Source organism: Streptomyces sp. NPDC107498, assembly GCF_055582805.1.
The window spans coordinates 228131-341027 of the sequence record NZ_JBVJPE010000004.1; the positions used below are offsets into that span (position 1 = coordinate 228131).

Sequence of the window (112897 nt, forward strand, 5' to 3'; positions counted from 1 at the left end):
CTGGAGGGGGTGAAGATCTATTTCCATTCGGAATTTTCGGGACGGCAGAAGGAGGGTGAACGACTGGCCCTCGCCGCTCGCTTGGCCGCACGTGATGGCTAGCGAAGAGGCCTAGAAAAGTAAATGCAGTGATGATCAATGCGATCATTGCGAGCACCAGTAAGCGTAGAGAAATATCCCACGGCTCGACCTTATGGTTTGACAAGAGCCAGATCTGTCGCCCTAGGGCGGCGAGCCCAAAAAAGAATGTGACCGTCAGAATCCAGACTCCCCAACTAAACTCCCAGTCATCACCTCCGCCGGCATATCTAGCCAACACAGACACGCAAATACCGATAACCGCCATGATCGCGGCCATTGCGGCGGCTACGTACGTACCGATAGCAGACAAAGCGGCTCGCTGGTTATCGAGCTGGCTTTTCTCGGGCGCCACTGGGGGGACCTCCGAGTTTCCGCGAGAAAGTACCCAAGTGGCGAGCACCACTGCTCCGTAGACGCCAATTTTAAACGGGCTGGCTCGTCGGCTCCTGTCAACTTCCATGAGGGAATCTGCCCCACTTCGGCGGCCATGACTAGCTCGGAACTAGAGCGATCGGTAACCGTTCTTGATTGGCCACACACATGCATGTGCAGGTCGAAATTTAATCCTGAGCGCGGCAATTACGACGCCCAAATCGGACTCCGTAATGTGTTCGACCGGAAAGAATTCAATACCACTTCGCAGAAAATGTTCCAGATCCGCACGCGTCTGTGACAGGTTGAGGCTATCGACGTTGGTCTTACGCGCAGACTCCCACTCGTCATCATCGATGAGAACATCACGGAGGATGGCATCTTTGATAGCGCCGGCAATCGGAAGGTGTGCGTCATACCCGCTTGCCTTTAGACTGTGCTCCACGATCTCGGAGACGAAAGCTTCACGCGCCATATCTTCCACTGCTCCGCCTTCCACGGTGAGTCGCGCCACAGCTCCTCTCGATCTCTTGCTATCTCCAAGTTGAGTTTCGGCGAAACCCGCATGCCAATTCGTCACCCGATCGGTAGGGTCCAAATTTTCCCTGTGCCCGCTTTGGTGCCTGTGGGCGAGCGCATCATGAAGGCCTCTTTCGGGCGCAAGCTCGATCGTGAAGCGGCTTCCGGTTGGACCACCACAGGACACTGACTCACCGGTCCTCCCACCATCCACCCCGGCTTCCATCCCGTCTGCCGTCGACCCACACACCGTGGAGCAGGCGCGGTGCCGGGCGTCCAGGTGGAGCGCGCCACTGTACGAACGACCTGGACGCCCGGTGCCGTGTCTGCTCGGCTCTGCCTGGGTCGACGGCAGACGGGATGGAAGCCCCCACCTCCACATCCCACCGGCCGGCACCCGCACACCGAGCCCCTCCCATCCCGGAGCCTGAGCGCCCCCGCCGGAGGCATCCTCTTTGACCCGCGGCTGCCCTCCGCGCTGCGCTTACCTCCGGTCAGCCGAGGCTCTCCAGGCCCAGTTTCGCCAGGCGGGACCTGATGGCGCTGGGCTTGCGGTCGAACTGCTTCCCGAGGGCGTCGAGGTCTCGCTCTCCTTGCTGATAGAGGGCAAGGAGGCGCGTGTCGTCTTCCTGGGTCCAGGGCTGGCCCATCTTGGGGTAGCGGGCGCGGAGCTCTTCCGGCGATTCCCGCTGCCTGTCCGGGCCGGCCTCGGGGTATATCGACTCGATGACGCCGAGGGGGAAGCGACCGACTTCGGTGCCGACCAGCCAGAGGACCAGGTGGTTGCTGTCGAAGGTGAGCCGGTCGGCGTGGATGGCCACCGCTCGCCGCAGGACGTCGCTGTCGTTCGGGTCCTGGCGGTAGTCGTTGAACGTGACGCGGAAGGCTGTCGGTGCTGCCGGGGTCTCCATGGGGGCAAGCCTGCCCGCGCTCTCTGGTCGGGTGGGAGGTTGTTTCTCGCCTGCCCGCCGCACGTAGCGCGCCGCCGGGCGGGGCCGCCGCTGGCGAAGACAGTGGCGGCGGCCCCGCCGTAAAGGCGGCGCGCTCCCGCGCCGTGCGCGGGTCTTGATGAAGTAGAGAAAGTCTCACCGCACCTCTGCGCACTGTCCTCGCCACTGGGTGCCCCACTAGGCTTGTGCCGGTCGGCACAACAGACACAAGGGGGCGTGCTCACAGGATGGGACCGAAGTCGGAGCGGGTGTACAGCACGATTTGCGAATGGATCGCTGCGGGCAAGTACCCCCCGGGCTCCAAGATCCCTTCCGAGCGCACGCTCGCCCAGGATCTGGAGATCGGCCGGACACAGCTTCGCCAGGTCCTCGCCAAGCTCGTCTCCGAGGGCGTCATCGAGGTGCACGATCGCAGCTCGTACCGCGTGCCGAACCACACCGTAAGCGTCCAGGCTCCGACAGATCTTGAGCCGTGGCAGATTCACGGTGAGCGCACCCTCTACGACAACCGATGGGTGAAGCTCGAACTCGTCGACGTCGAGCCGCCTGGTGTCGAGCGGTTCGAGCATCACGTGGTTCGGCTCCAACACGTCGCCATCGCTGCCGTCATCGATGACCAAGATCGCGTCCTCATGCTCTGGCGGTACCGCTTCGTCCCGAAGTCGTTCGGCTGGGAGCTGCCCGGTGGAATCGTGGACGCGGGAGAATCTCCGTCTGCGACGGCACTCCGTGAGGTAGAGGAAGAGACCGGCTGGCGGCCGGATGCCCTTGAACACGTCGTGACGTACCAGCCCATGGTGGGCATGGTCGACTCCCCGCACGAGATCTTCGTGGGCAATGGCGCCACGCTCGTTGGCGAGCCGACCGACCTCGAAGAAGCCGGCCATGTCGCTTGGGTGCCGCTTGCAGACATCCCCGAGCTGATGGCCCGCGGGGAACTGATGGGGTCGGGGACGCTCGTCGCGCTCCTTCACGTGCTGGCGTCCCGTACGGCGAAGAAGACCGCTAAAGGCGCTGCGTAAGCTGTTCGATTCGCCGGCGCTGGCGCACCGACCCGGTCCGATTCGCGAGCAAGCGCGCCTGCCGTAGCTGATCGTGGGCCTGGTCGTACTCGCCTCGTGCCAGGTGGGCCTGTGCAAGATCGGCTCGGAGACCTGCCGATGCTCATATGAACGTCGGATCGACAGTGTCGAGGGCCTCGTAGAGACTGCGTACCGCCTCGTCATCGCCGATCAGGGCTAGCGCGTTTCCCCTCCAGCGCGCCAGGTGCCCGCGATTGAGGAAGATGCTGAGCATGTCGGGGTCACGCGCGTCGTCCCCCTCAGGAAGGTGCCGCATCGCCCTGTCCAGCGCATGGCGGCAGTCGTCGGGCAACCCCGCCTTGGCACAGATCTCGGCTTCCGCCGCGTACAACCATGCGGTGAGCCGCGGGGACATGGCCGTACCACCGGCACGCTGAGCGTTTCGGATCAACTCAACTGCCGTCTCCGGCCGGCCCGCATCGCAGAGAACGTACGCCTGCTCGGCCATCGCGTGAGCCAAGTACATCGGCTCGTCCGCCTCTTTGGCGGCATGCTTCCCCAACTCGTAGTGGCGCCAAGCACGCTCGATAGCTCCAGTATCAAGGGCCTGCCATGCCGCCAAGGTTGCGGCACCCGCAAGAGCACGAGCTACTGGGCGCCTCGTGTCGGGCAACACTGCAAATGTGAGGGCCTCCTCAAGCGTCGAGAGATGCCCCGTCATCTGGTCGATGAGACTGGCAGCGCCCATCTGCCGGTCCATGGTCCGAAACAGTTCAGTCTGATCCATGAACGTGTTGACCATGGTGAGGCTCACGCTCCGAGCTGCGTCGATACGACTTACGAGTTCGTCGTAGCCGTTCGCCTCGACGGAAGGGGCAGCAGCGCCGACGGTCCTCCCCTGCAGCTCGTCGTCGGTAACCCCAAGGAGAGCCCGCAGGATCTTCGCGTATCGCTCCGATATGGATCGCCGGCCGTTCTCCCACTCCGACACATAGACGTGCAGGCTGGCGGTCGAGGCAACTGTGAGCATGTGCTGTTTCGCATGCCGCTCGATCTCGCGAACCAGGCGCTCCTGCGACCACTCTCGCGCGTTCCTTGCTGCCTTCAGTCCATTCGTCACGTGCGCCGCCCTGCATGTGAAGCCTGATCCGTAACGCCAGCATGCCGCACATTGACGCAGGTCGTGAGGGGTTAACCGGTCAGGTGTTAACCCCTGTTGGCTACCGGGCTGTTGAGTCGCACGGTTCTCTAGAGGCAAGGCAGGCAAGCGGGTTGAGGAGTCACCTCGACCGAACCACTTGACATCTGGTGCGCACCAGATGCAACCTACTGGTGCGCACCAGTTGGGAATCAGGGCCCGCAAGCCTCCCAACCGGCAGACGACAACTCGCAGGAGCGGCGCCCTACCGCCAAGCAAGTACGCCGCTCCCACCCCTCCGAAAGGGAGTTCCATCATGCGTCAGATCCCCGTCGACACCTCCACGGCCATGGTGATGGTGGCCCAGCCTCCGGCCCCGAAGATCGCCAACCGGCAGACCGGGGAGGTCGCCACCGACCGCGAGACCGGTGCCCCGCTGATGACGATCGACGTCATGTTCGTCATGGACGGCAACGCCGAGATCCTCAACCTGACCGTCCCCGAGACCGGCATCTCCGGCGAGCTGACCATGGGCACCCCGGTCGCCCTGACCGGCGTCGTCGCCCGGCCCTGGGAGAACGAGTTCAACGGCCAGAAACGCCACGGCATCAGCTTCCGCGCGGTGGCCGTCACCTCCCTCACCGCCGCCCAGGCGGCCTGACCATGACCGCCTTAACGGTCACCCTCGCCCTGGTCACCACGGTCGCGCTGCTGCTGCGGTGGCAGCGTCCGGCCTGGTACTGGATGACCTTCGGCATCGGCCTCGCGATCGTGCGGGTCCTGGTCCGGTACTCCTCCGTCATGGACGCGTGCGGGCTGACCGTCCCGCCCTCGCGCTGGCGCCTCGCCCTGGCCCGGCTCGCCGGCCGGCCCGTCCCGGACTCCCGGGCCCCTCGGATTCTCCGGCTGCGGCCGACGCGTACCGGGCTCGTGCTGCGGGTGAAGCTTCGCCCGGGACAGGACGCCTTCGACTTCTCGGCCGCCTCGGACCGGCTCCGGCACTCGTTCGTCATGCGGAACATCACCACCCGGGAGATCCGCTCGGGTGTGGTCGAACTGCGGATGACCGGCTACGACGTCCTCAAGCGGGTCCAGATGCCGGCCCTGCCGGGTGGCGGGGTGATGCGGGTACCGGTCGCTCTGCGGGAGGACGGAGAGGTCTACTACCGCGACTACCGCCAGATCCCGCACGCCCTGAACGTCGGCGCTACCCAGTCCGGCAAGTCCGTCTATCAGCGCAACCTCGTCGCCGGCCTTGCCGCCCTCGATGTGGCCCTGGTCGGCATCGACTGCAAGCAGGGCGTTGAACTCGCCCCGCTCGCCCGAAGGTTCACGGCCCTGGCCGACAACCCCGACACCGCCGCCGAACTCCTTGATGCCCTCGTCGGGCACATGGAAGACGTCTATCAGCTCATCCGGCATGAGCAGCGGCTGAGCGCGGACATCCCGGATGCGGAGATCACCGCCGACATCTGGGACCTCCCCGATCACCTGCGTCCGACCCCGATCGTCCTGCTCGTCGATGAGGTCGCCGAACTCGCCCTCTTCGCCACGAAGGACGAGGAGAAGCGCCGAGATCGGATCATCACCTCCCTCGTCCGGCTCTCCCAGCTCGGCCGCGCCGCGGGCATCTACCTGGAGATCTGCGGGCAGCGCTTCGGCTCCGAGCTCGGCAAGGGCATCACCATGCTCCGCGCCCAGCTCACCGGCCGCACCGCCCACCGCGTCAACGACGAGACGTCCGCGAACATGGCCTTCGGGGACATCGCCCCGGACGCCGTCCTCGCGACCATCCAGATCCCCACCGACCGGCCCGGCACCGCTGTCGTCGGCGACTCCTCCGGCGGCTGGGTCCGCATCCGCACCCCGCACCTCACCCTGCGGCGGGCCGTGAACGCCTGCAACGCCCAGGCTCACCGCACCCCGGAGATCCCCGCGCTGGACGCCTTCCGGCCCGTCCTGCCGCCCCTGGCGAAGACCCCGGCACCGGCCGCCGCTACGGCTCCCGCGATCGCCTGACCCACTCCGCCCCACGGCTGGCGTGACCGTCTCACGCCAGGTCCCTACCCCTCCCATGCCTGAAACCGAAAGGAGGTGCCCCCGATGGCCGCTCGTAAGACCACTGCCCGGAAGGCCGCGCCGAAGAAGTGCCCCGACTGCACCGGCGCCGGTGAGACCACCGAGACCGTACGCGTCGGCTCCCGCAAGCTCCGCGACACCGACCACCAGCAGGCCGCCCTGTGCCTGACCTGCTTCGGCACCGGCGAAGCCACCACCTGACCCCGTCGATCAAGGAAGGAGGACCGCGATGCGCCCCACGCTCCGGCCGGACGCCGTCCTCGTACAGGCCGTGATCGCCGGTGCCCTGTCCTTCGCCCACCTGCACGACCTCGCCGAAGCGGCCGGCCAAACCGGCTGGAAGGCGTGGGCCTACCCCGTCTCCGTCGATCTCCTCCTCGTCGCCGCCTGGCACCGCCTCCGGAGCCTCCGGGCCGCTGGCACCTCGGCTCGCTCGGCCTGGACCTGGTTCACCGTCGCCCTGGCTGCGTCCCTCGGCGCGAATGTCGCCACCGCCGGGCTCCTCGACCTCGCCCACGTGCCGGACTGGCTGCGCATCCTCGTCGCCGGGTGGCCTGCCCTGGCCTTTCTCGGTGGCACCCTCCTCGTCCACTCCCCCGGGCACCCGGAGGTCGCCCAGCCTGCCGAACCCACCACGGGCACCGAGGAGCCCGCGGCCGTAGAAGCGGTCATCGAGCGGGACGACGTGGCCGAGCCGGAGCCGGAGATCGCCGCCGCACCGGCTCTGCCCTCCCCGGAACCGGAGCCGGAGCCGGTCCTGGAGCCCGCACCGGAGCCGGTTCCGGAAGCCGCTTCGGAGCCCGCACCCGCTCCCGTGCCCGTACCGCCGGCACTCGTCGCTCACGCCCGGAAGGTCGCCGACGACTACCGCGCCCGCACCGGCTACCCCATCGACGCCGACACCCTGCGCTCCCGCCTCGGCGTCCCGCCCCTGATGGCCCACGCCATCGCCGCCCAACTCGCCTGAAAGGAGACAGCGATGCCCGCCCGTGACCGCTTCCACTCCGTGATGCGGATCGGCCCCGTGCAGATCGGCACCCACCGCGACCGCCACGGCCGCACCAAGTACGCCGCCGTCTGCACCGCCGACCGCTGCGGCTGGTCCGCCGACTACTCCAGCTCCTCCGCCGCCCAGCTCGCCGCCCGCACCCACCGCTGCACCGCCCGCTGAACCGAAGGAGAACCGCGTCATGGACGTCCCGCTCTGGCTCGCCCTGATCGTCGTCGGCGGCCTCGGCATCAAGCTCATCCGCCCGCCCTGGTGGCTCGTCGCCGTGATCCTCCTTGGCGGCTACCTCCTCGCCGACAGCCTCCTCGCCCCGCTCATCGACACCACCATCAAGTAGGGAGAACCGCCATGCTCCGCCCCCGCATCCCGGTCAACCCGCTCCCGACCGGCATCGTCACCCCACTCGTCCAGCCGACCATCCCGACCGACATCGAGCCGACGACCTGCCACCACGACCACACCCCGGCGCCCGTCCCGGCCGCGCCCCGCGTCCAGGTCCCGGCCGTCCGCCTCACCCCGACCGGCCTCGTCACCCTCGTCGCCGGCGGCGCCGGACTCGTCCTGATCGTCGGCACGGTCCTCGTCTCGATGCTGCTCGCGGTCGCCCTTACCGGTGTCTCGATCGCGGTCGTAGCGGTCGTCCTGCGGCTGCTCGTCCGCGACATGCAGAAGGGCCGGTGACCCTCGTGGACACGTACACCATGGCCGCCGCGGGCTTACCGGCCCTCGGGTGGGCCCTGCACAGCGGGCTGCTCTCGCGCCGTCTGGCCACCGCCCGCCGCGACCCGCTGACCGGGCTCCACACCCGCGCCGGATGGGCCACCCGCGCCGAACACCTCCTGGCCAAGCACCCCGGTGCGCTCGTGCTCCTGGTCGACCTGGACGACTTCAAGGCCATCAACGACACCCACGGCCACGCCGCCGGCGACGCCGTCCTCGCCGCCACCGCCCAACGGCTCACCGCCTGGTGCGGACGGCACGGGATCGCGGCCCGCCTCGGCGGGGATGAGTTCGCCGCCATCGTCACCGACCTCGGCTCCGTCGACCTCTTCGAACTCTGGTCCGCGCTGGACCAGCCGGTCACGCACAACGGACACGTCCTGCGGGTTTCCGCCTCGGTCGGCTGCTGCCTCCGCGACCAGCTGCCGGTCCCGACCCTCACTGACGCTCTCTCGGCCGCCGACGCGGCGATGTACGCGGCCAAGGGCCACGGCAGGCGCAACAACACACGCTAAGCGGCCCCCGGAGCGGCCTCTGTCGCCAAACATCCGCCGCCCCGGGCGCCTGAACCCCTCCCAGACCCAACAGACCCGAAAGGGAAAGCCCATGATGCCCCAGCCCACCCCGCGCGTCTGCCGCGACTGCGACGGCTTCGCCACCGCCACCATCACCACCGGCCTCCAGGCCACCGACGGCACCCGCGACACCATCCGCGTCAACTGCCCCACCTGCCGGGGCCTCGGCCACACCATCCCCGCCGCCCTCACCCGCGCCGGGAAGTGACCACCTTGACCGACACCGCCACCGCGGCGGGCCTGGACTCGGCCACCCTGAGCGACCTGCTCCGGGTGGCCGGGTCCCCCGGCTTCGACCGCTGGAAAGAACAGATCCACCGCACCGGCGGCTGCTCCCAGCCCATCCACCTCCAGGGCTGGACGCTGACGCAGGACAAGACCACCGGCGAGACCCTGCACCGCTACTCCACCGACACCGAACCGGGCGGACGCCTCCGCATCGCCTGCGGCAACCGCCGGGCCTCCCGCTGCCCCGCCTGCGCCTGGACCTACGCCGGAGACACCTACCACCTCATCCGCGCCGGCCTCGCCGGAGACGACCACCGCGACATCCCCGCCACCGTCCGCGACCACCCCCGCGTCTTCCTCACCCTCACCGCCCCGTCCTTCGGGCCCGTCCACAACCGGCCCGGCACCCGGCCCTGCCGCTGCGGCACCCGCCACCCCGAGGACGCCGCCGAACTGGGCACCCCGCTCGACCCCGACACGTACGACTACGCCGCCGCCGTCCTGTTCAACAACCACGCCGGACAGCTCTGGGACCGCTTCGCCAAGCGACTGCGCCGAGAGATCGCCGCCGCTGCCGGCCTCTCCCAGCGGGCCCTGAAGGAGGTCGCCCGCATCTCCTACGGCAAGGTCGCCGAGTTCCAGAAGCGAGGCGCCGTCCACTTCCACGCCGTCGTTCGCCTCGACGGCCCGGACGGACCGGACACCCCGCCCCCGTCCTGGGCCACCACCGAACTCCTCACCGCCTCGATCCAGTCCGCTGCCGCGCACGCGTACACGACCATCACCGTCCCCGCCGCCGGCGACCAGCCGTTACGTCGCCTGCGCTGGGGCGCCCAGCTCGACATCCGGCCCGTGAAGGCATTCGGGGACGGCTCCGACATCACCGAACAGGCCGTCGCCTCCTACATCGCCAAGTACGCCACGAAGGCCGCCGAGACCACCGGCAGTCTCGACCGCCGCGTCGGCAACCGTGAGGCCCTGGTCCTTCTCGGCGTCCCCGATCACACCCGCCGTCTCGTTGAAGCCTGCTTCGACCTGGATCCGCTGTACCCGGACCGCCGCCTCCTCGCCTGGGCTCACATGCTCGGCTTCCGGGGCCACTTCTCCACCAAGTCCCGGCAGTACTCCACCACCCTGGGCGAGCTGCGCCAGACTCGCGCCGACTACCGCGCCGCCCAGGAACGCACCGTCCGCGGCCTGGATGACATCGAGCCGGACACCGTTCTCGTCCTCACCTCCTGGACGTACGCCGGCCAGGGCCACTCCCCCGGTGAGGCCGCCCTCGCCGCCTCCATCGCCCGGGACATCCAGCTCAACCGCGAAACCGCCCGCGAAGCCCTACGCGCACTGCCTCAAGAGAAGGAGTGGTGATCATGTCGCACAGCCTCCCCGACCGGTACCTGACCCCGGCCGACGTCGCCGAACTCCTCGGCGTGCCCATCGAGACCATCTACCAGTGGCGGCGTAAGCGGACCGGACCCCGGGGCTTCCGTGTCGGTCGGCACGTGCGCTTCGACCCCACCGACGTGCAGACCTGGGTTCAGGCGCAGATGGAAGGGGCCGCTGCCTGATGGCTGGGCACATCCAGGATCGATGGTTCAGGGTCGAGACCGGCCCCGACGGCAAGCCCCGCAAGGTCAAGACCGACCGCTATGGCATCGGTCTGCGCTACCGCGCTCGCTACGTCGGGCCCGACGGCTCGGAGAAGAGCAAGAGCTTCCCGGACAAGCAGAAGCGCTTGGCCGCCGTCTGGCTGACCAACATCGAAGCTGACATGGCACGCGGGCAGTACATCGACCCCAAGGCCAGTCGGACGACGTTCCGGGAGTACGCCGAGCGCTGGATCGCCGCTCTCACCACGGACCTGAGTAGCCGTGCGGCCGTGGAAGGGCGCCTTCGTCTTCACGCGCTGCCGTACCTCGGGGCTCGCCCCATCGGATCGTTCCAGGCGGAGCACATCCGTGACTGGAGCCGGCAGCTCGAAGAGACCGTGGGGTCCGCCTCGTACCGGCGGCTCATCTTCGACGCGGTGTCCTCGGTGTTGAATGCCGCCGTGGACGATCGGCTCCTCGCCTCGAACCCCTGCCGGGCCCGGTCGGTCAAAGCTCCCCGGCCGGCGCCGACACGAGTGCACCCCTGGGCCGCCTCCCAGGTCTTTGCCGTCCGTGCCGGCCTGCCTGAGCGCTTCCAGGCGATGGTAGACGTGGGCGCCGGATGCGGGCTTCGGCAAGGGGAGATCTTCGGGGTCGCCGTCGACAACATCGGGGATCTCGGCTGGCTCTACGTCCGTCAGCAGGTGAAGAAGGTGCGCGGTGGGCTCGTGTTCGCCCCTCCGAAGCGCGGGAAGCTCCGGGACGTTCCCCTCGACCCTGAGGTCTCGGCGGCCCTGCGCGAGCACATGAAGCGGTTCCCGCCGGTGGAGGTCACACTGCCGTGGCTGACGCCGAGCGGGCCGAAGGTGACTCACCGGCTCGTGTTCACGGCGCCTGCCGGAACGGCCCTGTGGAGCAACGCCTTCAATGACCAGACGTGGAAGCCGGCACTTGCCTCCGCCGGGATCATTCCGGTCCCGGAGAAGGGGCACCGCTATGCCGCCGCCCGTGAGCACGGGATGCACGCGCTCCGGCACTTCTACGCCTCGGTCCTGCTGGACGCCGGCGAGAACATCAAGGCGCTGAGTCTGTACCTCGGGCACAGCGACCCGGGGTTCACGCTCCGGGTGTACACGCACCTCATGCCCAGTAGCGAGACGCGGACCCGAAAGGCCATCTCCGCGATGTACCGGGCCGCCGGTCACGCTCATGACGGCCCAGAGACGGCCCAGGCTGCTTGAGACGGCCCTTCATCGGCGGGAAACCTGCTGGTGAGGGGCTGTTTTGTGCCCTCGGCCGGAGAGAAACACCCCATCTTGCCTGACCGCCACCCCTGGGTGCGAACCAGTAGGTGGGGGCGCCTTGATCCGCGCCTCTCGGGGTCAGCCCCGCAGCGATCCCCGCGGGCCCGGCACGGGGCCCTCCGGGTCCGGTTCGGGAGCCTCCGGGGCGGGTTCGCGGGTCCCCGGGACCGGTGCGGAAGTCTCCGGGGCGGGTTCGCGGGGAGGGGTTCGCTCCGCCCAGGCGGCGATCGGGGGGCCTGCCGCGCCCAGGGCCGCGAAGAGGGCGCCGAGGAGCAGCCACCCCGGGTGTCCGAGTGCGAGGACCGCCCCGGTCAGGATCACGGGGGCGACGGCCTGGCCCGCGCCGAAGCCGATGCCGAAGAGGCCCTGGTACTGCCCCTGGGCGTGGTCGGGGGCGAGGCCGAAGCCGAGCGCGTAGCCGCCCGAGGACTCCCATACCTCTCCGACGCTGTGGACGCACACGGCGAGGACGGCCAGCGCGGGCGCGGCCCAGGAGGGGACGTCGGCCGTCAGCGCCATCAGCGGACAGCTGACGAGGAAGAGGAACCCGGCGAGGCGGAAGGCGCGGGCGCCCTGTCGCGGGGTCTCCACCGTGGATCCGAGCCTGCTCTGCAGCAGCATGCAGACCCCGCTGTTGACCGCGTAGACCGCCGCCACGGTCCAGCGCGGTGCGTCGGTGTGGGCGGCGAGCCAGATCGGCAGCAGGAGGGAGACGGTCTGGTACTGCAGGCCCATGGCGCTGTAGAGCGCGACGAAGGACACGTACGGCCGGTCCGCCAGGACGGACCACCGGCGGTGTTCCCCGGGCCGGGGCAGGGGGCGGTAGTCCGGGACGCCCAGGAATCCGATCAGCCCGGCCAGGGCGAAGCTGGCGGCGTTGGCGAGGATCAGCACGGTGTAGGCGGGGCGGGTGTCGACCTGGAGGGCGACGGCCGCGCCCAGGGTGCCGACGACGACGCCGAGGTTGACGAACGTGCGGAGTCTGGCCCGGAAGGCCGCCGGGCGCTCCCCTCCGACCCTGGCGACGAGCGCCCCGCCCGCGGCGCCGCCCGCCGTGGCGGCCAACCGGTCCAGTGTGGCGACGAGCGTGAACGCGAGCCAGCCGTCGATGAGGACGAAGGCCGCCATCGTGGCGGCCTGGAGGAAGACGGCCGTCAACCAGACCGTGCGCGGCCCGTACCGGTCGGCCAGGTTCCCCGCCGGTATGCCGGCCGCCAGGCCGCTGAGGCCGGCGATCGTGAGGCCCAGTCCCACCTGGGTGACGGGGAGGTGCACCACGAACGTGAAGTAGAGGACGGCGGCGGTGTTGAAGAGGCCGTTGCCCACCCTGCTGACGAAACTGGCGGCGATCAGAGCCCGTTGCGGACCGGAATCCGGCCCGTCGGGCGCCCGTCGTCCGATGCCCCGTCCGGTCGTCCGTCCAAACCCCCGCCTGATCATGCCGGTCAGGCTAACAGGGGCCCTTCGCCGCGCCGGCCGGTCGACCGGCGGACGTGCGACGACCCCGGACGCGGGTGCGGCCGGGGTCGTGCGGGGTCACGGGGCGGGGTGCGCGGGGGGCGGATCGCCCCGCGGCGTCAGCGCCTCACCCCGTGGGGCCGGGCTTCGGCCCGGGGCCGGACGCGGGTCCGGCCCCGTGGCCCGGTCTCACTGGCCGGCGGTCTTCTTCTTGCGGAGGAAGAACACCGCGCCGCCGCCGACCAGGACGAGCGCGGCGGCGATGCCCGCGATCATCGGGGTGGCGCTGGAGCCGCCGGTCTCGGCGAGGTCGCCGCCACCGGTCGTGGTGCTGCCGGAGGTGCCGGCGGTGCCGTTGGTGTCACCGGTCGTGCCGCCCGTGGTCGACGGGGTGGAAGGCGTGGCCGAGGGGGTGGTGGAGGGGGTCTCCGACGGCTTCGGGCCGGGGGTGGCCGTCTTGCAGTCCAGGACGCCCTCGAAGGTCTCCTCGAAGCCGTTCGGGCCGGTGATCGTGAACTTGTACGCCTCGTCCTCGGCGAGCGGGACCGTGATGGTCTTCGTCTCACCGGCGCCGACGGTGTACGAGGTGCCCTTCAGGTCGAAGGTCCAGGCCTCGTCGCCCTTGTTGCCGGCGACGATCTCCAGGCCGCCCTTGGCGCAGTCCTTGGCGACCGTGACGGACGGGACGGCACCCTTCTTGGCCCACGTGGCGGAGGCCTTGGCGGTGGCGGTGGAGTCGCTGGAGCCGGCCAGGATCAGGGTCTGGGACGGGCCGTCGACGGAGACGAAGGCGCGGCCGAGCGAGACCTTGGTGGTGGCCTCGGCGGACACCTCGGCAGTGCCGTCGGTGGTGCCGGCCGGGACGTCGAAGTAGATCGCGTCGCCGTTCTTGGCCTCGGTGACCGGCTTGCCGTCCTTGTCGACGATCCGGACGCCGGCGGCGACGCCCGGGGCGGTCGCGAGCTTGGCCGTGGCGTTGGTGGTGACGGTGACCGGGCCGAGCTTCTCGCCGGCCTTGCCCGCCACGGTGGCCGGGGAGAGACTCAGGGAGGCCTTGGGCTCCGCGAGTTCGCCGACGTTCGCGAGCAGGTAGTCGGTCAGCTTCTTGGCGTCGGCGTCCTTCGGCGTGGCCTCGACCCCGTCCGAGTACTTCCAGATCGCGGCCTGCGTGCCTGCGGCGGCCTCGCCCTTGGAAAGGTCGACTCCGAGCTTCGCGCCGAGGGCCTCGGTGGAGAGCTTGGGGTAGGCGTTCTCCAGGATCCAGAGGATCTTGCCGGCGTTCTTGTTGTCGTGGAGGGACGACTGGTCCCAGCCGACCTCCTTGTAGGTGAAGTCGTGTTGCGCGTCGGTGTGGAAGTCGATGCAGTAGGTCGAGAGGGTTCCCCCACCCTCGACCTGCATGGTGAAGAGACCGCCGCTGACCGTACGGGGCTTGCCGTCCTTCCCCATGACCTCGACGTCGCCGCCGTCGGTGATGCCGCCGAGCTTCGCCGTGACACCACCGACGCCCGGGGCGTTGTCATCGGCCAGGGCCGGACCGGCGGTCGCTATCGCACCGGTCGCGACGAGGCCGGAGACCAGGACCGCGGCGGCGAGGCGGGCAACGCCACGCCCACGAACTGAAAACATTGGATTCCCCTCCGGGCGAGTCGCTCCGCGAACATGGTCGATCCGCGTGGGGGGAGCGCCCGCCAGCAAGACTCACAGACTCGATGGGCTCACGTGCCACATGAGTATTCGGGCATCCTAGGGACGCGGAACCCCCCGGTGCCCTGTCGTACGGTCAGATAACCATTCCGAATCGGAATCGTTATCAGCAGAGCGAGTTGGTCGACAAATCGCCACGACACAAGGTCAGGACGCGGTTACCAACGGGGGTGTCACGGCCGTTCCCTCCTCCGCCGCCACCGCCCACGGGTCCTGCTCCGGCAGCGGTTTGGGCTCCGCCCGGGCGGCGCGCCGGAAGGCCGCCGTCCCCCTGCTCAGGTCGTGTCCCACGGCCACCGCGTCCACGTCCACGAAGGTCTTGCGCTGCCCGTCGCGCTCCTCCTCACGGACCTTCAGCCGCCCGTGCACGACGAGTGGCTCCCCCACGGAGACCGAGGCGGCGAGGTTGGCGCCGAGCGAACGCCAGGCCGACACCGTGTAGAAGCTGGTGTTCCCGTCGGACCAGAGGCCCCGCTCCCGGTCCCAGCGGCGCGCGGTCACCGCGAACCGGAAGCGGGCCACCCCGCCCGCCGCCGTGTCCCGGTACTCCACCGCCGTCGCCACGTTCCCGACGAGCGTCACGGTCGTGTCGTTCATGGTTCGCCCCCGCTGCTTCCGGTGTCCTGCTGCGTGGACACCTCGTGGGAACCATGCTGGAGCGGCCCGGGCACACCTCGCTCGGACCTGTGGACAACCGCGCGCCCGGGGACGTCGCCCTCACCCGGGAGGGTGAACCGCCCCGCGCCCGTCCCTCCCTGCCCGTACACCTCGCCCCGCGCCCTCCGGGGCCTACCTCGCCCGCGCCCCCGCCCGCGTCGCGCCCAGCCGGGTCGTGCCGGAACGGCCGCCGCCGACGATGATCCGGGCCGTCGACGGGCGGGTGCCCACCACCGTCGCGTACTGCTCGCGCACCTCCCGGTAGCGCATCAGCTCCGCCGCCACCGGGTCGAGGACCCGGGCCCGGCCGCAGGAGGCGGCCGCCTCCCGCAGGCGGCGTTCGGCCTCCTGCCCGTACCGGCGGGCCGGGCCCTTCACGGCGCCCTCGCAGGCCCATTCGACGAGCGGGCCGCCGATGATCCCGCCGAGCATCACGAGGACCGGCGGCAACAGGCCCGGCTCGACGACACCGATGATCTGCCCCACCAGCCACAGCGCGCCGAAGATCTGCAGGAGCGTCATCACCGCCTGGGCGAGGACGGCCGCGGGCCACCAGGCGGGCCGGGGCGGCCGGGCGGCCGGGTCCCCCAGGGAGACCGTCAGCTCGTCCAGGGCCTCCGGCAACCCCTCGGCCCCGCGCACCGCCGCCTCGCGCACCGCCTGCGCCCAGGGCACCGGCAGGCCCCGCGAGGCCTCGTCGGCGACGATCCGTACGGCCTGCTCGACGCGCTGGCGGGCCGTCAGTTCGTCCTCGGCGGGGACTTCGAGGCGCGGGTCGGTGGAGCCGTGCGCGCGCATCCGCTCGTACCAGCGGTAGAGCCGCAGCCAAGGAGTGCCGCAGGCGCGGATGGCGCCCCGGCGCCAGACCCGCTCGGCGGCCTCCCCCGCGGCCTGGGCGCCGACGGCGACGGCGAGCCGGTCCGTGAAGGCGTCCCGGGCCCGTTCGTCGAGGCCGGACCGCCCTTCGGCGACGTACGCCCGGCGCAGCCGGGTCGCCGCTGCGTCGATGTCGGCGGCGAGGCGGCGCTCGGGAGCGGCGCGTTCCTGGACGAACCGGGCGATGGTCTCGCGCAGTTCGGGGACGCCCTCGCCGGTCAGGGCGGAGACGGCGAGGACGGTCGCGCCGGGTTCGCCGTGCTCGCCGAGCGCCACGCCGTCCTCGTCGAGGAGGCGGCGGAGGTCGTCGAGGACGAGGTCGGCGGCCTCGGTGCCGAGCCGGTCGATCTGGTTGAGGACGACGAAGGTGACCTCGGCGTGCCCGGCGAGGGGCCGCAGATAGCGCTCGTGGAGGGCCGCGTCGGCGTACTTCTCCGGGTCGACGACCCAGATCACGGCGTCGACGAGGCCGAGGACCCGGTCGACCTGGTCGCGGTGGGCGGTGACGGCGGAGTCGTGGTCGGGCAGGTCGACGAGGACGAGCCCCTGGAGATCGGCGTCGCCGGCGCCGCCCGCGAGGGGGCGGCGGCGCAGCCTGCTGGGGACCGCGAGCCGGTCGAGCAGTCCGGCGGCGCCGTCGGACCAGCTGAGCGCGATGGGCGCGGAGGTGGTGGGGCGGCGCAGTCCGGTCTCGGAGACGGGGACGCCGGCGAGGGCGTTGAAGAGGGTGGACTTCCCGCTTCCGGTGGCTCCGGCGACGGCGATCACGGTGTGCCGGGAGGAGAGCCGCTGGCGGGCGGCGGCCTCGTCGAGGACGCGTCCGGCCTCGGCGAGGGCCTCGCTCTCGACCCGGGTGCGGGAGAGCCCGACGAGCTCGTGGAGCGCGTCGAGGCGGATGCGGAGGGGCCCGCCGTAGCTGCCGCCGAGGGACGGCAGGGCGTCCTCCTCCTCCTGCGGCCGGGGCACCTTCTCCCGCGTGACGGCGGGTCTGTCGGCGGCCCGCTCGGCCGCGCGCCGCGCGATCAGCCCGTCGTCCCAGCGCACGCGGTCGCGCTCCCGGTCGTCGTCCACCACGTCACTTCTCCTTCTGCAGTACGGAGAGCGCGGCGATCAGCTCCGCCTGCGGCTCGGGGGTCACGTCGAGAGCGTCGAGGGGGGCGAGGCGGCGGTCGCGCTCGGCGTGCAGGACGCGGTCGACGTACGAGAGGACGAGTTCGCCGCCCTTGTCGCGCAGCCGCAGGGCGGTCTGGGCGCCGAGGAGTTCGGCGAGGCGTTCACCGGCGGCGCGGGCGCGGCGGCCGCCGAGGAGGGAGGCGGCGAGGAGGGCGGCGACGGTGTCGGCCTCGGGGGCGGCGGCCCGGGGGCCGGCGGAGCGGGTGCCGGAGAGGCGGGAGGCCGAGGGGCGGTCGACGCCCCGCACCTCCTCATCGGCCAGCTCCTCGAGCTCGCGGCGCCAGCGGCGGGCCTCCAGGCCGATCCGCTCCACCGCCTCCCGGTCGCAGCCGGCCCGCGGCGGGCCGAGGGGCTCGGAGGCGGGCTCGCGGCGCCAGGCGTCCCGGACGTGCTCCTCGGCGGCGGAGACCGCGCAGTGGAGGAGGGCGGCGAGGGACTCGGTGAGGGCGTCCAGGAGCTCGTCGGCGGTGCTGTCGCGGGGGTAGGCGCGCCAGCGGGTGCGGGCGTCGCCGGCGAGGACGGCGCCGCGGCCGAGCTCCTTGCGCACCCGTCCGCCCTGCTCGCGGTACGCGGCCTCGACGACGCCGCCGAGACGGACGGCGGCGGCGTACTGGGCGGCGACCGCACCGGCCAGCTCGGGCAGCCGGGTGTCGAGGGAGTCGATGACCCCGGAGGCGGTCCGGTCGGCGGCCTGCTGGCGGGCGGCCGGGTCCTGGGCCCGGTGGGCGAGCCAGCCGCGCATCTCGGCGACGGCGCTCTCGGGCAACAGCCCGCTGCCGCCGCACGTGGACTCGGGCAGCTCGGGGATGGTGAACCGGGGCACGTGGCCGAGACCGGCCTTGGCGAGCAGCGCCTCGTACTGCCGGGAGACCTCGCCGATGACCTGGTGGGGGACGCGGTCGAGGACGATGACGAGGGTGGCGTCGTACTCCTTCGCGGTACGGAGCAGGTGCCAGGGCACGGCGTCGGCGTACCGCGAAGCGGTGGTGACCATGACCCAGACGTCGGCGGCGCAGATCAACTCGGCGGCGAGGAGCCGGTTCTCGACGACGAGGGAGTCGATGTCGGGCGCGTCGAGCAGGGCGAGCCCCCGGGGCAGCGAGGAGGCCGTCTCGACGCGCAGCGCGTTCTCCTCGGGGGCGGGCTCGTCGACGGGGTGGTCCTCGTCGGCCTGGGGCAGCCAGACGCGGGTCAGCTGCGGGAGGACCCGCAGGCCGGCGAACCAGTGGTGATCCTCGGGGTGGCAGACGAGGACGGGCGTCCGGGTGGTGGGTCTGAGCACCCCCGCCTCGCTCACGCGGCGCCCGACAAGGGAGTTGACCAGGGTGGACTTGCCGGCTCCGGTGGACCCGCCGACGACCGCGAGGAGCGGGGCGTCGGGGTCCTTCAGGCGGGGCACCAGGTAGTCGTCGAGCTGGGCGAGCAACTCGGTCCGGGTCTGGCGGGCGCGAGGGGTGTCGGGGAGGGGCAGCGGGAGACGCACGGCGGCGACTCGGTCGCGCAGGGCGGAGAGTGCGTCGATCAGCTGAGGCCGTTCGTCCAAGGTCACCACATGCGAAGAATGCCCAATTTATGAGTGTTTTTGAAGCGTATGAGGACCCTGCGCGCCGAAGAGAAGGGCGGCGACCGGAAGGCCGGGCATAACGAGTGCACAACACCCGCCCCGAGCGACGTGAAAAGCGCTGCGCGAATCGCACCTGCCTGCGATTATCGGTTCGCTTCACCGAACCTCCACATCGTGCCACGCAGGTGAAGCAACCGGGCCAAGGCGATCGGAGCCCTATCCTTGTCCCGGCAGGCACACCCCACCCACCAGGGGGCTCCTGGCCACACGGCCACCACCCGGCCCCCGTAGCTCAGTGGATAGAGCAGGTGCCTTCTAAGCACTTGGCCGCAGGTTCGAGTCCTGCCGGGGGCGCAAGCTGAGGACCCTCCTTCGGGAGGGTCCTTTTTGCTGGTCAGGGGCGGTTCTGGGTGAGGCGGCGGGGTGGGGGGTCGTCCGTGTCGACCTGTCGGCAGGCCGTCGGTCGGTCCTCCCCGATTCCTCGCCCGTCGTCGGCGAACTGTCCTGGCCAGGAGTGCTGGTGAGCCGTTCCCGCTCTCAGGTGATCCGTGGGCTGCGGCGTTCGAGGAGGAGGACGTCGCGCCAGACGCCGTGGTGGCGGCCGATGCGTTCGCGGGTGCCGATGACGCGGAAGCCGGCCCGCCGGTGGAGGGCGAGGCTGGCGGTGTTCTCGGCGAAGATGCCGGACCGGACCGTCCAGATGCCGGCCGACTCGGTGGAGGCCAGGAGAGCGGTCAGGAGGGCCAGGCCCACGCGGCGGCCCCGGGCGTCGGGGTGGACGTAGACGGAGTGCTCGACCACGCCGGCGTACGCACATCGGTCGGAGACCGGCGAGACGGCGGCCCAGCCGAGCACCCGGTCGGCGTCGTCGACGGCGACCAGGCGGTGCGCGGGCAGCTTGGCCGCGTCGAACGCCTTCCACGTCGGGGCGGCCGTCTCGAAGGTGGCGTTGCCCTCGTCGATGCCCAGCCGGTAGATCACGAGGACCTGTTCGGCGTGCTCCGGCCCCATGGGCACGACGCGGGGGCTGGGCGGCGGGGTGGTCACGCGCGGGCCTCGATGCCGAGTTCGGCGAGGAGGTCTCGGACGCGGTGTTCGATCTCGTCGCGGATGGGGCGGACGGCTTCGACGCCCTGGCCGGCCGGGTCGTCGAGCTTCCAGTCGAGGTAGCGCTTGCCGGGGAAGACCGGGCAGGCGTCCCCGCAGCCCATGGTGATGACGACGTCGGACGCCTCGACCGCTTCCGTGGTGAGGATCTTCGGGGTCTCGGTCGTGATGTCGACGCCCGCCTCGCGCATGGCCTCGACCACGGCCGGGTTGACGGTGTCGGCCGGGGCGGAGCCCGCGGAGCGGACCCGGACGCGGTCGCCGCCGAGGTGGGCCAGGAAGGCGGCGGCCATCTGGGAACGTCCGGCGTTGTGCACGCAGACGAACAGGACCGCGGGGGTGGGGGTGCTCATGAGGTCAGGACGCCTTCCGTGGCGGCGGAGGTACGGGTGGGGGCCGGGCGGCGGCCGAAGGTGAGCGTGACCAGGGCGAGGCCCGTGGCCGCCCCGAGGAACTGGGCGGTGGCGAAGGGGACGAGCGAGGCGGGGGCGATCCCCGCGAAGGTGTCGGTGAAGGCGCGGCCGATCGTCACGGCCGGGTTGGCGAAGCCGGTCGAGGAGGTGAACCAGTAGGCCGCGCCGATGTACGAGGCGACGAGGACCGGGGCGAGGTGGGCGCGGCCCGCGCGGGCCAGGCCGAAGACCAGCCAGACCAGTCCGGCCGTGGCCACGGCCTCGGCCAGCCACAGGTGGCCGGCGGAGCGGTCGTGGCCGGAGAACTCCACCAGCGGCCGGCCGAACATCGCGTCCGCCAACACCGCTCCGCCGATCGCCCCGGCGATCTGGGCGGGCACGTAGGCGGCCGCCTCGCGGAGGGAGAGGCCGTCGCCGTCGTACCAGGCGGCGAGCGTTACCGCCGGGTTGAAGTGCGCTCCCGACACCGGCCCGAGCAGCGCGATCAGTACGCCCAGCCCGAACACGGTCGCCAGGCAGTTGGCGAGGAGCTGGAGGCCGACGTCCTGGGTGAGCCCGGCGGCCTGGATGCCGGACCCGACCACCACGGCGACCAGCGCCGCCGTACCGAGGCCTTCGGTCACCGCCCGCCGTGCCAGAGGGGCGTTCACACCGGGTCCTGCGCGGGCGCGCCGGGGATCTGGAGCAGGGCCGAGAGCCGGGCCAAGACATCGGGGAGGACCCAGTAGTAGACCCAGGTCCCGCGCCGTTCGGAGCCGACGAGACCGGCCTCGCGGAGCACCTTCAGGTGGTGGGAGATGGTCGGCTGGGAGACGTCGAAGGGGCCGGTCAGGTCACAGACGCACGCTTCGCCGCCCTCGTGGGAGGCGATCAGGGAGAGGAGCCGCAGCCGGACCGGGTCTCCGAGCGCCTTGAACATCCGCGACAGCTCGCCCGCGGCCTCCTCGCCCAGCGGCTCGCGGACCATCGGGGCGCAGCACGCCGCCGCCGTCTCGTCGTCGTCCTGCCCGACCAGCGGCAGCAGACCAGCTTGTTTCGACATCCCTCAATATTGACAGTCCTCGATTCCGGTGGCAACGTCACCTGTATCGACATCTGTCGATACAGGAAGCTCACCGAGGGAGACCGCCATGTCCCGCGTCCAGCTCGCCCTGCGCGTCGCCGATCTCGAAGGCTCCGTCGCCTTCTACTCCAGGCTCTTCGGCACCGGGCCCGCCAAGCGCCGCCCCGGCTACGCCAACTTCGCCGTCACCGAGCCCCCGCTCAAGCTCGTCCTCATCGAGGGCGAACCCGGCGAGGACACCCGCCTCGACCACCTCGGCGTCGAGGTCGCCACCACGGCGGACGTCACCGCCGCCACCGGCCGCCTCCAGGACGCCGGGCTCGCGACCTTCGAGGAGAACGACACCTCCTGCTGCTACGCCCTCCAGGACAAGGTCTGGGTCACCGGCCCCGGAAAGGAGCCCTGGGAGGTGTACGTCGTCAAGGCCGACGCCGACACCCTGGAGAAGGCCGGCACCGCCCCCGGCACCTGCGGCGGCGAGCCCACCTGCTGCGCCCCTGCCGGCGACTCGTGACCCGTGCTCCGGCAGCGCGCGGCCCCGCGGGCCTCGTGGACGTCGCCGTCCCCGGTCCTGTGGCCGCCGGCCTCCGACCCGGCCGTGCGGACGTCGAGATCGCCCCCGGCGCGGGCCGACGGCATCCACAGCCTCGACTCGACGGACGCCACCGGTCCGGGCCGCCGACAGTTCCCGGACCGCAACTGGAGGGTCCGCTCCCGGCAGCCCGTGGCCGGCGCGACGATGAGCACCGACGCCACGCTCACGGTCGACACCGTCAAATCCAGCGGGGGCGAGACCTGCGACGACCCCACGGGGGCCGGCAGCAGTGAGGAACCCGGCAGCGACGACGCCTCCACCGCCCCATGCAACGACGGCCGCTGCAGCCATTCCGCACACCGGCGGGGTGCCTGCTCCTACCACGGCGGTGCGGCCGTCTGGCTCGCCGGCGCGCCTTCGCGGATTCGCGGATTCGCGGATTCGCGGATTCGCGGAGAGGAAACCGATGCCGCATCGCCGGCGGCCGGTACGCGGCAGGTCGGGGCAGAGCCGACTGCGTGGCGTCCATCGGGCCGCTCCCTCGGCCCGGTCCGTTCCTGGGTGCGGCGGGAGACGTCGGGGAGGGATGACGGGCGCCGGTCAGCAGTCGTACGCATCGTGCCGGACCGGCCGCCCCGACGATCGGTCAGTCCGTCGACCGGCATCCTGGTCACGGACCCCCGCCCGCTTCCGCAGGGCCCTGCCCCCTCGCCCACCGGGTGCTCCAGGCCTCCAACGGGGCCAGTGCCTCGACGAGTTCCGCACCCAGGGGGGTGAGCCGGTACTCGTCGTCCGCGCGGGTGAGCAGCCGGGCCTCGGTCAGTTCGTCGAGGCGGGTGCTGAGCACGCTGGAGGACATGCGCTCGCAGCGGCGCTGGAGCTCGCGGAAGCCGGCCGGGGTCCGGCTCAGCTCCCACAGGACGCGCAGGGCCCAGCGGCGTCCGAGCAGGTCGAGCGCGGCCATGACCGGACGACCGGACGCGGATCCCCGTACGGGCCGCCCGGGCACCGGCCGTACCGCTTCGGGCCGCCCGGGTACGGACCGCCCGGGTCGTGGTGTCGCTGCTCCGGCTTCTCCCACGCCGCTCCTCCTCCTTGCGCTTCGTTTTCAGAAGCAGCATAGTGGCGCTTCTGAAAACGAAGCAGGAGGCACAGCAGATGTCCCGCATCGAACCGCTCGTCCCCCCGTACTCCCCCGACGTCGACCGGGCCCTGCGCCGTTGGATGCCGCCCGGCGTGCCCCACGAACCGCTCCGGCTCTTCCGTGTCCTGCACCGCAACCCCGAGCTGGCCTCCCGCATGTTCGCCCTGGGCGCCGGGCTCCTCGGCCACGGGCTCCTCCCCGCCGCCGACCGCGAGATCGTCATCGCCCGGGTGACCGCGCGCAGCGGCTGCGCCTACGAGTGGGGCGTTCACGCCGCGACCCTCGCCCCGGCCGCCGGACTCGACCCGGAACAGCTCCGGGCCACCGCCGACCCGGCCGCGGCCACCGCCCCTCCGACCGGGCGCCGGGCCGCCCTTATCGCCGCCGTCGACGAACTGCACGACACCGCGCGCCTCTCCGAGCCCGCCTGGGACACCCTCCGCGCCCACTACGAGGACGCCCAGCTGCTGGAGTTCCTCGTCCTGGCCGGCTGGTACCGGACCATCAGCTACCTGGCCAACGGCCTCCTGCTGGAGGAGGAGCCCTGGGCCGAGCCGTTCCCCGCCGCCCCGTGACCCCGGGGGCCCGCGGCAGTCCCCCGGGGCCGGTCCACGAGGGGGTTGCGCAGGGGGATCCACTCGTCCCGGTCCACGCCTCGCAGGCGCATCAGGGTGAGGGCCTTGACCCGGAGTTCCGGAGCGAAGAGGGCCGCCCGGTCGGCGCGGTTCTCCGGGGTCGCCGGCAGGTCCTCGTAGGCGCGCTCGGCCGCGGCGGCGACGACCGCCCAGAGCCGGGCCCCGGCGGTCCGGTCGCGGTCGGCGAGGGCGGAGACCAGGGTCCCGAAGGTGGTTCCGAAGAGGTGGCCGAAAAGCATCGTACGAAGCACGACCGGGTCGTCGTCGATCACCCGCCCGCCGACCGCGGCGGTGTCGAAACCGTGCCGGGCGAGGCGGGTCGGGCTCAGCCGGACGTCGGCGAGGTCGCGGTAGACGAGCCGGCGGGGCCGGGCGTGCGCGTCGAGCACGACCAAGAGGTTCTGCCCGTGGGCGGCGGGGGCGACGCCCCGGCTCAGGAGGCGGGCGAGCGGCGGGACCGCGAGGCCGGCGAAGGCGGCCAGCCAGTCGGCGCCCGCGTCCGGGGCGCCGGCGGACGCCAGGAGCGTCCGGATCAGGGGCGGCCCGTCGTCGGCGGGGCGGGCGGCGAGCGCCGCCAGCGGCACGACCGTCTCCCCCGCCCGCAGGCCCGCGGCGGCCGCCGGGGACTCGCGGAACAGCACGGCGAGGTCACCGCTGGGTTCGCCGCGCACGAGCGCGGAGGCACCGGCGATGTTGCGGGTGATCCGCAGCGTGTCCGCGAGGTCGGCCACGACGTGCGCCAACAGGTCCGAGAGCGGCGCGCTGTTCTCGACGCCGCTCGCCGAGATGTCCCGGATCGCGCTGGTCATCCGCGTGGACAGCGCCGTCTTCAGGTGCGGTCCGCCGTCGAGCGGCGCGAGGGTCCGCACGCTCATCAGCGGTCGGGCGGGGATCGCTCCGGTGACGAACGGCCGGTGTCCGAGCCCCGGCAGGACGTGCTCGCTCTGCCAGGGGTGGACGGGCAGGAGCAGCCGGTCGCCGTCCCGCAGCCGGTCCGGCCACGCGCCCGCGACCCGGCACCGGTCGGCGGGGACCGCCACCAGGTCGAGGCGGACGACCGGGCGGTGCTCGGGGGCGTACGCGAGCTGTTCGGCCACGGAGAGTCCGGGGCGGCTGCGGCAGCAGGGGTGGTACGGGTGCCCGTCGACGATGCCCTGCTCGACGCACGCGAGCGGGTCGGGCAGGGCGTCGTCGACGGGCCCAGGGGCCGCACCTGCCGTGGACGTCTCGCCCGCCGCGTACGCCGTGCCTGTCGTGTACGCCGCGTCTGTCGTATACGCCGCGTCTGTCGTGCAGGCCTTGCCCGTCTCGTCCGCCTCCCCCGCCGCACCCGTCCCGTGCGCCTCCCCCGCCGCGCGCGCCCCCGCCCGGGACAGGGCCAGGGAGGCGACGCCGTGGGCGAGGTCGGCGACGAGGGGGGTGGCGCCCGGCAGGTCGAGTGCGGCGAGGAGCGCGGCCGGGTGGTCGTGGGCGCGGCCGTCGAGCCGTACGGTCGCGTCCTCGCCGGGAACGACCAGGTCGTGCGGGAGCCGGGGCGGTCCGGTCAGGACGCGCCCGTCGGCCAGCCGGGCCCGCCCGGCGTGTCCGTCGCGGGCCACGATCCCCGGCAGCGGCTCGTGCAGCAGCGCGCGCCACAACCGGGCGAGGACCGCCGCCCGGGCCGGGGCCAGCTCCTGCCGGTAGGCGGGCAGGAGCCGGGGGGCCGCGTCCGCCAGCTCGGCGGCGACGGCAGCCTCGGGGGCGCGCGGCGCGTGTCGTGCGCCCGTATCGTGATCCGGAGCGGAGTGCATGAAGATTCACTACCCTGCGCAGGATGTCCCTACCGGTGGACGGCCCGCCGGGGACCGGGTGGAAGGCGCCGTCGTGAGCGAAGCCAAGGGCGTGGCCGACGCCCTCTCGGCCACCGCCCTGCTCAACTGCCTGATCCGGGAGGTGGCCGAGAGCGAACCGCACGCGGATCCCGACCACGCCGTGCACCGGCTCCCGGCGACCGGCCGGCTGCTCCGGGTACGGGCCGGCCGCCGGCCCGCCGAACCGTGCGTCCGCACCGACGGCGGCTGGCTCCCGCTGACCTTCGAGGCCCTCGTGGCACTGACCTCCGACGAGCTGGGCCGGCGCACCGGCGTCACCAACAGGACCGTCGTCGCCGAGATGACCGACAGCAGGGACGCCGTCGCGGCGCTGCGGGACGCGCGCGCGTCCGCGTGCCCGCCGGAGGACCCGTACCTGCGGTCGGAGCAGGCGCTGCTCGCGGGGCACCGGTACCACCCGGCGCCGAAGTCGCGCGGGGCGGGCGACCCGGAGAGCTGGCTGCCGTACGCGCCGGAGGCGTACGCCCGATTCCCGCTGGAGCTCCTCGGCGTGCGGGCCGACGTGGTCGCGGAGGACGGCGACCCGTCGCTCCTGGACGTGCTGGGGACGGGGGCGCCCGACGGCTACGTCGTCCTGCCCGTCCACCCCTGGGAGCTGGACCTGCTCGGTGAGCCGGCCGCGTTCCGCGACGGGCGGCTGCTGCGGCTCGGTCCCGGCGCGCCGCGGGCGGGCCTGGCCGTGCCGACCTCCTCCGTGCGGACGGTGTACCTGCCGGAGGCCGACCTGTTCTGCAAGTTCAGCCTGGACGTGCGGATCACCAACGGGAACCGCCGTCTGGAGCTGCGCGACCTGCTGTGGCTGCGGACGATCGGCGAGCTCCTCGCGCCCGTCTTCGATCCGCTGCCCACGGCGGCGTTCCTCGCCGACCGGGGCTACCGCACCGCCGACCTCGGCGGGCAGCACGCCTACGAGGGCTTCGCGGTGATCGCGCGCGAGGGTCTGCGGCCGCGTCTGCTGCCGGGGGTGACGCCGCTGCTCGCGGCGGGGATCGGCGAGGGCTTCCCCGGGAACCCGCTCGACGGGCTGACGCCGGAGCGGGCCCTCGCCTGGTGGCGGCGCTACCTCGACCTGCTCGTGCCGCCGGTGCTGCACGCCTGGCGGGCGCACGGCCTGGTCCTGGAGTGCCACCTGCAGAACGTCCTCGTGGGCGTGGACGCCACCGGGCTGCCGGCGCAGGTGGTCTTCCGCGACCACGAGGGGGTGCGGATCGTCGCCGAGCGGCACCGCGGGCTCCTGGACCGGCACGGGCCGCGGGGGCCCGCTCCGGCCCTCGGCGCGGCGCACGGCTGGGAGCGGCTGGCGTACTGCCTGGTGACGAACAACCTCTCCGAGATCGCCGGCGCCCTCGTCGACCGCCACCCGGAGCTCGCGGGTGAGCTGTGGTCCCCGGCCCGGGCGGTGTTCGCCGGGTACGCGGCGGAGCACGGCGGCCCGGCGGAGGTCTCCGCGCTGCTCGACTCGCCGCACGTGCCCGCGAAGACCAACCTCCTGCTGCGCTGGCTCGACGCGGACGGCGCCGACGCCCGCTACGTGCCGATGGCCAATCCGCTGCGGCCGCCCTCCCGCGGAGGCCTCAGCGCACCGGGCGGTTCAGCCTGACCCGTACGAGCGTGGTGTCCACGCCGCTGTCGACGAGGCGGCCGTTCGCGTCGAAGGCCTCCGGGCCGTCCGTCATGCCGAAGTCGTTGTCGTTGAGCAGGACGAGGGTCGAGGAGCCCTCGACGGCGACGCCCTCGATCTTCCCGGGGACGCCCTCGACGGTGTTCAGGTCGATCACGAGCCGCTTGTCGAGCACCGGCACCTCGGCCGCGGCGGCGTCGTCGAGCTGTTCCAGGGTGGGGCCGGTGGCGGTGTCCCAGGAGGAGCCGAGGATGTCGGAGCCGCGGCGGAGGCGGACCTCGTGGAGGCGGGCGGCCTTGTCGGTGCGCTCCTGGACGAGGAGGCGGTCGCCGCCGACGGCGACGAGCGCGGAGAGCTTCAGCTCGGAGGTCTTGGTCTGGCCGGGCTCGACGACGCCGACGGCGTCGAAGCGGTAGGCGTACTCGGCGGTGACCCGGTTCTTACGGGGCGAGAAGCGCAGCAGCCGGGTCGTGCGGGAGTTCTCGCCGGAGACCTTGTCCGGGTTGAGGAGCGGGCTCTGCAGGCCGAGGACGAGGTCGCCGTCGGGGAGCAGCGCGAGGCCCTCGAAGCCGCGGTTGACCTTGCGCTGGAGGAAGATCGAGGGGAGCGACTCGACGACCGGGTAGTCGGTGCCGGTCAGGCCGAGGCCCTCGGGGACGTGGCGGGCGAGGACGCGGCCCTTCGCGGAGACGTGCACGAGCGAGGGGCCGTACTCGTCGACCAGCCAGAAGCTGCCGTCCCGGTCGCGGACGAGTCCCTCGGTGTCCAGGCCGTTCGGGTCGTACGCGAGCGGGGTGGAGGCGTCGTACGCGTACGGGGCCTCGTCGCGGCCGGGTTGGTTCGGCAGACCGGTGACGGGGGCGCCGGAGGCGGTGGTGAGCGGAATCGACTCCAGGACCCGGATCCGGTCGCCGGCGGTGCGGACCTTCACGATGGCCGGATCGAAGCCGGGCACGGGGAAGGTGCGCCGCTTGTCCTTGCCGACGGCGATCTGGCCGTTGGGGCCCCGGTCGGTGACGGTCCAGTACTCGCCGCGCCGCCCGGCCGGGTACAGGTCGCTGCCGATGCCGCCGAGGTCGACGCCCCGGTCGTCGGCGACGCTGCCCGGCAGCAGGGCGTTGCTGAAGGCGGCGAGCGGGATGTCGGGGAGGGTCGCGGTGGAGACGACCCGGGCGGCGGGCCCGCCGTGGTGCGCCGGCGTGGCGTCGGCCGTTCCCACGACCACCGAGAGCGCGAGCGCGGCGGACAGCGGCAGGGCCACGAGGGCGGGCCGGCGCAGGGGGCGCGGATTCATCAGAACTCCCTTGAACACATGGAATGTCGCCGGTGAGGGCCGCCTCATGGTCCAGTCCTCCGCGCAACGCACGGCGACGTGTTCGCGACGGCGGGGCGAGTCCTGGGTGAACGCGCGGTCGTTCCCGGCGCCGGCCGGCCCGCCTCGTCCTAGTACCGGTCGAGGATCAGCTGCGTCTTGAGGACGTCCCCGTGGTGGAGCCAGCCGTGGGACTCGGCGACGGCGACGGCGTCCGCGTGCAGGTCGGCCGCGTCGGCGTACGAGTCGGTCTTGAAGGACAGTTCGACGACGTACTCCGTGCCCGTCCCGTTCGCGCCGACGACCGGCAGCACCTCGATGCTCGCGTCGTCGGAGGGGCCCCAGGCGCCGCCGTACACCTTGGCGGTCACCGGTCCGTGGGCGCGGGAGGCCTGGAGGGTGGTCTTGCCCCAGCCGGCGGCGCCCCAGTTCTCCAGCTTGCCGGGGACGTCGTCGACGAGCCAGGTGCGGCCGGTCGTGTTCGTCGGCATCGCGGTGCCCGAGTAGCCGCTGGAGCTGTGGGACTTCTCGTTGGAGAAGCTGAGGGTCTGCTTGGCGTAGCCCCAGTCGACCTCGGCCTTGTAGTTGGTGTCGCCGCTGTCGAAGCCGGCGGCGTTGGCCGTGGTGAGCGCGGCGTCGATGTCGCCGTTCGTGACGGGGAACCGCTTCTTGTACGTCTCCTCGAACGACGAGCCGCTCTTGTGGCGGAGGCGGACGCTCCAGCCCTGGGCGTCGAGCGCGAGCGCGTCGGTGTCGTAGTAGCCGTACGAACGGGCCTTGGCGGAGCCGGTGATGCCGAAGGCCGTCCTGACCGCCGTGCTCGGCGCGAAGCCCGCGTCGAGGGCCGCCGTGGTGAGGTTGATCTTCACCTCGTACGACGGGACGGCGTTGGACGCGGCGTACGCCGGCGTGGTCGGGGCGAGGAGCGCGGCGGCGACGGCGAGGGCGACGGACGGGCCGACGGCGGCCGGGCGCGCGGCCCGGGAGAGGGAGGTCATGCGCCGATGCTCACGGCCGCGGGTGAGGACCGCGTGACCCGTGGACGTGGCGCCGGTGAACCGGCGGCGTCGGGAACCGGACGGCCGCCCCGTCGACGCCCCTACCGCAGCAGCAGGTGCGCGCCCACGTCCGCCGGGACGGCCTCCCGGACCGGGACGGCGTCCGGGCCCGGGCGGCGCGCGCCGGGGACGGGGACGGCGGGGGCGGTGCGGTGGAGGAGGACGGTGCCGTCCCGCTGCCAGGCCGTCGTGTAGCCGTGGGCGAGGAGGAGTGCGACCCGCTGCCGCTGTTCCTCGACGGAGGCGAAGGGGAAGGTCCGGTCGTTCGTCCGCAGGAGGACCCAGTCGGCGCCGCGTGGGGTCCCGTCGACGATGACCACGTCCGTGCGGGCGGTCAGGCGGGGTGCGACGGCGTTGTCGGCCTCGACCGTCGCGCCGTCGGGGACGAGCGCGGCGGCCGTGGCGAGGGGTCGTCTGTCCGGGGAGGGCCGCCAGGAGTCCGGCCGCACGAGGAGGCCGAGCCCGAGGACGACGGCCGCCGCGGAGGAGAGGGCGATCGCGGTGGCGGTCCAGCGGCGCAGGAGGGTCCGCCGCCCGTGCAGCCGGGCCAGTGTCTCCAGGGCCGCCGTCAGGAGGACCGGCCAGAGGAAGGCGTCGTAGTGGTTGATCACCGGCCAGTGGTTGGGGTTGTCGGAGAGGACGCGTTCCGCGAGGAGGGGGACGGCGAGCAGGAAGGTCGGGGAACCGAGCGGGAGCAGGGCGAGGGAGCCGAGGATCCAGGCCACCGCGGCGACCTTGACGAAGGGGGTGACGGCGACCTGGAGCAGGACCCAGGGGGCGGTGAGGACGTGGGCCAGGGCCTCCGCCGGGTCGGCGCCGAGCCGTCCGTACGACCAGTAGTAGCCCTCGGGGCCGCCCATCGCCGGCAGGAACCAGGAGATCACCAGGGCGGAGACGAGCGGTCCGGCCAGGGCGAGCGCGGCGCCCGTGGCGCGGCCCGCGCGGTGGCCGGCGCGGTGGGCGCGGACCGCGAGGACGAGGCCGTACGCGCCGACGACGAGGCCCATGTCCTCCTTGGCGGTGCACAGCAGGGCCGCCCAGAAGGCGGTGGCGCCGTACCGGTGGGCGAGTCCGCGCTCCAGCACGAGCAGGGTGAGCGGCACGGCGAAGGCGACCTCGTGGAAGCCGTTGTACGAGGAACCGAGGAGCGGCCAGCCCAGCGCGTACACGAGTCCGCCGAGGTCGGCGGCGCGGCGCCCGGCGCGGGGCGCCGCGTCCTGGAAGGCGTGCCGGGCGATGCGCCGGACCACCGGCACGCCCGCCGCGAACAGCGCGGCCTGGGCGAGGATCAGGGTCCGCGGGTCGTCCCACAGCAGGTAGAGCGGCGCGAGGAGGGCGAGTGCGGGCGTGAAGTGGTCGCCGAGGAGCGAGAAGCCGGGCGGGAACCCGTGGTGGACGTTCTTGATCGGCGACCTGGGGAGCTCGCCGTGCGCGTAGGCCCGCACGGCCTGGTCGAAGATGCCGAGGTCGAAGCCCGTGGCCCGCAGGGCCGTCCAGGACTGCAACCCGAGGCCCGCGCAGACGAGGAAGCAGAGGGCGGTGAGGGCGACGCCCCGGCCCCTGCCCCGCGCCCCCCGCGGCCCGGAGGGCGCCGCCGCCCGTTCTCCTTCGCCGGCCGGGCGCGGGCGCGGCACGAGGCCGGTGACTCCGCCGGACGGGCGGGTCGACGGATGTGACGGTGCGTTCCCCATGATCACGACAGTACGTCGGGTGCCGGGGGTCGCCGGGAGGGAGAATCGCGCCATGGTGATCACCGCGCGCGCCCTCAACCGCTCCACGCTCCACCGCCAGTTGCTCCTGGAGCGCGCGCCGCTCGGCGTCGCGGACGCCGTCCGACAGGTGGTGGGCCTCCAGGCGCAGCACCCCGGCTCGCCCTACGTGGCCCTGTGGAACCGGGTCGCGGACTTCGACCCGGCCCGTCTCGACGGGGTCGTGAACGGCTTCGAGTCGGTCAGGTCGACGCTGATGCGGCTCACCCTGCACCTGGTGCACGCCGAGGACTACCGGGCCTTCCGGGAGGGCATGGAGCCGACGCTGCGCGGTTCGCGGCTGCACGATCCGCGGTTCACCGCGGCGGGGTTCACGGCCGCCGACGCCGACGCGCTGCTGCCCGGCCTCCTGGCGTACGCCGGGAGCGCGCGGACCGGGGCCGAGCTGCGGCGGCACGTCGAGGAGGGCCTGGGCGGTCCGGTGGAGGCCGTCGTCTGGCGGATGGTGCGGCAGTACGCGCCGCTGTGGCACGCGCCGACGGGCCCGCCGTGGTCGTTCGGCGCCGCGCAGTCCTTCGTCACGGCGGCCGAACTGCCGGTGCTCGGCGACCCGGAGGCGTCCGCCGCCGGTCTCGCCGTCCTGGTCCGGCGGTATCTGGAGGGCTTCGGTCCCGCGTCCGTACCGGACGCGGCGCAGTTCACGACGGCCCCGCGCCGCCTGGTGCGGGAGGCGGTGACGTCCCTGGAGCGGGAGGGGGCGCTGGAGCGTCTGGAGGGGGCCGACGGGACGGTGCTGTACGACGTGCCGGGGGCGGTGCGTCCCGACGAGGACGTGAGCGCCCCGCCCCGGCTGATGGCGATGTGGGACAACGTCCTGCTGGCCTACGCGGACCGCGGCCGGCTCGTCCCGCCCGCGTACCGCAAGCACGTCGTCCGGGTGAACGGCGACGCGCTCCCGACGCTCCTCGTCGACGGGTACGTGGCCGGGGTGTGGCGGCCGGTCGACGGCGGGATCGAGGCGAGCGCCTTCCGTCCGCTGGCGGCCGGGGACTGGGAGGGGCTCGCGGCCGAGGCCGGGGCGCTCGGTCGTCTCCTCGCCGCCCGGGACCCGCACGTCTACCGTCGTTTCGACCACTGGTGGGTCAAGGGCGTTCCGGCGGCCGAGACCCGGGTGCTGCCCTAGTGACGCTCCCCCGCCCATTGCCAGCCACCCGGAACGCACATATCTTCGAGCCGAAACCTACGGACCGGGATGCTCGTCAGTCCCGGGGCGGTCCGCCGTTCACGGGCCGGACGGCGGGGAGCGACCTCCTGGACGACGGAGGGCGCTGGACGCCGGGCGTACGGGATATCCGTATCCACGTACCCGCAGGAGCTGAGCAGCACATGAGCAAGCACGTCCTCGCCCAGAACCAGTACGGCAAGGCGGAGAACCGCATCGTCACCGTCACCCGCAAGGGCAACGACGGCGCGTGGCACGAGATCCGCGACCTGAACGTGTCGGTGGCGCTGCGCGGTGAGTACCGCGACGTCCATCTGACCGGCGACAACGGCAACTGCCTGCCCACCGACACCACGAAGAACACGGTCTACGCCTTCGCCAAGGAGCACGGCGTCGACTCCCCCGAGGCCTTCGGCATCCTCCTCGCCCGGCACTTCGTGTCCTCGCAGCCGGTGATCCACGAGGCGCAGATCCGGATCGAGGAGTACGCCTGGGAACGGATCTCCGTGCCGTCGCGCAAGGAGCAGCACTCCTTCGTCCGCAAGGGGCAGGAGGTCCGCACGGCGCAGGTCACGTACTCGGAGACCACCGGGCTCCAGGTCCTGTCGGGCCTCAAGGAGCTGACCGTGATGAACTCGACGAACTCCGAGTTCCACGGTTTCGTCAAGGACGAGTACACGACGCTCCAGGAGGCGTACGACCGCATCCTGGCCACCAAGGTCACCGCCCGCTGGGCGAACTCGGCCCCGGCGGCGGCGGACGCGGGGCACGACTGGGACGCCTCGTACGCGAAGGTGCGGCGCCACATGCTGGAGGCGTTCGCGGAGACGTACAGCTACTCGCTCCAGCAGACCCTGCACGCGATGGCGGACCGGGTCCTGGACCACGTCTCCGCGGTCAACGAGGTCCGGCTCAACCTGCCGAACAAGCACCACTTCCTGGTGGACCTGGAGCCGTTCGGGCTGAAGAACGACAACGAGGTGTACTTCGCGGCCGACCGGATGTACGGCCTGATCGAGGGCACCGTCCACCGTCAGGGCGTCCAGCCGGTGATCGCGACGAGCGACTGGATCACCGCGTAGGGATCAGCGGAGCCCGGCCGCCGCCTCCACTCCCAGCCACACGGCTCCGAGTCCGGCGGCCAGGCTCCCCGCCACGTTCAGCGCCGCGTAGCCCTTCGCCCCGTTCTCGTACAGCCGGAACGTCTCGTACGAGAAGGTGGAGTACGTCGTCAGCGCCCCGCACAGGCCCGTGCCGAGCAGCAGCCCCGCCCGCGCCGAGGCGACGCCGGTCAGGAGACCGAGGACGAACGACCCCACGACGTTGACGGTGAAGGTGCCCCACGGGAAGACCGAGCCGTGGCGCGCCCGGACCGCGCGGTCGGTGAGGTGGCGGAGGGGCGCGCCGACGGCGGCGCCCGCCACGACGAGCAGCCAGTTCACGCGTGCCTCCCCCGGCCCCGTACGACCGCCCGGGCGAGGGCGACGCCCGCCCCGACGGCGGCGAGGGCGGCGAGCGGGGTCCCGCCCAGGTAGAGCAGACCGCGCACCGGGGCGCCCGCGCCCAGCAGCCGCTGGGCGTCCAGGCTGTACGTGGAGAAGGTGGTGAACCCGCCGCAGAGACCGGTGCCGAGGAAGGGCCGGAGCAGCGGGTGCGGGGCGGTCGTGGTCTCGGTGAGCAGGACCATGAGGACGCCGAGCACCGCGCAGCCGGCGGCGTTGACCGTGAGGGTCGTCCAGGGGAAGGCGCCGGCGGGGGTGGGCCAGGCCAGCGCGGCGCCGTAGCGCGCGGTCGCGCCGAGGGCGCCGCCGACGGCGACCGCCGCGACGACCGGCAGTCCCTCGCGCAGCCCCATGCGCCCAAGGTTACGAGAGCGGTCCGCGCCCCCGGTCGAGGCGAGGCGCACGGACGCGGGTCCCGGCCTGGGGCATTAACCGGGATCCGGCCCGTGCGGCCTCGCTCTGCGATGGTCCGGCCACTCCGTGCGACGGGTCAAAGCCGGGCCGCCGAATCTGTCAGATCCCCCGCGGGGCGTTCCGGATGTCCGGAAAGGAAGCCACCCCAAGGCGTCTGACCTGCGGTGACACGACGAGAGGTGGCCGGACCACCATCCGGAGGCCGAATCGGGTGCCGGGTACACCTCGTCCCCGCGGGCGGGTCCGGGCGAGGGTGGTGGAGCAGCGGGAGGGAGCTGCGCAACCTGAGGGCAGGAGTGTCGTGAGTACATCCGTCGCAACCAAGCGCAGGGCCACCACCGGAGCCGTCGCCCCGGCCGTGCCCCTGGGCGTCGTCAGGTCCTCCGGCGGCGCGGCCGACTCGCGCGAGGACGTCTACGCCGAGCTGTGTGCCGCGCTGTTCTCCGGCTTCCCGCGCCGCGACCAGCGCCTGAAGGCCGAGCAGTACCTGCACGGCCTGCTCACCGCGCAGGGCCGCAAGTCGATCCGCAACATCGCCGCCCAGATCGGCGGGCCGGCGGCCGAGCAGAGCCTGCACCACTTCGTCTCCAGCTCCACCTGGGACTGGCAGCCCATGCGGGCCGCGCTCGCCCGGTACCTGGAGCGGCACAGCTGCCCGCAGGCGTGGGTGGTGCGGCCGATGCCGATCCCGAAGGCCGGGGAGCACTCGGTGGGCGTGGACCGGCGCTTCGACCCGGAGCGCGGGCAGGTCTTCCACGGGCAGCAGGCGTTCGGCGTGTGGTTCGCGAGCGACGAGCTGAGCGTGCCGGTCAACTGGCGGCTCTTCCTGCCGGATCCCTGGGTGAACGACCGCACGCGGCGCGACCGCGCGGAGGTCCCCCAGGAGGCCGGCGAGGAGACCATGGAGGAGTGCGCGGTCGCCGCGGCGCTCGACACCGCCCGCTGGTCCGACGTCACCCGCAAGCCGGTGCTGCTCGACATCCGGGGCGGCGCGGGGCGGGCCGCCCTGACGCGGCTGGCCGGGGCGGGCGTGCCGGTGGTGGCCCGGATCAACCCGGGCTCGCGGCTCGCGATCGCCGACCGTTCGCTGCCGGGCTTCGGCGCGGGCCCGCTGTCCGCCGTCCAGATCCTGGAGTCGCTCAAGGGGCTGCGCCGGCCGGTGAGCTGGGTGGACACGGTGGCGGGCACGCGGACCTCGCGGACCTCGCTCGCGACGGCCGTCCGGGTCGCGCTGCCCGCGCCCGGCGGGGAGCGGATGCGTCCGCTGGTGCTGCTCGGCGAGTGGGACGACCCGCGCCGGGCCCCGGCCCGGGTGTGGATCAGCGATCTGACGAGCTCTCCGGTCGGTTCGCTGCTGCGGATCACGAAGCTCGGCCGCCGGGTGGAGCGGGACTTCGCAGAGGTCGGCGAGGGGGCGGGGCTGCGGGACTTCGTGGGCCGTTCGTTCCGCGGCTGGCACCGTCACATCACGCTGGCGTCGGCGGCCCACGCGGCGACGGTCATGGCCGGCGGCTGGGACGCGGCGTACGGGACGGGTTACGGCACGGGACGCTCGGCGAGCTGAACCGGGGCGTTCGCGTCACGTGCTGCGCTCCGGCGGGCCCGGCTGTCGGACCGGGTCCGTCGTCGCGCGTCCGCGGGCCAGGACCTCCCGGGTGCGCTGGAGGCGCAGCGCCAGCTGGACCTCCAGGACCTGCCCGGGCTTCTGCCACTCGGGGCCGAGGAGTTCGCCGATCCGCTCCAGGCGGCGGGAGACCGTGTTGGGGTGGACGTGGAGCGCCTCGGCCGCGATCGAGGGGCTGCCGCCGGAGGCGAAGTACGCCTCCAGGGTGTGGGTGAGGTCGGTGAACCGCTCGGCGTCGTAGTCCAGGACGGGTCCGATCGCCGCCTCGACGAAGCCGTCGACGTCGTTGTCGTCGGAGAGCAGCAGCCCCAGGAAGCCGAGGTCCTGCACGGAGGCGGCGGAACCGGTGCCGCCGAGCGCGCTCATCGCGTCCAGGCAGCGGTGGGCCTCCTGGTGTATCCGTCCGACGCCGTCCGGGCTCTGGGCGGGTCCCGCGGCGGCGACGGAGACGGGGTGCCCGAGCAGCGGGGACAGCTCGGCGGCGACGGCCTTGGCGGCGGCCGAGGCGTCGATGCCGGGCAGCAGCAGCACGATGCAGCCGCCCTGCACGGTCTTGAGGCCGGAGAGGCGGTACGCGTACGAGGACGCCCAGACCACCGCCCGGCCCTGCTCGCCTCCCTCGGGCCGGGCGAGCACGAGGACGTGCGGACGGCGCAGGTCGACGCCGAGGCGGCGGGCCCGCTGGGCGATCTGCTGGGGGGCGTGCGGCGGGTCGGCGATGAGGTCGTCGAGGAGTTCGTCGCGGACGGGTCCTTCGGCGACGGCGGTGGAGCGGCGCATCAGGAGGAGGAAGGCGACGCACTGGGCGGCCAGTTCGAGGAGGCGTTCGTCCTCGCCGGTGAGTCCGCCGGCGGCGCGGATGACGAGGCCGCCGAGGTCCTCGGAGCCCGCGATGACCGGCGCGACCCAGGTGTCGCCGTCGGTGAGGACCGGGCGGCGGCGGGCGTGCGCGTCGAGGGAGGCCTTGGCGATGGCCTCCTCGTCCAGGCCGGGGATGTCTCCGGCGGCGGCGAGGGGCCGGCCGCCGGGGTCGCGGATCAGCACGGTCCCGTCGAGGGCGTCGGCGGCCGCCTTGGCCACGTTGCACAGGTCGCCGCCGGCGAGGACGAGGTTCATGATGCGGCCGTGGGCCTCGCTGACGTGCCGCATCCGGGCGAGGCTGGTGCGCACCCGGGAGCTGTCGCGCTCCAGTTCGGATACCTCGGCGCGGGTGCGGTCGAGGAGACCGGTCTTCTCGACGGCGAGGGAGGCGAGGTCGGCGAGGCCCGCGAGGAGCCCTATCTCCTCCGGGGTGTGGTGGCGGACGCGCCGGTCCGCTCCGTAGAGGGCGCCGACGACGGTGTCCCCGCTGCGCAGCGGGGCGGCCACGATCGCGTGGACGCCCTCGGCGCGCAGGGCGGATTCGGCGGCCTCGTCGAAGGCGGGGGCGTGGACGCCGGCGTCGAGGGAGCCGGAGGGGGCGAAGCGCTCGTCGGCGAGGTAGTCGGCGGTCCAGACGGGGCCGCCGTGCAGCTGGACGGCGCCGCCGAGCCCGTACCCCTCGGCGATCCGGAGCCCGGGGGTGAGGCGGGCGCCGGGGCCGGTCGCGGGCCGGGACCCTTCGGAGGTGTGGACGTAGCTGGCGCCGTGCGGGCCGCGCAGGGTCACGTAGGCGAGGTCGAGGCCGAGGAGTCGCCGGGCGCGGCGGATGACGACGCGCAGCAGGCTGTCGAGGTCGTAGGAGAGGGTCAGGTCCCGGGCGGTGTCCGTGAGGGCGGCGAGTCCGGCCTCGCGGCGGGCGTCGCGGGCGCGTCCGGCGTGGACCTCGCCGGCGAGGTCCACGGCCCGCTCCAGGCGGTGGAGTTCCCCGCCGGTCGCTCCGGTCCGCCGGGCCTCGTCGAGGAGGGCGTCGAAGTGGGCGGGCGGGGCCTGCCGGGCGAGCAGTTCGAGGACCGTGAGCAGCGCGTCGGCACCACCGGCTCCGTCCGCGCCGTGCACTGTCATGGCCCCTGCCCCCGTGGTCGAGCGAAATCGGGCACCTGGTAGGAAACCCGTACTGCTCGCCGAAAATAATTCGGCTTCGGGAGTCGGTCAACGGTGAGTTGCCGCACTTCATTCCCGCTGACGGGCGGTCACGCCGTCGGACGGCGGGCGCACGACGGCCGTCGCCCGGCCGACGGAGCCCGGCGCGACCCGGCCTCGCCCGGCCGACGGAGCCCGGCGCGACCCGGCTTCATCCGGCCGACGGGGCCCGGCGTCGCTCAGCCGACGGAGGCCGCCGGGACGAGCCGGGGGCGTGCGGGGCCGTACTGCGCCGTGCCGTACTGGGCGGGGACGTACGGGGCCGGGACGTGCCGGCTGGGGGCGTACTGCGTGGGGATCCGGGGGCCGTAGGCGGGGCGGCCGGCCGTGTCCCGCACGGCGAGGACCGAGCGCTGGAGCCGGCGGAGCCGCGCCGAGGGTTCCATGCCGCTCTCGCCCTTGAGGGCCCCGCGCAGCCGCTCGTACACCAGGAGGGCCTCGTCGTGCTGTCCGCAGCGCAGCAGGGCGACCATGAGGTGGGCGTGGAGGGGCTCGTTGGTGCGGTAGCGGGCGACGAGTCCGGTGAGTTCGGAGACGAGTTCGGCGTGCCGGCCGAGGCCCAGCTGTGCCTCCAGCCACTGGTCGAGGACGCTGAGCCGGGACGTCTCCAGACGCTCGACCTCCCGGCGGAGCCGGGGTCCCGCGGCCACGCCCGCGTAGGGGTCGCCGCGCCACAGGGCGAGCGCCTCGCCGAGGCGGAGGGCGGCCCGGGACAGGTCGCCGGCCTCCATGGCCCGGTAGCCGGCGCCGGCCGCGCGCTCGAACTGCCAGACGTCGTTGGGTCCGCCGCCGGTGTCGAGGCGGTAGCCGCCGGGCTGGGAGACGAGGATCGCGTCGGCGCTGCGGCGGTCCGACCAGCCGGGCCGCGGTTCCCCCGGGTCGGCGCCGCGCAGGGCGCCCGTGATGAGGGTCCGCAGCTCCGCTATGTGCGCCTGCAGTTCGGCGCGGGCGCCGCGGGGCGCGCCGGACGGCCAGAGCTCCTCGGTCAGGACCGTCACGGGGACGACCTGGTCCGCGCTGGCCGTGAGCAGGGCGAGCAGCTGCCGGGGCGCGGCCGCCGTGGGGGTGATCGACACCCCGTTCTCACGTACCGAAAATCCCCCCAGAATCCGGACGTCCACCTTGCCCCCTCAGTGTCTGTGCGGCGCCTGCGCGCGGATGACTCCCGATGATTAGAAAAGACCCCCGGGGTCATGTCAATAAGAAACCGGAGGGTACGGAATGACACCCCGGGATATCGGGGTGATTCACCCTCTTTGTCCGGTTATCTAGGAGTGGGTTCTCGTCACTGGCTCAGATCGTGCGCATGCGGAAGGACGGTTTCCGGACTCGAAGGTACGCTTTCGAAGGGTCCTTGTGGATGCGGAGGGACTCCTCACCCGCGAGTTCACGCCAGAAACCGGCACCGGGGTACGGTTCCGCGGGGCGCCTCCTAGAGCACCGCGGCGGCGGTGAGGAGTCCGAACGCGAGGGTGATCAGGGCCGTACGGACGCGGTGGAAACCGTTCCAGCGCTTCTCGAAGGCGGCCCGGACCGCGGCCGGGTCGCCCGCCGGGTCGCCCGGCGGGGCCTTCTCCGACGCCGCGAGGGCCGTGTTGAGCGGGACGTTCCCGCCGATGGTCACCGCGTGGTTGAGGACCGCGGCCACGAGCCCCGCGAGGACCAGCCGCCCCTGCGCGTCCGTCCGCCCGTCGACGGGGACGAGGAACGCGGCGGCGGGGAGGGCGACCACGCCGAGGAAGACCGCGAGGAACACGGCCCTCGGCACGCACTCGTTGATCCGGCGCATCGCCGTGACGAACTCCGGGTCGGCCAGACGGGCGAGCGCGGGCATGATCCCGGTCTGGAAGATCAGCAGGAAACCGGCGTAGAGCCCGGTGCTTCCGACGGCGAGGGCGAGCAGCAGGGTGGCCATGCGGCCATTCTGTCCCGCGGCCCGCCGCGCGCGTCAGCCGTAGGGATCTCCGGACTTCGCCCCCCCTTCCCCGTACGGGACTTCGCCCCCTTCCATCTCCCCCTTCCCGTAGGGCACTTGTGAACGTGACGAACGGGAGTCCCGCGGGGAGCGGTCGAAGGGGTTGCGGACGGAACTCGACGCGGCAACGACGACGCGGGTGAAGCGGCGTGGCATGGATTCGCCATCCTTTTCAACAGGGGTTGTCACCGTGTGCAGTCACATGCGTACATGGAGTGGACATCGATCGGGCGGGGGTGGTCAGCGGTGGCAGAGAGCGCGGGCTCCGTGATGCTCGCCCGGTCGGCGATGAACCGGGCCGCGACCGAGGGACAGCGGCCCGCCGGGCGGCCGGTCCGGGGTGCGCGGCGGATCAGCGCCGCACTCGCCGGGCTGGCCGCCTCCACCCGGCACGAGCTGCTGACCTTCGACGACCCGGTCGCGTCCGCGGGCTTCGCGATCCCCGAGCCGTTCCTGGAGCTGGCGGGAGCGTGCATGCGGGCCGCGGTGGAGCGGGCCGAGGAGGTCAGGCGGATCGTCCCGAGGCACGCCCTGTCCTGTATCGAAGGAGGGCTCCGGTTCCCCGGCCGGGCCCGCCTCGCGGAGGCCATCCCGTTCAAGATGATCGTCGTCGACCGGACGGTGGCCGCGGTCCCGCTCGACCTGGAGCTGCTGTACAACGGGCTGTTGCTGATCCGGGACCCGGTCGTGGTGCAGGCCCTCGTCCGGACCCACCACGCCTGCTGGGCGACGGCCGAGGAGCCGACGTGCGCGGCACCGCCCCCGCCCCCGCCGCGCGATCTGCCGTCCCAGCTGCGCCCGGTGCTCGACGCCCTCCTGTCGGGGGTGACGGACGAGACGGCGGCCGCCCGGCTCGGCATGTCCGCGCGGACGTACAGCCGCAGGGTGGGAGAGCTGATGGCGGCCCTCGGCACGACGAGCCGCTTCCGCGCGGGCGCGGAAGCGGCTCGGAGGGGGTGGTTGTGACGCCTCCTAGGAGACGATGTCCTTGCGGGCGAAGCCGCGGAAGGCGAGCGCGAAGAGGACCAGGGCGTACGTCACGGAGATCGCCGTGCCCTTCACCATGCCGCCCCACTCCAGCCGGGGCTGGAGCGCGTCGATCCAGGCGAACTGCCAGTGCGCGGGCAGGAAGTCGCGCCAGTCGCCGAGCGCCGTGACGGCGTCCAGGACGTTGCCGACGACGGTCAGGCCGACGGCGCCGCCCACCGCGCCGAGCGGGGCGTCGGTGCGGGTGGACAGCCAGAAGGCGAGGCCCGCGGTGACCAGTTGGGAGGCGAAGACGAAGACGACGGCGATCCCGATCCGCAGCAGGGCGTCACCGGCGGGGACCGAGCCGCCGGTGGGCAGCCGGAGCGGCCCCCAGCCGTAGGCGACCGTGCCCGCGGCCAGGGCCGTGAGCGGAAGGAGGACCATCGCGGCCGCGCTGTAGCCGAGGGCGACCGCCAGCTTGGAGGCGAGGAGCCGGGAGCGCGGGACGGGTGCGGCGAGCAGGTACCGCAGGGAGGACCAGCTCGCCTCGGAGGCGACCGTGTCCCCGCAGAACAGCGCCACCGGAATGACGAGGAGGAAACCGGCCGAGACGAAGAGGCAGGTCGCGGCGAAGTTGGCGCCGGAGGCCGTCGCCGTGTCCATCAGGGTGACGCGGCCTTCGCGGCCGCCGCCCCCGGGGCCGCCGATCGCGAAGGCCGCGATCAGCACGAACGGCAGGGCGACGAGGATGCCGCCCATGACGAGGGTGCGGCGGCGCTTCCACTGGCGGAGGGCCTCGACGCGCAGGGGCAGGGTGCGACCGGGCCGGTAGCCGGGGGCACTCGGGGCTGTGGTGGCCGTGGCGGTCACGCGGCTCCTCCGATCAGGGTCAGGAAGGCGTCCTCCAGACGCCGGTGGGGGCCGACTCCGGTCAGCGGCACGTCCAGGCGGACGAGTTCGCCGATGAGGGCGGTCGGGTCGGTGCCGTCGAGGCGGACCAGGAGTCCCCCGTCGGTGCGGGTCGCCGCGCCGATCCCGGTCAGGGCGTCGATCTTCGCGACGAGCGCGTCGTCGATCTCCTCGGCCAGGCTCACGAGGAGGGTGTCGCCGGAGCCGGTGATCTCGGCGACCGGTCCGGCCTGCACCAGCTGCCCCCGGTCCATGACGACCAGGTGGGTGCAGGACTGTTCGACCTCGGCGAGGAGGTGGCTGGAGACGATGACGGTCCGGCCCCCGGCCGCGTACCGGATCATCACCTCGCGCATCTCGCGGATCTGCGGCGGGTCGAGCCCGTTGGTCGGCTCGTCGAGGATGAGCAGGTCGGGCAGGCCGAGCATGGCCTGGGCGAGGGCGAGGCGCTGCCGCATGCCCTGCGAGTAGGTGCGGACGGCGCGTTCGAGGGCGCCGCCCAGGTTCGCGATCCGCAGGGCCTCGTCGACGTGGGCGTCCTCGGCGGGGCGGCCGGTGGCCTTCCAGTACAGGTCCAGGTTCTCCCGGCCCGACAGGTGCGGCAGGAAGCCGGCGCCCTCGACGAAGGCGCCGACGCGGGAGAGCACCGGGGCGCCCGGCCTGATGGCCTGCCCGAAGACCCGGATCTCGCCCTCGTCGGGGGTGATCAGGCCCATCAGCATGCGCAGGGTGGTGGTCTTCCCGGCCCCGTTGGGGCCGAGCAGGCCGAGGACCTGGCCCTGTTCGACGCGGAAGGACAGGTCCCGGACGCTGTACCTGTCGCCGCCCCTGTACTTCTTCGACAGGCCGCTGATCCGGAGGGGAACGGCGGCGAGTCCGGGGTCGGGCGCGGGGGCGGCCGTCCTGCGGCGGGCGGTGAGCAGCAGGGCGGCGGCGCCGGCGAGGCCGAGGAGCGGCAGGCCCCACACCCACCGGGGCAGGGCGGCGGCCCGGGTGGAGAGGCCGGGCGCGGTGGGGACGGTGAGCGGGCCCTCGACGGCGACGGTGTAGCCGGCGGGGACGACCGGGGAGGCGTAGCCGAGGTCGGTGGCGGCGACGACGAGCCGCAGCCGGTGCCCGGCCTCCACCTCGTGGTCGATGGCGGGCAGGGTGAGCGTGACGCTCCTCCCCGCCTTGGCGTCCTCGACGCGGACGGGGGCGACGAGCTGGGCGGGCAGCACCTGCTGCCGTCCGTCGGGCCCCACGTCGTACACCTTGGCGAAGAGGACGGCGGAGCCGTCGGCGGCGGTGGAGGTGACCTTGACGCGGACGGTCGGCGTACCGGTGATCCGCAGGGGCGCGGTCTGCGGCTTCGTGTCGAAGCGGGCGTGCTGGCCGGGGAAGTCGAGGGAGAGGCCGACGCCGAGGGAGGAGAGTCCGGGGAGTCCGCCGCCGAGGCCGGGGACGGCGGACACGGCGGGCGGTGCGGCGCCCGGCGGGTTGGTGAAGGTCTGCGGCGACCCGCCGAGGGCGATGCGCGCGGTGCCGGAGGCGAGCCCCGGGTAGCGGTCGGCGGTCGCGGCGCGGAGGGTGGACCGCCCGTCCGTGGAGTCGACGCCGCCGGTGCGGCTGACGCGGAAGGCGGGGCCGGTGTCGACGGAGGCGTCGCGCTTCAGCCAGCGGTCGAACCAGGCGGTGATCCGGCGCTCGACGCGCTCGGTCTCGCGGTCGCCGCCGTCGTGGCCGCCGGCGATCCAGTCGACGGCGACGGGGGCCCCGTTGGCGGTGAGGGCGCGGGCCGCCGCGTCGGACTGGGCGAGGGTGAAGAGCGAGTCGGACTGGCCCTGGACGAGGAGCGCGGGCACCTCGATCCGGGAGGCGACGGCCGAGGGGCTGCGGGCTTCGAGGAGGGCGCGGGCCTCGGGGTCGGGCTTCCCGGAGACGGCGACGCGCCGGTAGAGGGAGCAGAGTTCGGTGGTGAACCGGCCGCAGGAGCCGGCCTTCGCGGCCCCGGGGCGCCCGGAGGCCGGGCCACCGGTGGGCCGGCCGGCCGCGGGCGGCTCGCCCGTGGAGAAGAAGATCCCGGCCCACAGCTTCTTGAAGACGCCGTTCGGGAAGAGGGCGTCGGCGAGGTTCCAGTAGGTGATCCGGGGGGCGATCGCGTCGACGCGCGGGTCGTGGCCGGCGGCGAGCAGGGAGATCGCGCCGCCGTAGGAGGCGCCGGTGACGCCGACGCGCGGGTCTCCGGGCTTGTCGAGGAGGACCTCGGGACGGGCCGCGAGCCAGTCGATCAGCTTCCGGACGTCCTCGACCTCGTGGTCGGGGTCGTTGAGGCCGATCTCGCCGGTGGAGGCGCCGAAGCCGCGGGCGGACCAGGTGAGGACGGCGTAGCCGTCGCGGGCGAGGTCCTCGGCCTGGGCCCGGACGTCGTCCTTGGAGCCGCCGAAGCCGTGGCCGAGGAGGACGACGGGGCGCCGGCCGGTGGAGCCGTCGGTGAAGTACGAGGTGTCGATGCGCACCCCGTCGATGTCGAGGGCCCGGTCCGCGCGCCGCACGGGCGGTGCCTCGTCCGTGGCGACGGCGGTCCAGGTGCCGCCGCCGGCGAGGACGGCGAGGACGGCGGTGACCGCGGCCCACCGGGGAAGTCGGAGTCGCATGGCGTCGAGCCTAGGCGGTGCCCCGGCGGGACGCGGCTGTCCGCGGAGGGAGACCGGGGGCCTTCTCGGGTCGTACGCGGGACGGTCCGCGTACCGCGTCCGCTGTACGCGGGAGGGCCCCCGGGGTGTGCTGTCCGGCACCCCGGGGGCCGTTCTCGGGACGGGGCCCGTCAGTGGTTGCGCGGGAAGCCCAGGTCGACGCCCGCCGGGGCCTCGGACGGGTCCGGCCAGCGGGTGGTGACGACCTTGCCGCGGGTGTAGAAGTGCACGCCGTCGTTGCCGTAGATGTGGTGGTCGCCGAAGAGCGAGTCCTTCCAGCCGCCGAAGGAGTGGTAGCCCACCGGCACCGGGATCGGCACGTTGACGCCGACCATGCCGGCCTCGACCTCCAGCTGGAAGCGGCGGGCGGCGCCGCCGTCGCGGGTGAAGATCGCGGTGCCGTTGCCGAACGGCGAGGCGTTGATGAGGGCGAGGCCCTCCTCGTACGTCTCGGCGCGCAGCACGCACAGGACCGGGCCGAAGATCTCGTCCTGGTAGGCCTTGGCCGTGGTCGGCACGTGGTCCAGGAGGGAGAGGCCGATCCAGTGGCCGTCCTCGTGGCCCTCGACGGTGTAGCCGGTGCCGTCGAGGACGACCTCGCAGCCCTCGTCCGCCGCGCCGTGGACGTAGGAGGCGACCTTGTCGCGGTGGACGGCCGTGATGAGCGGACCCATCTCGGAGGTGGGGTCGGCGCCGGGGCCGATCTTGATCTTCTCGGCCCGCTCGCGGATCTTCTGGACGAGCTCGTCGCCGATGGAGCCGACGGCGACGACCGCGGAGATCGCCATGCAGCGCTCGCCGGCGGAGCCGTACGCCGCGGAGACGGCCGCGTCGGCGGCGGCGTCGAGGTCGGCGTCGGGGAGGACCAGCATGTGGTTCTTGGCGCCGCCGAGCGCCTGGACGCGCTTGCCGTTGGCGGAGGCGGTGGTGTGGATGTACTTGGCGATCGGGGTCGAGCCGACGAAGGAGATCGCGGAGACGTCCGGGTGCTCCAGGAGGCGGTCGACGGCCACCTTGTCGCCGTGGACGACGTTGAAGACGCCGTCGGGGAGGCCCGCCTCGGCGAGCAGCTCGGCGATCTTCAGGGAGGGCGACGGGTCCTTCTCGCTGGGCTTGAGGATGAAGGCGTTGCCGGTCGCGATGGCGATCGGGAACATCCACATCGGCACCATGGCCGGGAAGTTGAAGGGCGTGATGCCGGCGACGACGCCGACGGGCTGGCGGATGGAGGCCACGTCCACGCGGTTGGACACCTGGGTGGACAGCTCGCCCTTGAGCTGGGTGGTGATGCCGCAGGCCAGGTCGACGATCTCCAGGCCGCGGGCGACCTCGCCGAGCGCGTCGGAGTGGACCTTGCCGTGCTCGGCGACGATCAGTTCGGCGATGGCGTCGCGGTTGGCGTCGAGCAGCGCGCGGAACTTGAAGAGGATCGTGGTGCGCTGGGCGAGCGAGGAGGTGCCCCAGGTGGCGAAGGCGTCCTTCGCGGCGGCGACGGCCGCGTCGACCTCCTCCACCGAGGCGAGGGCGACCCGCGTGGTGACGGCGCCGGTGGCCGGGTCGGTGACCGGGCCCCAGTTGCCCGACGTGCCCTCGACGGTCTTGCCACCGATCCAGTGGTGGACGCTCTTCGTCATGACGAGTTACTCCTTCAGAGATGGCGGCGTCGGGCGGTGACGTGCCGGTCGTACTCCTCGCGGGCCTTGACCGCCGACGGGCGGGTCGAGGTCTCGGCCACGGGCACATCCCACCACGCCTGGGCCGGAGGCGGGCCCGACACACTGTCTGCCGTTTCGGTCTCGACGTAGACACATGTGGGATCGGTGGCCGCCCGGGCGTCCGCGAGGGCTTCCCGCAGGTCACGGATGGTACGGGGGCGCAGGACGCGCATGCCGAGGGACGCCGCGTTGGCGCCGAGGTCGAGGGGGAGCGGGGGGCCGGTGAAGCTTCCGTCGTCGGCCCGCAGACGGTAGTCGGTGCCGTACCGCTCGGCGCCGACGGCTTCGGAGAGGCCGCCGATGGAGGCGTACCCGTGGTTCTGGAGGATCACCAGTCTCAGTGGGAGCCGCTCCTGCACGGCGGTGACGATCTCGGTGGGATTCATCAGGTACGTCCCGTCTCCGACGAGCGCCCAGACGGGTCGGCCGGGCGCGGCGAGGAGCGCGCCGATGGCGGCGGGGATCTCGTAGCCCATGCAGGAGTAGCCGTACTCGACGTGGTACTGCTCCGGGGAGCGGGTCCGCCACAGCTTGTGGAGGTCGCCGGGGAGCGAGCCGGCGGCGTTGATCAGGATGTCGCTCGTGTCGACCAGGGTGTCGAGTACGCCGAGGACCTGGGTCTGGGTGGGGCGGGCCTCCTCGTCGGGGACGGCGTACGCGGCGTCGACGCGGGCCTCCCAGTGGAGCTTCCCCTCGGCGTACTCGTGGACGTAGGGCGCGGTGACCCGGTGCCGCTCCAGGAGCGCACGGAGCCGCTCCAGGCCCTCCCGGGCGTCCGCGACGAGCGGGAGCGCCGCCATCTTGTGGGAGTCGAAGGCGGTGATGTTGAGGTTGACGAACCGTACGTCGGGGTGGCCGAAGAGGGTGCCGGAGGCGGTGGTGAAGTCGGTCCACCGGGTGCCGACGCCGACGACCAGGTCGGCGGTGCGGGCGAGGTGGTCGGCGACGGCGGTGCCAGTGTGGCCGACGCCGCCGACGTCCTGGGGGTGGCCGTGGGGCAGCGATCCCTTGCCGGCCTGGGTGGCGGCGACCGGGATGCCGGTCCGTGCGGCGAGGTCGGAGAGCGCCTCCTCGGCCCCGCTGTACCGGACGCCGCCGCCGGCGACGATCAGCGGGCGGGCGGCCCGGGCGATCGCCGCGGCCGCCGCGGCCAGTTCGTCCTCGTCCGGGGCGGGGCGGCGGATCCGCCAGACCCGTTCGGCGAAGAACTCCTCCGGCCAGTCGTACGCCTCCGCCTGGACGTCCTGGGGCAGGGCGAGGGTCACGGCGCCGGTCTCGGCGGGGTCGGCGAGGACCCGGACGGCGGCGAGGGCGGCCGGGACCAGGGCCTCGGGCCGGGTGACCCGGTCGAAGTACCGGGAGACGGGGCGGAGGCAGTCGTTGACGGACACGTCGCCCGCGTAAGGGAGTTGGAGCTGCTGGAGGACGGGGTCGGCGGGGCGGCCGGCGAAGGTGTCGCCGGGCAGGAGCAGCACCGGGAGGTGGTTGATCGTGGCGAGGGCGGCGCCGGTGACGAGGTTGGTGGCGCCGGGCCCGATGGAGGTGGTGACGGCGTGCGCGGAGAGCCGGTTCGTCCGGCGGGCGTGGCCGACGGCGGCGTGCACCATGGCCTGCTCGTTGCGGCCCTGGTGGAAGGGCATGTGCTGCTCCTCGACCAGTGCCTGGCCGATCCCGGCGACGTTCCCGTGGCCGAAGATGCCCCAGGTGGCGGCGACGAGCCGCTGCCGGACGCCGTCGCGCTCGGTGTGCTGGGCGGCGAGGAAGCGGACGAGGGCCTGCGCGACGGTGAGCCTCATGCGTATCCCTCCGTGTGGTCGGGGTGGAAGCAGATCCTCCACTCCCGTTCGGCGCCGGGGCCCGCCATGACGTTGAGGTAGTAGAGGTCGTGCCCCGGCTGGGCGATCGAGGGCCCGTGCCAGCCGTCGGGGACGAGGACCGCGTCGCCGTCCCGGACCTCGGCGAGGAGCTCGGAGCCGCCGGGCCGGGAGGGCGAGATCCGCTGGTAGGCGAGGCCGTGGGGGCCGGCGATCTCGTAGTAGTAGATCTCCTCCAGGACGGACTCGGCGCCCGGGTGGTGCTCGTCGTGCTTGTGCGGCGGGTAGGAGGACCAGTTCCCGCCGGGCGTGACGACCTCGACGGCGATGAGCCGGTCGCAGGCGAAGGCGTCCGCCGAGGCGAAGTTCCGCACCCGGCGGGTGCGGTTGCCGCGGCCCCGGGTCTCGACGGGAACCTCCGGCGCGGGGCCGTAGCGGGCGGGGAGTCGTCGCTCGCACTTCGCTCCTGCCAAAGCGAAGCGGCCTCCCGCGCCGGAGGCGATCTGGGCGTGGGCGTCGCGGGGCACGTAGGCGAAGTCGCTCGCTCCGTCGAACACGCTCGCGCGGCCCAGGAGTTCGATGATCTCGCCGTCGACGCGCACGCTACAGGCACCGGAGAGGGGAAGCACGACCCATTCGGAATCCCCGCTCTCGAAGGAGTGGACCTCCCCCGGTCCGAGGGCGAGGACCCGCAGCGCGGAGTACGCCCATCCGGCCCGCCCGGGGTCGATGTCGACGGCGTACGGCCCGTGGGCGGTGGTCCCGGCGGGGAGGTGGAGGCTCGTTTCCATGGCGGATCCCTACCCCCGTTCCGGCAGGGTGCCGCTGCCCGCCGCGAGGGCTTCGGCGATCTCCGCGGCGTCCGGCATGGCGGAGGAGCAGGCGAGGCGGCCCGCGACGATCGCGCCGGCGGCGTTCGCGTGGCGCAGGACCGTGGCGAGGTCCCGGCCGGCGAGCAGTCCGTGGACGAGCGCCCCGCCGAAGGCGTCGCCCGCTCCGAGTCCGTTGACGACCTCGACCGGCAGCGGCGGCACCTCGGCCCGGCTCCCGTCGGCGGCGAGCGCGAGGACGCCCGCGGGGCCCTGTTTGACGACGGCGAGCCGGACCGCGCCGGTCGCGAGGAGGGCGCGGGCGGCGGCCTCCGGTTCCCGTTCGCCGGTGGCGACCTCGCACTCGTCGAGGTTGCCGACGGCGACGGTCGCGTGCCGCAGGGCCTCGGCGTAGTGCGGGCGGGCCGCCGCCGGGTCCGTCCAGAACACGGGCCGCCAGTCCAGGTCGAGGACCGTCGTCCCCCGGCCGGACCTGGCCCGCAGCGCCTCCAGGGTGGCGGTGCGGCTGGGTTCGGCGCACAGGCCGGTGCCGGTCGTCCAGAGCACGCGGGCGGCGCGGATCGCGTCGAGGTCCAGCTCGTGCGGCCGGATCTCCAGGTCGGGGGCGCGGGGGCGGCGGTAGAAGTACAGCGGGAAGTCGTCGGGCGGGAAGAGGGCGCAGAAGGTGACGGGGGTGGGGTGCTCGGGGACCTCGGTCACCCAGCGGTCGTCCACGGCGAAGCCCTTGAGCTCGCGGCGCAGGTAGGTGCCGAAGGGGTCGGCGCCGGTGCGGGAGACGAGGGCGGTGCGGCGGCCGAGGCGGGCGGCGGCGACGGCGACGTTGGCCGCGGAGCCGCCGAGGAACTTGCGGAAGGTCTCGACCCGGTCGAGTCCGACGCCGGTCTGGAGCGGGTAGAGGTCCACGCCGAGGCGTCCCATGGCGATCAGGTCGTAGGGCTCCGTCTCCACGCGCCACCTCTCGGTCGGGCCGTCCCCGGCTCCGTCCCCAGGTCTAGTCGTCCGCCGGGAGGCGTGTCAACGATATGTCCGGACATTCGGACGACCGGACGGACCGCTTGACGGTGTTGTCGGGGCGCCGCCAAGGTGGCACTCATGACGAAGCCGTCGCCGCAGCCGTCGCCACCGTCCCGGATCCGCATCGGATCGGCCCCCGACTCGTGGGGGGTGTGGTTCCCCGACGATCCCCGGCAGGTGCCGTGGCAGCGCTTCCTCGACGAGGTGTCGGGCGCCGGCTACGCGTGGATCGAGCTGGGTCCGTACGGCTATCTGCCCACCGATCCGGCCGTCCTCGCGGAGGAGACCGCGCGGCGCGGACTGCGGGTCTCGGCGGGGACCGTCTTCACCGGCCTCCACCACGGCCCGGACGTCTGGGACCGGACCTGGGCGCACGTCGCGGAGAACGCGGCCCTGGCGCAGGCCATGGGCGCGGGCCACCTGGTCGTCATCCCGTCGTTCTGGCGGGACGACCGGACGGGCGAGGTCCTGGAGGATCCGACGCTCAGCGCCGGGCAGTGGCGGGACCTGACCCGGCTGACGGAGCGGCTGGGACGGGAGGTGCGCGAGCGGTACGGGCTGCGGATCGTGGTCCATCCGCACGCCGACACCCACATCGACGGGGAGGAGAGCGTGACGCGCTTCCTCGACGCCACCGATCCGGACGCGGTCGCGCTCTGCCTGGACACCGGGCACTACGCGTACGCCGGCGGGGACAGCGTCGAGCTGATCGAGAGGTACGGGGAGCGGATCGGCTACCTCCACCTCAAGCAGGTCGATCCGGAGGTGCTGGCCGGGGTGGTGGCCGAGGGGGTGCCGTTCGGGCCCGCGGTGGCGCGGGGCGTGATGTGCGAGCCGCCGTCCGGGGTGCCCGCGCTGGAACCGGTGCTCGCCGCCGCGTCGGCGCTGGACGTGGACCTGTTCGCGATCGTGGAGCAGGACATGTACCCGTGCGAGCCGGACGTGCCGTACCCGATCGCCCTGCGGACCCGGGACTTCCTCCGCTCCTGCGGCGTGTGAGGAGCGCGCGGCCCGGCGCATACCGCTCCGGCCAGGGGTGACGCACGCGGACGCGCCGGTGGGCCCGTGTGCCGCTTCCGTCACACGGGTCCCTCTTCCGTCACGCATGTCTCCCTTACGCGGGCTTCGCGTCACAGGCCCGCGACAGCCGCTCTCCTCCTGTCGGGAAGGACGTTGCACGGGGCACAGGCTGATCGATCGCTTGATCGCAACCGCCCGCCCGCAGCGCCCCCGAACGGCACCCCCGCCGCCGCTGCGCGGCGCGCAGGGAGGTACCGGGCATGACGGACAGAAGGCTCTGGTCGTACAAGGACATCGCGGCGCACATCCAGGTGCAGCCCGACACGGTCCGCTCCTACCGGAAGCACGGGCTTCTTCCGGCGCCCGACCACGTGGAGTCGGGCAAGCCCTACTGGTACGCGGACACGATCCGCGCCTGGGTCGCGAACCGCCCCGGCAACCGGGGCCGCCGCTGAGCCGCCCGCGGACGAGGACGCCGGGCCCGGTTCCCCCACCGGGCCCGGCGTCCCGCCGTCACGGGGTCAGCGGACGGCGCTGTACGCCCGCTCGTCGGCGTCGGCACCGCCGTCGGCGGGGGCGTCCGCCTCGCTGATGCCGAAGCGGTCGTGGAAGCGGCGCAGCGGTCCGGGCGCCCACCAGGTGAGGCGGCCGGTCAGCTTCATCACGGCGGGGACGAGGAGGCTGCGGACGACCATCGCGTCCATGAGGACGGCGAGGGCGACGCCGAGTCCGAGCATCTTCGTGTTGGTGACGCGGGAGGTGCCGATGGCGACCATGACGACGGCGAGGATCACGGCGGCGGCGGTGATCAGTCCGCCGGTGCGGCGCAGCCCGAAGCGGACGGAGCGCTCGTGGTCGCCGGTGGCGTCGTACTCCTCCTTGATGCGGGAGAGCAGGAACACCCCGTAGTCCATGGAGAGTCCGAAGGCCACGCAGAACATGAGGACGGGCAGGGTGGTCTCGATGTCGCCGGTGGGGGTGAAGCCGAGGAATCCGGCGAGGTGCCCCTCCTGGAAGACCCAGACGACGGCGCCGAACATCGCCGTGAGGCTGAGGGCGTTGAGCAGGACGGCCTGGACCGGGACGACGACGCTGCCGGTGAGCAGGAAGACGAGGAGCAGGGTGACGAGGACGATGATCCCGGCCGCCCAGGGCAGCCGCTCGGCTATGGCGTCCTTGGAGTCGACGAGGACGGCGGCCGGTCCGGTGACGGAGGTCGCGAACGGCGCCTCGGCCGCGCGCAGTTCCCCGACGATCCGCTGGGCGTCGGCGCCGACGGTCTCGCCGTCGGGCACCACGGTGAAGTAGGCGGCGCCGCCGCCGGCGGTGACGGGCCCCTCGGCCCGGGCGACGCCGTCGAGGGCGGAGATCCGCTCGCGGTAGTCGGCGTACTGGGCGGGGGTGGCCGTCCCTTCGGCGAGGACGGTGACGCCACCGCCCGGGCTGCCGGGGAAGCCGTCCCGCAGCGCGTCCTGGACGACCCGGGAGGAGGCGGTGACGGGGAGCTGGCGGTCGTCGGCGGTGCCGAACCTCACGCCCAGGAACGGCGTCCCGAGGAGCACGAGTCCGGCGGTGGTGACGACGGCGAAGACGGGCGCCCGGCGCATCACCAGGGCGGCGGCCCGCCCCCAGCCCGCGCCGTCGCCGGTCTCCTCGGGCGCCCGGCCGCGCCGGAGGAGGCGCCGCAGGTCGAGGGCGTCGACGCGGTCGCCGAGCAGCACGAGGGCGGCCGGGAGCAGGGTGAGCGCGGCGGTGGCGGCGAGCAGGACGACGGCGATCCCGGCGTACGCGAAGGAGCGCAGGAAGTACTGCGGGAAGACCAGCATCGCGGCCAGCGAGACGGCGACGGTCAGGGCGGAGAAGAGCACGGTCCGCCCCGCCGTGCGCAGGGTGGTGCGGACGGCGGTGTACGTGTCGGCGCCGGCCGCGAGCTCCTCGCGGTGGCGGCGGACGACGAACAGGGCGTAGTCGATGGCGAGTCCGAGCCCGAGGGCGGTCGTCAGGTTCTGCGCGAAGACGGAGACGTCGGTGAACTCGGTGATGCCGCGCAGGACGGCGTTGGTGCCGAGGATGGCGACGATGCCGACGCCGAGCGGCAGGAGGGCGGCGACGGCGCTGCCGAAGACCATGACGAGCAGGACGAGGGTGACGGGCAGGGCGATGAGCTCGGCCCGCAGCAGGTCCTCCTGGATGACGGTCTGCATCTCGTGGCGGACGGCGAGTCCGCCGCCGAGGGAGACCTCGACGGGGCCGTGGACGCCCCGGTAGGTCGGGGCGATCCGGTCGAGGACGGCGGCGGCGTCCTTCTCCTCGCCGGGTATGCGGGCGGCGATCACGGCCCGGCGGCCGTCCTCGGAGCGGAGGGCGGGCGAGCCGGTGGACCAGTAGGAGCCGACGCCCTCGACGCCCGGTTCGGCGTCGAGCCGCTCGGTGAGCCTCCGGGCCTCGGCGGCGACGGCGGGGGCGTCGACGAGGGCGACTCCTCCGGTGGTCCGGGCGCCGCCCGTGGTTCCGGTGCCGCCCGCGGGCTTGGTGCCGCCCGTGGTTCCGGTACCACTCGCGGCCTCGGCGCCGCCCGCGTCGACGAGGAGGAGCACGTTCGGCTGGGAGCCGGGGAACTGCCGCTCCAGGGCCTTGGTGGCGTACGTGGACTCGGCCGCCGGGTCCTCCCAGCCGCCGCTGCCCATGCGGTCGGCGACTCCGCCGCCCGCGAGGACGGCGAGGGCGGTGAGCACGAGGGCCACGAGGAGGGTGAGGCGGGGCCGGGCGGTGACGAACCGCGTCCATCCGCCGCCGCGTCCGCCCCCGGGCGCTGATTTCTTGACTTCGGACATGACGCGGTGTCCCCTTCACCGTGGCCCTTGCACGCGCTTCCCGGCAGGTCGCAGGGGCCGCCCATTGCCATAGACTGGCAAACACGAGCGATCACTCGCGTTTCACAAGAATGCGAGCGACCTCTCGTGTTTGTCAAACGTGCCGAGGAGAGCTGGGGACAGCCATGTCCGGAGACGTGTCCGAAGAACCGAAGCCGCGCCGCCGCCAGGCCCGTGGCGAACGCCGCATCGCGCAGCTGCTCCAGGCCGCCGCGAAGGTCTTCTGCGCGTCCGGCTACACGGCGACCAGCACCAACGCGATCGCCCGGGAGGCGAGCGTCTCGCCCGGCACGCTCTACCAGTACTTCCCGAACAAGGAGGCCATCGCGATAGAGCTCGGCGAGCGCCTCCTGAACGAGATGCGGGAGGCCCACGGCCAGGCGTTCACCCCGGAGAACCTCGCCCTGCCGCTGCCCGAGATGCTGGACGTCGTCGTCGACCCGCTGATCGCGTTCAACTGCGAGAACCCCGTCTTCCTCGCCCTGATGCACGGCTCCGAGGTGCCGGGCCGGATCGCCGAGGAGCACGACGCGCTGCACGCCGGCCTGCTGACCTCGGTGCAGGGGGTGATCGCGCACTACGCCCCGGGGCTGTCCGCCGCCGAGCGCGCCCGCACCGCCGGCATGACCTTCGCGATCTTCAAGGGCGGACTGGGCCTCGTCCTGGCCGCACCCGAGGGCCCCGAGCGGGACGCGACGATCGCCGAGCTGAAGACCGTCCTCCTGCGCTACCTCTCCCCGCTGGCCGGGGCCCCGGTCACCACGCCTCCGACCCGCTGACCGACTCCGAGGACCGCGCCTTCCCGCCGGAGCCGGTCCCCTCGCCCGTCCCCTCCCCCGGTCCCGCCCGCGCCCGCCGCTTCATCGCGAGCAGCGGGAAGACGAGGACGGAGAGCATGGCTGCCCCGACGAGCGCCGCCGCCTCGCCGGCCGTCATCTCCTTGTCGTCCACGCCGATGGTGGTGATGGCGACGACGAGGGGCAGCGCCGTGGAGCCGTACAGGACGAGGCCGGCCCGGTCCCCGCGGCCGAGGTCGCGCGGGGCGAGGAACCAGATCGGCCCGCCGCGCACGACCAGGAAGAGCGCCAGGAAGACCGGCAGCAGGAGCAGGATCCTGCCCCCGTCGAGGAGCGAGCGGAGGTCGAACTCGATCCCGGTGACGACGAAGAAGACCGGGACGAGGAAGCCGAAGCCGACGCCCTCGATCTTCTCCAGGATCTGCGGGCCGGAGTCGGGCGCGGCCCCGGTCAGCACGAGCCGGGTGACGAGTCCGGCGGCGAAGGCGCCGAGCAGCACGTCGAGTCCGAGCGCCGTCGACGCCCCGAGCATCAGGGCGAGCAGCAGGAAGACGAAGCGGACCGCGAACTGGCCGCTGCTGTGCAGGGTTTTGGCGATGACCTTCGAGAACCACGGCGGGCGGGGCCGCAGCGCCCAGAGGACGGCCCCCGCCGTGAGCGCGGCGAAGACGGCGAGGACGGCGGTGGACTCGGCGGCGCCCCGACCGCTGAGCAGCAGCGCCATCGCGATGATCGGGCCGAACTCGCCGACCGCCCCGAAGGCCATGACGACCGAGCCGAACCGCCCCTGGAGGTCGCCGGCGTCCCGCAGCACCGGCAGGACGGTGCCGAGCGCGGTGCTGGTCAGGGCGACGCCGATGAAGACGCCCTTGGTGTAGCCGCCGCCGAGCAGGACACCGGTGGCGAGCCCGAGGCCGAGGGCGATCGTCCAGGCCCACACGGAGCGCCGGAGGGTGTCGCCGCGCACCTTGCCGAACTCGATCTCGTACCCGGCGAGGAAGATCAGCATGGCGAGACCGAGTTGGGAGAGCCCGTCGATCAGCGCGTCGGTGCGGGCCCAGTCCAGGACGTCGGGGCCGATGAGGATGCCGAGCAGGATCTCGAAGATGACGAGGGGGACGGGGAGCCTGCGGCCCACCGCGTAGGCGAGCAGCGGCGCCAGGACGGCGATCGCCATGATCAGGATGAGCGTGCTCCCCGAATGCGACATGTCGGGTATTTACCATGGGGGCGGGCCGGAACCCGGCCGCCCTGCCCGCCCCCGTCGCCCAAGAGTGGAATTTATACCCCCCAGGGGTATAACCTCGTGCCCGTAAGACCCTGAATCCCCAGGAGGAGAGCGCCATGTCCGCAGAGACGAAGACCGAACTCACCACCGTCTACCAGGTCAAGGGCATGACCTGCGGCCACTGCGAGGGCGCGGTCTCCAGCGAGATCTCCGCGCTCCCCGGCGTCTCCTCCGTCACCGCCGTCGCCAGGACCGGCGAGGTCACCGTCGTCTCCGACGCCGCCCTCGACCGCGAGGCCGTCGCCGCCGCCGTGGACGAGGCCGGCTACGAGCTGGTCTGACCGCCCTCCGAACAGGCACCGCAGGGCCGTACCGTTACCTGGTACGGCCCTGCTCCCCTTTGGACTCCGCACATGCCCAGCACCACCGTCACCGAGCTGACGATCGGCGGGATGACCTGCGCCTCCTGCGCCGCCCGCGTCGAGAAGAAGCTCAACCGGATGGACGGCGTCACCGCCACCGTCAACTACGCCACGGAGAAGGCGCGCGTCGAACACGCGCCGGACGTCGGCGTCGACGAACTGATCGCCACCGTCGTGAGGACCGGCTACACCGCCGAGGAACCCGCCCCGCCGGTGGAAGAGCCGGACGGGCCGGACGAGCCGGAGGACCCCGAGCTCGCCTCCCTCCGGCAGCGGCTCGTCGTCTCCGCGCTCCTCGCGGCGCCCGTGGTCCTGCTCGCCATGGTCCCCTCGCTCCAGTTCGACGACTGGCAGTGGCTCTCGCTCACCCTCGCGTCCCCCGTCGTCGTCTGGGGCGGACTGCCCTTCCACCGGGCCGCCTGGACCAACCTCCGGCACGGCGCCGCCACCATGGACACCCTCGTCTCGGTCGGCACCCTGGCCGCGTACGGCTGGTCGCTCTGGGCGCTCTTCCTCGGCGACGCCGGCATGCCCGGCATGCGGCACGGCTTCGACCTCACCGCCGACCGCGCCCACGCCTCCTCCGCGATCTACCTGGAGGTCGCCGCCGGGGTCGTCACCTTCCTCCTCCTCGGCCGCTACCTGGAGGCCCGCGCCAAGCGGAAGGCAGGCTCCGCGCTGCGGGCCCTGATGGAGCTCGGCGCCAAGGACGTGGCGGTCCTGCGCGCGGGCACGGAGGTGCGGATCCCGGTCGGCGAACTCCGCGCCGGCGACCTCTTCGTCGTGCGCCCCGGGGAGAGGATCGCCACCGACGGCACCGTCGCCGAGGGCGCCTCCGCCGTCGACGCCTCCCTGCTCACCGGCGAGTCGCTGCCCCTGGACGTCACCCCCGGCTCCGCCGTCACCGGCGGCTGCGTCAACGTCTCGGGCCGGCTCGTCGTCGAGGCCACCCGGATCGGCGCCGACACCCGGCTGGCCCGGATCGCGCGGCTCGTCGAGGAGGCCCAGAGCGGCAAGGCCGAGGTGCAGCGGCTCGCCGACCGGATCTCCGCCGTCTTCGTCCCGGTGGTGCTCCTCGCCGCCCTCGCCACCCTCGTGACCTGGCTCCTCGTGACGGACGACGTCACCGCCGCCTTCACCGCGGCCGTCGCCGTACTGATCATCGCCTGCCCCTGCGCCCTGGGCCTGGCCACCCCGACCGCCCTCATGGTCGGCACCGGCCGCGGCGCCCAGCTCGGCATCCTCATCAAGGGCCCCGAGGTCCTGGAGTCCACCCGGCGCGTCGACACGGTCGTCCTCGACAAGACCGGGACGGTCACCACCGGCCGCATGCGGCTGACCGGCGTGCACGTGCACGGCGGGCGGTACGGCACCGACTCCGCCGACGAGACCGAGCTGCTGCGCCTCGCGGGCGCCCTGGAGCACTCCTCCGAGCACCCGGTCGCCCGCGCGATCGCGGCCGGAGCGGCCGAGCGCTGCGGGGAGCTGCCCGTGCCGAAGACCTTCGAGAACGTGCCCGGGCTCGGCGTGCGCGGCTCCGTCGACGGCCGGCTCGTCCTCGTCGGGCGCGCCGCCCTGCTCGCGGCCGAGGGCGTCGAGGCGCCCGCGACGACGGAGCCCGGCGCCGTCCACGTCGCCTGGGACGGGGTGGCCCGGGGCACCCTGACCGTCGCCGACGCCGTCAAGGACACCAGCGCCGAGGCGGTCGCCCGGCTGCGGGCCCTGGGGCTGCGGCCGGTGCTGCTCACCGGGGACCACCGGGCGGTCGCGGAGGCGGTCGCGGCCGAGGTGGGCATCGACGAGGTGATCGCGGAGGTGCTGCCCGAGGGGAAGGCCGAGGTGGTCCGGCGGCTGCGGGCGGAGGGCCGTACGGTCGCGATGGTGGGCGACGGGGTGAACGACGCCGCCGCGCTCGCCGGCGCCGACCTCGGACTCGCGATGGGGACGGGCACCGACGCGGCCATCGAGGCGAGCGACCTGACGCTGGTCCGGGGCGACCTGCGGGTCGCGGCGGACGCCATCCGGCTGGCCCGGCGGACCCTGGCGACGATCCGGGGGAACCTGGGCTGGGCCTTCGGCTACAACCTCGCCGCGCTCCCCCTCGCGGCGGCCGGACTCCTCAACCCGATGATCGCGGGCCTGGCCATGGCCTTTTCGTCCGTGTTCGTCGTTTCCAACAGCCTTCGTCTGCGGCGGTTCAAGTGAATTCGCTTACGTGTGACGCACAGGACCTTCACAAAGAGATCTAGATCACAGATATTGGGGGGTAACCATCTGGGCTGTTCGCGAGTCTAAGTGGGCGATGCCAAGAACGTCTTGGGGGACGTTCATGGGATGTCTTGGGGGACGTCCCAGGCAAGCGCGGCCGGGGCACGTGCACCGGGGAGCTTTGAGCGGCCCTCCCGTACGTACCCCGGCAGACCGCGCGTCGGACGCCCGGCCCGGATCCCGTGGGGGGAATCCGCACCGGGATATGGAAAGCGCCCCGCTCGCCGACCCGTGGGGGGATCGGCGGCGGGGCGCTTTTCGCTTTTTTTCGGGGCTCGGCTCACTCGCCGGGCGCGTCAGCCGAGGTTCAGCGGGCCTCGACCGGGACGAAGTCGCGGAGGACCTCGCCCGTGTAGATCTGGCGCGGACGGCCGATGCGGGAGCCCGGCTCCTTGATCATCTCGTGCCACTGGGCGATCCAGCCCGGGAGGCGGCCGAGGGCGAAGAGGACCGTGAACATCTCGGTCGGGAAGCCCATGGCGCGGTAGATCAGACCCGTGTAGAAGTCCACGTTCGGGTAGAGGTTGCGCGAGACGAAGTACTCGTCGGAGAGCGCGTGCTCCTCCAGCTTGAGCGCGATGTCGAGCAGCTCGTCGGACTTGCCGAGGGCCGAGAGGACATCGTGCGCCGCCGCCTTGATGATCTTGGCGCGCGGGTCGAAGGACTTGTACACCCGGTGGCCGAAGCCCATCAGGCGGACGCCGTCCTCCTTGTTCTTCACCTTGCGGATGAAGGAGTCGACGTCGCCGCCGTTGGCCTGGATGCCTTCCAGCATCTCCAGGACCGACTGGTTGGCGCCGCCGTGCAGGGGGCCCCACAGGGCCGAGATGCCGGCGGAGATCGAGGCGAACATGTTCGCCTGCGAGGAGCCGACCAGGCGCACGGTGGAGGTCGAGCAGTTCTGCTCGTGGTCCGCGTGCAGGATCAGCAGCTTGTCGAGCGCGGAGACGACGACCGGGTCGAGGTCGTACTCCTGCGCGGGGACCGAGAAGGTCATGCGCAGGAAGTTCTCGACGTAGCCGAGGTCGTTGCGCGGGTAGACGAACGGGTGGCCGATCGACTTCTTGTACGCGTACGCCGCGATCGTCGGCAGCTTCGCGAGCAGCCGGATCGTGGAGAGGTGACGCTGCTGCTCGTCGAACGGGTTGTGGCTGTCCTGGTAGAAGGTGGACAGCGCGGAGACCACCGAGGACAGCATGGCCATCGGGTGGGCGTCCCGCGGGAAGCCGCGGAAGAAGTTCTTGACGTCCTCGTGGACCAGCGTGTGCTGCGTGATCTCGTTCTTGAAGGTCGACAGCTCGTCGACCTTGGGCAGCTCACCGTTGATCAGCAGGTACGCCACCTCAAGGAAGGTGGAGCGCTCCGCCAGCTGCTCGATGGGGTAGCCGCGGTACCGCAGAATGCCCTGCTCACCGTCGAGGTAGGTGATGGCGGATTTATAGGCGGCGGTGTTGCCGTATCCGCTGTCCAGGGTGACCAGACCGGTCTGGGCTCGGAGTTTGCCGATGTCGAAGCCCTTGTCGCCGACGGTGCTCTCGACCACCGGGTAGGTGTATTCACCGTCCGCGTACCGCAGTACTACAGAGTTGTCGCTCACGTCATCCCTCACCGACGTAGTGCCTCTTCTTCGAGGTGCCCTGACTGTCTCTACCATCCCCCATTTGGCTCAGGAGAGTGCACTCGGGGTCGCTCATTGGGCCATTCGGCGGCACTCAGTGCCGCCAACCTTCATATCCTGCCCCCTTCGCCCCGGTTCCGGTAGTCCTCCGTGATCTTTCACACGAGGGCGTCCCCTGTGAGCCGATGGGCGAGTGCGGTAAAGCGCCTGCCCGCCGAGACCGTACGGACCGCCTGGGCGATCGCCCGGCGGGAGCCGACCAGGACGACCAGCTTCCGGGCCCGGGTCACGGCCGTGTAGAGCAGGTTCCGCTGGAGCATCATCCAGGCGCTCATGGTGACCGGGATCACCACCGCCGGATACTCGCTGCCCTGCGAGCGGTGGATGGTGACCGCGTACGCGTGGGCGAGTTCGTCCAGCTCGTCGAAGTCGTACGGCACCTCCTCGTCCTCGTCCGTCCGCACGGTCAGCCGCTGCTCGACGGGGTCGAGGGCGGTGACGACGCCGACCGTGCCGTTGAAGACCCCGTTGGCCCCCTTCTCGTAGTTGTTCCGGATCTGGGTCACCTTGTCCCCGACCCGGAAGACCCGGCCGCCGAACCGCTTCTCCGGCAGGTCCGGACGGGCCGGGGTGATCACCTGCTGGAGCAGCCCGTTCAGCGAGCCCGCGCCCGCCGGGCCCCGGTGCATGGGGGCGAGGACCTGGACGTCCCGGCGCGGGTCCAGGCCGAACTTGGCCGGAATGCGCCGGGCCGCGACGTCCACGGCGACCCGGGCGGCGTCCTCCGTCTCCTCCTCGACGAAGAGGAAGAAGTCCGGCAGGCCCTGGGTCTGCGGCGGGGTGCCGGCGTTGATCCGGTGCGCGTTGACCACCACCCCGGACTGCTGGGCCTGCCGGAAGATCCGGGTCAGCCGCACCGCCGGCACGGGGCTGCCGGGGGAGAGCAGATCGCCGAGGACCTCGCCCGCGCCGACCGACGGCAGCTGGTCGACGTCCCCCACCAGCAGCAGGTGGGCGCCCGGCGCCACGGCCTTGACCAGCTTGTTCGCCAGGAGCAGGTCGAGCATCGAGGCCTCGTCGACGACGACCAGATCGGCGTCGAGCGGCCGGTCCCGGTCGTAGGCCGCGTCCCCGCCCGGCTTCAGCTCCAGGAGCCGGTGCACGGTGGAGGCCTCGGCGCCGGTCAGCTCGGCGAGCCGCTTGGCGGCCCGCCCGGTGGGGGCGGCGAGCACGACCTTGGCCTTCTTGGCGCGGGCCAGCTCGACGATCGAGCGGACCGTGAAGGACTTGCCGCAGCCGGGGCCGCCGGTCAGGACCGCGACCTTGCGGGTCAGGGCGAGGCGCACCGCCGCCTCCTGCTCGGGCGCGAGCGTCGCCCCGGTCCGGTCGGCGAGCCAGCTCAGCGCCTTGTCCCAGGCCACGTCCCGGAAGGCCGGCATCCGGTCCTCCTCGGTCCGCAGGAGCCGCCGGAGCTGCCCGGCGAGCGACAGCTCGGCCCGGTGGAAGGGGATCAGGTAGACGGCGGTGAGGGGCGCCCCCTCCGGGCCCGGCACCACCTCCCGCACGACGCCCTCGGGGTCCTCGGCGAGCTCGCCGAGGCACTCGATGACGAGCCCGGTGTCCACCTGCAGCAGCTTCACGGCGTCCGCGATGAGCCGCTCCTCGGGAAGGAAGCAGTGCCCCTGGTCGCTGGACTGCGACAGCGCGTACTGCAGCCCGGCCTTCACCCGGTCGGGGCTGTCGTGCGGGATGCCGACGGCCTGGGCGATCCTGTCCGCGGTGAGGAACCCGATGCCCCACACGTCGGCGGCGAGACGGTAGGGCTGGTTCCTCACGACCGAGATCGACGCGTCCCCGTACTTCTTGTAGATCCGCACGGCGATGGAGGTCGAGACGCCGACGCCCTGGAGGAAGACCATCACCTCCTTGATCGCCTTCTGCTCCTCCCAGGCCGCGGCGATGTTCCTGGTCCGCTTGGGGCCGAGCCCGGGGACCTCGATCAGGCGCGCGGGGGCCTCTTCGAGGATGTCGAGGGTGTCGAGCCCGAAGTGCTGCGTGATGCGGTCGGCGAAGACGGGCCCGATGCCCTTGATCAGCCCCGAGCCGAGATAGCGCCGGATGCCCTGGATGGTGGCGGGCAGGACGGTCGTGTAGTTGTCGACGGCGAACTGCTTGCCGTACTGCGGATGCGACCCCCAGCGGCCCTCCATCCGCAGCGACTCCCCCGGCTGCGCGCCGAGCAGCGCCCCGACCACCGTGAGGAGGTCCCCGGCGCCCCGCCCGGTGTCGACCCGGGCGACCGTGTACCCGGTCTCCTCGTTGGCGTAGGTGATCCGCTCCAGGACACCTTCGACCACTGCCGGCCCGCGACCTTCGTTGGACATGCCTCGACCGTAGCGAAACCCACCGACAACGGGTGCGGGGCCGTGGACTCCCGTCCCGGGGGCCGGCCCGGCGGCGCAGCGACGCCGGGAGTCCGGGATCGGGACCGGCGCCGGCCGGCGCCGCATGGCGGGCGCCGTGGATCTGCTGCTCCGTGCCACCGCGGTCCATCACGGCCCGGTCCTCCTGCACGGGGACGACGACTTCGCCGCGGTCGCCCGCGTGCTCAAGGAGGTCGGACGACAGGACGTGCGGTACCCGGGCGGGTGACCGCCACCGCGGCCGCACGAGGAGCCGACGCGAGCCGTCGGGTTCCGGGATGGCGTCGTTCCGCCACGCGGCGCGCTCGGCCGTTGCGTCGGTGACGGCCGCCGCGCGCACACGCTGCCGGTTCCCGGGAAGGGCGTGCGGGCGACCCCGTCAAGACGGTCACGCTTGCCACCGGATCGTCCGGATTCGCCCTTCAGGGCGTCCCCTGCCGCCGGAACGATGGGCGTGCCTTCGGGGCGGCGGTCACGACCTGGCCGTCGACGCCATCGACATGAGGGGAAGCATCGCCATGAAGTGGATCAAGAGCCTGGCCACGACGGGTGCGGCCGTGGCGCTGGTCGCCGGTCAACTGCTGGCCGGCACCGCGTCGGCCGCGCCCGCGGACGGCCGGGCGGACGGCCGGGCGGACGGCCGGGCGGACGGCCGGGCGGACGGCCTCCAGCGGAAGGTCGACGCCTATCTGGCGAGCCACCCGGGCGAACGTCAGGTCGCCGAGGGCAGGGCGACCATGCCCGGAGGGTCCGTCACCTTCTCCGCACCCGGCACCGCCGACGCCACCGCCATCAGCTGCGCCTACGGGCACCTGTGCATCCAGGACGGCAACGGCAACCGCTGGGACTACTACTACTGCGGCTACTACGACTTCTCCGGAATCGGCGACGGGTACTTCAACAACAACCAGACCTCGGGCACCGTCGCGAAGTTCTACAACCAGGACGGCAGCCTGAGGTGGACCAGCAGGGCCCCGCAGAGCGGAACGGCCTCGTGGTCGCCGGTGTGGCACATCCGTCCCTGCTGACCCGCCGGAATCCGGTGGCCCGGTGCTCCGCCCCCGCGTCGGCGGGGGCGGAGCACCGTCCGGGACGCCCGAGGACCCCTCGCCCCGCGGCGTCACACCGCCAGGAACGCCTCCACCGTCTCCTCCAGGACCTCCACGCCGTCCCTCGCCCACAGGCCGTCGTTGAAGAGCTCCACCTCGACCGGGCCCGTGTGACCGGCCTTCTCCAGCAGGGCCGACCAGGCGGACAGGTCGATCGCGCCCGTGCCCAGCTGCCCCCGGCCGTTGAGGACGCCCGCCGGGAGCGGGGTGGTCCAGTCGGCGAGCTGGAAGGAGTGGATGCGGCCCGCCGCGCCCGCGCGTTCCACCGCCGCCGGGGCCCGGTCGTCCCACCAGAGGTGGTACGTGTCGACCGTGACGCCGACCTGGGAGGCGGGGAAGCGCTCCGCGATCTCCAGGGCCTGGTCCAGCGTCGAGACCGCGCACCGGTCGGAGGCGTACATCGGGTGCAGGGGTTCGATCGCCAGGCGGACGCCCCGCTCCCCCGCGTACGGGGCGAGCGCACCGATCGCCTCCGTGATGCGGGCGCGGGCGGCGGGCAGGTCGGGGAAGGCGGGGGTGAGACCGCCCGAGACCAGGACGAGGGTGTCGGTGCCGAGCGCCACCGCCTCGTCGATCGCCGCGCGGTTGTCCGCTTCCCAGCCGTCGCTCGTGAAGAAGCCGCCCCGGCAGAGGGTGGTGACGGTCAGGCCCGCGTCCCGCACGAGGGCGGCCGCGGCCCCCACCCCGTACTCCCGCACCGGTTCGCGCCACAGGCCCACCCCCGGGACGCCGAGCCGGACGCACTCCCGCACGAGGTCGGGGAGGGCCAGCTGCTTGACCGTCATCTGGTTGAGGGAGAAGCGGTCGAGGTTCACCGGGGGACTCCGTACACGGTGAGGAGCGAGCGCATCCGGGACTCCGCGCGGGCCGGGTCCGGGAACAGGCCCAGGCCGTCGGCGAGTTCGTAGGCGCGGGCCAGGTGCGGCAGCGAGCGGGCGGACTGGAGGCCGCCGACCATCGCGAAGTGGTCCTGGTGGCCGGCCAGCCAGGCGAGGAACACCACGCCCGTCTTGTAGAAGCGGGTGGGGACCCGGAAGAGGTGCCGGGAGAGTTCGACCGTCGGGTCGAGGGTCTCGCGGAAGCCCGCCGTGTCGCCGGTGTCGAGGATCCGGACCGCCTCGGCCGCCAGCGGGCCCAGCGGGTCGAAGATGCCGAGCAGGGCGTGGCTGAAGCCCTGCTCGTCGCCCGCGATCAGCTCCGGGTAGTGGAGGTCGTCGCCCGTGTAGCAGCGGACGCCCTCCGGGAGGCGGCGGCGCAGCTCGACCTCGCGCCGGGCGTCCAGGAGCGAGACCTTGACGCCGTCGACCTTGTCGGGGTGGGCGGCGATCACGTCGAGGAAGGTCTCGGTGGCGGCGTCGAGGTCGGACGAACCCCAGTAGCCCTCCAGGGCCGGGTCGAACATCGGGCCCAGCCAGTGCAGGATCACCGGTTCGGCCGCCTGGCGCAGCAGGTGGCCGTAGAGGTCGAGGTGGTCCTCGGGGCCGGTCGCGGCGGCGGCGAGGGCGCGGGAGGCCATGAGGACGGCCCGCGCGCCCGACTCCTCGACGACGGCGAGCTGTTCCTCGTACGCCGCGCGGACCTCCGGCAGGGTGGCCGGTCCGGTCAGTTGGTCGGTGCCGACGCCGCAGACCACGCGGCCGCCCACGGCGCGGGCCTCCGCCGCCGAGCGGCGGATCAGCTCGGCCGCGCCCGCCCAGTCGAGGCCCATCCCGCGCTGGGCCGTGTCCATGGCCTCGGCGACCCCGAGGCCGTGGGACCAGAGGTGGCGGCGGAAGGCGAGGGTGGCGTCCCAGTCGACGGCGGCCGGGGAGTCGGGAGTGGTGTCGGCGTACGGGTCGGCGACGACGTGCGCGGCGGAGAAGACCGTGCGGGAGGTCGGCGGGCCGGCCGGGGAGAGCGCGAGCGGTTCGGCGCGGGGGGTGTACGCGCGCGTGGAACCGTCCGGAAGCGGCAGGCGGAGCGTCACAGGGTCACCTCCGGGACCTCCAGGCAGCGGCCCTCGGCGGCCGACCTCAGGCCCAGCTCGGCAAGCTGGACGCCGCGGGCGCCGGCGAGGAGGTCCCAGTGGTACGGCTCGTCGAGGACGACGTGCCGGAGGAACAGCTCCCACTGGACCTTGAAGCCGTTGTCGAACGCGGCGTTGTCCGGGACCTCCTGCCACTGGTCGCGGAAGGAGTGGGCGGCGGGGACGTCGGGGTTCCAGACCGGCTTGGGGGTCGTGCTCCGGTGCTGGACGCGGCAGTCGCGCAGGCCCGCGACGGCGGAGCCGTGGGTGCCGTCGACCTGGAACTCGACGAGCTCGTCGCGGTGGACGCGGACCGCCCAGGAGGAGTTGATCTGGGCGACGGCGCCGCCCTCCAGCCGGAAGATGCCGTACGCGGCGTCGTCGGCGGTGGCCTCGTAGGGCTTGCCGTGCTCGTCCCAGCGGCGCGGGACGTGGGTGGCGACCTGGGCGGTGACGGAGGTGACCCGGCCGAAGAGCTCGTGGAGCACGTACTCCCAGTGCGGGAACATGTCGACGACGATGCCGCCGCCGTCCTCCGCGCGGTAGTTCCAGCTGGGGCGCTGGGCGTCCTGCCAGTCGCCCTCGAAGACCCAGTAGCCGAACTCGCCGCGCACGGACAGGATCTCGCCGAAGAAGCCGCCGTCGACGAGGCGCTTGAGCTTGAGCAGGCCGGGGAGGAACAGCTTGTCCTGGACGACGCCGTGCTTGACGCCCTTCTCGGTGGCGAGGCGGGCGAGTTCGAGGGCGCCGGCGAGGTCGGCGGCGGTGGGCTTCTCGGTGTAGACGTGCTTGCCGGCGGCGATGGCCCGGGTGAGGGCGTCGACGCGGGCGGAGGTGACCTGGGCGTCGAAGTAGACGTCGACGCCGTCGTCGGCGAGGACGGCGTCGAGGTCGGTGGACCACTCGGTGAGGCCGTGGCGCTCGGCGAGGGCGCGCAGGGCGTGCTCGCGGCGGCCGACGAGGACGGGCTCGGGCCAGAGGGTCTCGCCGTTGCCGAGGTCGAGGCCGCCCTGTTCGCGCAGGGCGAGGATCGAGCGGACGAGGTGCTGGCGGTGGCCCATGCGCCCGGTGACGCCGTTCATGGCGATGCGGACTGTCCTGCGTGTCACGAAAGGTTCCTCTCCGAGGTGCCCGGCGCCTCGCCCCAGGGGGATAGAAAGCGCTTTCCATCGAGGATGACGCTAGCCTGCCGACATCACCGCCGACAAGGCCCTGGAGGTACGCACGCGATGACCGTCACCCTGGCGGACGTGGCCGCCCGCGCACGGGTCTCCCCCGCCACCGTCTCCCGCGTCCTGAACGGCAACTACCCGGTCGCCGCGTCGACCCGGGAGCGGGTGCTGAAGGCCGTGGACGAGCTCGACTACGTCCTCAACGGCCCCGCGAGCGCCCTCGCCGCCGCCACCTCCGACCTGGTCGGCGTCCTCGTCCACGACATCGCCGACCCGTTCTTCGGGATCATGGCGAGCGCGGCGCAGAGCGCGATCGGGGAGGGCGCCGCGGGGCGCGGCGGGGGCGAGAAGCTCGCCGTCGTCTGCAACACCGGCGGCTCCCCCGAGCGCGAGCTGACCTACCTCACCCTGCTCCAGCGGCAGCGGGCCGCGGCCGTGATCCTCATGGGCGGCTCCCCGGAGGACCCCGAGCACCTCGCGGCGACGGCCGGCAAGCTGACGAAGCTGGCGGAGGCGGGGACCCGGGTCGTGCTGTGCGGGCGGCCGCCGGTGGCCGGGGACGCGAGCGCGGCGGCCCTCGTCTTCGACAACCGCACCGGCGGGCGCCTCCTCACCGAGCACCTGCTCGGCCTCGGGCACCGGCGGATCGGCTACGCGGCGGGTCCGGCCGACCGCACCACCACCCGGCACCGCCTGGAGGGCCACCGGGAGGCCCTCGCGGCCGCGGGCGTCCCCGAGGGCCCGACGGTCCACGGGCCGTACGACCGCCGCTCCGGCCACGGGGCCGCGGCCGAGCTCCTCGCCCGCGACCCGCACCTCACGGCCGTCGTCGCGGCCAACGACACGGTGGCGCTGGGCGTCTGCGCGGCCCTGCGGGAGCGGGGGCTCTCCGTCCCCGGGGACGTGTCGGTCGCGGGCTTCGACGACCTGCCGTTCGCGGTGGACGCGGTCCCCGCCCTCACGACCGTCCGCCTCCCGCTCCACGAGGCGGGCGCCCGCGCGGGCCGCCTGGCCATGGCGGCGGAGGAGCCCCCGGCGGGCGGCGTGGAGACGGTCCCGGGCGAGCTGGTGGTCCGGGGATCGACGGACCGCCCGCGGGGCGACCGCCCGCTGTCGTGGTGACGAGCGCCCCACGGAGGGTCGCGTGCGGGATCCCGCTCTACGTGATCACCGCCCCGCCCCGGAACACCTGCACCCTCCACAGCGACCCGGCCCGCACCGGCGTCCGCGCGGACCGGGCGCAGATCCCCTTCGGCGAGGACCTCGTCCCGCCCCTCGAAGGGCGGGAGACCACCGTGAAGACCGACGGGTTCCCGCGCTCCGGGGCCTGAGTCACTCCTCCGGCACCAGGCCCGTCGCCGCGAGGACCGCGTCGACCGTCTCCTCGACCGTCTGCTCCGCGTTGTCGATCCAGACGCCCTCGCCGGAGAGTTCGGCGCGCATGGCCCCGTCCAGGAACGCCCAGTTCGTGGTCAGCTTCTTGTGGCGGGCGTTGTTGCGCTCCCAGGCCTTGTCCGGGCCGGGGGCCAGGACGACCACGTGGAGCGGGGCCGCCTTCGCGTGGGCGCGGTAGAAGTCCAGGTGGGAGCGGCGTACGACCACGTCGTCGAGGACCGGCAGGAAGCCCGCCGCGGCGAAGCTGTCCGCCAGGAGGCAGCCGTGGCGGGCGCGCAGCAGGATCTGGCGGTCCGCCTCCGGGTCGCCGTCCGGGCTCGGCCAGTGGCCGCCCCGGACGATCAGCTCCTGGAGGTGGTCGACCTCGATGTGCGCGGCCCGGGCGAAACGGGCCGCGAGGGCCGCCGCGACGGTGCTCTTGCCGCTGCCGGGGATGCCCGCCAACAGGACCGTGGCGGGGGCGGGTTCGGCGCTGTCGACGGTGACGTCCTCGAAGGTCATGCGGGCCTTTCCTCGGCGGCGGGGCGCGGAAACGATACGGCCGCGGGCGCGTCGGACGCCACGGATTTCCGTCCCGGCCCCCCTCCCGCGCCCCGTCGCGGCGCGAAGGACGTCAGCGCCACGCCCCCCACCAGCAGCGCGGCCGCGCACCAGCGGAGGGGGCTCACCCCCTCCCCCAGGAACAGCGCGGCCGAGGACATGCCGAAGACGGGGACGAGGAGCGAGAAGGGGGCGACGGAGGAGGCGGGGTGGCGGCGGAGGAGCCAGCCCCAGGCGCCGAAGCCGAAGACCGTCGTGATCCAGGCGACGTAGACGATGACGCCGGCGCCGGTCCAGTCGAGCCCCCGCAGGGCCGCGAGGTCGCGCTCGGGGCCCTCCAGGAGGAGGGAGAGGGCGAGGAGCGGCAGGACGGGCACGGTGCTGACCCAGACCATGAAGTTGAGCGCGTCGGGCGGGGCCGCCCTGCGGGTCAGGACGTTGGAGACGCCCCAGCAGGCCGCCGCGGCGATCACCAGGGCGAAGCCGGTCGCGGAGCCCGCCGCGCCCTCGTCGACGGCGGCGACGCCGATGCCGGCGAGGGCGACGGCCATGCCGGCGAGCTTGCGGCGTCCGGGGCGCTCGCCGAGGGCGGCGAAGGCGAAGAGGGCGGTGAAGACGGCCTGGACCTGGAGGACCAGGGAGGAGAGTCCGGCCGGGGCGCCGAGGTCCATGCCGGTGAAGAGGAGCCCGAACTTGGCCACGCCGAGCACGAGTCCGACGCCCACGACCCACTTCCAGGCGACCTTCGGGCGGCCGACGAGGAACACCGCCGGCAGGGCGGCGACGAGGAAGCGGAGGGCGGAGAAGAGCAGCGGCGGGAAGTGGTCGAGGCCGATCTCGATGACGACGAAGTTGACCCCCCAGACGGCGGCGACCAGGGCGGCGAGGGCGATGTGGGCGGGGGCGAGTCGGCCCGGGCCGGAACCGGCCGGAGCGGTGCGTGCGGGGTGCATGCGGTCGAGCATGACCGCCGCCGACCGTGTAGCACCAGCACGGATTCCTTCATGGTGAGATGAAGCGTTCCTTCATCGACCCCTCCGCCCAGGAGCTTCCCGTGCTGGACCTCGGCCGCCTTCGCGCCCTGCACGCCGTCGCCGTCCACGGCAGTGTCGGCGCCGCCGCCACCGCCCTCGGCTACACCCCGTCCGCGGTCTCGCAGCAGATCGCGAAGCTGGAGCGGGAGACCCGCACGACCCTGCTCGAACGCAGCGGGCGCGGCGTCCGGCTCACCGACGATGCCCATCAACTGGCCTTCACAGCACGGCAGTTGCTGGCACTCGTCGAGGAGGCGGAGGTGCGGCTCGAGGAACGGCGGGGCCGGCCCGCCGGGCGGCTCACGATCGCCTGCTTCGCGAGCGCGGCACGCGGTCTGATGCCCCGGGTGCTGGCCGAGCTCGCCCGCCTCCACCCCGAGCTCGACGCCCGCCTCTCGGAGGTGGACCCGCACCTCTCGATCGACCTGGTGGCGCGGGGCGTGATCGACCTGGCGGTGGCGCACGACTGGGACATCGCGCCGCTGCCGACGCCGCCGGGCGTCGAGCAGGTGGTCGTCGGCGACGACCCGTGCGACATCCTCGTCCACCGGGACCATCCGCTGGCGGCGCGGGAGTCGGTGCGCCGGGAGGAGCTGGCGGCGGAGCGGTGGATCTCGCAGCCGCCGGGGACGGTCTGCCACGACTGGCTCACGCGGACGCTGCGGGCGACGGGGTACGAGCCGCTGATCGTCCATCAGGCGGAGGAGAACCACACGCAGGTGGCCCTGGTGGCGGCCGGTCTGGGGATCGCCCTGGTCCCGCGCCTGGGGCGCGGGGCGCTGCCGCCGGAGGTGACGCCGGTGCGGCTCGATCCGACGCCGACGCGCCGGCTGCACGCCATGTGGCGGACCGGCGCGGCGCGGCGCCCGGCGATCCGGGAGGCGGTCCGTACGCTCCAGGAGCTCTGGCCCTCGATCGCCTCCGCGGGGTGACCGACGGCCGGGGCCGCCCGCCGATTCCTGCGCGGGTCCTTGACCTGGCAGTTACTTTCGGGCTATCCGTGACACCTTGGAAGTTTCCTTCAACCCTGCACGGCCGGAAGGAGCATCAGTGCACCACCGCGCCCCCGCCCCCTCCCGACGCACCCTCCTCACGGTGACCGCCGCAGCCGCCGCGGCGGCCGTCACCGGCACCCTCGCCCCCGCCGCCCACGCCGCCCACGCGGAGACCGGCGACCACGGACTCCGGCGGCTCATCGACCGGATGTCGCTGGAGGAGAAGGTCGGCCAGCTCTTCGTGATGCGGGTCTACGGCCACTCCGCCACCGCCCCCGACCAGGCCGACGTCGACGCCAACCTCGCCGAGATCGGCGTCCGCACCGCCGCCGAGCTGGTCGAGCGCTACCACGTGGGCGGCGTCATCTACTTCAGCTGGGCCCACAACACCCGTTCCCCGCAGCAGATCGCGGAACTCTCCGACGGCATCCAGCAGGCCGCGCTCGCCCGGTCCACCCCGATCCCGGTGCTCATCTCCACCGATCAGGAGCACGGCATCGTCTGCCGGGTCGGCAAGCCGGCCACGCTGTTGCCCGGAGCGATGGCCCTCGGCGCCGGCGGCTCGCACGCGGACGCCCGCAAGGCCGCCCAGATCGCGGGCGAGGAGCTCGCCGCCGTCGGCATCCGGCAGAACTACGCCCCCGTCGCCGACGTGAACGTCAATCCGGCCAACCCCGTCATCGGCGTCCGCTCCTTCGGCTCGGACCCGCAGGCGGTCGCCGGACTCGTCGCCGCGCAGGTCAAGGGGTACCAGCGGGCCGGGGTCGCGGCCACCTCCAAGCACTTCCCCGGCCACGGCGACACCGCCGTCGACAGCCACTACGGCCTGCCGACGATCACCCACACCCGGGAGCAGTGGGCCGCGCTCGACGCGCCGCCGTTCCGGTCGGCGATCGACGCCGGCGTCGACTCGATCATGACCGCGCACATCGTGGTCCCCGCGCTCGACCCCAGCGAGGACCCGGCGACCCTGTCCCGGCCCATCCTCACCGGCATCCTGCGCGAACAGCTCGGCTACGACGGCGTGGTGGTCACCGACTCCCTCGGCATGGAGGGCGTGCGCACCAAGTACGGCGACGAGCGCGTCCCGGTCCTCGCCCTGAAGGCCGGAGTGGACCAGCTGCTCAACCCGCCCAGGCTCGACGTGGCCTGGAACGCGGTCCTCAAGGCCGTCGGGGACGGCGAACTGACGGAGGCCCGGCTCGACGAATCGATCCTGCGGATCCTGCGGCTCAAGGCGAAGCTGGGCCTCTTCCGGAAGGCGTACACGACCCGGGCGGGCGTCGAGCGGATCGTCGGCAGCGAGACGCACCTCGCCCAGGCCGACCGGATCGCCGAGGCCACCACGACCCTGCTGCTCAACGAGGACGACTTCCTGCCGCTGAGCCCGGCCTCCCACCGCTCGGTCCTCGTCGTCGGCGCGGACCCGGCCTCGCCGTCCGGAACCACGGGTCCGCCGACGACGACGCTCGCGACGGCGCTCTCGGAGCTGGGCTTCCGCGCGACCGCGCTCTCCACCGGGACCGCCCCGACGGCCGCGAGGATCGAGGAGGCGGTGGCGGCGGCGGCCGGCAAGGACGTGGTCGTGGTGGGCACGTACAACGTCGGCGCCACCAGTCCGCAGCGGACGCTCGTCGCGCGGCTCGTCGCCACCGGGGTGCCCGTCGTGACGGTCGCGATCCGCAACCCGTACGACATCGCGCGCCTCGGCGGGGAACGGGCCTCTCTCGCGGCCTACTCCTGGACCGACGTCGAACTCCGGGCCGCCGCGCGGGTCCTGGCCGGCCGGGCGCGACCGCTCGGGCGGCTCCCGGTCCCGGTCCAGAGCGCGGAGGATCCGGGACGGGTGCTGTATCCGGTGGGCCACGGCTTGTCGTACGCACGCTGACCGCCGCCCCGCCTCCCGGTGGGTCCGCGCGCCTGCGGGGCGGTGCCCCTCCCGCCACCTTCGTGTGGGCAATCGTCCCGCAGGGCGGGACGATTGCCCACAACGGGGGGGCGCAGCCCGCAGCGGGGTGGGCGGGGGCGCCGCCCACCCCGGGGGGGGTTACGGCCTCAGGCCGTGTTCCCTCGTCGCGTCCTCGTCCACCGCCGTGTCGATGCGCGCGTCGAACCGCGCCAGCGGCCGCGCCGCCTCGACCGCCGGGGCGGGGACGCCGGCCCAGGCCAGGATGCGGGCGGTCGCGTTCTCGCGCTCGGAATCGACGAGCCCGGCGACGTTCGCACCGTGGTTCATGCCCGGCGCCACGTAGACGAAGGAGTCGCGCGCGCCCTTGCCGAGGCGGAACTTCTCGGAGCCCCACGGGTCGTTGCCGCCGTAGACGAAGAGCATGTGGTGCGCGTTCTTGCGGACCCAGTCGTCGACGTCCCGCATGACCTGCGGCTTGAACCTCATGGGGATCGAGCTCGGCACGAAGCTGCTGGCCGGCTGGTAGCCGTAGCGGCTCAGGCCGTTCAGGTGCGGCTGCTTGATGGTGGGCGAGCCGAGCTCGGTCGCCGCCTGGTAGTAGTACGGCGTGTAGTACTCCAGGCCCTGGTCGGTGTAGGCGGACCAGCCGGAGTACGCGTCGATCGTCTCGTAGACGGTGTCGTCGCTCGCGGTCGCCGCGTCCGGGATCTGGTCGCAGACGTCCTGGCCGTAGTACTGCCAGAAGCCCCACACGAAGTCGAGGACGACGGCCTCGTACGCCTTGTCGAGCGAGCCGACCGTGTTGAAGGTGGCGCTCTCGGACTCGGCCCAGGCCTTGTACTTCTTCTCCAGCGGCTCGCGGCGGACGAGCGCCTCGCGCTGCATGGCGTTCAGGCGGTCGCGGCAGTCCTTCGTGCCGACGGTCTCGAAGAACCGGTCGTAGGCCGAGTCCTCCTTGTTGACCACGTCGTTCGGGGCCACGTACGCGACGACGCCGTCCATGTCGCGCGGGTAGAAGCGCTCGTAGTACGTGGCGGTCATGCCGCCCTTGGAGGCGCCGGTGGACAGCCACTTCTGGCCGTAGACCGACTTCAGCGCCGTGTAGATGCGGTGCTGGTCGCTGGCCGCCTGCCAGATGTCGAGCTTCGACCAGTCGGCGGGCTGCGGGCGGGACGGCGTGAAGAAGCGGTACTCCATGGAGACCTGGTTGCCGTCGACGATCCGCGTCGGCTCGGTCCGGCTCGGCGTGGTGGACAGGCCGTAGCCGCTGGTGCGGAAGACGGTGGGGCGGCTCGTGTCCTTGTGGAGGATCGAGATCCGCTGCTTGAACGTGCCCGCCCACGGGCGGTGGTGGTCGATCGGCTGGACGTACTCCAGGACGAAGTAGCGGTAGCCGGCGTACGGCTTCTCCTCGATCAGGCTCATCCCGGGGATCGCCAGGATGCGGTCCTTGATGTCGGTGCTCGTGCTCTGCGAGTCGACGACGGTCGCGCTGCCGGTCTCCGTGTCCGCGGCGGTGGCCACACCGGACGACCCGACGGTGCCTATGAGCACCGAAAGCGACAGCGCCCATCTCAGCGACTTGCGCATTCACCCTCCCCTTGGTTCACAACGGTGTCGCGAACCTAGCGGGGGCAACGTGTGGACCGCCAGACCCAGTTGATCCTTACTCTTGGACTTTCCTGTACATCAGCACAGGATCCAACCCGTCGCCGTGCCCCGGCCCGCCACCGAACCGGTCGCCCGGACGCAGCGGTGGAGGGCGTGGACGGTCAGGGGGCCCGCCTGCCGGTCGAAGCGCCCGGCCCGGAGGACGGGGCGGGCGCCGCGCGGCTGGAGCGAGACGGACATCGGGCGGCGGGGGCCGGGGCGTCGGGCGACGGTGACGGCGCAGACGTACTGGCGGGTCCGGTAGAGGCGCAGTTCCCCGGTGGCGAAGGTGATCGTCCGGGTGGGCCGGCCGTGGCAGACGGAGGCGGCGTCGGCGGTCCCGCCGCCGGGCCCGGGCCCGGGGAGGAGGAGCAGCGCGAGGGCGGCGAGGAGCGGGACGAGCACACGGGCGAGGGCGCGGGCGGGTGCGGGGCGGTCGTGTCCTCCGGACCGGTCCGTGGTCATGCGTTCCCCTCCCTGGGCGAGTCGTCGTACGGCCGTACGACGCACGGCGCCCCGGAATGGTTGCCTCCGGGTGTGTCGGTCACCCGGAGGTCGTCATGACCAGCATCAGGAAGACGGCCTCCGCGGGCGCCGGCCGTCCAGGGGGGAGACGGGGGCGGCCGCGGGGGCGAGGGGGTCGTGGTCCATGCCCCGGTCCAAGCCCCCGGGACCGCGACGGGGGATCCGCCGGGCCGCTCGCCCGGCGGACCCCCCGTGCTCAGACCCGTTCCTCAGACCCGTTCCGGCTCCGTCTCCTCCGCCTCGCCGATGAAGGTGTTCCACAGCGTGGTGTACCGGCCGCCCAGGGCGAGGAGTTCGTCGTGGGTGCCGTCCTCCACGACCCGGCCGTGGTCCATGACGACCACGCGGTCGGCGCGGGCGGCCGTCGTCAGCCGGTGGGCGACGACGAGCGTGGTCCGGCGGCCCGCGAGCCGGTCGGTGGCCTGGTTGACCTGGGCCTCGGTCGCCAGGTCCAGGGCCGCCGTGGCCTCGTCCAGGAGCAGGACGTCCGGGTCGACGAGCTCGGCGCGGGCCAGGGCGATCAGCTGGCGCTGCCCGGCGGAGAGGTTCCGGCCGCGCTCGGCGACCTCGTGGAGGTAGCCGCCGTCGAGCGTGGCGATCATGTCGTGCGCGCCGACCGCGCGGGCCGCCGCCTCGACCTCGGCGTCGGTCGCCTCGGGACGGCCGTACGCGATGGCGTCGCGGATCGTCCCGGCGAAGAGGTACGCCTCCTGGGGGACGACGCCGAGCCGGTGGCGGTACGCGGTGAGGTCGAGGTCCCGCAGGTCGGTGCCGTCGGCGGTGACCCGGCCGCTCGTCGGATCGTAGAACCGGGCGACCAGCTTGACCAGCGTGGACTTCCCGGCGCCGGTCTCGCCGACGAAGGCGACGGTCTGCCCGGCGGGAATCCGCAGGTCGACCCCGGTCAGGGCCGCCTCTCCCCCGTCGGCGACGTCGTCGCCGTACGCGAACGACACGTCCTCGAAGGCGATCTCGCCGCGCAGCGAGAGCACGTCCAGGGGCGCGTCGGCGGCGGCCGTCGACGTCGGCTCCTGGAGGAGTTCCTGCATGCGCTTCAGCGAGACGGCGGCCTGCTGGTAGCCGTCGAAGACCTGCGAGAGCTGCTGCACGGGGGCGAAGAAGAGGTCGATGTAGAGGAGGTAGGCGACGAGGGCGCCGGTGGTGAGGGTGCCGGCCTCGATGCGGTTCGCGCCGACGATCATGACGGCGGCGGCCGCGGCCGAGGACAGCAGGGTCACGAAGGGGAAGTAGACCGAGATCAGCCACTGGCCCCGGACGCGCGCCCGGCGGTACTCGTCGCTGCGCTCCGCGAACCGGGCCGCGCCCGCGTGCTCGCGGCGGAAGGCCTGCACGATCCGCAGGCCGGAGACCGACTCCTGGAGGTCGGCGTTGACGACGCTGATCCGCTCGCGCGCCAGCTCGTACGCCTTCACGCTGGAGCGGCGGAAGTAGTACGTGGCGACGGCGAGGACCGGCAGGGTAGCGAAGACGACCAGGGCGAGCTGGAGGTCGAGCACGAGCAGCGCGACCATGATCCCGAAGAAGGTGACGACCGAGACGAAGGCGGTGACCAGACCGGTCTGGAGGAAGGTCGACAGGGCGTCGACGTCCGTGGTCATCCGGGTCATGATCCGGCCGGTCAGTTCGCGCTCGTAGTAGTCGAGGCCGAGCCGCTGGAGCTGGGCGAAGATCTTCAGGCGCAGCGCGTAGAGGACCCGCTCGCCGGTGCGGCCGGTCATCCGGGTCTCGGCGGTCTGCGCGACCCACTGCACGAGGACGGTGACCAGGGCGAGCGCGGAGGCCGCCCAGACGGCGCCGATCGCGAGCCGGTTCACGCCCTCGTCGATGCCGTGCCGGATCAGGACCGGGAGCAGCAGGCCCGCGCCCGCGTCGAGGGCGACCAGACCGAGGCTGATGAGCAGCGGGACGCCGAAGCCGCGCAGCAGCCGGCGCAGGCCGTACGCGTCCTCGGGCGACACGGCCCGGGCCTCGTCGACGTCGGGGGTGTCGGTGGCGGGCGGCAGGGCCTCGACGGCGGCGAGCAGCTCGGGGGTCGCCCCGGGCGCGGGGCTCTCGCGGCCGGTGGTCTCGTCCCGTACCCACAGGGTGGGGGTGATGCCCCGCTCGGCGTCGAACTCGGCGTCGAGCTCGGCCCGCAGGGTGCGGTCCTCGGGGAGTTCCGGCGGCGTGACGTGGCCGGGCGAGACGGCGCCGAGCTCCTCGGGGTCGGTGAGGAGGCGGCGGAAGAGCGGGGAACGCTCCTCCAGCTCGGCGTGGGTGCCGATGTCGGCGAGGCGGCCCCCGTCGAGGACGGCGATGCGGTCGGCGAGGCCGAGGGTGGAGCGGCGGTGCGCGATGAGCAGGGTCGTGCGGCCCGCCATCACCGACTTCAGGGCCTCGTGGATCTCGTGCTCGACCTTGGCGTCGACGGCGGAGGTGGCGTCGTCGAGGAGGAGGAGCCGGGGGTCGGTGAGGATCGCGCGGGCGAGCGCGACGCGCTGGCGCTGGCCGCCGGAGAGGGTGAGGCCGTGCTCGCCGACCTTGGTGTCGTACCCGTCCGGGAGCTCGGTGATGAAACGGTCCGCCTGGGCGGCGCGGGCGGCGGTCTCGATCTGCTCGCGGGTGGCGTCGGGGACGCCGTACGCGATGTTCGCCGCGACGGTGTCGGAGAAGAGGAAGGAGTCCTCGGGGACCAGGCCGACGGCGGCGCGCAGGGAGTCGAGGGTGAGCTCGCGGACGTCGTGGCCGCCGACGAGGACGGCGCCGTGGGTGACGTCGTAGAAGCGGGGCAGGAGGAGCGAGACGGTCGACTTCCCGGAGCCGGAGGCGCCGACGACGGCGACGGTCTCGCCGGACCGGATCTCCAGGGAGAACCCGTCGAGGACGGGCCGCCCGTTCTCGTAGGCGAAGCCGACGTCGTCGAACTCGACGGTGGCGGGCGCGTCCGCCGGAAGCTCCTTGGTCCCGTCCTCGATCACCGGCTCGGTGTCGATGAGGTCGTAGACCCGCTCGACGCCGGCGCGGGCCTGCTGGCCGACGGTGAGGACCACGGCGAGCATGCGGACCGGGCCGACGAGGGAGGCCAGGTAGGCGGAGAAGGCGACGAAGGTGCCGAGGGTGATCTGGTGCCGGTAGGCGAGCCAGCCGCCGAGCGCGAGGACCGCGACCTGGCCGAGGGAGGGCACGGCCTGGAGGGCGGGGGTGTACCTGGCGTTCAGCCGGATCGTCCGCAGCCGGCCGGCGAAGAGCTTCCGTCCGGCCTCGCGGATCTTGCCGGTCTCCTGGTCCTCCTGGCCGAAGCCCTTCACGACCCGGACGCCGGTCACGGCCCCGTCGACGACGCCGGCGACGACGGCCGCCTGCTGCTGCGCGTGCCAGGTGGCGGGGTGGAGGCGGGTGCGGCTGCGCTTGGCGATCCACCAGAGGGCGGGGGCGACGGCGAGCGCGACGAGGGTGAGCGGGATCGACAGGTAGGCCATGACGGCCAGCGAGATGAGGAACAGCAGCACGTTCCCGATGGTCATCGGGAGCATGAAGAGGAGGCCCTGGATCAGCTGGAGGTCGCTGGTGGCCCGTCCGACGACCTGCCCGGTGGACAGCTCGTCCTGCCGCCGCCCGTCGAGCCGGGTGATCGTGGCGTACATGTCGGTGCGCAGGTCGTGCTGGACGTCGAGGGCGAGCCGTCCGCCGTAGTAGCGGCGGACGTAGGTGAGGAGGTAGACGAGGACGGCGGCGCCGACGAGCAGCCCCGTCCAGACGCCGAGGCTCCGGGTCTTCGTCCCGATGACGTCGTCGATGATCACCTTGGTGATGAGCGGCGCGAGGGCGAGCACGGCCATGCCCGCCAGTGAGGAGCCCAGGGCGAGCAACGTGTTCGTCCTGTACCGCCACGCGTACCCGGCCAGCCTGCGCGCCCAGCCCCGCTGTTTCTCCCCGACCGCCACGAGGGCCTCCCGTTCGTCCTGCTCTACCGGAAGGCCCAACACGGCCGACGTGCGATTTCATCCCGCCGCAACAATCGCCGTCGGAGCGGGTAGGGAGTCCTCGGGCCGCCGGGCGGGCGGTGCCGTGGGCGGAGGGGAAGGGGAGGCCCGTGGGGAAGGTCGAGGACGGCAGGCCGTACCGGTGGGGGCGGCTGTACGCGGGGCTGCGGGCGGTGCGGGGGTTCGCGTCGGCCGGCCGGGTGGCCCCGGTGACGGCCCGGGAGCTGAAGGACACGACGGGCAGGCCCCGGGCGGTCTTCGAGGGCTACCTGCGGACGACGGGCCTCGACGTGCTGGCCGCCCGGGAGCGGGGCGGGGCCGTCGCCGAGGCGGCGGCGGACGCCTTCGCCGACGTGGCCCGGCTGCTGCCCCCGGGGGTCATGAGCCGCGGGAACCTCACCCTGGCGGAGGCGGAGCACTTCCGCCAGGGGTACGAGGCACAGCTCGCCGCGTACCGGAAGGCCTGGGAGGGGCTCGTCGACTGAGCGGGGGCCGGCGGGCGCACTGCCCGCCCCCGCGGTCGGGCGGGGGCCTGACCCCTCGGACCGGGGAGGCCCCCGACCCCACGAGCCGGGAGGGACGTCCGACCCTACGGGCCGGCGGGCGCCCCGCCCGGCCCCCACGGCCGGGCGGGTCGCCTGACCCCACGGGGCGGGAGGGACGTCCGATCCCACGGGCCGGGCGGGCCCCCCGCGCCCGTCACAGGTGCGGCGGGCCCCCCGCCTCCGTCACAGGTGCGTCGGTTCGAACATCCTCAGGAGGGCCGGGAGGACCACCACCGACGGGCCCGGGGCGGCGAGGGCCTTCGCGAGGTCCGCCGCCAGGGTCTCCGGGGTCGTCAGGACAGCGGGGACGCCGAAGGACTCGGAGAGGGCGACGAAGTCCGGGCGGGTGAGCTCGGTGGCCGTGGCCTCGCCGAACGCGCCCGTCATGTACTCCCGCAGGATCCCGTAGCCGCCGTCGTCGACGATCAGCCAGGTCACGTCGAGGCCGTACTGCTTCGCCGTCGCCAGCTCCGCGATCGAGTACATCGCGCCGCCGTCGCCGGAGACCGCGAGGACCGGCTGGGACGGGTCGGCGGCGGCCGCGCCGAGGGCGGCGGGGAAGCCGTAGCCGAGGCCGCCCGCACCCTGGGCGGAGTGCATCGTGTTCGGGTGCCGCGCGTCGAAGGCCGACCACGCCCAGTACGCCAGGATCGTCATGTCCCAGAAGCTCGGGGCCCGGTCCGGGAGCGCCTCCCGGACCGCCGCGACGACCCGCTGCTCCAGGCCGAGGTCCTGGGCCGCGATCCGGTCCCGGACCTTGGCGAGGACGGCGGCGACCCGCTCGGGGGCGGTCGGGTCCGTGCGCTCCTCGACCGTCTCCAGGAGCGCCTGGAGCGCGAGGCGGGCGTCCGCGTGGATGCCGAGCGCCGGGTGGTTGGACTCCAGCTTGCCCGCGTCGGCCTCGATCTGGATCACCCGGCCGCGCGGGGCGAACGTGTGGTAGTTCGAGGACAGCTCGCCGAGGCCCGAGCCGACGACGAGGAGGACGTCGGCGTCCTCCAGGAAGTCCGTGGTGTGCCGGTCCTCCAGCCAGGACTGCAGCGAGAGCGGGTGCTCCCAGGGGAAGGCGCCCTTGCCGCCGAAGGTGGTGACGACGGGGACGTCGAGCCGCTCCGCGAGCGCGAGGAGCTTGCCGGAGGCGTCGGAGCGGACGACCCCGCCGCCCGCGATGATCGCGGGCCGCTCGGCGTTCGCCAGGAGGTGCGCGGCGACCGCCGTCAGCTCGGGGCGCGGGACGACCTCCTCGGGCGTCGCGTCCATGGCGGTGACCACCGGCAGGCTCGTTTCGGCGAGGAGCACGTCCTGCGGGATCTCCACCCAGACCGGCCCGTGCGGGGCGGTGAGCGCCGACTCCCAGGCCGCCGCGATCGCGGAGGGGATCTGGGACTGCGTGCGGACCGTGTGGACGGACTTCACGACGTCCCGGAAGGAGGCCTGCTGGTCGCGCAGCTCGTGGAGGTAGCCGTGCCGGCCGCCGCCGAGCCCGGCCGCCGGGACCTGGCTGCCGATAGCGAGGACGGGGGCGGAGGCGGCGGCCGCCTCCTGGAGCGCGGCGAGCGACATGAGCGCGCCGGGGCCGGTGGAGAGCAGCAGCGGGGCGGCCTCGCCGGTGATCCGGCCGTACGCGTCGGCGGCGAAGCCGGCGTTGTTCTCGACGCGGAGGCCGACGTAGCGGAGGTCGGAGCGGCGCAGGGCGTCGAACATGCCGAGGGCGTGCTGGCCGGGGAGGCCGAAGACGGTGGTGGCGCCGAGGCCGGTGAGGGTCTCGACGACCAGGTCGCCGCCGTTGCGCCCGGAGGGCGGGGCGAGGGCGGCGGCGGTCTGTGCGGGGGTGGGCCGCAGCACGAGGTCGTGGTCGTGGGTCATGGGATCCCTTGGCTCGGTGGTCGGGTGCGGCCCGGCGGGCGGGTCGTGCCCACCCGTTCCGCCCCGGCGGAACGGGTGCCCACGACCCACCGACGATGGTCCTACTTCGCGGCGCGCCCCGCGGCGATCTGACGGGACATGATCGTCGTCAGCTCGTAGGCCGTGTGGGAGGCGGCGACCGCGGTGATCTCGGCGTGGTCGTAGGCCGGGGCGACCTCGACGACGTCGGCGGAGACCAGGTTGCAGGAGGAGAGGCCGCGGAGGATCTCCAGGAGCTCGCGGGAGGTCATGCCGCCGGCCTCGGGGGTGCCGGTGCCGGGGGCGTGGGCCGGGTCGAGGCAGTCGATGTCGATGGAGATGTACAGCGGGCGGTCGCCGATGCGCTGGCGCAGCTGGTCGGCGACCTCGTCGGCGCCGCGGCGGTAGACGTCGGAGGAGGTGACGATGCCGAAGCCGAGCTTCTCGTCGTCGGTGAGGTCCTGCTTGCCGTAGAGCGGGCCGCGGGTGCCGACGTGGGAGAGGGCGGAGGTGTCGAGGATGCCCTCCTCGACGGCGCGGCGGAACGGGGTGCCGTGGGTGTACTCGGCGCCGAAGTAGGTGTCCCAGGTGTCGAGGTGCGCGTCGAAGTGGAGCAGGGCGACGGGGCCGTGCTTCTTGGCGACGGAGCGCAGCAGCGGCAGGGCGATGGTGTGGTCGCCGCCGAGGGTCATCATGCGGGCGCCGGTGCCGAGGAGGTCGTCGGCGGCGGCCTCGATGGTCTCGACGGCCTCGTTGATGTTGAACGGGTTGGCGGCGATGTCACCGGCGTCCGCGACCTGGGCGAGGGCGAAGGGGGAGGCGTCCTGCGCGGGGTTGTAGGGGCGCAGCAGGCGGGAGGCCTCGCGGATGGCGTTGCCGCCGAAGCGGGCGCCGGGGCGGTAGGAGACGCCGGTGTCGAAGGGGACGCCGACCACGGCGACGTCGGCGGTGCCGACCTCGTCGAGGCGCGGCAGGCGGGCGAACGTCGCGGGACCGGCGTACCGCGGGATGCGGGACGAGTCGATCGGGCCGCGGAAGGCGTTCTGGTCGCTGCTGCTCATGGTCGGGGTCCTCCTGGGTGGTCGGGGTGTCGTCCGGGCGGGTCCCGCCCGGTGGTGCGGGGGTTCAGCCGGTCAGGTTCGCCGGGGCGGCCTCGGCGCCCTCGGGTGCGGGGGCCTCGGCCGGGTCCTGGCCCGCGAGACGGGCGCGCCAGTTCGCGAGCACGGTGGCGTCCGTCGGGCGGGTCGCCAGGGAAACGATCACATAAGCGGCGAGTGAGGCCAACAAACCATAGTAAACAGGCTCATTTGCCAAGATTCCGTAAGCCCACATCAGGCCAATGACGGTCAGGCCGCCGACGGTGACCGCGGCGAGCGCGCCCTGGACGGTGCCGCGGCGCCAGAGCAGGCCGCCGAGGATGGGCACGAGGAGCCCGCCTACCAGCAGGTTGTAGGCGACGGTGAGGGCCTGGACGACGTCGTTGAGGGCGATGGCGACGAGGATGACGGCGACGCCCATGACCAGGATGAAGAGGCGGTTGCCCTTCACCTCGTCGTGGTCGTCCCCGCCCCCCTTCGCGACGGCGCCGCGCAGACGGGACCAGATGTCGTTGTTGGCGACGGTGGCGCAGGCGATGAGGGCGCCGGAGGAGGTGGACATCACGGCGGCGAGCGCGGCGGCGAGGACGAGGCCCCGGACGCCCATCGGGAGCTCGTCCTTGACGATGGTGGCGAAGGCGTCGTCGGCGCTGGGCAGGTTCGGGTAGAGCACCTTGGCCGCCGTGCCGATGACGGCTCCGGCGAGGGCGTACGCGAGGCAGTAGGTGCCGGCGACGGTTCCGCCCCACCGGGCGACCCTGTCGGTGCGGGCGGTGAAGACCCGCTGCCAGATGTCCTGGCCGATCAGCATGCCGAAGGTGTAGATCAGCACGTAGGTGAAGATCGTCTCGCCGCCGATGCCGAGCGGCGCGAAGTACGAGGTGGGCAGCGCGTCCCGCATCCCCTCGAAGCCGCCGGCCTTGATCACGGCGATGGGCAGCAGCAGGAGCAGGACGCCGATGGTCTTCACCACGAACTGCACCATGTCGGTGAGGGTGATGGACCACATGCCGCCGAGGGTCGAGTAGGCGACGACGATGGTGCCGCCGAGGACGATCGCGAGGGTCCGGGGCAGGTCGAAGAGGACGTCGAAGATCGTGGCGTACGCGATGGTCGAGGTGACGGCGAGCATCAGCGTGTACGCCCACATCACGACGCCCGAGATGACGCCGGCCCTGCCGCCGTAGCGCAGGTCGAGCATCTCGGAGACGGTGTAGACCTTCAGGCGCGCGATGCGCGCGGAGAAGAAGACGGAGAGGGCCAGCAGGCCGAGGCCGATGGCGAAGACCATCCAGGCGCCGGAGAGGCCGTACTTGTAGCCGAGGCCGACGCCGCCGATGGTGGAGGCGCCGCCGAGGACGATGGCGGCCATCGTCCCGGAGTACATCCAGGGCCCGAGGCGGCGGCCGGCCACCAGGAACTCGCTCTTGGACCTGGCGCGGCGCATGCCCCACCAGCCCATCGCGAGCATGCCGGCCAAGTACAGGACGATCACTGTGTAGTCGACGGCCATGGGGCCCTCCTTCTCACCTCGGTGGCGTGTCGTGCGGGGGGAGTGCCCAGGTGCTGATCGCGGGGACATCCGCCCGTACCCGCGGCCCTGGGATGAGACGACAGTAAGTGGCCGGAAAGCGACGTTGAAGTGTACGTTTCCTCCACTGTCCGGGCGGGGGATGTACGAAGGGCCCATGTCGATGACCCCGTCACCCCTCGCGGAGCCCGGCTCCACCCCCCCGGCGCCGCCGGTGCCGCTCGCCGCGCTGCTCGCCCGCCCCGACCTGGGCCTGCGGCTGCTCGCCGGGTCCGAGGACGTCCCGCTGCACTGGGTGCACACCTCGGAGATGGCCGACCCCCACCCGTACCTGCTCGGCGGCGAGCTGCTCATGACGGCGGGCGTGCAGCTCGCCGATCCGGCGCACTACGTCGACCGGGTCGTGGAAGCGGGGGCGGCGGCGCTCGCCTTCGGGGTGACGCCGGTGTGGGACACGGTGCCGCCGGAGCTCGTCGCGGCGTGCGACCGGCACGGGCTGCCGCTCGTGGAGGTCCCTCCCCGGACCCCGTTCACGGCGGTGGCGCGGGCGCTGTGGCGGCTGATGGCGGAGGCCCGGCTGCACGAGCTGCGCCGGGTGACCGAGGCCCAGCAGTCGCTGGCGGCGGCCGCGGCCCGGCCGGCGCCGGTCCCGGCGGTGCTCGGCGCGCTCGCCTCCCGGCTCGGGGGGCGGGCGGTGCTGTTCGGCGCGGACGGCACGGAGTCGGCGGCGGCCGGCCGGGAGGTCCCGGCGGAGGCGGCACGGGCGCTGCGGGACCTGGCGGGGGTGCCGGGGCCGCGCCCGGGCGGGCCGGCCTCGGCGAGCGGGGACGGCGGCGGGCTGCGGCTCGCCGCGTACGCCCTGGGCGGCGGGGACGGCCTGACCCTCGGGGTGGCGACGGAGCGGCGCGGCCCGGGCGACCACACGATCGCGGGCGTGGCGGTGGTCCTGCTCTCCCTGCTCACGGCGCCGCACCGGGGCGCGGACGCGTCCGTACGGGACGGGGCCCTGGTCCGGCTGCTGCTCGGCGCGGCCCCGGCGGAGGTCGCGGGCACCCTGGGCCCGGGCCCCTGGACGGTGGTCCACGCGCGGGGCGGCGACGGCACGCCGTTCGCGGCGGCGAGCCTGGCGGCGGCACTGGGGACGCCGCTGGTGGACGCGGGCGCGGGAGCGGGCGGGGGCCCGGAGGGCGGCCCGGGCGGGGGGCCCGACGCCCCCGGCCCCGCGCGCTCCGACCCCGCGCGCTCCGGCACCGCACGCCCCGGCCCCGACGGCCCCGGTCCCGTACACCCCGGCACCGTGCGGCTCCTCCTCCCCTCCTCCGCCCCCGTCACCGCCCAGCAGGGGTGGACGCTCGGGGCGAGCGCCCCCGTGGCGGCCCCGGAGCTCGCGGCCGGGGACGCGCAGGCGGCGCGGGCGCTGCGCAGGGCGGAGGCCTCCCGGGCGGCGCTCGTCCGGCACCGCACCGGCGGCTTCGCCGCGCTCGTGGACCGCGACGAGGCCGCCGCGCACGCCCGGGAGCTCCTCGCCCCGCTCACCGAACCCCTCGCCGAGACCCTCCGGGTCTGGCTCTCGCTGCACGGCAGCTGGGACCGGACGGCGGTGGCGACCGGCCTGCACCGGAACACCGTCCGCCAGCGCGTCAGCCGCTGCGCGGCGCTCCTCGACCGGGACCTGGACGATCCGGACGTGCGGATGGAGCTGTGGTTCGCGCTCCGCGCCCCGTGACGCTCACCAGAGCTTGTTCACCGCCGTCTTCGTCGTGGTGCGGAAGGCGGTCAGCGGGGCGTCCTTGAAGTCGCCCGTCTGCCCCCACCGGACGTAGGTGACGGTGCGGCCGTCGCGGCCGACGGAGAAGAGGTGGATGTCGGTGGCGCCGATCTGCGGGTCGGCGGTGTCCAGGCTGTAGACCCAGGCGCCCTCCTCGACGGCGAGCTGGCCGTGGGAGGCGCTGACGGCCCGCAGGCCCGGGTTCTGCCGCTCCAGCAGGGGGCCGCAGCCGGCGAGGGCCTTGCGGAGCGCGTCGACCAGCTTCACGGCGTCGGCCTCGGTGCGGGCGACGGTGGTGATCTGGACGCCGTTGGTGTCGAGCTCGGTGGTGAACTCGCGGTAGCGGGTGTTCTGCGCCGGGATCTTGTACGGGGCGCAGAGGGCGCCGCCGTTCTCCGGGACGCCGGTGAAGACCTGGGTGGCGGTCCACGGCGTCGACGACGGCGGCATCTGGGAGGCGGCGAGGAAGGCGGGCTGGGCGGCGGCCTGCGCCGGGGCCGTGGCGAGGGCCGCGAGGCCCAGGGCGGCGGCGGTGACGGCGAGCGCGGTGCGGAACGTGGTCATGGCGGTTCGATCCCCCGTGGGTCGTTCGGTCTGGTGCTGCCACCAGACTCGGGCCGCCGCGGGGCGGCGGCAACGGTGCCGCGCCCGCCCTCCGTCCCGGAACCATTCCACCCCCGCTGACGTGCAAGGACGTGAAGGGTGGGACGCAGGGTCGAGGGGGATGGAATGCCGAAGGACGCCGCCGTCGAGGAGTTCGCGCGGCTCGTGCGCGCGCTGAAGGCGCGGGACGGGCGGAGTTACGAGGCGCTCGGCCGCCGCCTGAACGTCAGCGCGTCCACCCTCCACCGCTACTGCTCCGGCGCGACCGTCCCGGAGGGCTTCGCCGTGGTCGACCGCCTGGCGGTGCTGTGCGGCGCGGACGGGGAGCAACGGCGGTCCCTGGAGGAGGCCTGGATCCTCGCGGACCGCACCCGGCGGCCCCCGGCTCCGGTGCCGGTCCCGGAGCCGGTCCCGGAGCCGGTCCCGGAGCCGGTGCCGGTCCCGGCGACCGCGTCCGGGCACGCGCGCGTGCCCGCCCCGGTGCGGGAGCCGGGGGGCGGGCCGGAGGCGACGGCGGCCGGGGCCGGGGGCTCCCCGGCGGGCCTCCCGTCCGGGCCGGGGCGCCGGCGGTGGGGGCGGGCGGGCCTGATCGGCGGGGCGCTGACGGTCGTCGGGGCGGTGGCCCTCGGAGTCGTCCTCCTGCCCGGGACGTCCGGGGGGCCGAAGGCCCCGCGGCCCGCGCCGGCCCCGCCGCTGACGTGGACCGCCTCCTCCCACGTCTGGAAGAACGGGTGCGGGCACACCTACCTCGTGGAGCGGACGCCCCCTCCCCCGCCGGAGGCGGCCGACGCGCGGAGCTGGGCGGCGGCGCGGGGGGCCGTGGACGGCGGGGAGACGCTGGTGCGGGTGTCGGTGCAGGGGAAGGGCGCGGCGGCGGTGGTGCTCCAGGCGCTGCACGTGCGGGTGGTGGAGCGGGGCGCGCCGCTGCCGTGGGCGGCGTACCGGATGGACGACGGGTGCGGCGGTGCGGTGACGCCGCGCCGTTTCGAGGTGGACCTGGACCGGCCGCGGCCGGTGGCGCGGGCGGTGGACGGGTACGACGCCTCCGGAGAGGAGGGCCGGACGCTCCCGGCGGTGTCCTTCCCGTACGCGGTCAGCGCCGCCGAGCCGGTGGAGCTGCTGGTCTCGGCGGGGGCGGCGGGGTGCGACTGCCGCTGGTACCTGGAGCTGGAGTGGAGCTCGGAGGGGCGGCGGGGCACGGTCCGGATCGAGGACGAGGGCGGCGCGCCCTTCCGGACGAGCGGGGCGAAGGGGCGGCCCGTGCACGGGTACGACCCCGTGGGGCGGGCCTGGATCACAGACGGGGAGTCTGGACAGGGCGGGTGACCGCTGGGTAACTTCGTTGACGACATCCTGAGCAAGCGCTTAGACAACTGGCCCGCACATCGGAGGAGACGCACCGTGCGCCGTACCGTATTCAACGAGGACCACGAGGCGTTCCGGGAGACCATCCGCGCCTTCATCGAGGCCGAGGTCGTCCCCGTCTACGACGAGTGGTTCGCCGCGGGCCAGGCACCGCGCGAGTTCTACGACAAGCTCGGCGAGCTGGGCATCTTCGGCATCAACGTGCCCGAGGAGTTCGGCGGCGCGGGCCTGGACACCCACAAGTTCGAGGCCGTCCTGTACGAGGAGACCGCGCGCGCGGGCGTCCAGTTCGGCGGCTCCGGCGTCCACGTGCTGCTCGCCCTGCCGTACATCAAGATGCTCGCCACCGACGAGCAGAAGAAGCGCTTCCTGCCGAAGTTCGTCTCCGGCGAGGAGATGTGGGCGCTCGCCATGACCGAGCCGGGCACCGGCTCGGACGTCGCGGGCATGAAGACCACCGCCAAGCTCTCCGAGGACGGCACCCACTACGTCCTCAACGGCGCCAAGACCTTCATCACCGGCGGCGTCCACGCCGACCGCGTGATCGTCTGCGCCCGCACCTCCGCCCCGTCGGCCGAGGACCGCCGCTTCGGCATCTCCCTCTTCGCCGTCGACACCAAGTCCGAGGGCTACTCCATCGGCCGCAAGCTGGACAAGCTCGGCCTGCGCACCTCCGACACCGCCGAGCTGGCCTTCGTCGACGTCAAGGTGCCCGCCGAGGACCTGCTCGGCGAGGAGGGCAAGGGCTTCTCCTACCTCGGTCACAACCTGGCCTCCGAGCGCTGGGGCATCGCCTTCGGCGCCTACGCCCAGGCCAAGGCCGCCGTCCGCTTCGCCCAGCAGTACGTCACGGACCGCACGGTCTTCGGCAAGCCGGTCGCCTCCTTCCAGAACACCAAGTTCGAGCTGGCCGCCTGCCAGGCCGAGGTCGACGCCGCCGAGGCCGTCGCCGACCGCGCCCTGGAGGCCCTGGACGCGGGCGAGCTCTCCCCGGCCGAGGCCGCGAGCGCCAAGCTCTTCTGCACCGAGGTCGCCCACCGCGTCATCGACCGCTGCCTCCAGCTGCACGGCGGCTACGGCTACATGAACGAGTACCCGATCGCCCGCCTCTACGCCGACAACCGCGTCAACCGCATCTACGGCGGCACCAGCGAGATCATGAAGTCGATCATCGCCAAGTCGATGGGCCTGTAAGTGCCCGACGCCCCCACGGCCCTGGACGACCTGCTCGATCTGCTCGACCTGGAGCGGATCGAGCGGGACATCTTCCGGGGACAGTCCCGGTCCGCGCTCGTCCCCCGCGTCTTCGGCGGCCAGGTGGCCGCCCAGGCGATGGTGGCGGCGGGCCGGACCGTGCCGGAAGACCGCCTCGCGCACTCGCTCCACGCGTACTTCCTGCGCCCCGGCGACCCGGGTGCGCCGATCGTCTACACGGTCGACCGCATCCGCGACGGCCGCTCCTTCACCACCCGCCGGGTGGTGGCCGTCCAGCACGGGCAGCCGATCTTCCACCTCTCCGCGTCCTTCCAGACGTACGAGGAGGGGCTCGACCACCAGGTGGAGACGCCGCCCGCCCCGGACCCGGAGACCCTCCCCACGCCGGCCGAGATGCTCCCCCGCCACCTCCCCCGCGAGGTCGCGGACCGGCTGATCGAGGCGCGGGCGGCGGTGGACCTGCGCTATGCCGACGTCCCGCCCTGGGGCTCGGTGGGGCAGCCGCGCGAACCGCGCTCGCAGGTGTGGTTCCGCACGAACGGCAAACTGGCCGACGACCCGCTCCTCCACGTCGTCCTCGCCACGTACGTCTCCGACATGACCCTGCTCGACTCGGTCCTGCTCGCCCACGGGCGGGGCGGCTGGGCCGTCGGCGACGTGGTCGGGGCCTCCCTGGACCACGCCATGTGGTTCCACCGCCCCTTCCGGGCCGACGAGTGGCTGCTGTACGACCAGGAGTCGCCGACCGCGTCCGGCGGGCGCGGCCTCGGCCAGGCCCGGATCCACACCCGGGACGGGCGCCTGGCCATCTCCGTCATCCAGGAGGGCGTCGTCCGCGTCCCGCGCTGACGACCGGGCATACGTCCGGGCATGGCGGAGAAGAAGCAGAACGGCGAAAGCACCTTCACGGTGATCGTGGCGGCGGCGGCGAACCTCGGGATCGCCGCCGCCAAGGCCGTCGCGGGACTCATCAGCGGATCCAGCGCGATGCTGTCGGAGGCGGCGCACTCGGTGGCCGACACCGTCACCGAGGTCATGCTGCTCACCGCGCTCAAACGCAGCGAGAAGCCGGCCGACGAGGACCATCCGGTGGGCTACGCGGGCGAGCGGTACGTGTGGGCCCTGCTCGCCGCGGTCGCCACCTTCGTGGGCGGCGCGGTGTTCTCGTTCTACGACGGCTTCCACGCCCTCACCCAGGGCGAGGAGCCGGGCGACCCGCTCGTCTCGTACGTCGTGCTGGCCGTCGCCTTCGTCCTGGAGGGCTTCAGCCTCCGCACCGCCGTCCGGCAGGTCCGGTCGGAGGCGGCCCGGTCGAGGACCTCCTTCTTCCACCACCTCCGCAACACCTCCGACACCACGGTCAAGGCCGTCGTCATGGAGGACTCGGCCGCCCTCGCCGGACTGCTGCTCGCGGCCGGCGGCCTCCTCGGCGGCCAGCTCACCGGCTCGGGCGTCTGGGACGGCGTCGCGTCGCTGCTGATCGGCGCGCTGCTGGTGTACGTGGCCTGGGTCCTCGGCCGCTCCAACGCCGAGTTCCTGGTCGGCCGTCCGCTCCCGCGCGCCCTGCGGGAGGCGGTCCGCGAGGAGCTCCTCGGCGTGGAGCACGTGGTCGGGGTGGTGGACCTCACGACCCTGATCCAGGGGCCCGGGGAGGTCCTGATCGCGGCGAAGATCGACTTCTGCGACGTGGCGTCGGCGGAGCAGGTGGAGCAGGCGTGCGAGAACGCGGAGACCCGGCTCCGCACGCGCTTCCCCTCGGTCCGCCGCGTCTACCTGGACCCGACGCCGGGCGCGGAGCAGCGCCGGGCCCGGTCGTCGGAGCCGTCCTGAATCAGGCCAGGCCCGCCGCGTTCAGCGTGTACGCCGTCAGGGGCTCGTAGAAGCGGGGGTCCAGGACGTGGTCGTCCAGGGGGATCGTGACCTGCATCGTGCCCTCCGCCTCGCCGATGAAGAGGGCGGGGTCGTTGCAGTCGGCGTAGCCGACGGAGTCCACGCCCCGCTGGCCGGCCCGCCCCGCCCACCCGTGGTCCGCGATCACCAGGTCCGGCCGGCCGGACTCCCCGAGCGCGTCGAGGATCGCGTTCATCGGCTCCGGCGAGTGCGTGTGCCACAGGCTCGCGCCGCGCTCGAAGACCGCGACGTCGGCGAACTGCACGACGTACCCCTCGTCGGCGACGAGCCCGCCGGGGATCCGGACGATGTCGCAGCCCTGGGCGCGCAGCGCGGCGGCGACCCGGCCGTGGACGTCGATGAGCGCGCCGGGGTGGCCGGTCGCGAAGAGGACCCGTTCCTTGCCGGCGGCGGCCTTGCGGAGCCGGGCGGCCATCCGGTCGAGGCCGTCGACGGTGAGCTCGGGGTCGATGGTGTCCTGGCCGACCCGGTGGGCGGGGTCGTCGACGACCCCGCACCGCTCGGCCATGACGGCGAGCACGTCCTGCTCGTCGGTCCAGCGGTCGCCGAGTTCGAGGCCGAGCCAGTAGTGCCGGTCGCCGTTGGCGAGCTTGCGGTAGTGGGAGAGGTTGTTGTCGCGCGGCGTGGCGACGTCTCCCGCGATCCGGGTGCGGACGAGGTGCTCGACGAGGGCGGGGCGGCTGAGTATCGGCATGGGGCTCATTCTGCCGGGCGCCGCGCCCGGACGCCCCGGGTGATCGAGGACCGGGACGCCCGGGCCCGGTCCTCGGCGCCCCCGCCCGGCCGGTCCTCGACGCCCCGGCCCCGTCGTCGGCGTCCCGTGCGGGTCGCGGCGTCCGGCGCGTACCGGGCGCCGCCCAGACGGTCAGACGGTGATCGTGGTGAACCGGGGGACGGCCTTGTCCCAGCCGGGCCAGAGCCCCTGCGATCCGGTGCGGGCGGTGAGGACGATGAGCAGCGGGGTGCGGCCCGCCTCCTCCACGATGTCCCCGACGCACTCCGGCACGAGGTGCCCGGCCTGGTGGAGGTGCTCGGCCACGGCCACCATCGGGCGTCCGGGCGTGGCCCGGCGCAGCGCGGCCCGCAGGTCGTGGGCGAGGTCGGCGCCGTCGGGTCCGGGCTGTACGTGCCAGACGGCGGCCCGGTCGTCCCGCTGGAGGCCGGTCATCAGCCGGGAGACGAGGGCGGCCTGGCGCTCCTCGGCCTCGCCGGTGAGGACGACGACGTGCGGGCGGTTCTGCCGGCGCACCAGGTCCAGGAGGGCCTGCAGCACGTCGAGTTCGGGGTCGCCGGAGGGGCGGGGCGCGCTGCCGTGCGGGGCGGGGTTCTCGTCCGGGGCGAGGTGGGGGTCCTGCCGGAGGATGGCGCCGTGCAGGTCCTGGAGCTCCCGGCTGGGGGCGGCTCCGAAGTCGTCGCGCAGTTGCTGGTGGAGCCGTTCGTAGGCGCGCAGGGCGTCGTCACGGCGGCTGGAGCGGTAGAGGGCGGTCATCAGGAGCCGCTGGGTGCGCTCCCGGGAGGGGGTGGCGGCGGCCACGCCCTCCAGCCGCTGGATGACCTCGTGCGCCCGCCCGTTGGCCAGTTCGGCCTCGCAGTACTCCTCCAGGGCGTGCAGCCAGGCCCGGTCGGCGGCGGCCGTCTGGGGCCAGTCGAAGCCGGCGTCGGCGAGTTCGGCCAGGGCGCGGCCGCGCCACAGTCCGAGCGCGCCGCGCAGCAGCCGGGCGGCCTCCTCGGTGTCCCCGGCGGCGAGCGCGTCCCGTCCCCTGTCGGCGAGGAGGCGGAACCGCGTCAGGTCGAGGTTCTCGGGGGCGGTCTTGAGCATGTAGCCGGAGCCCTCGCTGGTCAGGGAGGCGATGTGCTCGGGCACTCCGCCGCGGGCCAGCACGCCGCGGAGGGCCGAGATCGCGTTCTGGAGGCTCTTGCGGCCGGTGGCGGGCGGACGGCCGTCGGGCCAGAGCACGTCCATCAGGTCGGTGGTGGGCACGACGTGGTTGACGTTGAGGAGCAGTAAGGCGAGGACGAGCCGCTGGTTCATGCCCTTGAGGGGCAGTCGGCCGTTTGCCGTCGCGATCTCCAGCGGGCCGAGGAGGCGGAAGAGGACGCCGCGTTCGGCCATGACGGACGGGCGCGGGCGGGGCAGGCGCGTGGGGCCGCCTGACGTTCGCCCCGGTGCGGAGGCGGTGGCGTGCGCGCCGCCCCGGCCGACCGGGGCGGCGGCGGGTTTCGGTCGCAGGACGGACTGGCTCAGCAAGATGTTCCCCCATGTCAGGCGCTCCCTGGCGGGAGCGGGTGGCACCGGAGGCGGTTCCGGTGCCCGTGGTCCGCCGGGGGTCGGCCGTGCCCGGGCGCCGGCGCGCCGTGGCGCGCGGTGCCCTGTCGGGGCCGGTGGCGCGCACCGACCCTGACGTCCCCCCGGACTGTCGCCCTCCCGGGCCCTGCGGTCACGAACGTGAACGGCGGCCCCGATGCGGTCGACGCCCGGAGGTTACCAATGAGTAAGCCTCCGAAGAGCGCCGCCGGCGACTATGCGTCAAGTCGGCCCACCTGGGCTCCGAGCACCTCGCGCACCTCGGGGCTCGCGTCGGAGAGCTCGCGCAGCAGCTCCTCCATGGTGACGGTGGACCGGCCGAAGAGCCGCCTGCCGGATTCGGTGAGGCGGACGTCGAAACCGCGCCGGTCGTTGACGCAGGGGCGGCGCTCCACGTACTCCGCGTTCACCATCTGCGCCAGCAGCCGGGAGACCTGCGGCTGGCTCCGGGCGGCGCGGGCGCTCAGCTCCCCGGCCCGGATCCAGTCGTCCTCGCGCGCCATGACATCCATGATCTCGAAGGCGCTGGTGCACAGGCCGTACTCGTCCGAGAGCCGGCGTTCCGCCGCCTGGACGATCTGCGCGCCGGCGCGGATCACGGCCATCCATCGGTCGGTCAGAGCTGTATCCGTCACCTCTCCGATACTAGGTTCCCTCGCCTCCCTTGTCTATGCGTGCGCATGAATGTAGTGTGCCGAGCAATTCGATGCATTCGCATGGATCAGACTTTCTTGAGCAAGGAGACCCGGTGACCGAGCAGACGCTGGCACCCCCCACCGCGCAGGCGCAGGACGCGCCGGCCAAGGCGCCCTGGATCACCCTCGTCGTGGTCGGCGTCGCCCAGTTGATGGTGATGCTCGACTCGACGGTCGTGAACGTGGCCCTCCCCTCCATCGGCGGGGACCTGCCGGCGGACCGGACGGGCCTCCAGTGGACGATCAGCGGCTACGTCCTGATGTTCGGCAGCCTGCTCCTCTTCGGCGGCCGCGTGTCGGACGTCTTCGGCAGGCGGCGCACCTTCCTCACCGGCCTCACCCTCTTCGCCGTGGCCTCCGCGCTCTGCGGCATGGCGGGCAACCAGGAACTGCTGGTCGCCGGGCGCGCCGCGCAGGGCGTCGGCGCCGCGCTGCTCTCCGCGGCCGCCCTCTCGATCATCCTGGAGGTCTACCAGGACGAGGAGCAGCGCAAGATCGCGCTGACCGCCTGGAGCGGCCTCGGCGTCATCGGTGCCACGATCGGCGTGGTGCTCGGCGGGCTGATCGTCACCGCGATCAACTGGCGCTGGGCCTTCCTGATCAACCTCCCCGTCAGCGTCGCGGCCTTCGTCGGCGCGCTGCGCAGCATGCCGTCGCTCCGGACCGCCTCGGGCCGCAGGCTCCGCTTCCCCTCGGCCGTCGTGTCCACGGCCGGACTCGCGGCGCTCTCCTTCGGCCTGATCCGCCTCCACGAGGGCTTCGGGGACCCCACCGCCTGGATCAGCCTCGGCGCGGCCGTGGTCCTGCTGACCCTGGTGACCTTCATGGAGCTGGGCAAGGACGACCCGCTGCTCCCGCTGCACCTGCTGCGCAAGCCCACGTACTGGCTGTCCAGCATCGGCCTGCTCCTGGTCGCCAGCGTGATGATCAGCAGCTCCTTCCTCGCCAGCATGTACTTCCAGCAGGTCCACGGGATGAGCGCCTTCGCCACCGGCCTCTCGCTGCTGCCCATGGGCCTCGCGGCCCTCGTCGTCGCCATGGTCGCTCCGGCGCTCGCCGGCGCGCTGGGTCTCGGCGGGATGTACGCGGTCGGCGCCGCGCTCCAGCTCGTCGGCACGGGCTTCCTGGCCACCGGCACCGACTCGGTCTGGCTGACCGTCGTGGCGCTCGCCGTCATCGGGGCCGGCCTCCCGGCCTGCTTCGTCCCGCTGTTCGGCATCGGCACCTCGCACGTCAAGGTGGAGGAGTCGGGCGTCGGTTCCGGCCTGCTGAACACCTTCAACGAGAGCGGCGCCGCCCTGGGCATCGCCGTGATCGGCACCATCCTCGCGACCACCGTCGACGGGCGCCTGAAGGGGGGCGCCTCCGCCTCGGACGCGACCACCTCCGGGGTCGCCAACGGCTTCCTCGCCCTCGCGGTCTGCGCCGCGGTCGCGATCGTCATCGCCCTCGCGCTCCGCCACCTGACCCGCGACGAGCAGCCGGCCGCCGCGTAGTCCCGAAGCGGCCCCACCGCCCCCGGGCGCCCACCCGCGCCCCTACCACACCTTCCCCCCTCCCTCCCCCGAACGTGGGCTTGCGGCTCCCCCGGCCGCAAGCCCACTCGGCGTTTCCGGGGGCCGCCCCCGTGCTTCCGGGGGTTACCACGGGTTCTTCGAACTGGCCCAACTTCCTTTGATGGACGGCCGATTACCGCTTCCTGGATGGCCGATTCCCGAGCCGTGGAACCTCGCTTTACATCGTGGACAGCCTCTCCTACCGGTCGGTAACGTCGAGCTCGTTCGAGGGGGCGGCGCCGGGAGGAGCCCGCGTCACTCCCCCTTCGGCCCGGCCCCTCCGGCCCGACGCGAGGCGGCTCGCCGTCCACCGGGTCCCCACCGCGTCCGGCCGTCACGGCATCCCGCGGGGCCCCGCCCCGGGCCCCGGGACCGACGGGGCCCGCGACCGGCCCCACCTCCGTCTTCCCGCCCTCCGAGAGTGAAGGAATTCCGCATGGCCATCTCGCCCGAAGAGATCTCCCGCACCCTGTCCGAGGCCGCCCGGTCCTCCACCGCCTGGCACGCCGCGGGCGCCACCGTCCGCTTCGTGATCTCCGAGCCGGACGCCGAGTTCACGCTCGACCCGCAGGGCGCCGTCACCGAGGCCGAGCCCACCCACGTCGTCGGCATCACCCACGCCGATCTGCTGGACCTCGCCGCCGGCCGCCGCACCTTCCTGCGGACCGTGACCTCCCGCCGCGTCACCGCCCGCGGCCCCGTCATGCAGACCTTCGCCGTCGGCCAGGCCCTGACGACCTTCTCCCTCGCGGGCTGACCGCACCGCCCCGGGCCCCGCACCCCCTCAGACAAGGAACCGCCATGACGTACACGCACAACCCCGCCGACCACCCGCTGCTCGACGCCGCCGAGGCCGACCACCTGCGCGAGGTCACCGCCTTCGCCCGGGACGAGGTCGCCCCCGGCGCCGCCGAGCGCGACCGCATCGAGAAGGGCCAGGTCGACTGGGAGACCGTCCGCAAGGGCCACGCGCTCGGACTGCTCCGCATGGCCATCCCGCGCGAGTTCGGCGGTCTGGGCCTGAGCCAGCTCGGCATCGCCCTCACCCTGGAGGAGCTGGCCGCCGCCGACCCCGGCATGGCGCTGATCTTCGGGGCCACCGGTCTCTTCCAGACCCCGCTGCTCATCTGCGAGAAGCCGGAGCTGCAGGAGAAGTACCTGCCGAAGTTCCTCGGCCCGGAGCCCGTCCTCGCCTGCAACGCCGTCGCCGAGGAGCGCAACGGCACCGACCTGGTCCTGCCCCAGCAGGCGCCGTACGCCCAGGACATGACCGTCGCCCGCCGCTCCGGCAGCGAGTACCTCCTCACCGGCACCAAGCGGTACATCACCAACGCCCCGGTCGCCACCTACGCCACGATCATGGCGAACCTGGAGGACGCCCCCGGCTCCACCGGGCTGACCTGCTTCGTCACCGAGCTGGAGCAGGACGGCGTCACCCGTGGCGAGATCCACGACAAGGTCGGCTACCGCACCGCCCCGGCCGGCGAGCTGATCCTCGACGGCGCGCGCGTGCCCGAGGAGAACGTGCTCGGCGACGAGCGCGGCGGCTGGGACCTCAACGTCGCCATCGGCAACCTCACCCGCGTCACCTGCGCCGCCGTCGCCACCGGCATCGCCCGGCACGCCCTGGACCGCGCCGTCGCCTGGGCCGGCACCCGCCGCCAGGGCGGCAAGCTCCTCTTCGAGCACCAGATGTCCGCCCGCAAGCTGGCCGACATGGCCGCGCGCGTCTCCGCCTCCCGCGCCCTCTACCTGGACGCGGTCCTCAAGGCCGACACCGTCATCCCCACCCCGGCGTACGAGCCGGCCGTCGCCAAGATGGTCGCCGACCGCGCCGCCATCGACAACGCCGACGCCGCCATGGCCCTCATCGGCGCCGCCGCCTTCCAGCGCGAGGACGGCATGGACCGGGTCCTGCGCGACGCCTACGGCCCGCGGATCTACGAGGGCAGCCCCGAGGCCCTCGCGCTGGTCGTCACCGGCGAGCTGTTCGGCGTCCCGGAGGTCCGGTGACCACCGCCCCGGCCTCCCCCGCCGAGCTGACCGAGTACCGGGTCCGCCTGCTGCACGAGACCCGGGCGATCGTCCTGCCCGACCTGGAGTCGTCCGTCGAGGGCGAGCCGCTCTTCCGGGCCGTCGCCCCGGAGGGCCTGCTCACCCTCACCGTCCGCGGCTCACAGCTGCCCGCCCCGTACCTCGCGGACGTCTACCGCTTCCGCCTCGCCCAGTACCTCCAGCGGGGCTGGGTCAACGAGGAGGCCGCCGCCGCGCGCGGCCTCGACGCGGAGCCGTACGACGTGTCCGCCCTCACCGACCAGCACACCCTGGTCGTCGAGGCGGAGACCGGCCGGCTGCGCGGGTACGGCACCCTGGCCGGCACCCGCAGCCCGGCGGGCACCCGCCTCGGCGACCCGGCCCACCGCCCCTTCGTCGTCGAACGCGACTACGAGCTCCGGCTCGCCGACCCGCTCGGCGCCGCCACGCCCGCCGCCCACGTCTGGGAGGGCAAGCGCCTGGTCCGCGACTACGCCATGGAGCGCTCCCAGGCCGGCGTCTCCGTCCCCTGGTGGGTCTACCGGGGCTGGGCGGAGGGCTGCGTCCTGGCCCTGGCCGAGGAGGGCGCCGCCGTCGTCGGCGACGGCAAGCCCGGGGTCGCCATCCGCCAGCTGGGCCTGCTCGGCTTCGCGGCGCGCATGCTCGACGTGCCCGCGCGGCCCTCGGACCCCGAGGACCTGTTCGCGCCGATGTGGGACCAGCAGCAGCGCTCGTACCCCTTCGTCCTCACCGACGAGGGCGCCCTGCGGCCCACCCTCGCCCACCTCGACGCGATCCTCGTGTCCGGTGAGCCCGGTTCGGTCGGCGCCCGGCTCACCGCCTTCCGGGAGGCCCGCTCATGAACGCCACACCGCCCGATGTCGGCACGCCCGCGGAGGCCCGCGAACTGGCCGAGGAGGAGTTCTACGCCTCGCTGACGCAGCGCAACCGCGGCCTCGTCCCCGCCGACCTCCAGGACCGCATCCGGCACGCGCCGCTGCTCATCGCCGGCTGCGGCTCCATCGGCGGCGCCACCGTCCAGCCGCTCGGCCGCATGGGATACCGCGACTTCGTCCTCGCGGACGTCGGCACCTACGAGCTGAACAACCTCAACCGGCAGCACGCCACCGTCGACGACCTCGGCCGCAACAAGGCCGAGGTGGGCGCCGCCGCCCTGCGCGCCATCAACCCGCACGTCCGGGCCGAGGTGGTGCCCGAGGGCATCACCCCGGAGAACGTCCGGGAGCTGGTCCGCCGCGCCGAGGTGATCGTCGACGGCGTCGACGTCACGACGCGGTCGGGTCTGCTCGCCAAGGTCGCCCTCCACCAGGAGGCGTGCCGCCAGCGCAAGCCGCTGGTCACCGGCTGGGACATGGCGGGCATGCTCGCCGCCCAGTGCTTCGACTACCGGCTGGTCCGGCGGATCTTCGACGGCGAGCTGCTGGCGGAGGACGCCGAACGGCTCGACACCTGGGAGGCGATCTTCCGGATCGCCCCGCGCGGCCACATCCCCGGCGAGATGTACCGGGAGCTGCGCCGCGGTCTCGGCCGGCCCGACTACAGCGTGCCGCAGCTGACCGAGGCGGCCACCCAGTTCGGGTCGCTCGCCGTGCACATGGTCAACCAGCTGGTGGCCGGCGAGGACGTGCCGCGCACGGTCGCCGTCGACGTCCACCACATCGCCCTGACGCCCGGCCGCCGGGCCGTCAACCGGGTGAGCCGCCACTGGGAGAAGGCCCGCTTCCTGCGGAAGCTGCCGGCCGAGCAGGCGTGGCGGGGCTTCGCGCCGGGGGCCGTCTACCGTGCCGCCCGCCGCGCCGACCGGGTGGCCCGCTAGACGGCTCCCGGCCGGAGACCGACCCGGAACAGGACGCAGAGAAGGAAAGGACGCATGAGAAAAGAATTCGCGTACGCCGACGCGCGCGCGACCGGCATCGTGCTGAGCGGGACCGAGGCGGAGATCGTCGAGGCGTCCGCCCTCAGGATCGCCGACGAGTACGCCGGCCACTCCCTGCACGGCACCGACCTGCTGCACGCCGTGGAACTCGCCGCCGCCGCCCTGCCCGCGCACGTCCGCCGTGCCCTCATCTCCTTCCGCGACCGGGGGAACGAGAGCGGCATCCTGCTGCTGCGCGGCCTGCCCGTCGGCGAGCTGCCCGCCACCCCCGACCGGGTGGAGGACGAGCCCGCCTGGACCGAGGTCGCGGTGGCGACGGTCGCGCAGCTCATGGTGATGTCGGTGCTGGGCCGCTCCATCTCGTACAGCGACGAGAAGAACGGCGACCTCGTCCAGGACGTCAGCCCCAAGCGCGGCGCCGAGACGCGCCAGGAGAACAGCGGCTCCATCCTGCTGGAGCTGCACACCGAGGACGGCTTCCACCCGGCCGCCCCGCACTTCCTGAGCCTGATCTGCCTGCGCGGCGACCGGGACGGGGTGGCCGCCACGGTCACCGCCGGGATCGGGGACGTGCTGCCGACCCTCGACGCGCGGACCGTCGAGGCGCTGCGGCGGCCCGAGTTCCGGACCCGGTTCTCCAGCTCCTTCGTGCACGACACCGACCAGGAGGTGCTGACCCCGCCGGTGCCGGTCCTCTCCGGCCCGGCCCACGACCCGGACCTGCGGGTGGACTTCCACGGCACGGTCGGCGTCACCGCCGAGGCCCGCGACGCCCTGGCCGCGCTCCAGTCGGCGATGCTCGGCGCGCTGCGCGGGATCGTGCTCCGTCCCGGCGAGCTGATCATCCTCGACAACCGGCGGACCGTGCACGGCCGCACCGGTTTCACCCCGCGGTACGACGGCGAGGACCGCTGGCTGCGGCGCTCCTTCGCCCTGGCCGACCTGCGGCCGGTCCTCGGCCACCTCGGCGAGGGCCGCAGCCACAACCCGGTCACCGCGCCCGCCCCGGCGCCCGCGCTGACGGCCGTCTGAACCGCCGACGTCCGGGCTCGCACACGCGTGCGGGCCCGGGCGTCGGCGGTTCAGGCCGCGAGGGCGCCGAGGGCGCCGTGGGCCAGGCCCCTGAGCAGGCGCTCCATCTCGGCGCGGCCCAGCGGGGCGCCCAGGTGCGGGGTCGAGTTGAGGAGGCCGAAGACCGCGTGGACCGCGGCCCGCGCCTCCGACTCCCCGGCGGCCGGGTACAGCTCGCGCACGACGGCGACCCAGAGCTCGACGTACTGCCGCTGGAGCTGCCGGACGCGCTTGCGGTCCTCGTCCTTGAGCCGGTCGAGCTCGCGGTCGTGGAGGGTGATCAGCGGCCGGTCGTCGAGGGCGAAGTCGATGTGCCCGTCGATGAGGGAGCCGAGGAGGGCGCGCGGATCCCCGTCCGCTTCGGCCACGCGCAGGCGCCCGCCGGACAGGAGCCGCTCGCTGATGCCGACGAGGAGCTCGGCGAGCATCGCGTCCTTCCCCGGGAAGTGGCGGTAGAGGCCGGGACCGCTGATGCCGACGGCCGCCCCTATCTCGTCCACGCCGACGCCGTGGAACCCGCGCTCGGCGAAGAGGCGGGCGGCCTCCTTGAGGATCTGCTCGCGTCGCGTCGGGGCGTCCGTCCGGGTGGGGCTCGTGGTCATGGATTCGATTCTAGACAACCCGGTTAGCGGTCGTTAACCTGGGCGGCGTACGTTAACGCTCATTAACCGAGCAAGGGAGCTCGAGGGATGCAGCAGGCACCTGTGCTGACGAGCGCGGCGGATCCCGCGTCCGCGGCCTGGCAGGCCAATGAGGCGGCCCATCACGAGCTGGCGGCGACCCTGCGCGCCAAGCTCGCGGCGGCCGCCCTGGGCGGTGGTGAGAAGTCCAGGGCCCGGCACACCGCGCGCGGCAAGCTGCTGCCGCGGGACCGGGTGGACACGCTGCTCGACCCGGGCTCGCCGTTCCTGGAGCTGGCCCCGCTGGCGGCGAACGGCATGTACGGCGACCAGGCCCCGGCGGCCGGCGTCATCGCGGGCATCGGCCGGGTCTCCGGGCGCGAGTGCGTGATCGTGGCGAACGACGCGACCGTCAAGGGCGGCACGTACTACCCGATGACGGTGAAGAAGCACCTGCGCGCCCAGGAGGTGGCGCTGGAGAACCGTCTCCCCTGCCTCTACCTGGTCGACTCGGGCGGCGCCTTCCTGCCGATGCAGGACGAGGTCTTCCCGGACCGGGAGCACTTCGGCCGGATCTTCTTCAACCAGGCCCGGATGTCCGGCGCCGGCATCCCGCAGATCGCGGCGGTCATGGGCTCGTGCACGGCCGGCGGCGCGTACGTCCCGGCGATGAGCGACGAGGCCGTGATCGTGCGGAACCAGGGCACGATCTTCCTGGGCGGTCCGCCGCTGGTGAAGGCGGCGACCGGCGAGGTCGTCACGGCGGAGGAGCTCGGCGGCGGCGAGGTCCACTCGCGGATCTCCGGCGTCACCGACCACCTGGCCGAGGACGACGCGCACGCGCTGCGGATCGTCCGGAACATCGTCGCCACGCTCCCCGAGCGCGGCCCGCTGCCCTGGTCGGTCGAGCCGGCCGAGGAGCCGAAGGTCGATCCGTACGGGCTGTACGGCGCGGTGCCGGTGGACTCGCGCACCCCGTACGACGTGCGCGAGGTGATCGCCCGGGTCGTGGACGGCTCCCGCTTCCAGGAGTTCAAGTCCGAGTACGGGCAGACGCTGGTCACCGGCTTCGCCCGGATCCACGGCCACCCGGTCGGCATCGTCGCCAACAACGGCATCCTGTTCGCCGAGTCGGCCCAGAAGGGCGCGCACTTCATCGAGCTGTGCGACCAGCGCGGGATCCCGCTCGTCTTCCTGCAGAACATCACCGGCTTCATGGTCGGCAAGGCGTACGAGCACGGCGGCATCGCCAAGCACGGCGCCAAGATGGTCACGGCCGTGGCCACCACCCGCGTGCCGAAGCTGACGGTCGTCGTCGGCGGTTCGTACGGCGCGGGCAACTACTCGATGTGCGGCCGGGCGTACTCCCCCCGCTTCCTGTGGATGTGGCCCAACGCCAAGATCTCGGTCATGGGCGGCGAGCAGGCCGCGTCCGTCCTCGCGACCGTCAAGCGCGACCAGCTCGGCGACGGGTGGAGCGCCGAGGAGGAAGAGGCCTTCAAGGCCCCGATCCGCGAGCAGTACGAGACGCAGGGCAGCGCCTACTACGCGACCGCCCGACTGTGGGACGACGGGGTCATCGACCCGCTGGAGACCCGGCAGGTCCTCGGCCTCGCCCTGACCGCCTGTGCCAACGCGCCCCTGGGTGACCCCCAGTTCGGCGTCTTCCGGATGTGAAGGGCTCCCAGAAGATGCAGAGCATGTTCGACACCGTCCTCGTGGCCAACCGGGGCGAGATCGCCGTCCGCGTCATCCGCACCCTGCGGGAGATGGGCGTGCGCTCGGTGGCCGTCTACAGCGACGCGGACGCCGACGCCCGGCACGTGCGGGAGGCGGACACGGCGGTGCGAATCGGTCCGCCGCCGGCCGCCGAGTCGTACCTGTCCGTCCCGGCGCTGCTGGAGGCGGCCCGGCGGACCGGGGCGCAGGCCGTGCACCCCGGCTACGGGTTCCTGGCGGAGAACGCCGGGTTCGCGAAGGCCTGCACGGACGCGGGCCTGGTCTTCATCGGCCCCTCCGCCGCCGCGATCTCCCTCATGGGCGACAAGATCCGCGCGAAGGAGACCGTGAAGGCCGCGGGCGTGCCCGTGGTCCCCGGCGCGGCCGACCCCGAACTGGAGGCGGCGGCCCGCGAGCTGGGCGCTCCCGTCCTGCTCAAGCCGAGCGCGGGCGGCGGCGGCAAGGGCATGCGGCTGGTCCGCGACCTGGCGACGCTCGACGACGAGATCGCGGCGGCCCGCCGGGAGGCCCGTTCCTCCTTCGGCGACGACACGCTGCTCGTGGAGCGGTGGATCGACCGGCCCCGGCACATCGAGATCCAGGTCCTCGCGGACGCCCACGGGAACGTGATCCACCTCGGCGAGCGCGAGTGCTCGCTCCAGCGCCGCCACCAGAAGATCATCGAGGAGGCGCCGAGCGTCCTGCTCACCCCGGAGATCCGGGCGTCGATGGGCGCGGCGGCGGTCGAGGCGGCGCGCTCCTGCGGCTACGTGGGCGCGGGCACGGTCGAGTTCATCGTGCCGGGCGGCGACCCCGCCTCGTACTACTTCATGGAGATGAACACCCGTCTCCAGGTCGAGCACCCGGTGACCGAGTTCGTCACCGGCATCGACCTGGTGGAGTGGCAGCTGCGGGTGGCGGCGGGCGAGCCGCTGCCGTTCGCGCAGGACGACGTCCGTCTCGACGGCTGGGCGATCGAGGCGCGGATCTGCGCGGAGGACCCGGCGCGCGGCTTCCTGCCGTCGGGCGGCACGGTGCTGGCGCTGCACGAGCCGCGGGGCGACGGCGTCCGCACGGACTCGGGCCTCTCGGAGGGCACGGAGGTCTCGTCCCTCTACGACCCGATGCTGTCGAAGGTCATCGTGCACGCGCCGGACCGTCCCACGGCCCTGCGCAAGCTGCGCGCCGCACTCGGCGAACTGGTCACCCTCGGCGTCCCCACCAACGCGGGCTTCCTCCGCCGTCTCCTCGCCCACCCGGACGTCGTCTCGGGCGACCTGGACACCGGCCTGGTGGAACGGGACGCGGAGGACCTGGTCCCGCGGGGCGTGCCGGACGAGGTGTACGCGGCGGCGGCGGCCGTGCGGCGCGCGGAGCTGGCCCCGGCGCCCCGGGACGGCTGGACGGACCCGTTCGACGTGCCGAGCGGGTGGCGCCTGGGCGGCACGGCGAAGCCGCTCGCCTTCCCGTTCCGCGTACCGGGGGCCGAACCCGTCACGGTCGGGGCGCCGGACGGCGCCCGGGTCGCGGACGGCACGGTGACGGTCACCGTGGACGGCGTGACGCACGCCTTCCGCCGCGCGGGCGACTGGCTGGGCCGGGACGGGGACTCCTGGCACGTGCTCCCCCACGACCCCGTCGAGGCCGCGCTCTCCGGTGCCCGCCACGGAGGGGCCGACACGCTCGCCGCGCCGATGCCCGGGACCGTGACGGTCGTGAAGGTGGCCGTCGGGGACGAGGTGGAGGCCGGGCAGAGCCTGCTGGTGGTCGAGGCGATGAAGATGGAGCACGTCATCTCCGCCCCGCACGCCGGCACCGTCACCGAGCTGGACGTCACGCCCGGCACCACCGTCGCCATGGACCAGATCCTGGCCGTGGTGACGCCCCGCGAGGAGGAGGGCGCATGAGCACCGGACTGCCGATGACCGTGCCGGACCCGTCGCTGCCCGCCCGGGTGCGGATCCACGAGGTCGGTGCCCGGGACGGCCTGCAGAACGAGGGGACGGCCGTCCCGACCGGGGTGAAGGCCGAGTTCGTCCGGCGGCTCGCGGCCGCCGGCCTGACGACGATCGAGGCGACGAGCTTCGTGCACCCGAAGTGGGTGCCGCAGCTCGCCGACGCGGAGGAGCTGTTCCCGCTCGTCCGTGACCTCCCGGTCCGGCTGCCCGTCCTCGTGCCGAACGAGCGCGGTCTCGACCGCGCCCTCGCGCTGGGCGCCCGTGAGGTCGCCGTGTTCGCCTCGGCGACCGAGTCCTTCGCGAAGGCCAACCTGAACCGGACGGTCGACGAGGCGCTCGCGATGTTCGCGCCGACCGTCACCCGCGCCATAGAGGCCGGGCTGAAGGTGCGCGGGTACCTGTCGATGTGCTTCGGCGACCCCTGGGAGGGCGCCGTGCCGGTCGAGCAGGTCGTCAGGGTCACCAAGGCCCTGGCGGACATGGGCTGTGACGAGCTGAGCCTCGGGGACACGATCGGCGTCGCCACGCCGGGACACGTCCAGGCCCTCCTGACGGCCCTGACCGGGGCCGGCGTCCCCGTCTCCCGTGTCGCCGTGCACTTCCACGACACCTACGGGCAGGCGCTGTCCAACACCCTGGCCGCCCTGCGGCACGGGGTGACCACCGTCGACGCCTCCGCCGGCGGCCTCGGCGGCTGCCCGTACGCGAAGAGCGCGACCGGCAATCTCGCCACCGAGGACCTCGTGTGGATGCTCGACGGTCTCGGCATCGAGACCGGGGTCGATCTGGCCGCCCTCACCGCCACGAGCGTGTGGATGGCCGAACAACTGGGCCGGCCCAGCCCCTCCCGTACCGTCCGCGCCCTCTCCCACAAGGAGTGACGAAAGCCATGTCCCTCGACCACCGGCTCACCGAAGAGCACGAGGAACTCCGCCGTACCGTCGAGGAGTTCGCCCACGACGTCGTGGCGCCGAAGATCGGCGACTACTACGAGCGGCACGAGTTCCCGTACGAGATCGTCCGCGAGATGGGCCGCATGGGCCTGTTCGGGCTGCCGTTCCCCGAGGAGTACGGCGGCATGGGCGGTGACTACCTGGCCCTCGGGATCGCCCTGGAGGAGCTGGCCCGGGTCGACTCCTCCGTGGCCATCACCCTGGAGGCGGGCGTCTCGCTCGGCGCCATGCCGGTCTACCGCTTCGGCACGGAGGAGCAGAAGCGCGCGTGGCTGCCGAAGCTGTGCTCCGGCGAGGTGCTCGGCGCGTTCGGCCTGACCGAGCCGGGCGCGGGCTCGGACGCGGGCGGCACCCGCACCACGGCGGTCCGCGACGGCGACCACTGGGTCGTCAACGGCTCGAAGTGCTTCATCACCAACTCCGGTACGGACATCACGGGTCTGGTGACGGTCACGGCGGTCACCGGCCGCAAGCCCGACGGGCGTCCGCTGATCTCCTCGATCATCGTGCCGTCCGGCACCCCGGGCTTCACGGTCGCCGCCCCGTACTCGAAGGTCGGCTGGAACGCCTCGGACACCCGTGAGCTCTCCTTCGACGACGTCCGCGTCCCGGTGGAGAACCTGCTCGGCGAGGAGGGCCGGGGGTACGCGCAGTTCCTGCGGATCCTGGACGAGGGCCGGGTCGCGATCGCGGCGCTGGCGACGGGCCTCGCGCAGGGCTGTGTGGACGAGTCGGTGAAGTACGCGAAGGAGCGTCACGCCTTCGGGTCGCCGATCAGCACGTACCAGGCGATCCAGTTCAAGATCGCCGACATGGAGACGAAGGCCCACATGGCCCGGATCGGCTGGCGGGACGCGGCCTCGCGGCTCGTGCTGGGCGAGCCGTTCAAGAAGGAGGCGGCGATCGCGAAGCTGTACTCCTCCACGGTGGCGGTGGACAACGCCCGCGAGGCGACCCAGATCCACGGCGGCTACGGCTTCATGAACGAGTACCCGGTGGCCCGGATGTGGCGCGACTCGAAGATCCTGGAGATCGGCGAGGGCACCAGCGAGGTCCAGCGGATGCTGATCGCGCGGGAGTTGGGCCTGCCGGCCTGATCCGGCCCCCCGGCCCGGCCCGGTCTCCGTGACGGAGCGAGCCCGTCGTCCCCCCGGGGCGGCGGGCTCTCCCCCACCCCTGTAGAGTTTAGTGAGGTTAGGCTAACCTACGTTTTCATGACCCAAGCCGAGACCGCCCCCTTCACGTTCTTCTCCCTCCAGGTCGACCGGACGCGGCGCCTCGGCCCGTCCCTGGTCCGGATCACCTTCACCGGGGACGACCTGAAGGACTTCGCCGCCGGGGGCCGCGACCAGTCGCTCTCCCTCTTCCTGCCGCACCCCGGCCAGGAGGCCCCGGTCCTGCCGCCGCTGGACGACCCCGACATGTACGCGATCCTGGGCGCCTGGCGGGCGATGCCGGACGACGTGCGGGCCGTGATGCGCTCGTACACCGTCCGCGAGCAGCGCACCGGGCCGAACGAGATCGACATCGACTTCGCCCTCCATGAGGACGGCGGCCCCGCCTGCCGCTGGGCCGGCCGCGCCGAGCCCGGCGACCGGGTGGTGGTCCTGGGCCCGGCGGTCGCCGCGAACACGGGCGTCCGCTTCCAGCTCCCCGAGGACGCCGACTCCGTGCTGATCTGGGCCGACGAGACGGCCCTGCCCGCCGCCTCCGCGATCCTGGAGTGGCTGCCGGCCGAGACCCGCGCCCGGGTGTTCCTGGAAGTGCCGTTCTCCGGCGACCGGACGGAGCTCGCGACCGAGGCGGACGCCACGGTCACCTGGCTCGTACGGGAGGAAGGGGCGCCGTCCGCCGTCGACGCGGTGTCCGGCACCGAGCTGCCCGGACTGGCCCCGTACGTCTGGATCGCGGGCGAGTCGGGCGCGGTGAAGGCGCTGCGCCGGCACTTCGTACGGGAGCGGGGACTCGACCGCCGCCGGGTCACGTTCGTCGGCTACTGGCGCAAGGGCCTGTCCGAGGACGCCCTGCGCGAGGTGCCGGACGAGACGGCGCGGGACGAGGCCCTGGACGGGACCGCTCGGGGCCAGGTCCAGGACGCGGCCTAGACCCCCTCCCGGCCCCGGTGCCCCCGCAGGGCCAACGGCCCCCCATCCCCTTCGGGTTGGGGGGCCGTTGTGCCAGAAAGTTAGGTTAGGCTAACCTAACCAAGACCGACCGAGTCCGCTCCCGGAAGGGCCCCACATGCGTTCCCACCTGCTCAACGACACGACGGCGGAGAGCTACCGGCGCTCCGTCACCGAAGGAGTGGAGCGGGTGGCGAGGAAACTCGCGACGACGCGCGGCCCGTTCACGGGCGTGACGCCCGCCGAGCTGGCCCCCGTCGTCGACGCCGTCGACCTCGACCGGCCGCTCGGCGACGCCTCCGCCGCCCTCGACGAGCTGGAGGACGTCTACCTCCGCGACGCCGTCTACTTCCACCACCCCCGCTACCTCGGGCACCTCAACTGCCCGGTGGTCATCCCCGCCGTCCTCGGCGAGGCCGTCCTCTCGGCGGTCAACTCCTCGCTCGACACCTGGGACCAGAGCGCCGGCGGCACGCTCATCGAGCGGAAACTGATCGACTGGACCACCGGCCGGATCGGCCTCGGCCCGCTCGCCGACGGCGTGTTCACCAGCGGCGGCACCCAGTCCAACCTCCAGGCCCTGCTCCTCGCCCGTGAGGAGACCGGCGCGGCCGACCTGTCGAAACTGCGGATCTTCTCCTCCGAGTGCAGCCACTTCAGCGTCCAGAAGTCGGCCCAGCTGCTCGGCCTCGGGCGCGACGCCGTCGTCTCCGTCCCGGTCGACCGCGACAAGCGCATGCAGTCCGTCGTCCTCGCCGCCGAACTGGAGACCTGCCGCGCCGAGGGCCTGGTCCCGATGGCGATCGTCGCCACCGCCGGCACCACCGACTTCGGCTCCATCGACCCGCTCCCCGAGATCGCGAACCTGGCCGCCGAGTACGGCGCCTGGATGCACGTCGACGCCGCCTACGGCTGCGGACTGCTCGCCTCCCGGACCCGGCGCGGGCTCCTCGACGGCATCGAGCGGGCCGACTCGGTCACCGTCGACTACCACAAGTCCTTCTTCCAGCCGGTGAGCTCCTCCGCCGTCCTGGTCCGCGACGGCGCCACCCTGCGCCACGCGACCTACCACGCGGACTACCTCAACCCCCTCCCCCAAGCCCTCGGCTCCGCTCGAGCAGGGGGGACCCCCTCGACGCTCGCCGAGCGGATCCCCAACCAGGTCGACAAGTCCCTCCAGACCACCCGCCGCTTCGACGCGCTCAAGCTCTGGATGACCCTGCGCGTGATGGGCGCCGACGGCATCGGCGAGCTCTTCGACGAGGTCTGCGGCCTGGCCCGCGAGGGCTTCGCACTGCTCGCCGCCGACCCGCGCTACGACGTCGTGGTCGAGCCGCAGCTCTCCACCCTCGTCTACCGCTACGTCCCCGAGTCCGTGACCTCCCCCGACGACGTCGACCGGGCCAACCTCTACGCCCGCAAGGCCCTGTTCGCCTCCGGCGAGGCGGTCGTCGCCGGCACCAGGGTCGACGGCCGCCAGTACCTCAAGTTCACCTTGCTCAACCCCGAGACCACCGCGGCCGACATCGCCGCCGTCCTCGATCTGATAGCCGGCCACGCCGAGCAGTACCTGGGAGAGAACCTTGTCCACGCCTGAGATCCACGACTTCATCGGCATCGGGCTCGGTCCGTTCAACCTCGGACTCGCCTGCCTGGCCGAGCCGATCGCCGAGCTGAACGGCGTCTTCCTGGAGTCCAAGCCGGACTTCGAGTGGCACTCGGGGATGTTCCTCGACGGCGCCCACCTCCAGACCCCCTTCATGTCGGACCTGGTCACCCTCGCGGACCCGACCTCCCCGTACTCCTTCCTGAACTACCTGAAGGAGAAGGGCCGGCTCTACTCCTTCTACATCCGCGAGAACTTCTACCCGCTGCGCACCGAGTACAACGACTACTGCCGCTGGGCCGCCGGGAAACTCACCTCGATCCGCTTCTCCACCACGGTCACCACCGTGACGTACGACGAGACCACCGAGCTGTACGCGGTGGCCACGGCTGCCGGGGAGACGTTCCGGTCGCGCCGGATCGTCCTCGGCACCGGCACCCCGCCGTACGTCCCGGAGGCCTGCCGAGACCTCGGCGGCGACCTGATCCACAACTCGCGCTACCTCCCGCACAAGGAGGAGCTGCAGAAGAAGGGGTCGATCACCCTGGTCGGCAGCGGACAGAGCGCCGCCGAGATCTACCACGACCTCCTGAGCGAGATCGACGTCCACGGCTACCGGCTGAACTGGGTGACCCGCTCCCCCCGCTTCTTCCCGCTCGAATACACCAAGCTCACCCTGGAGATGACCTCCCCGGAGTACGTGGACTACTTCCACGCGCTGCCCGAGCAGACCCGCTACCGCCTGGAGACCGAGCAGAAGGGCCTGTTCAAGGGCATCGACGGCGAGCTGATCGACGCCATCTTCGACCTGCTCTACCAGAAGAACCTGAACGGCCCGGTCCCCACCCGCCTCCTGACCAACTCGTCCCTGAACACGGCCGCGTACGACTCCGCGACGGGCACGTACGCGCTCGGCTTCCGCCAGGAGGAGCAGGAGAGGGACTTCACCGTGGAGACCGAGGGCCTGATCCTCGCCACCGGCTACAGATACGCCGTCCCCGCCTTCCTGAAGCCGGTCGAGGACCGTCTCCGCTTCGACGGCCGGGGCCGTTTCGACGTGGCCCGCAACTACGCGATCGACACCACCGGCCGCGGGATCTTCCTGCAGAACGCCGGCGTGCACACCCATTCGATCACCTCGCCCGACCTGGGCATGGGCCCGTACCGCAACGCCTACATCATCGGGGAGATGCTGGGTTCCGAGTACTACCCCGTAGAGAAGACCATCGCGTTCCAGGAGTTCGCCGTATGACCGCCGTCATCCACATACGTCCCCTCGACCCCCTGAAGGACGCCGAGCTGATCCACCCCTGGGTCACCCACCCCAAGGCCGCCTTCTGGATGATGCAGGACGCGAAGCTCCAGGACGTCGAGCGCGAGTACATGGCGATCGCCGCCCATCCGCACCACGACGCCTTCATCGGCCTCGTCGACGGCGAGCCCGCCTTCCTCATGGAGCGGTACGACCCCTCGGAGGTCGAGCTGGTCGGGCTGTACGAGGCGCGGCCCGGCGACGTCGGGATGCACTTCCTCGTCGCGCCCACCGACACCCCCGTGCACGGCTTCACCCGGACCGTGATCACCGCCGTGATGGCGGAGCTGTTCGCCGACCCGGCGACCGCCCGCGTGGTCGTCGAGCCCGACGTCCGCAACAAGGCCGTGCACGCGCTCAACGAGGCCGTCGGCTTCGTGCCCGAGCGCGAGATCCAGAAGCCCGAGAAGAAGGCCCTGCTGAGCTTCTGCACCCGCGCCCAGTTCGAGACCGCCGTCGGAGCCGCCGCGTGAACCCCGTCGCACACCTCACCCCCGAGCGCTGGGCCGCCGCCAACCGCGCCCTGATCCGCAAGGGCCTCGCCGAGTTCGCCCACGAGCGGCTGCTGCACCCCGAGGAGCTGGGCGAGAGCCGCTACCAGGTCCTCAGCGACGACGGCACGGTCGAGTACCGCTTCACCGCCGACCGCTTCGCGCTGGACCACTGGCAGGTCTACCCGGACTCGATCAGCCGCCACCGGGGCGACGAGCAGCTCCCGCTCGACGCGCTCCGGTTCGTCATCGAGCTGCGCGGCTCCCTCGGCCTGAGCGACGAGGTCCTGCCGGTCTACCTGGAGGAGATCTCCTCCACCCTGGCGGGCACGGCCTACAAGTCGACCAAGCCGCCCGTGTCCTCCGCCGAACTGGCCCGCGCCGGCTTCCAGGCGATCGAGACCGGGATGACCGAGGGCCACCCCTGCTTCGTCGCCAACAACGGCCGGCTGGGCTTCGGCGTTGACGAGTACCGGGCGTACGCGCCGGAGACGGCGAGCGAGATCCACCTGATCTGGCTCGCGGCCCACCGCGACCGCGCCACGTTCACGGCGGGGGAGGGCATCGCGTACGAGGCGTTCGTCCGCGCGGAGCTCGGCGACGCGACGGTGGACGGCTTCGCCGCGACGCTGGCGGCCCGGGGCCTGGACCCGTCGGACTACCTCCTCGTGCCGGCCCATCCCTGGCAGTGGTGGAACAAGCTGTCCGTCACCTTCGCCGCCGAGGTCGCGCAGGAGCGCCTGGTGTACCTGGGCGAGGGCGACGACGCCTACCTGGCGCAGCAGTCGATCCGCACCTTCTTCAACGCCTCCGACCCGGCCAGGCACTACGTGAAGACGGCCCTGTCCGTCCTCAACATGGGCTTCATGCGCGGCCTGTCGGCGGCGTACATGGAGGCCACTCCGGCGATCAACGACTGGCTGCACGGCCTGATCGAGGCGGACGCCACGCTCGGGGCGGCCCGGTTCTCGATCATCCGCGAGCGGGCGGCGGTCGGCTACCGGCACCTGGAGTACGAGGCCGCGACGGACCGCTACTCGCCGTACCGGAAGATGCTGGCGGCCCTGTGGCGCGAGTCGCCGGTGCCGACGCTCGCCGGGGGCGAGCGCCTGGCGACGATGGCGTCCCTCCTCCACGTGGACCACGCGGGCGCGTCCTTCGCGGGCGCGCTGGTCAAGGAGTCGGGCCTGGAGCCGACGGCGTGGCTGAGGAAGTACCTGGACGCCTACCTCCTCCCGGTCCTGCACTGCTTCTACGCGTACGACCTGGTCTTCATGCCGCACGGCGAGAACGTGATCCTGGTCCTGGACGAGCGGGGCGCGGTGGCCCGCGCGATCTTCAAGGACATCGCGGAGGAGATCTGCGTGATGGACCCGGCGGCGGTCCTCCCGCCGGCGGTGGGGCGGATCCGCGCCGAGGTCCCGGAGGACATGAAGCTCCTCTCGGTCTTCACGGA

At 73.2% G+C, this 112897-nt stretch carries 100 protein-coding genes, 1 tRNA gene and 1 pseudogene (1 of these 102 only partly in view); 54 read left to right on the top strand and 48 right to left on the bottom strand.

Annotated features, from left to right (window positions below; all coding sequences use genetic code 11):
• Window positions 1-583 precede the first annotated feature (583 nt).
• On the bottom strand, window positions 584-967 hold the full coding sequence (locus ACZ66Z_RS09275) for a hypothetical protein (RefSeq protein ID WP_469933367.1): 384 nt from the start codon (window positions 965-967) through the stop codon (window positions 584-586).
• A 499-nt stretch (window positions 968-1466) separates the two neighbouring features.
• A complete protein-coding gene (locus tag ACZ66Z_RS09280) occupies window positions 1467-1883 on the bottom strand; it encodes a hypothetical protein (RefSeq protein WP_469933368.1) in 417 nt (138 codons plus the stop codon).
• Window positions 1884-2149: 266 nt separating this feature from the next.
• Here ACZ66Z_RS09280 and ACZ66Z_RS09285 point away from each other — a divergent pair, with 266 nt between their 5' ends.
• Window positions 2150-2944, top strand: a complete 795-nt coding sequence (locus ACZ66Z_RS09285) for an NUDIX domain-containing protein (RefSeq protein ID WP_388772426.1) — start codon at window positions 2150-2152, stop codon at window positions 2942-2944.
• On the opposite strand, the pseudogene ACZ66Z_RS09290 reads toward ACZ66Z_RS09285, so the two are convergent.
• Window positions 2928-3974 (bottom strand): annotated as a pseudogene (locus tag ACZ66Z_RS09290) (XRE family transcriptional regulator). The gene ACZ66Z_RS09285 and the pseudogene ACZ66Z_RS09290 overlap by 17 nt on opposite strands.
• Before the next feature lie 424 nt (window positions 3975-4398).
• On the opposite strand from ACZ66Z_RS09290, the gene ACZ66Z_RS09295 reads away from it, so the two are divergent.
• The 12 genes from ACZ66Z_RS09295 (at window position 4399) to ACZ66Z_RS09350 (ending at window position 11526) form a co-directional block, all read left to right on the top strand.
• The gene (locus ACZ66Z_RS09295) at window positions 4399-4743 is read left to right on the top strand and encodes an SCO3933 family regulatory protein (protein WP_401579569.1); all 345 of its coding nucleotides are present in this window, start codon (window positions 4399-4401) and stop codon (window positions 4741-4743) included.
• 2 nt (window positions 4744-4745) lie between these two features.
• The gene (locus ACZ66Z_RS09300) at window positions 4746-6101 is read left to right on the top strand and encodes an FtsK/SpoIIIE domain-containing protein (protein ID WP_469933369.1); all 1356 of its coding nucleotides are present in this window, start codon (window positions 4746-4748) and stop codon (window positions 6099-6101) included.
• Between the two features lie 84 nt (window positions 6102-6185).
• Window positions 6186-6362 carry a hypothetical protein gene (locus tag ACZ66Z_RS09305; protein WP_401579567.1) on the top strand — a complete coding sequence of 59 codons (177 nt, stop codon included), beginning with the start codon at window positions 6186-6188 and terminating at the stop codon, window positions 6360-6362.
• 28 nt (window positions 6363-6390) lie between these two features.
• Window positions 6391-7128 (top strand): DUF2637 domain-containing protein, encoded by a 738-nt coding sequence (locus ACZ66Z_RS09310; RefSeq protein ID WP_469933370.1) that lies wholly within the window; start codon window positions 6391-6393, stop codon window positions 7126-7128.
• Window positions 7129-7140: 12 nt separating this feature from the next.
• A complete protein-coding gene (locus ACZ66Z_RS09315; protein ID WP_225799694.1) occupies window positions 7141-7332 on the top strand; it encodes a mobile element transfer protein in 192 nt (63 codons plus the stop codon).
• Between the two features lie 19 nt (window positions 7333-7351).
• On the top strand, window positions 7352-7507 hold the full coding sequence (locus tag ACZ66Z_RS09320; protein ID WP_106978635.1) for a hypothetical protein: 156 nt from the start codon (window positions 7352-7354) through the stop codon (window positions 7505-7507).
• Between the two features lie 11 nt (window positions 7508-7518).
• The gene (locus ACZ66Z_RS09325) at window positions 7519-7851 is read left to right on the top strand and encodes a SpdD-like protein (RefSeq protein ID WP_469933371.1); all 333 of its coding nucleotides are present in this window, start codon (window positions 7519-7521) and stop codon (window positions 7849-7851) included.
• 5 nt (window positions 7852-7856) lie between these two features.
• Window positions 7857-8405, top strand: a complete 549-nt coding sequence (locus ACZ66Z_RS09330; RefSeq protein ID WP_469933557.1) for a GGDEF domain-containing protein — start codon at window positions 7857-7859, stop codon at window positions 8403-8405.
• A 91-nt stretch (window positions 8406-8496) separates the two neighbouring features.
• On the top strand, window positions 8497-8673 hold the full coding sequence (locus ACZ66Z_RS09335; protein ID WP_469933372.1) for a hypothetical protein: 177 nt from the start codon (window positions 8497-8499) through the stop codon (window positions 8671-8673).
• Between the two features lie 5 nt (window positions 8674-8678).
• Complete coding sequence (gene repSA, locus ACZ66Z_RS09340; protein ID WP_469933373.1) at window positions 8679-10064, top strand: replication initiator protein RepSA; 1386 nt, start codon at window positions 8679-8681, stop codon at window positions 10062-10064.
• 2 nt (window positions 10065-10066) lie between these two features.
• Window positions 10067-10264 (top strand): helix-turn-helix transcriptional regulator, encoded by a 198-nt coding sequence (locus ACZ66Z_RS09345; RefSeq protein WP_469933374.1) that lies wholly within the window; start codon window positions 10067-10069, stop codon window positions 10262-10264.
• On the top strand, window positions 10264-11526 hold the full coding sequence (locus tag ACZ66Z_RS09350; RefSeq protein WP_469933375.1) for a tyrosine-type recombinase/integrase: 1263 nt from the start codon (window positions 10264-10266) through the stop codon (window positions 11524-11526). Before ACZ66Z_RS09345 ends, ACZ66Z_RS09350 begins: the two co-directional genes overlap by 1 nt.
• 141 nt (window positions 11527-11667) lie before the next feature.
• Here the strand turns inward: ACZ66Z_RS09350 and ACZ66Z_RS09355 are convergent, their stop codons facing one another.
• The 5 genes from ACZ66Z_RS09355 to ACZ66Z_RS09375 all read right to left on the bottom strand — a co-directional run bounded on the left by ACZ66Z_RS09355 (window position 11668) and on the right by ACZ66Z_RS09375 (window position 19012).
• Window positions 11668-12990, bottom strand: a complete 1323-nt coding sequence (locus tag ACZ66Z_RS09355; protein WP_469933558.1) for an MFS transporter — start codon at window positions 12988-12990, stop codon at window positions 11668-11670.
• Between the two features lie 246 nt (window positions 12991-13236).
• The gene (locus tag ACZ66Z_RS09360; RefSeq protein ID WP_469933376.1) at window positions 13237-14676 is read right to left on the bottom strand and encodes a Cys-Gln thioester bond-forming surface protein; all 1440 of its coding nucleotides are present in this window, start codon (window positions 14674-14676) and stop codon (window positions 13237-13239) included.
• Window positions 14677-14901: 225 nt separating this feature from the next.
• Window positions 14902-15351 carry a single-stranded DNA-binding protein gene (locus ACZ66Z_RS09365; RefSeq protein WP_469933377.1) on the bottom strand — a complete coding sequence of 150 codons (450 nt, stop codon included), beginning with the start codon at window positions 15349-15351 and terminating at the stop codon, window positions 14902-14904.
• A 192-nt stretch (window positions 15352-15543) separates the two neighbouring features.
• Window positions 15544-17361, bottom strand: a complete 1818-nt coding sequence (locus tag ACZ66Z_RS09370; protein WP_469933378.1) for a GTPase — start codon at window positions 17359-17361, stop codon at window positions 15544-15546.
• Window position 17362: 1 nt separating this feature from the next.
• The gene (locus ACZ66Z_RS09375) at window positions 17363-19012 is read right to left on the bottom strand and encodes a dynamin family protein (RefSeq protein ID WP_469933379.1); all 1650 of its coding nucleotides are present in this window, start codon (window positions 19010-19012) and stop codon (window positions 17363-17365) included.
• A gap of 293 nt (window positions 19013-19305) precedes the next feature.
• Between ACZ66Z_RS09375 and ACZ66Z_RS09380 the strand changes: the two genes are divergently transcribed.
• Window positions 19306-19378: transfer RNA gene (locus ACZ66Z_RS09380), tRNA-Arg, on the top strand.
• A gap of 183 nt (window positions 19379-19561) precedes the next feature.
• Here the strand turns inward: ACZ66Z_RS09380 and ACZ66Z_RS09385 are convergent.
• Genes ACZ66Z_RS09385 through ACZ66Z_RS09400 form a run of 4 tightly spaced genes read right to left on the bottom strand, consistent with a single transcriptional unit; the run spans window position 19562 to window position 21586 of the window.
• Window positions 19562-20035, bottom strand: a complete 474-nt coding sequence (locus tag ACZ66Z_RS09385; protein WP_469933559.1) for a GNAT family N-acetyltransferase — start codon at window positions 20033-20035, stop codon at window positions 19562-19564.
• 32 nt (window positions 20036-20067) lie between these two features.
• Window positions 20068-20484, bottom strand: a complete 417-nt coding sequence (locus tag ACZ66Z_RS09390; RefSeq protein WP_469933380.1) for an arsenate reductase ArsC — start codon at window positions 20482-20484, stop codon at window positions 20068-20070.
• Window positions 20481-21194, bottom strand: a complete 714-nt coding sequence (locus ACZ66Z_RS09395; RefSeq protein ID WP_469933381.1) for an aquaporin — start codon at window positions 21192-21194, stop codon at window positions 20481-20483. Before ACZ66Z_RS09395 ends, ACZ66Z_RS09390 begins: the two co-directional genes overlap by 4 nt.
• Window positions 21191-21586, bottom strand: a complete 396-nt coding sequence (locus ACZ66Z_RS09400) for an ArsR/SmtB family transcription factor (RefSeq protein WP_469933382.1) — start codon at window positions 21584-21586, stop codon at window positions 21191-21193. Before ACZ66Z_RS09400 ends, ACZ66Z_RS09395 begins: the two co-directional genes overlap by 4 nt.
• Window positions 21587-21674: 88 nt before the next feature.
• Here ACZ66Z_RS09400 and ACZ66Z_RS09405 point away from each other — a divergent pair, with 88 nt between their 5' ends.
• Window positions 21675-22121, top strand: a complete 447-nt coding sequence (locus tag ACZ66Z_RS09405) for an ArsI/CadI family heavy metal resistance metalloenzyme (protein WP_469933383.1) — start codon at window positions 21675-21677, stop codon at window positions 22119-22121.
• 210 nt (window positions 22122-22331) lie between these two features.
• The gene (locus tag ACZ66Z_RS09410) at window positions 22332-22919 is read left to right on the top strand and encodes a DUF3761 domain-containing protein (RefSeq protein ID WP_469933384.1); all 588 of its coding nucleotides are present in this window, start codon (window positions 22332-22334) and stop codon (window positions 22917-22919) included.
• Here the strand turns inward: ACZ66Z_RS09410 and ACZ66Z_RS09415 are convergent.
• On the bottom strand, window positions 22813-23106 hold the full coding sequence (locus ACZ66Z_RS09415; RefSeq protein WP_469933385.1) for a winged helix-turn-helix transcriptional regulator: 294 nt from the start codon (window positions 23104-23106) through the stop codon (window positions 22813-22815). The two genes, ACZ66Z_RS09410 and ACZ66Z_RS09415, sit on opposite strands and share 107 nt — an antisense overlap.
• Before the next feature lie 194 nt (window positions 23107-23300).
• Between ACZ66Z_RS09415 and ACZ66Z_RS09420 the strand changes: the two genes are divergently transcribed.
• A complete protein-coding gene (locus ACZ66Z_RS09420; RefSeq protein ID WP_469933386.1) occupies window positions 23301-23861 on the top strand; it encodes a carboxymuconolactone decarboxylase family protein in 561 nt (186 codons plus the stop codon).
• On the opposite strand, the gene ACZ66Z_RS09425 is transcribed toward ACZ66Z_RS09420, so the two are convergent.
• The gene (locus tag ACZ66Z_RS09425; protein WP_469933387.1) at window positions 23795-25711 is read right to left on the bottom strand and encodes an IucA/IucC family protein; all 1917 of its coding nucleotides are present in this window, start codon (window positions 25709-25711) and stop codon (window positions 23795-23797) included. The two genes, ACZ66Z_RS09420 and ACZ66Z_RS09425, sit on opposite strands and share 67 nt — an antisense overlap.
• 73 nt (window positions 25712-25784) lie before the next feature.
• Between ACZ66Z_RS09425 and ACZ66Z_RS09430 the strand changes: the two genes are divergently transcribed.
• The gene (locus tag ACZ66Z_RS09430; protein WP_469933388.1) at window positions 25785-27392 is read left to right on the top strand and encodes an IucA/IucC family protein; all 1608 of its coding nucleotides are present in this window, start codon (window positions 25785-25787) and stop codon (window positions 27390-27392) included.
• On the opposite strand, the gene ACZ66Z_RS09435 is transcribed toward ACZ66Z_RS09430, so the two are convergent.
• The 3 genes from ACZ66Z_RS09435 to ACZ66Z_RS09445 form a co-directional block, all read right to left on the bottom strand.
• Window positions 27367-28707: an esterase-like activity of phytase family protein gene (locus ACZ66Z_RS09435; RefSeq protein WP_469933389.1), complete on the bottom strand. Its 1341-nt coding sequence runs from the start codon at window positions 28705-28707 to the stop codon at window positions 27367-27369. The two genes, ACZ66Z_RS09430 and ACZ66Z_RS09435, sit on opposite strands and share 26 nt — an antisense overlap.
• A 149-nt stretch (window positions 28708-28856) precedes the next feature.
• A complete protein-coding gene (locus ACZ66Z_RS09440; protein ID WP_469933390.1) occupies window positions 28857-29723 on the bottom strand; it encodes a hypothetical protein in 867 nt (288 codons plus the stop codon).
• A gap of 101 nt (window positions 29724-29824) precedes the next feature.
• Window positions 29825-31474, bottom strand: coding sequence for a DUF2079 domain-containing protein (locus tag ACZ66Z_RS09445; protein ID WP_469933391.1), 1650 nt, complete (start codon window positions 31472-31474; stop codon window positions 29825-29827).
• A 52-nt stretch (window positions 31475-31526) separates the two neighbouring features.
• Between ACZ66Z_RS09445 and ACZ66Z_RS09450 the strand changes: the two genes are divergently transcribed.
• A complete protein-coding gene (locus tag ACZ66Z_RS09450; RefSeq protein WP_469933392.1) occupies window positions 31527-32675 on the top strand; it encodes a winged helix DNA-binding domain-containing protein in 1149 nt (382 codons plus the stop codon).
• Window positions 32676-32878: 203 nt separating this feature from the next.
• On the top strand, window positions 32879-33796 hold the full coding sequence (pucL, locus tag ACZ66Z_RS09455; protein WP_469933393.1) for a factor-independent urate hydroxylase: 918 nt from the start codon (window positions 32879-32881) through the stop codon (window positions 33794-33796).
• Window positions 33797-33799: 3 nt separating this feature from the next.
• Here pucL and crcB read toward each other — a convergent pair whose 3' ends face one another.
• Both crcB and ACZ66Z_RS09465 read right to left on the bottom strand, forming a co-directional pair.
• Window positions 33800-34156, bottom strand: coding sequence for a fluoride efflux transporter CrcB (gene crcB, locus ACZ66Z_RS09460; RefSeq protein ID WP_469933394.1), 357 nt, complete (start codon window positions 34154-34156; stop codon window positions 33800-33802).
• On the bottom strand, window positions 34153-34569 hold the full coding sequence (locus ACZ66Z_RS09465) for a FluC/FEX family fluoride channel (RefSeq protein ID WP_469933395.1): 417 nt from the start codon (window positions 34567-34569) through the stop codon (window positions 34153-34155). The genes crcB and ACZ66Z_RS09465 overlap by 4 nt, the downstream gene beginning before the upstream one ends.
• A 362-nt stretch (window positions 34570-34931) precedes the next feature.
• Between ACZ66Z_RS09465 and ACZ66Z_RS09470 the strand changes: the two genes are divergently transcribed.
• Window positions 34932-36194: an IS701 family transposase gene (locus ACZ66Z_RS09470; protein ID WP_469933396.1), complete on the top strand. Its 1263-nt coding sequence runs from the start codon at window positions 34932-34934 to the stop codon at window positions 36192-36194.
• 15 nt (window positions 36195-36209) lie between these two features.
• Here ACZ66Z_RS09470 and ACZ66Z_RS09475 read toward each other — a convergent pair whose 3' ends face one another.
• From ACZ66Z_RS09475 to ACZ66Z_RS09485, 3 genes are all read right to left on the bottom strand, one after another.
• Window positions 36210-38237 (bottom strand): helix-turn-helix domain-containing protein, encoded by a 2028-nt coding sequence (locus ACZ66Z_RS09475; RefSeq protein ID WP_469933397.1) that lies wholly within the window; start codon window positions 38235-38237, stop codon window positions 36210-36212.
• Between the two features lie 257 nt (window positions 38238-38494).
• Entirely contained in the window at window positions 38495-39391 is an 897-nt protein-coding gene (locus tag ACZ66Z_RS09480; protein ID WP_469933398.1) for an AfsR/SARP family transcriptional regulator, read from the bottom strand.
• Window positions 39392-39747: 356 nt separating this feature from the next.
• On the bottom strand, window positions 39748-40230 hold the full coding sequence (locus ACZ66Z_RS09485; RefSeq protein WP_469933399.1) for an anthrone oxygenase family protein: 483 nt from the start codon (window positions 40228-40230) through the stop codon (window positions 39748-39750).
• 306 nt (window positions 40231-40536) lie between these two features.
• Between ACZ66Z_RS09485 and ACZ66Z_RS09490 the strand changes: the two genes are divergently transcribed.
• Window positions 40537-41256 carry a helix-turn-helix domain-containing protein gene (locus ACZ66Z_RS09490; protein WP_469933400.1) on the top strand — a complete coding sequence of 240 codons (720 nt, stop codon included), beginning with the start codon at window positions 40537-40539 and terminating at the stop codon, window positions 41254-41256.
• A 6-nt stretch (window positions 41257-41262) separates the two neighbouring features.
• On the opposite strand, the gene ACZ66Z_RS09495 is transcribed toward ACZ66Z_RS09490, so the two are convergent.
• The 6 genes from ACZ66Z_RS09495 to iolC form a co-directional block, all read right to left on the bottom strand.
• Window positions 41263-42129 carry an ABC transporter permease gene (locus ACZ66Z_RS09495; RefSeq protein ID WP_469933401.1) on the bottom strand — a complete coding sequence of 289 codons (867 nt, stop codon included), beginning with the start codon at window positions 42127-42129 and terminating at the stop codon, window positions 41263-41265.
• A complete protein-coding gene (locus tag ACZ66Z_RS09500) occupies window positions 42126-44804 on the bottom strand; it encodes a CocE/NonD family hydrolase (protein ID WP_469933402.1) in 2679 nt (892 codons plus the stop codon). Before ACZ66Z_RS09500 ends, ACZ66Z_RS09495 begins: the two co-directional genes overlap by 4 nt.
• 170 nt (window positions 44805-44974) lie before the next feature.
• Window positions 44975-46477, bottom strand: coding sequence for a CoA-acylating methylmalonate-semialdehyde dehydrogenase (mmsA, locus tag ACZ66Z_RS09505; protein WP_469933403.1), 1503 nt, complete (start codon window positions 46475-46477; stop codon window positions 44975-44977).
• Window positions 46478-46491: 14 nt separating this feature from the next.
• Entirely contained in the window at window positions 46492-48354 is a 1863-nt protein-coding gene (gene iolD, locus ACZ66Z_RS09510) for a 3D-(3,5/4)-trihydroxycyclohexane-1,2-dione acylhydrolase (decyclizing) (protein WP_469933404.1), read from the bottom strand.
• Window positions 48351-49163 carry a 5-deoxy-glucuronate isomerase gene (gene iolB / locus ACZ66Z_RS09515; RefSeq protein WP_469933405.1) on the bottom strand — a complete coding sequence of 271 codons (813 nt, stop codon included), beginning with the start codon at window positions 49161-49163 and terminating at the stop codon, window positions 48351-48353. The genes iolD and iolB overlap by 4 nt, the downstream gene beginning before the upstream one ends.
• Window positions 49164-49172: 9 nt before the next feature.
• On the bottom strand, window positions 49173-50120 hold the full coding sequence (iolC, locus tag ACZ66Z_RS09520) for a 5-dehydro-2-deoxygluconokinase (protein ID WP_469933560.1): 948 nt from the start codon (window positions 50118-50120) through the stop codon (window positions 49173-49175).
• A 174-nt stretch (window positions 50121-50294) separates the two neighbouring features.
• Here iolC and ACZ66Z_RS09525 point away from each other — a divergent pair, with 174 nt between their 5' ends.
• Both ACZ66Z_RS09525 and ACZ66Z_RS09530 read left to right on the top strand, forming a co-directional pair.
• Complete coding sequence (locus ACZ66Z_RS09525) at window positions 50295-51215, top strand: sugar phosphate isomerase/epimerase family protein (protein WP_469933406.1); 921 nt, start codon at window positions 50295-50297, stop codon at window positions 51213-51215.
• Window positions 51216-51496: 281 nt separating this feature from the next.
• Window positions 51497-51691, top strand: coding sequence for a helix-turn-helix transcriptional regulator (locus tag ACZ66Z_RS09530; protein ID WP_469933407.1), 195 nt, complete (start codon window positions 51497-51499; stop codon window positions 51689-51691).
• A 66-nt stretch (window positions 51692-51757) separates the two neighbouring features.
• Here the strand turns inward: ACZ66Z_RS09530 and ACZ66Z_RS09535 are convergent, their stop codons facing one another.
• Entirely contained in the window at window positions 51758-54070 is a 2313-nt protein-coding gene (locus ACZ66Z_RS09535) for an MMPL family transporter (RefSeq protein WP_469933408.1), read from the bottom strand.
• 164 nt (window positions 54071-54234) lie between these two features.
• Here ACZ66Z_RS09535 and ACZ66Z_RS09540 point away from each other — a divergent pair, with 164 nt between their 5' ends.
• Window positions 54235-54888, top strand: a complete 654-nt coding sequence (locus tag ACZ66Z_RS09540; RefSeq protein WP_469933409.1) for a TetR/AcrR family transcriptional regulator — start codon at window positions 54235-54237, stop codon at window positions 54886-54888.
• On the opposite strand, the gene ACZ66Z_RS09545 is transcribed toward ACZ66Z_RS09540, so the two are convergent.
• Window positions 54866-56116, bottom strand: coding sequence for a cation:proton antiporter (locus ACZ66Z_RS09545; protein WP_469933410.1), 1251 nt, complete (start codon window positions 56114-56116; stop codon window positions 54866-54868). The two genes, ACZ66Z_RS09540 and ACZ66Z_RS09545, sit on opposite strands and share 23 nt — an antisense overlap.
• Before the next feature lie 134 nt (window positions 56117-56250).
• On the opposite strand from ACZ66Z_RS09545, the gene ACZ66Z_RS09550 reads away from it, so the two are divergent.
• Both ACZ66Z_RS09550 and ACZ66Z_RS09555 read left to right on the top strand, forming a co-directional pair.
• Window positions 56251-56475 (top strand): heavy-metal-associated domain-containing protein, encoded by a 225-nt coding sequence (locus ACZ66Z_RS09550; protein WP_469933411.1) that lies wholly within the window; start codon window positions 56251-56253, stop codon window positions 56473-56475.
• A 72-nt stretch (window positions 56476-56547) separates the two neighbouring features.
• Window positions 56548-58761: a heavy metal translocating P-type ATPase gene (locus ACZ66Z_RS09555; RefSeq protein WP_469933412.1), complete on the top strand. Its 2214-nt coding sequence runs from the start codon at window positions 56548-56550 to the stop codon at window positions 58759-58761.
• A 370-nt stretch (window positions 58762-59131) separates the two neighbouring features.
• Here the strand turns inward: ACZ66Z_RS09555 and ACZ66Z_RS09560 are convergent, their stop codons facing one another.
• Both ACZ66Z_RS09560 and recD2 read right to left on the bottom strand, forming a co-directional pair.
• Window positions 59132-60421 (bottom strand): citrate synthase, encoded by a 1290-nt coding sequence (locus tag ACZ66Z_RS09560; RefSeq protein WP_030685223.1) that lies wholly within the window; start codon window positions 60419-60421, stop codon window positions 59132-59134.
• Between the two features lie 179 nt (window positions 60422-60600).
• Window positions 60601-62826, bottom strand: a complete 2226-nt coding sequence (gene recD2, locus ACZ66Z_RS09565; protein WP_469933413.1) for an SF1B family DNA helicase RecD2 — start codon at window positions 62824-62826, stop codon at window positions 60601-60603.
• 136 nt (window positions 62827-62962) lie between these two features.
• On the opposite strand from recD2, the gene ACZ66Z_RS09570 reads away from it, so the two are divergent.
• Window positions 62963-63094, top strand: a complete 132-nt coding sequence (locus ACZ66Z_RS09570; RefSeq protein ID WP_469933414.1) for a hypothetical protein — start codon at window positions 62963-62965, stop codon at window positions 63092-63094.
• A gap of 289 nt (window positions 63095-63383) precedes the next feature.
• Window positions 63384-63893, top strand: coding sequence for a hypothetical protein (locus tag ACZ66Z_RS09575; RefSeq protein ID WP_469933415.1), 510 nt, complete (start codon window positions 63384-63386; stop codon window positions 63891-63893).
• A 92-nt stretch (window positions 63894-63985) separates the two neighbouring features.
• Here ACZ66Z_RS09575 and ACZ66Z_RS09580 read toward each other — a convergent pair whose 3' ends face one another.
• The 3 genes from ACZ66Z_RS09580 to ACZ66Z_RS09590 are packed head-to-tail and all read right to left on the bottom strand — an operon-like array spanning window position 63986 to window position 67088.
• Window positions 63986-64759: a sugar phosphate isomerase/epimerase family protein gene (locus ACZ66Z_RS09580; protein ID WP_469933561.1), complete on the bottom strand. Its 774-nt coding sequence runs from the start codon at window positions 64757-64759 to the stop codon at window positions 63986-63988.
• 26 nt (window positions 64760-64785) lie between these two features.
• A complete protein-coding gene (locus tag ACZ66Z_RS09585) occupies window positions 64786-65940 on the bottom strand; it encodes a dihydrodipicolinate synthase family protein (protein WP_469933416.1) in 1155 nt (384 codons plus the stop codon).
• Entirely contained in the window at window positions 65937-67088 is a 1152-nt protein-coding gene (locus tag ACZ66Z_RS09590; RefSeq protein ID WP_469933417.1) for a Gfo/Idh/MocA family protein, read from the bottom strand. The genes ACZ66Z_RS09585 and ACZ66Z_RS09590 overlap by 4 nt, the downstream gene beginning before the upstream one ends.
• Window positions 67089-67208: 120 nt before the next feature.
• Here ACZ66Z_RS09590 and ACZ66Z_RS09595 point away from each other — a divergent pair, with 120 nt between their 5' ends.
• Window positions 67209-68273, top strand: a complete 1065-nt coding sequence (locus ACZ66Z_RS09595; protein ID WP_469933418.1) for a LacI family DNA-binding transcriptional regulator — start codon at window positions 67209-67211, stop codon at window positions 68271-68273.
• The gene (locus ACZ66Z_RS09600) at window positions 68270-68482 is read left to right on the top strand and encodes a hypothetical protein (protein WP_469933419.1); all 213 of its coding nucleotides are present in this window, start codon (window positions 68270-68272) and stop codon (window positions 68480-68482) included. The genes ACZ66Z_RS09595 and ACZ66Z_RS09600 overlap by 4 nt, the downstream gene beginning before the upstream one ends.
• Before the next feature lies 1 nt (window position 68483).
• Here the strand turns inward: ACZ66Z_RS09600 and ACZ66Z_RS09605 are convergent, their stop codons facing one another.
• Both ACZ66Z_RS09605 and ACZ66Z_RS09610 read right to left on the bottom strand, forming a co-directional pair.
• Window positions 68484-69047: an AAA family ATPase gene (locus tag ACZ66Z_RS09605; protein ID WP_469933420.1), complete on the bottom strand. Its 564-nt coding sequence runs from the start codon at window positions 69045-69047 to the stop codon at window positions 68484-68486.
• Complete coding sequence (locus ACZ66Z_RS09610; protein ID WP_469933421.1) at window positions 69044-70039, bottom strand: EamA family transporter; 996 nt, start codon at window positions 70037-70039, stop codon at window positions 69044-69046. The genes ACZ66Z_RS09605 and ACZ66Z_RS09610 overlap by 4 nt, the downstream gene beginning before the upstream one ends.
• 101 nt (window positions 70040-70140) lie before the next feature.
• On the opposite strand from ACZ66Z_RS09610, the gene ACZ66Z_RS09615 reads away from it, so the two are divergent.
• Both ACZ66Z_RS09615 and ACZ66Z_RS09620 read left to right on the top strand, forming a co-directional pair.
• Window positions 70141-71052, top strand: a complete 912-nt coding sequence (locus tag ACZ66Z_RS09615; protein WP_469933562.1) for a LysR substrate-binding domain-containing protein — start codon at window positions 70141-70143, stop codon at window positions 71050-71052.
• 118 nt (window positions 71053-71170) lie between these two features.
• The gene (locus ACZ66Z_RS09620) at window positions 71171-73003 is read left to right on the top strand and encodes a glycoside hydrolase family 3 protein (protein ID WP_469933422.1); all 1833 of its coding nucleotides are present in this window, start codon (window positions 71171-71173) and stop codon (window positions 73001-73003) included.
• A 159-nt stretch (window positions 73004-73162) separates the two neighbouring features.
• Here the strand turns inward: ACZ66Z_RS09620 and ACZ66Z_RS09625 are convergent, their stop codons facing one another.
• The 3 genes from ACZ66Z_RS09625 to ACZ66Z_RS09635 all read right to left on the bottom strand — a co-directional run bounded on the left by ACZ66Z_RS09625 (window position 73163) and on the right by ACZ66Z_RS09635 (window position 79143).
• Window positions 73163-74614, bottom strand: a complete 1452-nt coding sequence (locus ACZ66Z_RS09625; RefSeq protein WP_469933423.1) for an aminopeptidase — start codon at window positions 74612-74614, stop codon at window positions 73163-73165.
• Between the two features lie 99 nt (window positions 74615-74713).
• The gene (locus ACZ66Z_RS09630) at window positions 74714-75139 is read right to left on the bottom strand and encodes a hypothetical protein (protein ID WP_469933424.1); all 426 of its coding nucleotides are present in this window, start codon (window positions 75137-75139) and stop codon (window positions 74714-74716) included.
• Window positions 75140-75408: 269 nt separating this feature from the next.
• Window positions 75409-79143, bottom strand: a complete 3735-nt coding sequence (locus tag ACZ66Z_RS09635; RefSeq protein WP_469933425.1) for an ABC transporter ATP-binding protein — start codon at window positions 79141-79143, stop codon at window positions 75409-75411.
• Window positions 79144-79292: 149 nt separating this feature from the next.
• Between ACZ66Z_RS09635 and ACZ66Z_RS09640 the strand changes: the two genes are divergently transcribed.
• Complete coding sequence (locus tag ACZ66Z_RS09640; RefSeq protein ID WP_469933426.1) at window positions 79293-79667, top strand: hypothetical protein; 375 nt, start codon at window positions 79293-79295, stop codon at window positions 79665-79667.
• Between the two features lie 243 nt (window positions 79668-79910).
• Here the strand turns inward: ACZ66Z_RS09640 and ACZ66Z_RS09645 are convergent, their stop codons facing one another.
• The 3 genes from ACZ66Z_RS09645 to ACZ66Z_RS09655 form a co-directional block, all read right to left on the bottom strand.
• Window positions 79911-81593, bottom strand: a complete 1683-nt coding sequence (locus tag ACZ66Z_RS09645; protein ID WP_469933427.1) for a thiamine pyrophosphate-binding protein — start codon at window positions 81591-81593, stop codon at window positions 79911-79913.
• 101 nt (window positions 81594-81694) lie between these two features.
• Window positions 81695-82672: an agmatinase gene (gene speB / locus ACZ66Z_RS09650; RefSeq protein ID WP_469933428.1), complete on the bottom strand. Its 978-nt coding sequence runs from the start codon at window positions 82670-82672 to the stop codon at window positions 81695-81697.
• Between the two features lie 64 nt (window positions 82673-82736).
• Window positions 82737-84221 carry a sodium:solute symporter family protein gene (locus ACZ66Z_RS09655; protein WP_469933429.1) on the bottom strand — a complete coding sequence of 495 codons (1485 nt, stop codon included), beginning with the start codon at window positions 84219-84221 and terminating at the stop codon, window positions 82737-82739.
• A gap of 175 nt (window positions 84222-84396) precedes the next feature.
• Here ACZ66Z_RS09655 and ACZ66Z_RS09660 point away from each other — a divergent pair, with 175 nt between their 5' ends.
• A complete protein-coding gene (locus ACZ66Z_RS09660) occupies window positions 84397-85965 on the top strand; it encodes a PucR family transcriptional regulator (protein ID WP_469933430.1) in 1569 nt (522 codons plus the stop codon).
• 3 nt (window positions 85966-85968) lie between these two features.
• Here ACZ66Z_RS09660 and ACZ66Z_RS09665 read toward each other — a convergent pair whose 3' ends face one another.
• Window positions 85969-86571 carry a hypothetical protein gene (locus ACZ66Z_RS09665; protein WP_469933431.1) on the bottom strand — a complete coding sequence of 201 codons (603 nt, stop codon included), beginning with the start codon at window positions 86569-86571 and terminating at the stop codon, window positions 85969-85971.
• A 165-nt stretch (window positions 86572-86736) separates the two neighbouring features.
• Between ACZ66Z_RS09665 and ACZ66Z_RS09670 the strand changes: the two genes are divergently transcribed.
• From ACZ66Z_RS09670 to ACZ66Z_RS09685, 4 genes are all read left to right on the top strand, one after another.
• Window positions 86737-87936 (top strand): helix-turn-helix domain-containing protein, encoded by a 1200-nt coding sequence (locus tag ACZ66Z_RS09670; RefSeq protein ID WP_469933432.1) that lies wholly within the window; start codon window positions 86737-86739, stop codon window positions 87934-87936.
• A gap of 75 nt (window positions 87937-88011) precedes the next feature.
• Window positions 88012-89169: an acyl-CoA dehydrogenase family protein gene (locus tag ACZ66Z_RS09675; protein WP_469933433.1), complete on the top strand. Its 1158-nt coding sequence runs from the start codon at window positions 88012-88014 to the stop codon at window positions 89167-89169.
• Window positions 89170-90039, top strand: a complete 870-nt coding sequence (locus ACZ66Z_RS09680; RefSeq protein WP_469933434.1) for an acyl-CoA thioesterase — start codon at window positions 89170-89172, stop codon at window positions 90037-90039.
• A gap of 21 nt (window positions 90040-90060) precedes the next feature.
• Window positions 90061-91020 carry a cation diffusion facilitator family transporter gene (locus ACZ66Z_RS09685; protein WP_469933435.1) on the top strand — a complete coding sequence of 320 codons (960 nt, stop codon included), beginning with the start codon at window positions 90061-90063 and terminating at the stop codon, window positions 91018-91020.
• A gap of 1 nt (window position 91021) precedes the next feature.
• Here ACZ66Z_RS09685 and ACZ66Z_RS09690 read toward each other — a convergent pair whose 3' ends face one another.
• The 3 genes from ACZ66Z_RS09690 to ACZ66Z_RS09700 form a co-directional block, all read right to left on the bottom strand.
• Entirely contained in the window at window positions 91022-91795 is a 774-nt protein-coding gene (locus ACZ66Z_RS09690) for a phosphatase (RefSeq protein WP_469933436.1), read from the bottom strand.
• 171 nt (window positions 91796-91966) lie between these two features.
• Complete coding sequence (locus tag ACZ66Z_RS09695) at window positions 91967-93214, bottom strand: AfsR/SARP family transcriptional regulator (RefSeq protein ID WP_469933437.1); 1248 nt, start codon at window positions 93212-93214, stop codon at window positions 91967-91969.
• 407 nt (window positions 93215-93621) lie between these two features.
• Window positions 93622-94041 (bottom strand): MarR family winged helix-turn-helix transcriptional regulator, encoded by a 420-nt coding sequence (locus ACZ66Z_RS09700; RefSeq protein ID WP_469933438.1) that lies wholly within the window; start codon window positions 94039-94041, stop codon window positions 93622-93624.
• A 113-nt stretch (window positions 94042-94154) separates the two neighbouring features.
• Between ACZ66Z_RS09700 and ACZ66Z_RS09705 the strand changes: the two genes are divergently transcribed.
• The 6 genes from ACZ66Z_RS09705 to ACZ66Z_RS09730 all read left to right on the top strand — a co-directional run bounded on the left by ACZ66Z_RS09705 (window position 94155) and on the right by ACZ66Z_RS09730 (window position 100620).
• Window positions 94155-95597, top strand: a complete 1443-nt coding sequence (locus ACZ66Z_RS09705; protein WP_469933439.1) for an MFS transporter — start codon at window positions 94155-94157, stop codon at window positions 95595-95597.
• Between the two features lie 496 nt (window positions 95598-96093).
• On the top strand, window positions 96094-96414 hold the full coding sequence (locus ACZ66Z_RS09710; RefSeq protein ID WP_469933440.1) for a hypothetical protein: 321 nt from the start codon (window positions 96094-96096) through the stop codon (window positions 96412-96414).
• 44 nt (window positions 96415-96458) lie between these two features.
• A complete protein-coding gene (locus ACZ66Z_RS09715) occupies window positions 96459-97670 on the top strand; it encodes an acyl-CoA dehydrogenase family protein (RefSeq protein ID WP_469933441.1) in 1212 nt (403 codons plus the stop codon).
• On the top strand, window positions 97667-98554 hold the full coding sequence (locus ACZ66Z_RS09720) for a hypothetical protein (RefSeq protein WP_469933442.1): 888 nt from the start codon (window positions 97667-97669) through the stop codon (window positions 98552-98554). Before ACZ66Z_RS09715 ends, ACZ66Z_RS09720 begins: the two co-directional genes overlap by 4 nt.
• Window positions 98551-99528: a HesA/MoeB/ThiF family protein gene (locus ACZ66Z_RS09725; protein ID WP_469933443.1), complete on the top strand. Its 978-nt coding sequence runs from the start codon at window positions 98551-98553 to the stop codon at window positions 99526-99528. The genes ACZ66Z_RS09720 and ACZ66Z_RS09725 overlap by 4 nt, the downstream gene beginning before the upstream one ends.
• Before the next feature lie 54 nt (window positions 99529-99582).
• Window positions 99583-100620 carry a TauD/TfdA family dioxygenase gene (locus ACZ66Z_RS09730; protein ID WP_469933444.1) on the top strand — a complete coding sequence of 346 codons (1038 nt, stop codon included), beginning with the start codon at window positions 99583-99585 and terminating at the stop codon, window positions 100618-100620.
• Window positions 100621-100670: 50 nt separating this feature from the next.
• Here ACZ66Z_RS09730 and ACZ66Z_RS09735 read toward each other — a convergent pair whose 3' ends face one another.
• Window positions 100671-101261 (bottom strand): SACE_7040 family transcriptional regulator, encoded by a 591-nt coding sequence (locus tag ACZ66Z_RS09735; protein ID WP_469933445.1) that lies wholly within the window; start codon window positions 101259-101261, stop codon window positions 100671-100673.
• Between the two features lie 87 nt (window positions 101262-101348).
• On the opposite strand from ACZ66Z_RS09735, the gene ACZ66Z_RS09740 reads away from it, so the two are divergent.
• From ACZ66Z_RS09740 to ACZ66Z_RS09780, 9 genes are all read left to right on the top strand, one after another.
• Window positions 101349-102956 (top strand): carboxyl transferase domain-containing protein, encoded by a 1608-nt coding sequence (locus ACZ66Z_RS09740; RefSeq protein ID WP_030685291.1) that lies wholly within the window; start codon window positions 101349-101351, stop codon window positions 102954-102956.
• Between the two features lie 14 nt (window positions 102957-102970).
• Window positions 102971-104905, top strand: coding sequence for an acetyl/propionyl/methylcrotonyl-CoA carboxylase subunit alpha (locus tag ACZ66Z_RS09745; protein ID WP_469933446.1), 1935 nt, complete (start codon window positions 102971-102973; stop codon window positions 104903-104905).
• Window positions 104902-105837, top strand: coding sequence for a hydroxymethylglutaryl-CoA lyase (locus tag ACZ66Z_RS09750; protein ID WP_469933447.1), 936 nt, complete (start codon window positions 104902-104904; stop codon window positions 105835-105837). Before ACZ66Z_RS09745 ends, ACZ66Z_RS09750 begins: the two co-directional genes overlap by 4 nt.
• An 8-nt stretch (window positions 105838-105845) precedes the next feature.
• Window positions 105846-107006 carry an acyl-CoA dehydrogenase family protein gene (locus tag ACZ66Z_RS09755; protein ID WP_469933448.1) on the top strand — a complete coding sequence of 387 codons (1161 nt, stop codon included), beginning with the start codon at window positions 105846-105848 and terminating at the stop codon, window positions 107004-107006.
• 117 nt (window positions 107007-107123) lie between these two features.
• On the top strand, window positions 107124-108014 hold the full coding sequence (locus ACZ66Z_RS09760; RefSeq protein ID WP_469933449.1) for a siderophore-interacting protein: 891 nt from the start codon (window positions 107124-107126) through the stop codon (window positions 108012-108014).
• 136 nt (window positions 108015-108150) lie between these two features.
• Entirely contained in the window at window positions 108151-109629 is a 1479-nt protein-coding gene (locus ACZ66Z_RS09765; protein ID WP_469933450.1) for a pyridoxal phosphate-dependent decarboxylase family protein, read from the top strand.
• Window positions 109616-110890 (top strand): lysine N(6)-hydroxylase/L-ornithine N(5)-oxygenase family protein, encoded by a 1275-nt coding sequence (locus tag ACZ66Z_RS09770; RefSeq protein ID WP_469933451.1) that lies wholly within the window; start codon window positions 109616-109618, stop codon window positions 110888-110890. The genes ACZ66Z_RS09765 and ACZ66Z_RS09770 overlap by 14 nt, the downstream gene beginning before the upstream one ends.
• The gene (locus ACZ66Z_RS09775; protein WP_469933452.1) at window positions 110887-111423 is read left to right on the top strand and encodes a GNAT family N-acetyltransferase; all 537 of its coding nucleotides are present in this window, start codon (window positions 110887-110889) and stop codon (window positions 111421-111423) included. The genes ACZ66Z_RS09770 and ACZ66Z_RS09775 overlap by 4 nt, the downstream gene beginning before the upstream one ends.
• Window positions 111420-112897 carry the 5' portion of an IucA/IucC family protein gene (locus ACZ66Z_RS09780; protein WP_469933453.1) on the top strand. 292 nt of this gene lie beyond the right edge of the window, so the window shows 1478 of its 1770 coding nt (coding positions 1-1478); its start codon is at window positions 111420-111422; the stop codon falls past the right edge of the window. Before ACZ66Z_RS09775 ends, ACZ66Z_RS09780 begins: the two co-directional genes overlap by 4 nt.

Coding starts and splice junctions, on each gene's coding strand:
- ACZ66Z_RS09280 (WP_469933368.1), bottom strand. CDS start 1,883: ATGGAGACCCCGGCAGCACCGACAGCCTTCCGCGTCACGTTCAACGAC.
- ACZ66Z_RS09285 (WP_388772426.1), top strand. CDS start 2,150: ATGGGACCGAAGTCGGAGCGGGTGTACAGCACGATTTGCGAATGGATC.
- ACZ66Z_RS09295 (WP_401579569.1), top strand. CDS start 4,399: ATGCGTCAGATCCCCGTCGACACCTCCACGGCCATGGTGATGGTGGCC.
- ACZ66Z_RS09300 (WP_469933369.1), top strand. CDS start 4,746: ATGACCGCCTTAACGGTCACCCTCGCCCTGGTCACCACGGTCGCGCTG.
- ACZ66Z_RS09305 (WP_401579567.1), top strand. CDS start 6,186: ATGGCCGCTCGTAAGACCACTGCCCGGAAGGCCGCGCCGAAGAAGTGC.
- ACZ66Z_RS09310 (WP_469933370.1), top strand. CDS start 6,391: ATGCGCCCCACGCTCCGGCCGGACGCCGTCCTCGTACAGGCCGTGATC.
- ACZ66Z_RS09315 (WP_225799694.1), top strand. CDS start 7,141: ATGCCCGCCCGTGACCGCTTCCACTCCGTGATGCGGATCGGCCCCGTG.
- ACZ66Z_RS09320 (WP_106978635.1), top strand. CDS start 7,352: ATGGACGTCCCGCTCTGGCTCGCCCTGATCGTCGTCGGCGGCCTCGGC.
- ACZ66Z_RS09325 (WP_469933371.1), top strand. CDS start 7,519: ATGCTCCGCCCCCGCATCCCGGTCAACCCGCTCCCGACCGGCATCGTC.
- ACZ66Z_RS09335 (WP_469933372.1), top strand. CDS start 8,497: ATGATGCCCCAGCCCACCCCGCGCGTCTGCCGCGACTGCGACGGCTTC.
- ACZ66Z_RS09345 (WP_469933374.1), top strand. CDS start 10,067: ATGTCGCACAGCCTCCCCGACCGGTACCTGACCCCGGCCGACGTCGCC.
- ACZ66Z_RS09350 (WP_469933375.1), top strand. CDS start 10,264: ATGGCTGGGCACATCCAGGATCGATGGTTCAGGGTCGAGACCGGCCCC.
- ACZ66Z_RS09360 (WP_469933376.1), bottom strand. CDS start 14,676: ATGTTTTCAGTTCGTGGGCGTGGCGTTGCCCGCCTCGCCGCCGCGGTC.
- ACZ66Z_RS09365 (WP_469933377.1), bottom strand. CDS start 15,351: ATGAACGACACGACCGTGACGCTCGTCGGGAACGTGGCGACGGCGGTG.
- ACZ66Z_RS09385 (WP_469933559.1), bottom strand. CDS start 20,035: ATGGGGCCGGAGCACGCCGAACAGGTCCTCGTGATCTACCGGCTGGGC.
- ACZ66Z_RS09390 (WP_469933380.1), bottom strand. CDS start 20,484: ATGAGCACCCCCACCCCCGCGGTCCTGTTCGTCTGCGTGCACAACGCC.
- ACZ66Z_RS09400 (WP_469933382.1), bottom strand. CDS start 21,586: ATGTCGAAACAAGCTGGTCTGCTGCCGCTGGTCGGGCAGGACGACGAC.
- ACZ66Z_RS09405 (WP_469933383.1), top strand. CDS start 21,675: ATGTCCCGCGTCCAGCTCGCCCTGCGCGTCGCCGATCTCGAAGGCTCC.
- ACZ66Z_RS09415 (WP_469933385.1), bottom strand. CDS start 23,106: ATGGCCGCGCTCGACCTGCTCGGACGCCGCTGGGCCCTGCGCGTCCTG.
- ACZ66Z_RS09420 (WP_469933386.1), top strand. CDS start 23,301: ATGTCCCGCATCGAACCGCTCGTCCCCCCGTACTCCCCCGACGTCGAC.
- ACZ66Z_RS09425 (WP_469933387.1), bottom strand. CDS start 25,711: ATGCACTCCGCTCCGGATCACGATACGGGCGCACGACACGCGCCGCGC.
- ACZ66Z_RS09435 (WP_469933389.1), bottom strand. CDS start 28,707: ATGAATCCGCGCCCCCTGCGCCGGCCCGCCCTCGTGGCCCTGCCGCTG.
- ACZ66Z_RS09440 (WP_469933390.1), bottom strand. CDS start 29,723: ATGACCTCCCTCTCCCGGGCCGCGCGCCCGGCCGCCGTCGGCCCGTCC.
- ACZ66Z_RS09445 (WP_469933391.1), bottom strand. CDS start 31,474: ATGGGGAACGCACCGTCACATCCGTCGACCCGCCCGTCCGGCGGAGTC.
- ACZ66Z_RS09450 (WP_469933392.1), top strand. CDS start 31,527: ATGGTGATCACCGCGCGCGCCCTCAACCGCTCCACGCTCCACCGCCAG.
- pucL (WP_469933393.1), top strand. CDS start 32,879: ATGAGCAAGCACGTCCTCGCCCAGAACCAGTACGGCAAGGCGGAGAAC.
- ACZ66Z_RS09465 (WP_469933395.1), bottom strand. CDS start 34,569: ATGGGGCTGCGCGAGGGACTGCCGGTCGTCGCGGCGGTCGCCGTCGGC.
- ACZ66Z_RS09475 (WP_469933397.1), bottom strand. CDS start 38,237: ATGACAGTGCACGGCGCGGACGGAGCCGGTGGTGCCGACGCGCTGCTC.
- ACZ66Z_RS09485 (WP_469933399.1), bottom strand. CDS start 40,230: ATGGCCACCCTGCTGCTCGCCCTCGCCGTCGGAAGCACCGGGCTCTAC.
- ACZ66Z_RS09500 (WP_469933402.1), bottom strand. CDS start 44,804: ATGCGACTCCGACTTCCCCGGTGGGCCGCGGTCACCGCCGTCCTCGCC.
- mmsA (WP_469933403.1), bottom strand. CDS start 46,477: ATGACGAAGAGCGTCCACCACTGGATCGGTGGCAAGACCGTCGAGGGC.
- iolD (WP_469933404.1), bottom strand. CDS start 48,354: ATGAGGCTCACCGTCGCGCAGGCCCTCGTCCGCTTCCTCGCCGCCCAG.
- iolB (WP_469933405.1), bottom strand. CDS start 49,163: ATGGAAACGAGCCTCCACCTCCCCGCCGGGACCACCGCCCACGGGCCG.
- iolC (WP_469933560.1), bottom strand. CDS start 50,120: ATGGGACGCCTCGGCGTGGACCTCTACCCGCTCCAGACCGGCGTCGGA.
- ACZ66Z_RS09525 (WP_469933406.1), top strand. CDS start 50,295: ATGACGAAGCCGTCGCCGCAGCCGTCGCCACCGTCCCGGATCCGCATC.
- ACZ66Z_RS09530 (WP_469933407.1), top strand. CDS start 51,497: ATGACGGACAGAAGGCTCTGGTCGTACAAGGACATCGCGGCGCACATC.
- ACZ66Z_RS09535 (WP_469933408.1), bottom strand. CDS start 54,070: ATGTCCGAAGTCAAGAAATCAGCGCCCGGGGGCGGACGCGGCGGCGGA.
- ACZ66Z_RS09540 (WP_469933409.1), top strand. CDS start 54,235: ATGTCCGGAGACGTGTCCGAAGAACCGAAGCCGCGCCGCCGCCAGGCC.
- ACZ66Z_RS09545 (WP_469933410.1), bottom strand. CDS start 56,116: ATGTCGCATTCGGGGAGCACGCTCATCCTGATCATGGCGATCGCCGTC.
- ACZ66Z_RS09550 (WP_469933411.1), top strand. CDS start 56,251: ATGTCCGCAGAGACGAAGACCGAACTCACCACCGTCTACCAGGTCAAG.
- ACZ66Z_RS09555 (WP_469933412.1), top strand. CDS start 56,548: ATGCCCAGCACCACCGTCACCGAGCTGACGATCGGCGGGATGACCTGC.
- recD2 (WP_469933413.1), bottom strand. CDS start 62,826: ATGTCCAACGAAGGTCGCGGGCCGGCAGTGGTCGAAGGTGTCCTGGAG.
- ACZ66Z_RS09575 (WP_469933415.1), top strand. CDS start 63,384: ATGAAGTGGATCAAGAGCCTGGCCACGACGGGTGCGGCCGTGGCGCTG.
- ACZ66Z_RS09580 (WP_469933561.1), bottom strand. CDS start 64,759: ATGACGGTCAAGCAGCTGGCCCTCCCCGACCTCGTGCGGGAGTGCGTC.
- ACZ66Z_RS09595 (WP_469933418.1), top strand. CDS start 67,209: ATGACCGTCACCCTGGCGGACGTGGCCGCCCGCGCACGGGTCTCCCCC.
- ACZ66Z_RS09605 (WP_469933420.1), bottom strand. CDS start 69,047: ATGACCTTCGAGGACGTCACCGTCGACAGCGCCGAACCCGCCCCCGCC.
- ACZ66Z_RS09610 (WP_469933421.1), bottom strand. CDS start 70,039: ATGCACCCCGCACGCACCGCTCCGGCCGGTTCCGGCCCGGGCCGACTC.
- ACZ66Z_RS09625 (WP_469933423.1), bottom strand. CDS start 74,614: ATGCGCAAGTCGCTGAGATGGGCGCTGTCGCTTTCGGTGCTCATAGGC.
- ACZ66Z_RS09630 (WP_469933424.1), bottom strand. CDS start 75,139: ATGACCACGGACCGGTCCGGAGGACACGACCGCCCCGCACCCGCCCGC.
- ACZ66Z_RS09645 (WP_469933427.1), bottom strand. CDS start 81,593: ATGACCCACGACCACGACCTCGTGCTGCGGCCCACCCCCGCACAGACC.
- speB (WP_469933428.1), bottom strand. CDS start 82,672: ATGAGCAGCAGCGACCAGAACGCCTTCCGCGGCCCGATCGACTCGTCC.
- ACZ66Z_RS09655 (WP_469933429.1), bottom strand. CDS start 84,221: ATGGCCGTCGACTACACAGTGATCGTCCTGTACTTGGCCGGCATGCTC.
- ACZ66Z_RS09660 (WP_469933430.1), top strand. CDS start 84,397: ATGTCGATGACCCCGTCACCCCTCGCGGAGCCCGGCTCCACCCCCCCG.
- ACZ66Z_RS09665 (WP_469933431.1), bottom strand. CDS start 86,571: ATGACCACGTTCCGCACCGCGCTCGCCGTCACCGCCGCCGCCCTGGGC.
- ACZ66Z_RS09670 (WP_469933432.1), top strand. CDS start 86,737: ATGCCGAAGGACGCCGCCGTCGAGGAGTTCGCGCGGCTCGTGCGCGCG.
- ACZ66Z_RS09685 (WP_469933435.1), top strand. CDS start 90,061: ATGGCGGAGAAGAAGCAGAACGGCGAAAGCACCTTCACGGTGATCGTG.
- ACZ66Z_RS09690 (WP_469933436.1), bottom strand. CDS start 91,795: ATGCCGATACTCAGCCGCCCCGCCCTCGTCGAGCACCTCGTCCGCACC.
- ACZ66Z_RS09695 (WP_469933437.1), bottom strand. CDS start 93,214: ATGGCCGAACGCGGCGTCCTCTTCCGCCTCCTCGGCCCGCTGGAGATC.
- ACZ66Z_RS09710 (WP_469933440.1), top strand. CDS start 96,094: ATGGCCATCTCGCCCGAAGAGATCTCCCGCACCCTGTCCGAGGCCGCC.
- ACZ66Z_RS09715 (WP_469933441.1), top strand. CDS start 96,459: ATGACGTACACGCACAACCCCGCCGACCACCCGCTGCTCGACGCCGCC.
- ACZ66Z_RS09725 (WP_469933443.1), top strand. CDS start 98,551: ATGAACGCCACACCGCCCGATGTCGGCACGCCCGCGGAGGCCCGCGAA.
- ACZ66Z_RS09730 (WP_469933444.1), top strand. CDS start 99,583: ATGAGAAAAGAATTCGCGTACGCCGACGCGCGCGCGACCGGCATCGTG.
- ACZ66Z_RS09735 (WP_469933445.1), bottom strand. CDS start 101,261: ATGACCACGAGCCCCACCCGGACGGACGCCCCGACGCGACGCGAGCAG.
- ACZ66Z_RS09740 (WP_030685291.1), top strand. CDS start 101,349: ATGCAGCAGGCACCTGTGCTGACGAGCGCGGCGGATCCCGCGTCCGCG.
- ACZ66Z_RS09745 (WP_469933446.1), top strand. CDS start 102,971: ATGCAGAGCATGTTCGACACCGTCCTCGTGGCCAACCGGGGCGAGATC.
- ACZ66Z_RS09750 (WP_469933447.1), top strand. CDS start 104,902: ATGAGCACCGGACTGCCGATGACCGTGCCGGACCCGTCGCTGCCCGCC.
- ACZ66Z_RS09755 (WP_469933448.1), top strand. CDS start 105,846: ATGTCCCTCGACCACCGGCTCACCGAAGAGCACGAGGAACTCCGCCGT.
- ACZ66Z_RS09760 (WP_469933449.1), top strand. CDS start 107,124: ATGACCCAAGCCGAGACCGCCCCCTTCACGTTCTTCTCCCTCCAGGTC.
- ACZ66Z_RS09765 (WP_469933450.1), top strand. CDS start 108,151: ATGCGTTCCCACCTGCTCAACGACACGACGGCGGAGAGCTACCGGCGC.
- ACZ66Z_RS09775 (WP_469933452.1), top strand. CDS start 110,887: ATGACCGCCGTCATCCACATACGTCCCCTCGACCCCCTGAAGGACGCC.